Source organism: Bradyrhizobium sp. SZCCHNR1093 (assembly GCF_032381175.1).
Classification (GTDB): domain Bacteria; phylum Pseudomonadota; class Alphaproteobacteria; order Rhizobiales; family Xanthobacteraceae; genus Bradyrhizobium.
On sequence record NZ_JAUHJJ010000002.1, the window covers coordinates 492,110 to 606,138 of the forward strand.

At 66.0% G+C, this 114,029-nt stretch carries 99 protein-coding genes, 2 tRNA genes and 1 pseudogene (2 of these 102 running past the window's edge); 52 read left to right on the forward strand and 50 right to left on the reverse strand.

From position 1 onward, the window contains the following. The 5 genes from QX070_RS07940 to QX070_RS07960 all read left to right on the forward strand — a co-directional run. Positions 1-1,586, forward strand: partial view of an EAL domain-containing protein gene (locus QX070_RS07940; protein WP_315736348.1) — the 3' portion only. 1,120 nt of this gene lie to the left of the window's left edge; the window shows 1,586 of its 2,706 coding nt (coding positions 1,121-2,706); its start codon lies beyond the left edge, outside the window; the stop codon is at positions 1,584-1,586. Between the two features lie 131 nt (positions 1,587-1,717). After that, on the forward strand, positions 1,718-3,268 hold the full coding sequence (locus QX070_RS07945) for a glycerol-3-phosphate dehydrogenase (protein WP_315736349.1): 1,551 nt from the start codon (positions 1,718-1,720) through the stop codon (positions 3,266-3,268). A gap of 50 nt (positions 3,269-3,318) precedes the next feature. Next, positions 3,319-4,491: an ABC transporter ATP-binding protein gene (locus tag QX070_RS07950; protein ID WP_315736350.1), complete on the forward strand. Its 1,173-nt coding sequence runs from the start codon at positions 3,319-3,321 to the stop codon at positions 4,489-4,491. After that, positions 4,488-5,402, forward strand: coding sequence for an ABC transporter permease (locus QX070_RS07955; protein WP_315736351.1), 915 nt, complete (start codon positions 4,488-4,490; stop codon positions 5,400-5,402). The genes QX070_RS07950 and QX070_RS07955 overlap by 4 nt, the downstream gene beginning before the upstream one ends. A gap of 171 nt (positions 5,403-5,573) precedes the next feature. Then, on the forward strand, positions 5,574-6,386 hold the full coding sequence (locus QX070_RS07960; protein ID WP_315736352.1) for an ABC transporter permease: 813 nt from the start codon (positions 5,574-5,576) through the stop codon (positions 6,384-6,386). 27 nt (positions 6,387-6,413) lie between these two features. Here QX070_RS07960 and QX070_RS07965 read toward each other — a convergent pair whose 3' ends face one another. The 5 genes from QX070_RS07965 to QX070_RS07985 all read right to left on the reverse strand — a co-directional run bounded on the left by QX070_RS07965 (position 6,414) and on the right by QX070_RS07985 (position 12,711). After that, a complete protein-coding gene (locus QX070_RS07965) occupies positions 6,414-7,403 on the reverse strand; it encodes an alpha/beta hydrolase family protein (protein ID WP_315736353.1) in 990 nt (329 codons plus the stop codon). A 7-nt stretch (positions 7,404-7,410) separates the two neighbouring features. Next, entirely contained in the window at positions 7,411-8,262 is an 852-nt protein-coding gene (locus QX070_RS07970) for a carbohydrate ABC transporter permease (protein ID WP_172109925.1), read from the reverse strand. Beyond that, positions 8,259-9,134 (reverse strand): sugar ABC transporter permease, encoded by an 876-nt coding sequence (locus QX070_RS07975; RefSeq protein ID WP_315736354.1) that lies wholly within the window; start codon positions 9,132-9,134, stop codon positions 8,259-8,261. The genes QX070_RS07970 and QX070_RS07975 overlap by 4 nt, the downstream gene beginning before the upstream one ends. 102 nt (positions 9,135-9,236) lie before the next feature. Next, positions 9,237-10,619: an ABC transporter substrate-binding protein gene (locus QX070_RS07980; protein WP_315717541.1), complete on the reverse strand. Its 1,383-nt coding sequence runs from the start codon at positions 10,617-10,619 to the stop codon at positions 9,237-9,239. A 142-nt stretch (positions 10,620-10,761) separates the two neighbouring features. After that, entirely contained in the window at positions 10,762-12,711 is a 1,950-nt protein-coding gene (locus QX070_RS07985) for an AsmA family protein (protein ID WP_315737042.1), read from the reverse strand. 310 nt (positions 12,712-13,021) lie between these two features. Here QX070_RS07985 and QX070_RS07990 point away from each other — a divergent pair, with 310 nt between their 5' ends. Together QX070_RS07990 and QX070_RS07995 are read left to right on the forward strand one after the other, a co-directional pair. Beyond that, positions 13,022-13,750, forward strand: a complete 729-nt coding sequence (locus QX070_RS07990; protein WP_315736355.1) for a CoA transferase subunit A — start codon at positions 13,022-13,024, stop codon at positions 13,748-13,750. Then, positions 13,750-14,400, forward strand: a complete 651-nt coding sequence (locus QX070_RS07995; RefSeq protein ID WP_315736356.1) for a CoA transferase subunit B — start codon at positions 13,750-13,752, stop codon at positions 14,398-14,400. The genes QX070_RS07990 and QX070_RS07995 overlap by 1 nt, the downstream gene beginning before the upstream one ends. A gap of 8 nt (positions 14,401-14,408) precedes the next feature. Here the strand turns inward: QX070_RS07995 and QX070_RS08000 are convergent, their stop codons facing one another. The 4 genes from QX070_RS08000 to QX070_RS08015 form a co-directional block, all read right to left on the reverse strand. Next, complete coding sequence (locus QX070_RS08000) at positions 14,409-16,130, reverse strand: hypothetical protein (RefSeq protein ID WP_315736357.1); 1,722 nt, start codon at positions 16,128-16,130, stop codon at positions 14,409-14,411. 200 nt (positions 16,131-16,330) lie between these two features. Further along, positions 16,331-17,212 carry a formylglycine-generating enzyme family protein gene (locus QX070_RS08005; RefSeq protein ID WP_315736358.1) on the reverse strand — a complete coding sequence of 294 codons (882 nt, stop codon included), beginning with the start codon at positions 17,210-17,212 and terminating at the stop codon, positions 16,331-16,333. Between the two features lie 52 nt (positions 17,213-17,264). Beyond that, the gene (gene nirK, locus QX070_RS08010) at positions 17,265-18,359 is read right to left on the reverse strand and encodes a copper-containing nitrite reductase (protein ID WP_315736359.1); all 1,095 of its coding nucleotides are present in this window, start codon (positions 18,357-18,359) and stop codon (positions 17,265-17,267) included. A 338-nt stretch (positions 18,360-18,697) separates the two neighbouring features. Then, complete coding sequence (locus tag QX070_RS08015; protein WP_315736360.1) at positions 18,698-18,907, reverse strand: hypothetical protein; 210 nt, start codon at positions 18,905-18,907, stop codon at positions 18,698-18,700. 215 nt (positions 18,908-19,122) lie between these two features. On the opposite strand from QX070_RS08015, the gene hemN reads away from it, so the two are divergent. Both hemN and QX070_RS08025 read left to right on the forward strand, forming a co-directional pair. Next, entirely contained in the window at positions 19,123-20,475 is a 1,353-nt protein-coding gene (gene hemN / locus QX070_RS08020) for an oxygen-independent coproporphyrinogen III oxidase (protein ID WP_315736361.1), read from the forward strand. Between the two features lie 84 nt (positions 20,476-20,559). After that, positions 20,560-20,751, forward strand: coding sequence for a DUF1858 domain-containing protein (locus QX070_RS08025; RefSeq protein WP_315737044.1), 192 nt, complete (start codon positions 20,560-20,562; stop codon positions 20,749-20,751). Here the strand turns inward: QX070_RS08025 and QX070_RS08030 are convergent, their stop codons facing one another. Next, the gene (locus QX070_RS08030) at positions 20,752-21,471 is read right to left on the reverse strand and encodes a Crp/Fnr family transcriptional regulator (RefSeq protein WP_315736362.1); all 720 of its coding nucleotides are present in this window, start codon (positions 21,469-21,471) and stop codon (positions 20,752-20,754) included. A gap of 170 nt (positions 21,472-21,641) precedes the next feature. Here QX070_RS08030 and QX070_RS08035 point away from each other — a divergent pair, with 170 nt between their 5' ends. Beyond that, a complete protein-coding gene (locus QX070_RS08035) occupies positions 21,642-22,853 on the forward strand; it encodes an NnrS family protein (protein WP_315736363.1) in 1,212 nt (403 codons plus the stop codon). Here the strand turns inward: QX070_RS08035 and QX070_RS08040 are convergent. Beyond that, positions 22,838-26,185 (reverse strand): PAS domain-containing sensor histidine kinase, encoded by a 3,348-nt coding sequence (locus QX070_RS08040; RefSeq protein ID WP_315736364.1) that lies wholly within the window; start codon positions 26,183-26,185, stop codon positions 22,838-22,840. The two genes, QX070_RS08035 and QX070_RS08040, sit on opposite strands and share 16 nt — an antisense overlap. Positions 26,186-26,409: 224 nt before the next feature. Here QX070_RS08040 and QX070_RS08045 point away from each other — a divergent pair. The 5 genes and pseudogenes from QX070_RS08045 to QX070_RS08065 form a co-directional block, all read left to right on the forward strand. Further along, a pseudogene (locus QX070_RS08045) lies at positions 26,410-26,685 on the forward strand (phasin family protein); the annotation flags it as partial. A gap of 205 nt (positions 26,686-26,890) precedes the next feature. Beyond that, positions 26,891-27,325 (forward strand): phasin, encoded by a 435-nt coding sequence (locus QX070_RS08050; protein ID WP_315736365.1) that lies wholly within the window; start codon positions 26,891-26,893, stop codon positions 27,323-27,325. A 260-nt stretch (positions 27,326-27,585) separates the two neighbouring features. Beyond that, positions 27,586-27,662, forward strand: a tRNA-His gene (locus QX070_RS08055). Between the two features lie 297 nt (positions 27,663-27,959). Beyond that, entirely contained in the window at positions 27,960-28,310 is a 351-nt protein-coding gene (locus tag QX070_RS08060) for a hypothetical protein (protein WP_315736366.1), read from the forward strand. Positions 28,311-28,584: 274 nt separating this feature from the next. Beyond that, complete coding sequence (locus tag QX070_RS08065; RefSeq protein ID WP_315736367.1) at positions 28,585-29,262, forward strand: ParA family protein; 678 nt, start codon at positions 28,585-28,587, stop codon at positions 29,260-29,262. A 111-nt stretch (positions 29,263-29,373) separates the two neighbouring features. Here the strand turns inward: QX070_RS08065 and QX070_RS08070 are convergent, their stop codons facing one another. From QX070_RS08070 to trxB, 4 genes are all read right to left on the reverse strand, one after another. Beyond that, positions 29,374-29,544 (reverse strand): hypothetical protein, encoded by a 171-nt coding sequence (locus QX070_RS08070; protein ID WP_315736368.1) that lies wholly within the window; start codon positions 29,542-29,544, stop codon positions 29,374-29,376. A 159-nt stretch (positions 29,545-29,703) separates the two neighbouring features. Beyond that, positions 29,704-30,627 (reverse strand): 4-hydroxy-tetrahydrodipicolinate synthase, encoded by a 924-nt coding sequence (locus QX070_RS08075; protein ID WP_315736369.1) that lies wholly within the window; start codon positions 30,625-30,627, stop codon positions 29,704-29,706. Positions 30,628-31,071: 444 nt separating this feature from the next. Next, positions 31,072-31,995 (reverse strand): LysR family transcriptional regulator, encoded by a 924-nt coding sequence (locus QX070_RS08080; protein WP_315717522.1) that lies wholly within the window; start codon positions 31,993-31,995, stop codon positions 31,072-31,074. A gap of 7 nt (positions 31,996-32,002) precedes the next feature. After that, entirely contained in the window at positions 32,003-32,968 is a 966-nt protein-coding gene (gene trxB / locus QX070_RS08085) for a thioredoxin-disulfide reductase (protein WP_315736370.1), read from the reverse strand. 288 nt (positions 32,969-33,256) lie between these two features. Between trxB and QX070_RS08090 the strand changes: the two genes are divergently transcribed. Next, positions 33,257-33,736 carry an Lrp/AsnC family transcriptional regulator gene (locus QX070_RS08090; protein WP_015664493.1) on the forward strand — a complete coding sequence of 160 codons (480 nt, stop codon included), beginning with the start codon at positions 33,257-33,259 and terminating at the stop codon, positions 33,734-33,736. 82 nt (positions 33,737-33,818) lie between these two features. On the opposite strand, the gene QX070_RS08095 is transcribed toward QX070_RS08090, so the two are convergent. From QX070_RS08095 to QX070_RS08115, 5 genes are all read right to left on the reverse strand, one after another. After that, a complete protein-coding gene (locus tag QX070_RS08095) occupies positions 33,819-34,217 on the reverse strand; it encodes a DoxX family protein (RefSeq protein WP_315736371.1) in 399 nt (132 codons plus the stop codon). 256 nt (positions 34,218-34,473) lie between these two features. Then, positions 34,474-34,950 carry a transcription elongation factor GreA gene (greA, locus tag QX070_RS08100; protein ID WP_315736372.1) on the reverse strand — a complete coding sequence of 159 codons (477 nt, stop codon included), beginning with the start codon at positions 34,948-34,950 and terminating at the stop codon, positions 34,474-34,476. Positions 34,951-35,157: 207 nt separating this feature from the next. Beyond that, positions 35,158-38,622, reverse strand: a complete 3,465-nt coding sequence (gene carB / locus QX070_RS08105; RefSeq protein WP_315736373.1) for a carbamoyl-phosphate synthase large subunit — start codon at positions 38,620-38,622, stop codon at positions 35,158-35,160. Positions 38,623-38,857: 235 nt separating this feature from the next. Further along, positions 38,858-38,934, reverse strand: a tRNA-OTHER gene (locus QX070_RS08110). 106 nt (positions 38,935-39,040) lie between these two features. Further along, complete coding sequence (locus tag QX070_RS08115) at positions 39,041-39,745, reverse strand: class I SAM-dependent methyltransferase (protein WP_315736374.1); 705 nt, start codon at positions 39,743-39,745, stop codon at positions 39,041-39,043. 108 nt (positions 39,746-39,853) lie between these two features. On the opposite strand from QX070_RS08115, the gene QX070_RS08120 reads away from it, so the two are divergent. Then, positions 39,854-40,381, forward strand: coding sequence for a DNA starvation/stationary phase protection protein (locus QX070_RS08120; RefSeq protein ID WP_315736375.1), 528 nt, complete (start codon positions 39,854-39,856; stop codon positions 40,379-40,381). A gap of 94 nt (positions 40,382-40,475) precedes the next feature. Here QX070_RS08120 and QX070_RS08125 read toward each other — a convergent pair whose 3' ends face one another. The 4 genes from QX070_RS08125 to QX070_RS08140 form a co-directional block, all read right to left on the reverse strand. Further along, positions 40,476-41,270 carry a sulfite exporter TauE/SafE family protein gene (locus QX070_RS08125; protein WP_315736376.1) on the reverse strand — a complete coding sequence of 265 codons (795 nt, stop codon included), beginning with the start codon at positions 41,268-41,270 and terminating at the stop codon, positions 40,476-40,478. Positions 41,271-41,377: 107 nt separating this feature from the next. After that, positions 41,378-42,271: an MBL fold metallo-hydrolase gene (locus QX070_RS08130; protein ID WP_315736377.1), complete on the reverse strand. Its 894-nt coding sequence runs from the start codon at positions 42,269-42,271 to the stop codon at positions 41,378-41,380. Between the two features lie 11 nt (positions 42,272-42,282). Continuing rightward, entirely contained in the window at positions 42,283-42,735 is a 453-nt protein-coding gene (locus QX070_RS08135) for a DUF6691 family protein (RefSeq protein ID WP_315736378.1), read from the reverse strand. A 6-nt stretch (positions 42,736-42,741) separates the two neighbouring features. After that, a complete protein-coding gene (locus tag QX070_RS08140; RefSeq protein WP_315736379.1) occupies positions 42,742-43,164 on the reverse strand; it encodes a YeeE/YedE family protein in 423 nt (140 codons plus the stop codon). A gap of 89 nt (positions 43,165-43,253) precedes the next feature. Here QX070_RS08140 and QX070_RS08145 point away from each other — a divergent pair, with 89 nt between their 5' ends. Next, positions 43,254-43,580, forward strand: coding sequence for a metalloregulator ArsR/SmtB family transcription factor (locus QX070_RS08145; protein WP_315737046.1), 327 nt, complete (start codon positions 43,254-43,256; stop codon positions 43,578-43,580). Here the strand turns inward: QX070_RS08145 and QX070_RS08150 are convergent, their stop codons facing one another. The 3 genes from QX070_RS08150 to carA form a co-directional block, all read right to left on the reverse strand. Further along, positions 43,581-44,123 carry a cupin domain-containing protein gene (locus QX070_RS08150; protein ID WP_315736380.1) on the reverse strand — a complete coding sequence of 181 codons (543 nt, stop codon included), beginning with the start codon at positions 44,121-44,123 and terminating at the stop codon, positions 43,581-43,583. Between the two features lie 66 nt (positions 44,124-44,189). Next, complete coding sequence (locus tag QX070_RS08155) at positions 44,190-44,681, reverse strand: PaaI family thioesterase (protein ID WP_315736381.1); 492 nt, start codon at positions 44,679-44,681, stop codon at positions 44,190-44,192. A 140-nt stretch (positions 44,682-44,821) separates the two neighbouring features. Then, a complete protein-coding gene (carA, locus tag QX070_RS08160) occupies positions 44,822-46,018 on the reverse strand; it encodes a glutamine-hydrolyzing carbamoyl-phosphate synthase small subunit (RefSeq protein ID WP_315736382.1) in 1,197 nt (398 codons plus the stop codon). Positions 46,019-46,198: 180 nt separating this feature from the next. On the opposite strand from carA, the gene QX070_RS08165 reads away from it, so the two are divergent. From QX070_RS08165 to QX070_RS08180, 4 genes are all read left to right on the forward strand, one after another. Next, positions 46,199-46,654, forward strand: a complete 456-nt coding sequence (locus QX070_RS08165; RefSeq protein WP_315736383.1) for a GatB/YqeY domain-containing protein — start codon at positions 46,199-46,201, stop codon at positions 46,652-46,654. Positions 46,655-46,825: 171 nt separating this feature from the next. Further along, positions 46,826-48,433, forward strand: coding sequence for an acyl-CoA synthetase (locus QX070_RS08170; RefSeq protein WP_315736384.1), 1,608 nt, complete (start codon positions 46,826-46,828; stop codon positions 48,431-48,433). A 285-nt stretch (positions 48,434-48,718) separates the two neighbouring features. Beyond that, on the forward strand, positions 48,719-49,495 hold the full coding sequence (locus tag QX070_RS08175) for a DUF2189 domain-containing protein (RefSeq protein ID WP_315736385.1): 777 nt from the start codon (positions 48,719-48,721) through the stop codon (positions 49,493-49,495). A gap of 86 nt (positions 49,496-49,581) precedes the next feature. Continuing rightward, positions 49,582-50,004 carry a hypothetical protein gene (locus tag QX070_RS08180; protein ID WP_315736386.1) on the forward strand — a complete coding sequence of 141 codons (423 nt, stop codon included), beginning with the start codon at positions 49,582-49,584 and terminating at the stop codon, positions 50,002-50,004. A gap of 13 nt (positions 50,005-50,017) precedes the next feature. Here QX070_RS08180 and QX070_RS08185 read toward each other — a convergent pair whose 3' ends face one another. Genes QX070_RS08185 through QX070_RS08195 form a run of 3 tightly spaced genes read right to left on the reverse strand, consistent with a single transcriptional unit; the run spans position 50,018 to position 51,302 of the window. Next, positions 50,018-50,530: an SRPBCC family protein gene (locus QX070_RS08185; protein ID WP_315736387.1), complete on the reverse strand. Its 513-nt coding sequence runs from the start codon at positions 50,528-50,530 to the stop codon at positions 50,018-50,020. Between the two features lie 3 nt (positions 50,531-50,533). After that, positions 50,534-50,995, reverse strand: a complete 462-nt coding sequence (locus tag QX070_RS08190; RefSeq protein WP_315736388.1) for an SRPBCC family protein — start codon at positions 50,993-50,995, stop codon at positions 50,534-50,536. Then, a complete protein-coding gene (locus QX070_RS08195) occupies positions 50,988-51,302 on the reverse strand; it encodes a helix-turn-helix domain-containing protein (RefSeq protein ID WP_315717502.1) in 315 nt (104 codons plus the stop codon). The genes QX070_RS08190 and QX070_RS08195 overlap by 8 nt, the downstream gene beginning before the upstream one ends. 131 nt (positions 51,303-51,433) lie before the next feature. Between QX070_RS08195 and QX070_RS08200 the strand changes: the two genes are divergently transcribed. Beyond that, complete coding sequence (locus tag QX070_RS08200) at positions 51,434-52,054, forward strand: LysE family translocator (RefSeq protein WP_315736389.1); 621 nt, start codon at positions 51,434-51,436, stop codon at positions 52,052-52,054. Positions 52,055-52,283: 229 nt separating this feature from the next. Here the strand turns inward: QX070_RS08200 and QX070_RS08205 are convergent, their stop codons facing one another. Continuing rightward, positions 52,284-53,120 (reverse strand): PhzF family phenazine biosynthesis protein, encoded by an 837-nt coding sequence (locus QX070_RS08205; RefSeq protein WP_315736390.1) that lies wholly within the window; start codon positions 53,118-53,120, stop codon positions 52,284-52,286. 25 nt (positions 53,121-53,145) lie between these two features. Continuing rightward, positions 53,146-53,289 carry a hypothetical protein gene (locus QX070_RS08210; RefSeq protein ID WP_315737087.1) on the reverse strand — a complete coding sequence of 48 codons (144 nt, stop codon included), beginning with the start codon at positions 53,287-53,289 and terminating at the stop codon, positions 53,146-53,148. Positions 53,290-53,375: 86 nt separating this feature from the next. Here QX070_RS08210 and QX070_RS08215 point away from each other — a divergent pair, with 86 nt between their 5' ends. Then, positions 53,376-54,785, forward strand: a complete 1,410-nt coding sequence (locus tag QX070_RS08215; RefSeq protein ID WP_315736391.1) for a PLP-dependent aminotransferase family protein — start codon at positions 53,376-53,378, stop codon at positions 54,783-54,785. Positions 54,786-54,789: 4 nt separating this feature from the next. Here QX070_RS08215 and QX070_RS08220 read toward each other — a convergent pair whose 3' ends face one another. Continuing rightward, complete coding sequence (locus QX070_RS08220; protein WP_315736392.1) at positions 54,790-55,593, reverse strand: N-formylglutamate amidohydrolase; 804 nt, start codon at positions 55,591-55,593, stop codon at positions 54,790-54,792. Positions 55,594-55,796: 203 nt separating this feature from the next. Here QX070_RS08220 and QX070_RS08225 point away from each other — a divergent pair, with 203 nt between their 5' ends. From QX070_RS08225 to QX070_RS08250, 6 genes are all read left to right on the forward strand, one after another. Continuing rightward, positions 55,797-56,609 carry a transglutaminase family protein gene (locus QX070_RS08225; RefSeq protein WP_315736393.1) on the forward strand — a complete coding sequence of 271 codons (813 nt, stop codon included), beginning with the start codon at positions 55,797-55,799 and terminating at the stop codon, positions 56,607-56,609. A 59-nt stretch (positions 56,610-56,668) separates the two neighbouring features. After that, complete coding sequence (locus tag QX070_RS08230; protein ID WP_315736394.1) at positions 56,669-57,067, forward strand: gamma-glutamylcyclotransferase family protein; 399 nt, start codon at positions 56,669-56,671, stop codon at positions 57,065-57,067. A gap of 165 nt (positions 57,068-57,232) precedes the next feature. Next, on the forward strand, positions 57,233-59,239 hold the full coding sequence (gene dnaG / locus QX070_RS08235; RefSeq protein ID WP_315736395.1) for a DNA primase: 2,007 nt from the start codon (positions 57,233-57,235) through the stop codon (positions 59,237-59,239). A 412-nt stretch (positions 59,240-59,651) separates the two neighbouring features. Beyond that, entirely contained in the window at positions 59,652-61,760 is a 2,109-nt protein-coding gene (rpoD, locus tag QX070_RS08240; RefSeq protein WP_315736396.1) for an RNA polymerase sigma factor RpoD, read from the forward strand. Between the two features lie 130 nt (positions 61,761-61,890). Next, positions 61,891-62,124: a hypothetical protein gene (locus QX070_RS08245; protein ID WP_315736397.1), complete on the forward strand. Its 234-nt coding sequence runs from the start codon at positions 61,891-61,893 to the stop codon at positions 62,122-62,124. 288 nt (positions 62,125-62,412) lie between these two features. Further along, on the forward strand, positions 62,413-63,348 hold the full coding sequence (locus QX070_RS08250; RefSeq protein ID WP_315736398.1) for a DUF817 domain-containing protein: 936 nt from the start codon (positions 62,413-62,415) through the stop codon (positions 63,346-63,348). 146 nt (positions 63,349-63,494) lie between these two features. Here the strand turns inward: QX070_RS08250 and QX070_RS08255 are convergent, their stop codons facing one another. Then, complete coding sequence (locus QX070_RS08255) at positions 63,495-63,731, reverse strand: hypothetical protein (protein ID WP_008963614.1); 237 nt, start codon at positions 63,729-63,731, stop codon at positions 63,495-63,497. A 219-nt stretch (positions 63,732-63,950) separates the two neighbouring features. On the opposite strand from QX070_RS08255, the gene QX070_RS08260 reads away from it, so the two are divergent. Continuing rightward, on the forward strand, positions 63,951-64,325 hold the full coding sequence (locus tag QX070_RS08260) for a thiol-disulfide oxidoreductase DCC family protein (protein ID WP_315737048.1): 375 nt from the start codon (positions 63,951-63,953) through the stop codon (positions 64,323-64,325). 97 nt (positions 64,326-64,422) lie between these two features. Here QX070_RS08260 and QX070_RS08265 read toward each other — a convergent pair whose 3' ends face one another. Both QX070_RS08265 and QX070_RS08270 read right to left on the reverse strand, forming a co-directional pair. After that, a complete protein-coding gene (locus QX070_RS08265; protein WP_315736399.1) occupies positions 64,423-64,743 on the reverse strand; it encodes a hypothetical protein in 321 nt (106 codons plus the stop codon). Positions 64,744-65,188: 445 nt separating this feature from the next. Beyond that, positions 65,189-65,701, reverse strand: coding sequence for a hypothetical protein (locus QX070_RS08270; protein ID WP_315736400.1), 513 nt, complete (start codon positions 65,699-65,701; stop codon positions 65,189-65,191). A 376-nt stretch (positions 65,702-66,077) separates the two neighbouring features. Between QX070_RS08270 and QX070_RS08275 the strand changes: the two genes are divergently transcribed. The 3 genes from QX070_RS08275 (at position 66,078) to QX070_RS08285 (ending at position 71,988) form a co-directional block, all read left to right on the forward strand. Then, positions 66,078-66,896, forward strand: a complete 819-nt coding sequence (locus tag QX070_RS08275; protein ID WP_315736401.1) for a lytic murein transglycosylase — start codon at positions 66,078-66,080, stop codon at positions 66,894-66,896. 79 nt (positions 66,897-66,975) lie between these two features. Continuing rightward, entirely contained in the window at positions 66,976-70,632 is a 3,657-nt protein-coding gene (gene putA / locus QX070_RS08280; protein ID WP_315736402.1) for a trifunctional transcriptional regulator/proline dehydrogenase/L-glutamate gamma-semialdehyde dehydrogenase, read from the forward strand. Between the two features lie 108 nt (positions 70,633-70,740). Then, positions 70,741-71,988 carry an amidohydrolase family protein gene (locus tag QX070_RS08285; RefSeq protein WP_315736403.1) on the forward strand — a complete coding sequence of 416 codons (1,248 nt, stop codon included), beginning with the start codon at positions 70,741-70,743 and terminating at the stop codon, positions 71,986-71,988. Positions 71,989-72,000: 12 nt separating this feature from the next. Here the strand turns inward: QX070_RS08285 and QX070_RS08290 are convergent, their stop codons facing one another. Continuing rightward, on the reverse strand, positions 72,001-75,156 hold the full coding sequence (locus QX070_RS08290; RefSeq protein ID WP_315736404.1) for an efflux RND transporter permease subunit: 3,156 nt from the start codon (positions 75,154-75,156) through the stop codon (positions 72,001-72,003). Next, positions 75,149-76,156: an efflux RND transporter periplasmic adaptor subunit gene (locus tag QX070_RS08295; RefSeq protein ID WP_409998877.1), complete on the reverse strand. Its 1,008-nt coding sequence runs from the start codon at positions 76,154-76,156 to the stop codon at positions 75,149-75,151. The genes QX070_RS08290 and QX070_RS08295 overlap by 8 nt, the downstream gene beginning before the upstream one ends. Positions 76,157-76,916: 760 nt before the next feature. Between QX070_RS08295 and QX070_RS08300 the strand changes: the two genes are divergently transcribed. The 8 genes from QX070_RS08300 to QX070_RS08335 all read left to right on the forward strand — a co-directional run bounded on the left by QX070_RS08300 (position 76,917) and on the right by QX070_RS08335 (position 89,320). Next, positions 76,917-82,211: an AAA family ATPase gene (locus QX070_RS08300; protein WP_315736406.1), complete on the forward strand. Its 5,295-nt coding sequence runs from the start codon at positions 76,917-76,919 to the stop codon at positions 82,209-82,211. Between the two features lie 32 nt (positions 82,212-82,243). Next, positions 82,244-83,719, forward strand: a complete 1,476-nt coding sequence (locus tag QX070_RS08305; RefSeq protein ID WP_315736407.1) for an SUMF1/EgtB/PvdO family nonheme iron enzyme — start codon at positions 82,244-82,246, stop codon at positions 83,717-83,719. A 9-nt stretch (positions 83,720-83,728) separates the two neighbouring features. Continuing rightward, the gene (locus tag QX070_RS08310) at positions 83,729-84,337 is read left to right on the forward strand and encodes a DUF4399 domain-containing protein (RefSeq protein ID WP_315736408.1); all 609 of its coding nucleotides are present in this window, start codon (positions 83,729-83,731) and stop codon (positions 84,335-84,337) included. A gap of 173 nt (positions 84,338-84,510) precedes the next feature. Beyond that, complete coding sequence (locus QX070_RS08315; RefSeq protein WP_315736409.1) at positions 84,511-84,741, forward strand: hypothetical protein; 231 nt, start codon at positions 84,511-84,513, stop codon at positions 84,739-84,741. A gap of 593 nt (positions 84,742-85,334) precedes the next feature. Beyond that, positions 85,335-85,613 carry a PepSY domain-containing protein gene (locus QX070_RS08320; protein WP_315736410.1) on the forward strand — a complete coding sequence of 93 codons (279 nt, stop codon included), beginning with the start codon at positions 85,335-85,337 and terminating at the stop codon, positions 85,611-85,613. A gap of 10 nt (positions 85,614-85,623) precedes the next feature. After that, the gene (locus QX070_RS08325) at positions 85,624-86,397 is read left to right on the forward strand and encodes a cytochrome b/b6 domain-containing protein (protein ID WP_315737050.1); all 774 of its coding nucleotides are present in this window, start codon (positions 85,624-85,626) and stop codon (positions 86,395-86,397) included. A gap of 625 nt (positions 86,398-87,022) precedes the next feature. Further along, a complete protein-coding gene (locus QX070_RS08330; protein WP_315736411.1) occupies positions 87,023-87,364 on the forward strand; it encodes a cupredoxin domain-containing protein in 342 nt (113 codons plus the stop codon). 96 nt (positions 87,365-87,460) lie between these two features. Continuing rightward, positions 87,461-89,320 (forward strand): outer membrane beta-barrel protein, encoded by a 1,860-nt coding sequence (locus QX070_RS08335; protein ID WP_315736412.1) that lies wholly within the window; start codon positions 87,461-87,463, stop codon positions 89,318-89,320. Positions 89,321-89,594: 274 nt separating this feature from the next. Here the strand turns inward: QX070_RS08335 and QX070_RS08340 are convergent, their stop codons facing one another. The 6 genes from QX070_RS08340 to QX070_RS08365 all read right to left on the reverse strand — a co-directional run bounded on the left by QX070_RS08340 (position 89,595) and on the right by QX070_RS08365 (position 97,891). Beyond that, complete coding sequence (locus QX070_RS08340; RefSeq protein ID WP_315736413.1) at positions 89,595-90,383, reverse strand: TonB family protein; 789 nt, start codon at positions 90,381-90,383, stop codon at positions 89,595-89,597. A gap of 26 nt (positions 90,384-90,409) precedes the next feature. After that, positions 90,410-90,859 (reverse strand): TonB system transport protein ExbD, encoded by a 450-nt coding sequence (exbD, locus tag QX070_RS08345; RefSeq protein WP_315736414.1) that lies wholly within the window; start codon positions 90,857-90,859, stop codon positions 90,410-90,412. Positions 90,860-90,862: 3 nt separating this feature from the next. Beyond that, a complete protein-coding gene (gene exbB / locus QX070_RS08350) occupies positions 90,863-91,897 on the reverse strand; it encodes a tonB-system energizer ExbB (protein ID WP_315736415.1) in 1,035 nt (344 codons plus the stop codon). Positions 91,898-92,946: 1,049 nt separating this feature from the next. Further along, on the reverse strand, positions 92,947-93,636 hold the full coding sequence (locus QX070_RS08355) for a Fe2+-dependent dioxygenase (RefSeq protein WP_315736416.1): 690 nt from the start codon (positions 93,634-93,636) through the stop codon (positions 92,947-92,949). 43 nt (positions 93,637-93,679) lie between these two features. After that, complete coding sequence (locus QX070_RS08360) at positions 93,680-96,211, reverse strand: TonB-dependent receptor (RefSeq protein WP_315736417.1); 2,532 nt, start codon at positions 96,209-96,211, stop codon at positions 93,680-93,682. A gap of 561 nt (positions 96,212-96,772) precedes the next feature. Continuing rightward, the gene (locus tag QX070_RS08365) at positions 96,773-97,891 is read right to left on the reverse strand and encodes a ring-opening amidohydrolase (RefSeq protein WP_315736418.1); all 1,119 of its coding nucleotides are present in this window, start codon (positions 97,889-97,891) and stop codon (positions 96,773-96,775) included. A gap of 118 nt (positions 97,892-98,009) precedes the next feature. On the opposite strand from QX070_RS08365, the gene QX070_RS08370 reads away from it, so the two are divergent. The 3 genes from QX070_RS08370 to QX070_RS08380 all read left to right on the forward strand — a co-directional run bounded on the left by QX070_RS08370 (position 98,010) and on the right by QX070_RS08380 (position 100,894). After that, the gene (locus QX070_RS08370) at positions 98,010-98,813 is read left to right on the forward strand and encodes an MBL fold metallo-hydrolase (RefSeq protein ID WP_315736419.1); all 804 of its coding nucleotides are present in this window, start codon (positions 98,010-98,012) and stop codon (positions 98,811-98,813) included. 126 nt (positions 98,814-98,939) lie between these two features. Then, positions 98,940-100,640 carry a hypothetical protein gene (locus tag QX070_RS08375; protein WP_315736420.1) on the forward strand — a complete coding sequence of 567 codons (1,701 nt, stop codon included), beginning with the start codon at positions 98,940-98,942 and terminating at the stop codon, positions 100,638-100,640. 80 nt (positions 100,641-100,720) lie between these two features. Next, a complete protein-coding gene (locus QX070_RS08380) occupies positions 100,721-100,894 on the forward strand; it encodes a hypothetical protein (RefSeq protein WP_315736421.1) in 174 nt (57 codons plus the stop codon). 718 nt (positions 100,895-101,612) lie between these two features. Here the strand turns inward: QX070_RS08380 and QX070_RS08385 are convergent. From QX070_RS08385 to QX070_RS08405, 5 genes are all read right to left on the reverse strand, one after another. Then, positions 101,613-102,023, reverse strand: coding sequence for a hypothetical protein (locus QX070_RS08385; RefSeq protein WP_315736422.1), 411 nt, complete (start codon positions 102,021-102,023; stop codon positions 101,613-101,615). A 126-nt stretch (positions 102,024-102,149) separates the two neighbouring features. Next, a complete protein-coding gene (locus QX070_RS08390; protein ID WP_315736423.1) occupies positions 102,150-102,800 on the reverse strand; it encodes an Mpo1-like protein in 651 nt (216 codons plus the stop codon). Between the two features lie 247 nt (positions 102,801-103,047). Next, positions 103,048-103,242 carry a DUF2783 domain-containing protein gene (locus tag QX070_RS08395; RefSeq protein ID WP_315736424.1) on the reverse strand — a complete coding sequence of 65 codons (195 nt, stop codon included), beginning with the start codon at positions 103,240-103,242 and terminating at the stop codon, positions 103,048-103,050. Beyond that, positions 103,239-104,876, reverse strand: a complete 1,638-nt coding sequence (locus QX070_RS08400; protein ID WP_315736425.1) for an FAD-dependent oxidoreductase — start codon at positions 104,874-104,876, stop codon at positions 103,239-103,241. The genes QX070_RS08395 and QX070_RS08400 overlap by 4 nt, the downstream gene beginning before the upstream one ends. Positions 104,877-104,927: 51 nt before the next feature. After that, a complete protein-coding gene (locus QX070_RS08405) occupies positions 104,928-105,470 on the reverse strand; it encodes a VOC family protein (RefSeq protein WP_315736426.1) in 543 nt (180 codons plus the stop codon). 135 nt (positions 105,471-105,605) lie between these two features. On the opposite strand from QX070_RS08405, the gene QX070_RS08410 reads away from it, so the two are divergent. Together QX070_RS08410 and htpG are read left to right on the forward strand one after the other, a co-directional pair. Beyond that, positions 105,606-106,124 (forward strand): MarR family winged helix-turn-helix transcriptional regulator, encoded by a 519-nt coding sequence (locus tag QX070_RS08410; RefSeq protein WP_315736427.1) that lies wholly within the window; start codon positions 105,606-105,608, stop codon positions 106,122-106,124. A gap of 68 nt (positions 106,125-106,192) precedes the next feature. Further along, entirely contained in the window at positions 106,193-108,064 is a 1,872-nt protein-coding gene (htpG, locus tag QX070_RS08415; RefSeq protein WP_315736428.1) for a molecular chaperone HtpG, read from the forward strand. Positions 108,065-108,090: 26 nt separating this feature from the next. On the opposite strand, the gene QX070_RS08420 is transcribed toward htpG, so the two are convergent. Further along, positions 108,091-109,077 carry a tripartite tricarboxylate transporter substrate binding protein gene (locus tag QX070_RS08420; protein ID WP_315736429.1) on the reverse strand — a complete coding sequence of 329 codons (987 nt, stop codon included), beginning with the start codon at positions 109,075-109,077 and terminating at the stop codon, positions 108,091-108,093. 176 nt (positions 109,078-109,253) lie between these two features. Between QX070_RS08420 and QX070_RS08425 the strand changes: the two genes are divergently transcribed. From QX070_RS08425 to QX070_RS08445, 5 genes are all read left to right on the forward strand, one after another. Beyond that, entirely contained in the window at positions 109,254-111,059 is a 1,806-nt protein-coding gene (locus QX070_RS08425; protein WP_315736430.1) for a long-chain-acyl-CoA synthetase, read from the forward strand. A gap of 127 nt (positions 111,060-111,186) precedes the next feature. Further along, the gene (locus tag QX070_RS08430; RefSeq protein WP_315716519.1) at positions 111,187-111,432 is read left to right on the forward strand and encodes an acyl carrier protein; all 246 of its coding nucleotides are present in this window, start codon (positions 111,187-111,189) and stop codon (positions 111,430-111,432) included. Further along, positions 111,419-112,807, forward strand: coding sequence for an AMP-binding protein (locus QX070_RS08435; RefSeq protein ID WP_315736431.1), 1,389 nt, complete (start codon positions 111,419-111,421; stop codon positions 112,805-112,807). Before QX070_RS08430 ends, QX070_RS08435 begins: the two co-directional genes overlap by 14 nt. Then, a complete protein-coding gene (locus QX070_RS08440; protein WP_315736432.1) occupies positions 112,800-113,531 on the forward strand; it encodes an SDR family NAD(P)-dependent oxidoreductase in 732 nt (243 codons plus the stop codon). Before QX070_RS08435 ends, QX070_RS08440 begins: the two co-directional genes overlap by 8 nt. A gap of 99 nt (positions 113,532-113,630) precedes the next feature. Beyond that, positions 113,631-114,029: the 5' portion of a heavy metal translocating P-type ATPase gene (locus tag QX070_RS08445; protein ID WP_315736433.1), read on the forward strand. Its footprint extends 1,896 nt past the window's final position; 399 of the gene's 2,295 nt are visible here — the first part of the coding sequence; its start codon is at positions 113,631-113,633; the stop codon falls past the right edge of the window.

A 114,029-nucleotide genomic window follows, 5' to 3' on the forward strand; every position in this document is an offset into this window, starting at 1 on the left:
TCCTCAACCGCAAGCGCGAGGATGCCACGGGCCTGACCGCCGCCGACATCTTCAATCCGCGCGAGGCCAGACTGATCATGGCGCGCGACGAAGCCGCCATCAAGAAGCGCAGCCTTCTGACCGAGGAACATCCGATCTCGACCAAAGACGGTCTGCGGCTGTTCCTGACCCGACGGGCAACCGTGCTGGGCGAGACCGGCGAGCCGCAATATCTGATCAAGACCTATGAGGACGTCACCGACCGGCGCCAGACCGAATCGCGGATGGCGCACATGGCCTATCACGACGGCCTGACCGATCTGCCTAACCGCGCCGCGTTCCTGCAGGCCTTGAGCCAGATGATCGAGGCCTGCGCGGACACGGATGAGGAGTTCGCGGTCCTGAACGTCGATCTCAAGGGCCTGAAGGACGTCAACGACGTCTTCGGCCACGCCATCGGCGACAAGCTGTTGATCGAGGTCGCCCGCCGCGTCCATGCCGTTGCCCGGGGCGGGGTGGTCGCGCGTCTCTCCGGCGATGAGTTCGGGCTGATCATCGACGGCAAGCAACCGGAGATGGGCAGGGCGCTGGCCGAGCAGTTGGCGGCGGCGATCGCGGTGGACTTCCAGATCGACGGCAAGTCGATTCGCACAGCGCTGACGACGGGCATCTCGGTGTTCCCGCACAATGGTTCGGATCCGGCGTCGCTGCTCGCCAATGCGGGTGCCGCTCTGTTCCGCGCCAAGGCCAAATCGCGCGGCAGCATCACCTTCTACGAGCCTGAAATGGATCAGCAGATCCGCGACCGCCGCGTTCTGCATCAGGAGCTGTCTGTCGCGATCAAGCATGGCGAACTTTCGCTGTACTTCCAGCCGCAGGCCGCCTCCGGCCGCACGGTCGACGCCAGCGAGATCATCGGCTTCGAGGCGCTGGCGCGCTGGCAGCACCCGGTCCGCGGCTTCGTGCCGCCGAGCGACTTTATTCCGCTCGCGGAAGAGAGCGGCCTCATCGTCGAGATGGGCGAGTGGATCCTGCGCGAGGCCTGCCGCGAGGCGGCGTCGTGGCCGAAGCCGCTGCAGGTCGCGGTCAACCTGTCTCCGGCCCAGTTCGTTCATGGCGACCTTGTCGCACTGGTCCATTCGATCCTGCTCGAGACGGGGCTCGCGCCCGGCAGGCTCGAGCTCGAAATCACCGAGGGTGTGCTGATCGAGGATTTCGATCGTGGTGTCGCGCTGCTGCGCCGGCTGAAGGCGCTCGGCGTTCGCGTCTCGATGGACGATTTCGGCAGCGGCTACTCGTCGCTGAGCTACCTGCAGGCCTTCCCGTTCGACAAGATCAAGATCGACCGCGCCTTCGTCATGAATATCGGCCGCAACCCGCAATCGGCGGCGATCATTCGTGCGGTCATCGGTCTGGGTCACGGCATGAACATGTCGATCGTGGCGGAAGGCGTCGAGACGCCCGAGCAGCTCGGCTTCCTCGCCGAGCAGGGCTGCGACTCGGTTCAGGGCTATCTGCTCGGCAAGCCCCTGCCGATCGACAAATACGACGGCATCGTCGGTCGCGCTCACGACGACGACGACGCGTCCGTTCGCAAGACCGGCTGACCGGGCACTCGTGGTCAGAGGCCGTTGCGCAACAGCGCGAATTTATCCGCGCGCATGACAGCTAAGCCGCTACGAGAATCATCTCCGCCGGTCTACGATCGTTCGTCCTGGCACGCTCGAAGACCTTGCGTATGGCGGACTACGATCTTGCGATCATCGGCGGAGGTCTGAACGGCGTCAGCCTGGCGCGTGATGCGGCTGGCCGCGGTCTGCGCGTGCTCCTTGTCGAGCAGGGCGATCTCGGCGGCGGCGCCTCGTCGGCCACGTCGCGGCTGGTGCATGGGGATCTCGCAGCGCTGGAGCGCCGCAGCTTTCTGCGCGTGCGCCGCGCGCTCGCCGAGCGCGACGTCTGGCTCACGGTCGCGCCGCATCTGGTCCGACCGATCCGCTTTGCTATTCCAGCTCACGCCAATGAGCGGCCGCCATGGCAACTGCGCGCAGGACTCTGGCTCTACGACCGCCTCGCTGCGCGCAACCGGCTGCCGTCAGCGTCGGCGCTCGACGTCACGCATCATCCGATCGGAGATGCCCTGAAGCGTCCGATCGGGACGGCATTCGACTATTCCGATTGCGTGGTCGACGATTCCCGCCTGGTGGTCCTGACCGCGATGGATGCTGCCGAGCGCGGCGCGTCGATCCGCACCGGCGCCCGCTGCGTGCGGGCCGACCGCGACCATATATGGCGTCTCGCCATCATCGACCGCGGCTATCGACGCATCGTCACCTCGCGCGCGCTCGCCAACGCCACCGGCGCGTGGAGCGTCTCGACGGCGGAGACCGTGCTGCGTCAGCCGCCGCCGCGGGTCACCGCGCGGCAGGTCAGCCAGATCATCGTGCCGCGGCTGTTCGATGTCGAAGCGGTCTACGTGTTTCAGAATTCGGATGGACGGCTGATCTTTGCCCAGCCCTACGAGCAGGATTTCACCCTGATCGGCACGGTGGTCCACGGCTTCAAGGGCGACCCAGCCGTGGTGGCGGTGCCGGCGGCAGACGTGGCCTATCTCTGCAAGGCGGCGAACCGCTATTTCCGCTCGGACATCCAGCCTGCGGACGTGGTCCGGAGCGTGGCCGGCGCCAACATGATGGTGCTGCGCGCCGCCGACAGCGGGCGGCTGGAAACGGTCGTGAGCCTCGATGCTGGCCGCGCCAAGGCGCCGCTCCTGACCATGTGCGGCGGCGACGTCACGACAGCCCGGCACCGGGCCGAGCAGGCGGTCTCCCGCCTCGCGCGCTTTTATCCGATGTCGCCACGCTGGACTGCGAGAGCGCCGCTTCCGGGTGGCGACTTCGCCTGGGACCGGTTCGAGGATCTCGTCGATGACGCACGGGAGCGCTGGCGCTTTCTCAGCGAAGCCGAGGCCCGGCGGCTGCTCGGCGCCTACGGCACCCGGCTGGCGGAGATCCTTGGCGAGGCGAGGTGCCGGGCCGATCTCGGGCAGGCGTTCGGGCCGCAGCTGACCGAGGCGGAGGTCCGCTACCTCATGGCGCGCGAATGGGCGCGGTTTCCCGACGACGTGCTGTGGCGGCGGACCAAGCTGGGTCTGACGCTTCCCGCTGCCGAACGCGATGCGCTCGCTGCGTTCATGACCACTGCGGCCTGTGGCCGGGGCACGCCGCAGGCCGTTGACGCGAGCGGGGATAGTCCGGCCCGCGCGGTTGAGCTGCAATCCGTGGGCGGCTAGCTTGCCGACCGGTCGGCCGTTGTGGCCGGGCAGGGTGATTTGATCGGGACATGGCTGACGACATCGCAAACCCAGCGCCTGCCGGAGAGCCGGCAGCATCACCAGCGCCGGAACCGCGTCCCGATGCTCAGCCGCCGATCCTGCGGATCGAGAACCTCGTCAAGACATTCGGCAGCTTCCGCGCCGTCGACGGCGTCTCGCTCGACATCCGCGCCGGCGAGTTCTTCGCGCTGCTCGGCCCCAGCGGCTGCGGCAAGACGACCTTGCTGCGCATGCTGGCCGGCTTCGAGACGCCGGATGAAGGGCGCATCCTGCTTTCGGGCGAGGACATCGCGCAGGTGCTGCCGCATCAGCGGCCCGTCAACATGATGTTCCAGAACTACGCGCTGTTCCCGCATCTGAACGTGCGCGACAACATCGCCTTCGGCCTGAAGCGCGCCGGCATGCCGCGCGCCGAGATCGCCACGCGCGTTGCCGAGATGGTGGCGCTGGTGCGGCTCGAAGGGCTGGAGAAGCGCAAGCCGGATCAGCTCTCGGGCGGGCAGAAGCAGCGCGTCGCCCTGGCGCGCTCACTGGCGCGCCGGCCGCAGGTGCTGCTGCTCGACGAGCCGATGGCTGCGCTCGACAAGAAGCTGCGCGAGAGCACGCAGGTCGAGCTGATGGAGCTGCAGCACAAGCTCGGCATGACCTTCATCATCGTCACCCACGACCAGGAGGAGGCGATGACGGTGGCGAGCCGGATCGGGGTGATGAACGCGGGAAGGCTCGAGCAGGTCGCGGTCCCCCGACGTCTGTATGAGGAGCCCGCGTCGCGGTGGGTCGCGGAGTTCGTCGGCGACATCAATCTGTTCGAGGGCGAGGTGACCGCGCGGGAGCCGCTCCGGCTCAGGGTCGTGACCCACACTGCGGGTGAGCTGGTCGTGGCGCAGCCGATGGCTCCGATCAGCGAGAGCAAGGTCGCGGTCGCGATCCGTCCGGAGAAGATCCGCCTCGCGCTCCGTCGACCGGCCGGCGATGCTGCTGCGATCAATTGTGTCGAGGGCGCCATCACCGATGCGAGCTATCTCGGTGGCAGGACCGTCTACAAGATCAAGCTCGACGGCGGCGCCGTGCTTCACGCTGCGCAGGCCAACACCGCCCGGCTCGATGCCGACGGCTATGGCCTGAACCAGCGCGTGGTGGCCTGGTTCACGCCCGACGATTGCCTGGTGCTGGAGCGATGAGCGCGCGCCGCATCTTCTCGCGCCCGGCCCGCTTTGCGGCGATCGCGCCTTACATCTGGATGGTGCTGTTCTTCCTGGTGCCGTTCGCCTTCGTCGCCAAGATCAGCCTGTCGCAGACTGCGATCGCGCAGCCCCCCTATACGCCGGTGTTCTCGCTGGCTGATGGTTTGTCGTCGCTCCGCGACGCCTTTGCGGCGCTGTCGCTCGACAATTTCCGTCTGCTGCTGTCTGACGATCTGTATCTTTCATCCTATCTGCGCAGCGTCGTCGTCGCGGCGACGTCGACCGCGATCCTGCTCTTGATCGGCTACCCCATCGCCTATGGCATGGCGCGGCTCCCCAGGCGCTGGCAGGGCATCGCGATGATGCTGGTGATCGTGCCGTTCTGGACCTCGTTCCTGATCCGCATCTACGCCTGGGTCAACATCCTGCAGCATGACGGCCTCCTGAACCAGATCCTGCTCGCGCTGCATCTGGTGTCCACGCCGGTGGTGTGGCTGTCGACCGACAGCGCGATGTATGTCGGCATCGTCTATTCCTATCTGCCGTTCATGATCCTGCCGCTGTTCGCGACGCTGACCAAGCTGGAGCCGGCCTTGGAAGAAGCCGCCGCCGATCTCGGCGCCTCGCCGCGCGAGATCTTCTGGCTGGTGACGTTTCCGCTGTCGCTGCCCGGCGTCGGCGCGGGCGCGCTGCTGTGCTTCATCCCGGTGGTCGGCGAGTTCGTCATTCCCGATCTGCTCGCCGGGTCGAAATCGCTGATGATCGGCCAGACGCTCTGGCTCGAATTCTTCACCAACAAGGATTGGCCGGTGGCCTCCAGCATCGCCGTGGTCCTCTTGGTCGTGCTGCTGCTGCCGCTTCTGCTCTACGACCGGCTGCAGCGCCGGCAGTTGGAGGAGAGCAGGTGATGGATGGCGCACAGCAAGGCACGCTCTCTCGCTCCCCTCCCCCTTGCGGAGAGGGGTTGGGGGTGGGGGTCCGCATTGGCGGTCTTTGCTGGGTGCCCCCCTCCCTGACCCTCCCCCACAAGGGGGGAGGGAACGGAGAGGGTTTCACTGGGATTGAGGGAGGAGGAGATCGTGCCTAATCCCTCCCGCCTGTCGCGCTTCAACGTCGCGTCGCTGACGCTTGGACTCGCGTTTCTTTACCTCCCGATCCTGATCCTGGCGATCTACTCGTTCAACGCCTCCCGCCTGGTCACGGTGTGGGGCGGCTGGTCGCTGCGCTGGTATCACGAGTTCTTCAGCGATCGCGCCATGATCGATGCGGCCTGGATGAGCCTGCGCGTCGGCGCCACCGCGGCCACCGCGGCGACGGTGCTCGGCACGCTGGCCGCGGTGGCGCTGTCGCGTGGCCAGGGATTTCGCGGCCGCATGCTGTTCTCCGGCATGTTGTATGCGCCGCTGGTGATGCCCGAGGTGATCACCGGCCTGTCGCTGCTGCTGCTGTTCGTGGCGCTGGACGCCGAGCGCGGCTTCTGGACGGTGACGGTCGCCCACACCACCCTCACGATGTGCTTCGTCGCGGTGGTCGTGCAGTCGCGGCTGGTCTCGCTCGACCGCAGCCTGGAGGAAGCCGCGATGGATCTCGGCTGCGATCCGCTGCACGCGTTCGTGATGGTGACATTGCCGCTGATCGCGCCGGCGGTGGTCGCGGGCTGGATGTTGGCCTTCACGCTGTCGCTCGACGATCTCGTGATCGCGAGCTTTACCACCGGCCCCGGTTCGGCGACGCTGCCGATTCGGATCTATTCCGAGGTTCGGCTCGGGGTGAAGCCGGAGATCAATGCGATCTGCACGCTGGTGATCGGGCTGATTGCCGTGGTGATCATCATCGCGTCGCTGGCCTCGAAGCTGTCGAGTGATCGCGGCGAGAGCGCAGCTCCGCTATAATGACGGAGAATGCTGAGACAGCATTGATCAACGCAAGAACAGCCGCAAGGCGGCGGTGACGACCGCGCGATGGATCGTGCCGCGGTCGACCGATGGCGGATCGACGCAGCAAGCCGGATCGCTCTGTCTGCCGAGCTCGGTACTCTCCGGCAGGAAGACGTAGTGCCCGGCGTCGTCGGCGACGATCTCGAATGCGCTACCGCTCAGTCGCTCATGCAGCCAGCGTGAGGCCGGCAGCAGCGCATCGGCGCCGCCGACCATGATGCGCGTCGGGACGTTGATCGCGGCGATGCTGTCCTCGGAGAAGCCCTGCACCGAGCGCCCCGGCGCCAGTAGCAGCGCCGCCTTGATGCGGGGATCGCGATAGGATGCGGACATGCGCGCCCAGGAGTCGCGGAAGATTGAGCTCTTCTCCATCAGCCGCGGCAGATGATCGACGAGATCGGGAAACTCGCGAGGGCCGCGGCCGTGATTGGCGCCTGGCTCGAACGGCGAGCGGATCATGATTGCGCCGATCAGGGCGGTGGCCGTGACGCCGCCGAGCGAATAGCCGACGGCGTAGATGCGGTCGAGGTTGATGCGGCCTTCGAAATCGGGATGAGCCACGATGTGGTCGATCAGCAAGGACACGTCGCGTGGGCGTTCCCATGAGCAGAGGAAGCCCGCTGCTCGGTACGGCTCGGCATTGCTGTTGCCATGATGATTGACGGCGACCGCGACAAAGCCGCGGCTTGCCAGCTCGCGCGCCAGCCATTCGGACTGCAGGCCGTTGCAGCCGGTGCCGTGAGAGTACACGACGAGAGGACAGGCGCCCGCGCTTGCAGCGAGCGGCGCATTCAAAGCCGCTGGTCCCGCTTTGAACCAGCCCTGCGGCCATGGTGCGATAGCGAGCGCCGTTTCCACGGCGCCGTTGGCGGCTGGATACCAAGCGAACCAGTCGATCGGGCGCGGCCCGTCGCCATCCCAGTTCGGCCGCGAAGCGTCCTCGAACCGTCCCTGACGAAATCCGACCCTCATCGCTCCGTCACGACTTCACGGCGCCGGCGGTGAGGCCGCCCACCATGTAGCGCTTGAAGGCGTAATAGACCGCCGCGGGCGGCAACGCGTAGATGAAGCCGGTGGTCATCAGGAGCTCCCACGGCGAATCGTCGGCGGCCAGGAAGTTGCCGAGCGCCACGGGCAGCGTGATATCCTTGTCGTTCGAAAGCAGCAGGAACGCGTAGAGGTATTCGTTCCAGGCCAGCAGCACCGCATACGTTCCGATCGCGACCAGCGACGGCATCATCAGCGGTACATAGACGAGGCGGAAGATCTGCAGCGGGCTGGCGCCGTCCATGACGGCAGCCTCGTCCAGCTCGACCGGCAGCTTGTCGGAGGCCTGCTTCAGCACCCAGATCGCGTAGGGCGAGGCAATCGTCACCATCGCCAGGATCAGCGACCAGTCGTTGTTGAGCAGGCCGTATTTGCCCATGGTGCGATACATCGGTACCGCGAGGAACGCAGCGGGGATGAAATAGGTGAACAGCGCGAGGTTCATCACCACCCGGCTGCCAGGCACGCGCAGGCGCGAGATGGCATAGGCCGCACAGGTCGCAATGATCAGTGTCAGCGCGCCCACGGCCATGGCGATCACGACCGAGTTGCCGAACTGGACCCAGAAATCGCGCAGGAAGTAATGCTGCTGGTGGAACACGATCGAGAAATTGTGCAGCGTCGGATGGTCCGGCCACAGCTTGCCCGAGAACGCGTCCTCCTTCGGCGAGATCGCGAACAGGAACATGTGGTAGATCGGGATCATCGTCCAGATGAAGACGGGAATGCCGATCAGCAGCAGCCGGGCCTCGGTGCCGACTTCGCGGAGGGTGGGGAGCTTCATCGCGACAACCGCTTCATCATGAAATAGACCAGGGGCAGCACCAGCGGCATCGCGCAGACGATCGAGGCCATGGCGAGGCTGAGCTGATCGAGCCGGAGATAGCGGATGCCGAGCGTCGCCAGCACGTGGGTGAGATCGGCCGGACCGCCGCCGGTCAGGAGATAGACGCTGTTGAAGTCTCCGAGCGTCCAGATCATCGAGAGCAGCGTGCAGGTGATGTAGAGCGTCTGCATCGACGGCCAGGTGATGTAGCGGAACTTCTGCCACCAGGTGGCGCCGTCGACCTCGGCCGCCTCGAACAAATCGTGCGAAATCGCCAGCCGCCCGGTCATCAGGATCAAGGTCCAGAACGGCAGCGACTTCCAGATGTGCATGCCGATCGCCATCGACAGCGCGACCGTCGGGTCGTTCAGCCAGTTCGGGCCATCTTCGCCGGTGAACTTGAAGATCAGCTGGTTCACCACGCCCCATTCGGGATTGAGCATGAAGCGCACCGACAGGATGGTCGGGATCGAAGGCACCGCCCAGGGCAGGATGAAGATGACCGACAGCCATTTGATCCAGCCGCGCTGCTGCACGAAGAAGCCGGACAGGAACAGCGCGATCACCATCTTCAGATTGATGCCGACCAGGAGGAAGATCAGCGTGTTGACGGCGGCCCGCGCGAAGATGGGGTCGTTGTACAGCGCGACGTAGCTGGCCGGCTCGCGGGCGAGCCACAGGCCGTAGCCGACGGGATAGACGACGAAGGCAAGGAAGACGAGCAAGTAGGGGGCAAGCATGACGATGCCCCATACCTGTGACGGTGTCAGCAGCACCGGGCGCGGCGCTTCCGCGAGCGCGGAATCGGAAGCTGAGAGCGTGATCGCCATGGTCGTCTGTTCCAAGCCTATTGCCGAACCGGCCGCAGACACTGCGGCCGGCACTTGTTGTCGTTTTCAGGATCTCAAGCTAGTGTCTCGCGAGGCGAGAGACTAGCCGGCGACCTCCTTCAGCCGCGCGATCAGCTCGTCGACGGCCTTTTCGACCGGCACCTTCTCGCTGACCACGCGGTTCATCGCCTTGGCCCAGACGTTCTCATTGTTGAGGATCGTGAACTTGTAGTTCTTGGTGAAGTCGAACGGCGTGGTGCCGCCGGTGAACTGGGTGTACACGGCCTTGCGATGGCGGTCGGCCTGCCAGAACGGGCTCTTCTGGCCTGCGGTCGTCACCGGGAACCAGCGGCCCAGCGCGCCCTCGATGTAGGGGCCGAGGTTCTCCTCCTGCATCAGGAACTTGATGAATTCCTTGGCCTGCGCCTTGTGAGGAGCATTGGCGAAGATCAGGCCGGTCTTGACGTCGGAGCGGTACTTGATCGGCGTGCCGTCCGGCTTGTTGGGGAAGGACGCGGTGATGATGTCCTCCTCATAGGCCTTCTTGCCGGCCGCGCGCTGCTCGGGCGTCAGCGCCGGGTTGGTGGAGTCCTCGAACCACTTGGCCGCGATCGAGATCGTGAAATTGTGGGTCATCACGATCGTCTTGTTGTGGAACGCGACGTTGTTGTCCGGATCCTTCCAGGTCGTGGACGAGGGCGGCGTGCAGCCCTTGATGTAGGTGTCGGTATAATCCTTCATCGCCTTGACGAGGCCGTCGCGCACCTTGGGGTCGTCGACCAGCAGCTTGCCGTCGTCGTCGACCAGCTTGACGTTGTAGGCGTCCATGAAGGTGTAGAACGACTGGAACGAGTCGGTGGATTCCACGCCCATCGGCTGACCGACGCCATACATGCGCTGGCCGGTGGCCTTGCGGACCGCCGGCTGCACCTTGTCGCACCAGAACGTCCAGTAGTCTTCCCACTTGGTGGGGATGTCGCTCTGCTTGAAGCCGGCCTTGCTCAGCAGGTCGCCCCAGATCTGGACGTGCATGCTCTGCTGCTTCAGCGGGAAGCCGTAATAGGCTTTCTTCTTGGTGACGTTGTTGTAGAGGTAGGCGGTCTCGAGCGTGTTCGGAGCGAACGCCGACTTCATCGGCTCCAGGATGTCGGTGAGATCCTCGAGCTTGCCTTCGTAGGCCCACTTGCCCTGGGCCTGAACGTCGTAGGTGTCGGCGTAGGCCACGTCGGGCACGGTGCCCGAATCGAGCGCGGCGACCGTCTTCGGAATCATGTCCTGGATCGCGTATTGCGACAGCTCGACCTTGATGCCGGTCTTGGCCTCGAACTTCTTGACGACGTTGAGCAGCGCATCGTCCTCGGACTTGTAGAAGCCCTTGCTCCACCAGATCGTGATGGTGTCCTGAGCGATGGCTGGTGCTGCAGCGCAAAAAAGCCCGGCGGCTGCGACTGCGATTGAAAGCGCACCCATTCCCCTGGATTTCACGTGTCTCTCCCTGATCCGCCGATCTTGCTTGATCGGTTGTGGCGGGACACTAGCCCAGGGACCCGACGTGATCCAGAAGTAATATATCAGACATAGGTCGTGGCGGCGGCCGTGTATCGGCACGCGAAGCAAGCCGCGTTGGTCAGTTCTGCTTGGTGGGAGTGTCGCCTGTCGGAGCGTCAGCCTGCGGCACGTTGTCCGGCTGGGCCGGGCGCAATCCGCCGCCGGTGAATCGTTCCAGCACCGAGCGCACCGCATCCCTCGTCTTGCGGTCCTTGACCGCATCGAGCAGAGGGGCGGCGGCCGGGGCGCGGCGGATCAGGCTTTCCGGATCGGGAAAGATCAGCGGATCTTCCCAGGGGCCCTGGACGACGAAAGGCAGCTCGAAGCCGTTGCTGCCATTGCCTGACGACAGCAGGCTCGCGACGCCCTTGAAATCGTATTCCCGTGTCGGCACCGAGGCCGTGCCGGTCATGGTGATGCGCGCGGTCGGGCTCTCGACGCGGATGTCCTCGGCGGTCGCGATGCCCTCGGAGAATTTGACCGCGATCGTCAGCGAGTCGTAAGGCGTCGAACCGGAGCGGAAATTGCCGCCGCGCGACAGCGGGCTGCGCTCGAGGCGCTTCAGGAGCTGCTCGACGTTGAAGCCGGAGATCGCGCCATCGCGGCCCTGCAGGTTGGCGCTGCCATCGAGCGACTGGGCGAGCCCAAACGGGCTCGAGCCCGAAGCCGTCAGCGAGACGTTGAGATTGCCGCGTCCCGACAGCGACGACACGCCGAACATCTCGTTGGCGCAGGCCTGCAGATCGACGTCGTTGAATTGCAGCTCGGCCTTCACGTCGGCCACGGTGTCGGCACGGGCGATCCCAAACGAGCCGCGCACGATGCCGCCATACATCTGCGCCTCGCCGACCGAGAGGGCGAGTACGCCGTTGCGCAGGTTGGCGCCGAACGCCGTGCGTCCGATTTTCGAGGAGCCGACCGTGACCTTTGCGGCCGATAGCCGCATGTCGAGGTCGGTGGTGGACAAGGCCTTGAGGTCGAAGAGCTGCCGATTCCAGTCGCGGGCCCCATTGGCCAGCAGCCGGATCGTCGAGATGTAGGGGGTGAAGTCGAGCGCGTCGGCCGCCAGCGTCGCCTGCAGCGTCTGCCGGCCGTTATTGGCGTAGGTCATGACGCCCTCGGCGGTGTTGCCGTCGAGCTCGACATTGACATTGGTGAGTGCGATCGAGGCGCCGACCACGTTGGCGCGCGCACGCAAGGCGAAGCGCCCGAAGCCGCCGCCGCCGAGCGGCGTCTGCCCCGTCCAGCGCAGCGCGTCGCGAAGCGACGGGCTGTCCACCGTCAGCGTACCTTCCATCAGCGCGCTGGTGCGATTCGCGACCGTGCCGTCAAAGGCGACCTTCAGCGGCGGGCTGGCGAGCCGCATCTTCAAGCCGGACCGGTCTCCCGACAGCGCAGCCAGGAAGTCGCTGACGCTGATGGAGCCCTCGATGCGCTGACCGCGCCAATCGAACTGTCCGGTCGCCGCGAACGAGCGCGAGATCGACGGCCAGGCGAGCGACAGGTCGATATCGTCGAGCCGCTCGGAAGCATGATGGCCGGTGTCCTCGTAGACCAGGATGCCATCCTGGATGCGGATCTCGGAGAACGACATCTGGCTGTCGGGCCCCGGGCGCATCGTGCGCGCGATGGTCTCGATGAAGGGGGTCCAGTTGCTGTTGCCGTCGGCCTCGCGGCTGACGTTGATCTGCGGCCGCAGCATCATGACGTCGGCGATTTCGAACCGCTGCAACAGCAGCGGCAGCAATTGCAGATTGGCGGTCAGCACGTCGACGCGCAGAGCCGGATCCTCGGTGCCGCTGCCCTTCAGACCGACATCGTGGAACGAGACATAGCTGCCCGGAAACAAGGAGACGTCGATATGTCCCTTGACAACGAGCTCGAGCCCGGTCACGGCGCGGATCTGGCTCTCCACCGCCTGCCGCAATGCCTCGCGATTGACCAGCCAGGAGCTCGCCAGCAGGCCCACGAACGCGATGCCCAGCAGCACCGCGATCGGTGTGCCGAGGCGCCTCATTCCTTGGGCCATGGTCACGGACATGTCCTGGGATCGTCGGATCGCTGGTTACTCGGGATGGGCAGGGTGCGCCGAAAACCCCTGCCAACATCAACAACTTGATGCGCTTTCTTGACGCTTTCAAGGCCATGCCGCCGGTGTGGCCGGATTGCGGCGGAGCCCTGATATCCCGGACTCCGGATCGCCTCGGAGGCGCAGGCTGGTGCGACAGCTAAAGCAGGATGTGCGCCTTGGGAAGGCATCATTGACGCATTGCGAAGATTTCGCCTAATAATCCGGTCGATATCCGCGCGATCGCCGCTCTGCAGCAGGTCATTCCCGTATGAACAAGGTCTATCCGGACGCCAAATCCGCCCTTGCTGGCCTCCTCAAGGACGGCATGACCATCATGTCGGGTGGGTTTGGTCTTTGTGGCATCGCAGAAACCCTGTCCGACGCCATTCGCGAGTCCGGGGTGAAGGACCTCACCGTCATCTCCAACAATGCCGGGGTCGACGGCATCGGCCTCAGCCGGCTGCTGGAGACGCGGCAGATCAAGAAGATGATCTCGTCCTATGTCGGCGAGAATAAGCTGTTTGCCCAGCAATATCTGGCCGGCGAGCTGGAGCTCGAATTCTGCCCGCAGGGCACCCTGGCCGAGCGCATCCGCGCCGGCGGCGCCGGCATCCCGGCCTTCTTCACCAAGACCGGCGTCGGCACGCTGGTCGCGGAGGGCAAGGAGGTGCGGGAGTTCGACGGCGAGAAATATCTGATGGAGCGCGGCCTGTTTGCCGATCTGGCGATCGTGCACGCCTGGAAGGGCGACACCGCCGGCAACCTCGTCTACCGCAAGACTGCGCGCAACTTCAATCCGATGATGGCAACTGCGGCCAAGGTGACGGTCGCGGAGGTCGAGCATCTGCTGCCGGCCGGCCAGATCGATCCCGACCACATCCATACGCCCGGCATCTTCGTCAAACGCATCATCCAGGTCGGAACCGAACTGAAGCGCATCGAGCAGCGCACCGTGCGCAAACGTGAAGCCGCCGCTGCAGCCGGGGAGGAAGTCTGATGGCCTGGACGCGAGAGCAGATGGCGGCGCGCGCCGCCAAGGAGCTGCGGGACGGCTACTACGTCAATCTCGGCATCGGCATCCCAACGCTCGTCTCAAACTACATCCCGCCGGGCGTCGACGTGGCGCTGCAGAGCGAGAACGGCATGCTCGGCATGGGTCCGTTCCCCTATGAGGGCGAGGAGGATCCCGACCTCATCAATGCCGGCAAGCAGACCGTCACCGAGCTGCCGATCACCAGCTATTTCTCGTCAGCCGATTCCTTCGCCATGGTCCGCGGCGGCCACATCGACCTGTCGATCCTCGGCGCCATGCAAGTCGCCCAGAACGGTGACCTCGCCAACTGGATGATCCCTGGCAAGATGGTCAAGGGCATGGGCGGCGCGATGGATCTCGTCGCCGGCGTCAAGCGCGTCGTCGTGGTCATGGAGCATAGCGCCAAGGACGGTCCGAAGCTGCTCAAGCAGTGCACGCTGCCGCTGACCGGCGAGCGCGTCGTGGACATGGTGGTGACCGATCTGGCGGTGTTCACGATCGACAAGCACGGCAATGACGGCATGGCCCTGATCGAGCTCGCCGATGGCGTGACGCTCGACGAGGTCAAGGCCAAGACCGAAGCCGAGTTCCGGGTCGCGCTGAAGAATGCCTGAGGGCGCGACTACCAGCGCCGGCAGAGCATCTCCGCGACCTTGACGGCGAGCCGGCATGCCGCATGCTGCGCCCGGCTCGCAGCAGCGGGCGGCGCCGTCTCCGCCAACCCCTGAATGATCAGGCACGGCACACTGCGGCTGAGGCAGATCAGTCCCATCGCATAGGCCGTGTCATCCGTCGCAAGCGCGCCTGGAAACGCCGCCGAGATTTCGGCGTCGGTGCCGTCGCCATCGCACGTCACTGTCATTCCTTCGAAGAACACGTCGATGTCGTCCAGCATGCCATTTGCGGCCTCGTGCGCGAGGCGGCAAAGCTCGGGATCGGCCGGAATGATCATTCCGCTGTCATCGACCGAGGGCGGCTCGGCCATGCTGAGCGCGTCGCGCAGCTTGATCTGAATCCGGAATGGCGCGACCGAGGTGGCGATGACGAGATCGCCGGGGCCGGCGCCGACGAATCGCGGGCCGCGGGCCACTTGCGGGAGATTCGCTCCCAGGGCGTCGGCCCGTCCCGGCATGATCAGCCACTGCGCCCCATGCTCTTCGATCGCCACTGCGGCCGCGCTCGCCACCTCGGCGATCGATCGCCCGAGGCACACGACTGCATGGAAGCAGGAATGCCTGATGATGGCGCGCGCCGCGTTGCGCTGTTCGATCAGCGTGCCCGGGCCCATCGCCTGGACCAGGGCTTCGATATCCTCCGGCGTTTCGACCACGAAACCGATCGTGTTGGCTTTGGCATGGAGAAATCGCAGCGCGTCGAGCATCGCGTTGATGCTGGCCTTCTCACGACCGTCGAGCTGCTGCCACAGCGCTTCGAGCACGTCCAGGGAGGCCTCGATGTCGGCGCCGATCACGCCCTGGCCGAGCGGCCGGCCGGGTGTCTCGCAGCGATAGAGCTCTTCGAAGGCCTGCAGGACGGTCCTGCGGTCCTTCACCGCGCAGGCGCCTTGCAGGATGCGCGCGAGAACCTGGGCGCGCTTGCTGAGTTCGAGGGGAACGGCGAGCCAGGCAAAATCAGCCAGCTCGGCCGCCTGCTCGCTTGCGGCGCGCTGGAATTCGCCGACGACCTGACCGTAGTGCCAGCTCAATTGCCACGGCGTCACCTGCCGTCCGCGATACCTGCCGCGCTCGATGCGTTCGAGCGATTGCGCCTGCAACTCGTTGCGCAGGTCGGGATCTATTCCCGATGCGCGGGAATCCAGCACACGATAGGCGCGTGTTGCGATCGCCGGTCCGAACCATTCGTGCTCGAGGTCGCCGACCGAGAGACCGCTCGGCATGCGGATGTGGACGGTCCTACGAAACTGGTCGAGCTCGCGTCTTGCGACCTGGGCCGCGGTCACCGAAACCTGCTGTACCTCGCACAAACCGTCGACCACACTGGCCCAGTCCCAGAAGTCGTCGCCATAGAACGGAATGCGATATTGGCGGCTCGCGACGATCCGTGCGCAAACCCGTTCGATGGCGGGAGCCACGCGATCGAGAATATCGCTGCGCGCCAGCGCGCCGTCCGTGAGACATTGGTGCACGAGACGCGCCGCGCCCGCATTCACCACGTGCCAGTCCTTGGCGGCGAATTTAGGCGACGTCCGCAGATATTCGAGCGCGTCGATGAGGCAGCGTCCAGCCAGTGCGCTCGGCGAATCGTCGTCGAACCAGCTGGTGTTGCCGATCCCGTAACCATGCAGGTCGGACGTGAAGAAGACCGGCGGATGTCGAGAAATCACACTCGCCTCCTGGTCCGCTCATCGCGTCGCTCAACGGCAATTGTCTAACGTTTGCAACTCAGATTTCGCAACCGAAAGTTGTTTTTGCGTGACTGTCATTTGTGCCAGTGTCAGGGCACCGTCGATCCGGCGCCGGCGTAGGTTGCAGGCAAGCGTGCTTCGAGCGTACTTTTCGAGCGGACTTATGGAGGCCGAGCATGTCAGGCGCGGATGGCGCCGAGTAGCCGGCCCAGGCGCCGCGTCATGCTGCGGCTCCATGAGGGTTGATCGCGGACAAGCCGGAAACCGAGATTGGCAGGTGGCGTGCCGGAGGCGCAGCCGCCGGCACGCGCATCGCGGATGAAGTCGGTCACGTAGGCTCGATGCGCGCCTTCGGCCAAACGGACGCCGCAATTGCTGACGGTCTTGATGACGCGACCGGCACTATCCTGCAGCTTGCGTGTGAAGCAGGTCGAGGTCCATTCCCAGACATTGCCCGCGAGGTCGGCGATGCCGTGCTCGTTGATGCCGAAGCCGCCGAAGCCGCGCGTCTTGGGATCGTCTTGCAGGGTGGCTTCCCGTTCGTAGCGGGCGATCCAGCGCCGCGAGGGATCGGCGTCGTCGATCGAGATGCCATCGTCCTTGAATCGTCTCCCGGCCGCATAGGCCCACTCGGTATCGGTCGGCAGCCGATAGCTCTCGCCGGTCTTGTGCGAGAGCCACGCGGCGTAGGCAACGGCGTCGTGCCAGCTCACCTGCACCGCCGGACGATCGATGGCGATGGGGACGTCGCGATCGAGCGCGCGGCATGCATGGGCTTCGACGCAGGCGTGGTAGTCGGCGGCGCTGACCTGGTTCGTCATCATGGTCAGCGGATGATCAAAGCGGACCGTCGTGATGGGAGCTTCGGCTTGGCGGCCGTTGCGGAGATGGTCGCCGGAGTCGCGGTAGCTGATCGTCCCAGGTGCGATCTCGGTGAGGGCGGGGCCGTCGAGACCGGCGGCGCGGTCTGGCAGCCCTGCAAGGATCGGGGCCATTGTGGTCGGGCCAGCCAATCCGACGACGCAGGCGAGGGTGAGCTTGATCTTGAAAGCGAGCAGCATGGCAGCACACTGAGAAGAGTGGGGGGCCGGACATGCCGGCCCCCTGGGCCGATCAGTTCGTCGTGCCGGTCGGAATGTCGGCCGGGGCCTTCACCTGCATCATCAGGTCGTCATTCCACTTGCCTTCGACCTTGAAATGGGCCGTTGCGCCGAGATTGGCCGCCTCGATCAGGTTGTGGGTGACGTAGGCGTAGATGCCGGGCTGCAGGAATTTGTAGAGCGCGGCACCCGCGGAGCCGCCGCGGATGAACCAGGTCTCGAGCCCGGTCTCCGGCGCGTTGGAGAACTTGCCGGTCTCCCAGACATAATCGCCGTGGCCGCCGATCAGATGCGGACGACTGTCGCGGTTCGCCTGCGAGTGCACGATCAGCACGTTCTCGCCGACATTGGCCGTGAGCGCATTCTTTCCGGTGAGCGCGCCGGCCTTGCCGTTGAACACCACATGGGTCGGCGTGAGCTTGCGCATGACCTCCTCGGTGTCGCTATAGGCCTCGCCGGGCGAGTCATAGGATTTGAAGTTGCCCTTGTCGTCGCGCGGGACGTAGAGGTCCTGCTCGCCGATGTAGTAGACGCGATCGTAGCGCAACGCGTGTCCGCGGCCGTCATTGAGACCGTCGCGCGGCAGCACCATCACGGCGCCGTTCATGCCGGAGACGACATGCCAGGGGATCATCGGTCCGCCTGGGGCGCAGTGATAGACGAACACGCCGGTCCGCGTCGCCTTCCAGCGCAGCACGACCTGCTCGCCGGGATTGACCAGGGTCAGCGCGCCGCCACCCAGCGCTCCGGTCGCGGAGTGGAAATCGATGTTATGCGGCATGCTGTTGGTCGCGGGATTGACGAGGGTCACCTCGACATAGTCACCCTCATGGACCACCATCAGCGGGCCCGGCATCGAGCCGTTGAACGTCATGGCCTGGAAGGTGGTGCCCTTCTCGTCGATCACCATCTTCTTCTCCTGGACCACGAGCTTGAACTCCATGATCTTGGGCCCCTGCTTCGTCGCCTGCTCGTGCGCATGCACGAACGGCGGAGCCACCAGATCGACCTTCTGGCGCGGCAGCTTGAGGTCCTCGGCCATCGCGGGAGCCGCAAGCATCATCGCGGCGATGGCTGCACTGAACATGGCGGTGCGGCGGGTCAACATGGATCGCTCCTTCATTGGATCTGTTGTAGTGCCGCAATCATCATGCTCTCGTTGGAACCCCGCTTGTTTGTGCTGCAACAAGCAACTTCGCATTTGCGGAATACGACGGCGGGTTCGGAGCGAAATTGGCGCGGCCGCGCCAGCGCAGCGCGCGAATGAGTTGCATCGGCGAGTAGTTCTTGGGGAGTCCGGGCGCGGAGCAAAGGGGGCTGGACTGTCCCCGCGCAACTACGCGCCGAGAAATGATCCGTCCGTTTGCCGAGACCGCAGGACAGTCACGTGCACCAAGATGCGAGGTTCAAGGCATTGTACCGATCGACGATGGGCTACCAAACTCGTCAGCTCAGCCAGCGCACCGCCAGCAACGCGGCGAAGGCCACTGCCGCCGCGAGGCAAAACATCGTGGTCATGAACATGGCGATATTGCCGAGCAGGCCTGTCGGTCCCGACTCGTCGCGGAACGATTCGAATCCGTCGGACTGGGGGATATGGCCGCGGATGCCGGCGAGGAGAGCAAATGAACGGATCAGAAGTTGCAGAGCTTCCATTGCGGTTTTCCTCGAATCGTCAATGAATCAATGATGATGTGAAATGAGCCGGCCACTTTGAGGAAGCGCAAAGTCCGAGGCGATAACCGGCGTTCTACTGGTTGTCCAACGGGGCATCTGCCGGCCGCGCCTTGAGAAAGCTCAAGGCCGCCCCTCTTGCCTTATGTCAAGGACCTCCGAACCCCAGGTCGACACGCTCAGGTGACAGGCAGGACATGAGACCAGATCTTGCGGCATGCTACGGACAGGAGCGCCTTCCGCGCTACACCAGCTATCCCACGGCGCCTCATTTCTCCGCCGCGGTCGGCCCGTCCACCTACGCAGAATGGCTGCGCGCGATACCGGCGAGCGCGACGGCATCACTTTACCTGCATGTGCCCTTCTGCCGCTCGATGTGCTGGTATTGCGGCTGCAACACCATGGTCGCCAAGCGCGACGAGCCGATTGCGGTCTACGAATCGGCACTGCGCTGCGAGATCGACATGGTGGCGCGCCAGATTGGCCGGCGTCTGCAGGTCGGGCACATTCATTTCGGCGGCGGCACGCCCACCATCATGGCGCCGGAGTCCTTTGTGGATCTCGTCGGATCGCTGCGTCATTCATTTTTCGTGCTGCCATCGGCGGAGATCGCCATCGAGATAGATCCCCGCACGCTGACGCCGGAGATGATCGCCGCGCTGGGGGTGAGCGGGGTCAATCGCGCCAGCCTGGGCGTGCAGAGCTTCGATCCGCGGGTGCAGCAGGCCATCAACCGGGTACAGAGCTTCGAGCAGACTGCGGCGGCCACGAATGGATTGCGCCAGGCCGGCGTTGCCGGCATCAATTTCGACCTGATCTACGGGCTGCCGCATCAGAGCGTGGCGTCCTGTCTCGACACCGTCCGGCGCGCCATCGACCTGCGCCCCGACCGGCTCTCCGTGTTCGGCTACGCTCATGTGCCATCGTTCAAGACGCACCAACGCAAGATTCAGGACTCGGCGCTGCCGGACAGTCTGGAACGCTACGATCAGGCCTGTGCGATCGCTGATGCGCTGAAGAACGCAGGCTACGTCCAGATCGGGCTCGATCATTTCGCCTTGCCCACCGACCCGATGACCATCGCGTTCCGCGAAGGCCGGCTGCATCGCAATTTCCAGGGCTACACGACCGATGCCAACGATCTGCTGCTCGGGTTCGGCGCCTCGGCGATCGGGCAACTGCCGCAAGGTTATGTCCAGAACGCGCCGCAGGTCCGGGCCTATGAGCAGAAGATCGCGTCCGGCAGCCTCGCGACCGTGAAAGGCTATGGACTGACGGATGACGACCGCCTACGGGCCGACATCATCGAGCGCATCATGTGCGACTACGGCGTGGACCTCGACGTCATCTGCACCCGCCATGGCACGGACACCGACGACATGCTGAGATCGGCGCCGCGGCTGCAATCGCTGATCTCCGACGGTGTGGTCGAGCTCAACGGCGGTGCGCTCGCGGTGACCGAGCATTCCCGGTTCCTGGTGCGCAGCGTCGCTGCGGCGTTCGATGCGCATCTCGACGCGTCGAAGCAGCTGCACAGCCGGGCGGTCTGACCGGCCAGCTGCCGCGGTGCTTGTGCCGCGACAAAGACCGCCAAGGGCATGCCCGCTACCATTCGCGCGGGAATGGAGGCGCGCATGCCAATCTCCTTCGATGAACTGGTCGACGACGTCATGCGGCGAAGGCCGGAGACGATCCGCGTCTTTCTTGCTTTCCAGATGCGTTGCGTCGGTTGCCCGATCGCCTGTTTTCACAACGTCGCGGATGCCTGCCACGAGCATGGCATCGATCCCGACGCGTTCCTCGCGGCCCTGTGTGCCTGCGCCTGATCAGGTCCGCGATGCGGCCGCGTCGCCGGCGCTCTGCTGCGCCAGCAGGACGATCTTGTGCGGCTCGCGCAGGACGATCTTCTGACGCCCGCTTTCGACGAGGCCGAGCTGCTCCCAGCCCGAGAGGATGCGGCTTACCGTATGCAGGGTCGTTCCGGTCATCTGGGCGATATCCTGCCGGCTGATCGGGAAGTCGATCTGAACGCCGTGATCGAGCTTGCGGCCGGCCTGGTTGGCGAGCCGGAGTAGGGCATGCGCGATGCGCTGCTCCACCTGCTGCGTCGACATTTCGATCACGCGCGCATGGGTTTCCTGCAGCCGCTGGCCGACCGTCTGCAGCGTGTTCGCCGCCAGCGACGGGAACTTCGCGACCAGCCGCGGCCATGAGGCGGACGGCCAGGCCAGCACGATGCTGTCGTCGACGGCGGTCGCTGTCGCCGGATAATGTTGGAGACCGATGGCGGGGGCGACGCCGAACGTGTCCCCTGGCACGACATAGCGCACCACGATCTGGTCGCCGGTCGGCGTCGTCTTGCTGGCGCGGACATGACCGTGGAGCAGCAGGAAGAACGAGGTCGCATCGGCGCCCTGCTCGAACACTGCGCCGTTGCGGGGGACGCGAAGGGAGCGGGCTTCCCGCAGCACGTCCGTGAGATCCTCCGCGGACAGCCCCGCAAACAGCGGCAGATGCGCGACCAGCGAACGGTCGATGGAAGCCATGGTGTTCTCCGGGGCCGGATTCGGCCTAATTTTGCGGCGCTCAATAGCACGTTTTTGCGATCTGTCGGAAGTTTGTGCTGGCGCAAGTCATAGTGGGCGACGCGCAACTACATGTTAAGCACAACGCCGCGATCGGTGCGGTTCCCGTCCTTCATCGAGCGAGCATGCACATGGCGATTCCACGCAACTATCAGGGCTGGACCGTTCTCGCCAACGGGTTCAGGCCGTTCTTTCTGCTGGGCGCGCTCCAGGCCGCGCTGGCGATCCTGATCTGGGTCCCGGCTTTCTACGGCGAGCTGAAGCTGAGCTCCGGCTTCGCTCCCCGCGACTGGCATGTGCACGAAATGCTCTACGGCTATTTGCCGGCCGTCGTCACTGGCTTCCTGTTCACGGCGATCCCGAACTGGACCGGACGTCTGCCGATCCGGGGCCTGCCGCTGCTCACCCTCGTGATCGTGTGGATGGCCGGGCGACTGGCCGTCACGATGTCCGCGCTGGGCCCCTGGTGGGCCGCGCTGCTGATCGATGCGAGCTTCCTCACGCTTGTCGTTCTGGCCGCCGCGCGCGAGATCGTCGCCGGGCGCAATTGGCGGAATTTGCCGGTGGTCGCAATCGTCGCGGTGCTGTGCGCCGGCAACATCGCGTTCCACGTCGAGGCTCATCTGCGTGGCTCGGCCGACTACGCCATTCGCGTCGGTGTTGCCGTGATCGTGCTGCTGCTCGCACTGATCGGCGGCCGCATCACGCCGAGCTTCACCCGCAACTGGCTGGTCAAGCACAATCCCGGCCGGCTGCCGGCGCCGTTCGGCCGCTTCGACATCGCCGTCGTGCTGTTCAGTGCGCTGAGCCTGCTCGGCTGGATTCTCGTTCCTGAGAGCGCGCCGACCGCGCTTGCGCTCACGGCGGCCGGATTGTTGCATGTGGTGAGGCTCGCGCGCTGGGCCGGCGATCGCACCTTGCGCGAACGGCTGCTGGTCATCCTGCATGTCGGCTACGTGTTCGTCCCGCTCGGCTTCCTGCTCACGGCGGTCGCCAGCCTCGGATGGGTTCTGCCAAGCGCCGGGCTGCACGCCTGGATGGTCGGGGCCGCCGGCATCACGACGCTTGCAGTGATGACGCGGGCCACGCTCGGCCACACCGGCCAGGCGCTGACGGCCGCGCCCGCGACCCAGGTGATCTATCTGGCGATCATCGTCGCAGCGGTCACGCGGGTCTGCGCCGTGTTGGCGCCGGCGCATACCGAGGTGCTGCTGCACGTCGCGGCGCTTGCCTGGGTGGTCGCATTCGCCGGCTTCGTTCTGGCGTTCGGTCCGCTGCTGCTCGGTCTCAAGCGGCGTGCGCTGGCCGTACGCCGGGCAGGATCGGTTCAGCCGGTGCTCTGATTGCGCGCCATGGCGCGCGAGAACACCACCTCGATCAGCGTGCCGGATTTCGGCGCGGCCTTGATATGGAACTGCGCCCGGTTGGCTTCGACAAGCGCCTTGGTGAGCGACAGGCTGAGACCGGCGCCATCGGAGCCTTGCTCGGAAGCCGAGGGCGCACGGAACGGTTCGAGCGCCGCAGCCACCTCCTGATCGTTCAGGCCATGACCGGTGTCGCGGACGCGCAGCGCGACCTCGCCGAAATCGGTCAGCGCGGTTGAGACGATGACCTGGCCGCCGGGATTGGCCAGCGAGATCGAAGCCGAGATCACGTTCATCGCGATCTGGCGCAGCGCCCTGGCGTCGGCGATGACCGGCGGCAGCAGTTGCGACAGCGAGGTGCGGATGATGATGCGGGCGCGGTTGGCCTGCGGCTGCATCGCTGCGACGCAGCTCTCCACCAGTTCGTTGAGATTCTGGCTGGTGAAAGCGAGCTCGAGCTTGCCGGTCTCGATGCGCGACAGCTCCAGCAGATCGTCGATCAGGGAGACGACGCGCTCGCCCGAGGTGCGGATGTCCTTCATGTATTCGGCGTAGCGGGTGTTGCCGATCGTGCCGAACCGTTCGCCGATCATCACCTCGGCAAAGCCGATGATCGCGTTCAGCGGCGCGCGCACTTCGTGGCTGATCCGGGCCAGCATGTCGGCCTTGGCGTTGGCGGCCCGATCGGCCACGCGACGAGCCTGCAGCAACTCGCTTTCGCCGCGGTGGAGCTGCGACAGATCGCGGAACACGGCAAAGAAGTTCGGACCGTCGGGCCTGGTCCGGCCAATTGCCATCGACAACGGAATGAGGCCGCCCTGAGCGATCTTCCCGAGCACCTCGCGGCCCTGATCGAACCCGCTCGACGCGCCGGCCTGCTGCACACTGTCGAGGTAATCGAGCACGAGGCGGGCGCTTTCCGGCGCGAACAGCTCGATCAGGTTACGGCGCACCAGCGCCGCGCCGTCGTGACCGAACAGCGCCTCGGCGCTGCGGTTGCAGGCGTGGATGTTGCCGCCGGCGTCGAACATCAGGATGCCCTCGGCTGTGACGTCGAGGATCGCCGCAAGATCTTCGGCTTCGGCGTGGCCGGCGGCCGGAGGCGGGGCCACGACCAGGGGGGCTGGTGCAGCCGAGGCCGGCACTGGCATCGGCGCAGCGTCGGTCGCCGTCGGAACCGCGGCCGCGGTTCCGGGCACCGGAGCGAAGATCAGGGCATGGGCGGTATCGCCGTCCCAGGTGATCGTGAACAGGCGGGCTTCCGCCTTCACCTCCTCGCTGGAGGAGCCGTCGGCTGCCGAGATCGTGACGGGGGTGCCGGCCTCGGATTTGTTCGACGCTGACGACACGCCCGGCTCGACATAGAGCGCATCGAGCCCACCCGCCTGCTCCAGGGCCGCAAGGTCGGCGTAGCCCATCTGCCTGAAGAAGGCCGGATTGCCATAGAGCAGGCGATCGAGCCGGTAGATCAGCATGCCCGTTGGCAGCAGGTCGAGCAGGATGCGGTCGCGCTGGCTGTCGCCCTGGGCCGGCGGGTCCTCGGGGATGAGCCATTCGGTCTGCAGCCCCGCGCCATGATCGGTCGCCGTCTCCGTCGCCGACGGGGTCTGCTGCTGCGGCGAGACCAACGGATCGCTCACGCGCGATCCCGGCTCGAACGCCGTACTCGCGACGTCCGCGGCTGAGTTGCGGATCTCGCCTTCGAGCCGGGCCGACAGCTGACGAGCGAGTTCATGAAACGCACTGTTCTCCACCGGCGTGAGCACCGGATGCTTGGACTCGCCCGGAGCGCGGAACGGGACCACGTTCCCGGTCGTTTCGAGCCCGATGCCGTCGATGTGGTGTACGTCCGCCGCAATGGAAGCCTCACGAGATGACGTCGTGACGTTGTCCTGCTGCGGCGGCACATCTGCGGCCTGCACATGGTCGGATTGGGCAGGATCGGTTTCGTCGGCGTCCGGAGCATCGGCCGCGTCTGCATCGGCCAATGCGGGACGACGCAGTGCGGCCAGCCGGTCCAGAGCGTCGAGGTCGCGACAGACGCCGAAGCCGCGATAGCCGGCATCGGTCCTGTCCTCCGTCAGGACAGGCAGTCCCGACAATTCGACCGCAAGCCGCTCGCCGTCCGCGGGCCAACTGACGACGAGCCCGCTCCAGGTCTCTTTCGTTTCGATCGCCGCACTGACCCGCCCGTCTGGATCGAGGCCTAGCGATGCAGTGAGCTCATGCCAGGGACGGCCGAGCTTGGCGGCGCTGTGCCGCCCGATCAGGCGGGTGAATTCGTCGGAGCCGATCGAGAATCGTCCCTCGGCATCCATCTGCCAGGAAAATCGGAGTGGGTGGCGGCGGCCAACTGAAGGGTCCGCCGCGCCGGACTCGGCAGGATGCGTCTCATCCGTCGTTTGCGGCACCGGCACCGGCGCCTCGAACAGGTCGGCCTTGGCCTGATCGTCGATCAGCAGGAACTCGGCCGGCGCTTCGTTCGACAGCGCGGGGGATTCGTAATCGGTTCGGCGTTCAGTCATTGCATCCACCGGAAGAGGAGGCGAAATCACGACCACGGGCCCAGCGGCAACGTGCACGGGGGCTGGTGATGCGGGGGCGGCATCTGCGGTTGGCTCTGATGTCTGCGCCGAGCCTGGCGCCTCCATCCCGTCGGCTAGGGCCGGCATCGGGACGGCCACCAGCCCGACCTGGTTGCCGCTGCCGATGCGGTAGAGCGCTGCGCGCTCGGTGCCGAACGTCACCTCGGCCATGCCGTCGATAAGCGCCGCTCTGCGGATCTCGGCGAAATCCGGCTCGCTCAGGTCGCGCGTGCCAAACAGGCGCCGTCCGGCTGCACTGATGCCGGCGAACTGGCCATCCTGGGTGAATGCGATCAGCGCATGTCCGCTGGCTTCCACGAGCCGCTTCAGGCGTTCCGCCAGCGGGACGCTGCGTCCGCCCCCGTCGGTGCTGGTGATCAGCACCGCGCGCGTGCCATCCGGCAGATCGATCCTGGTGCAGCCGCAGGTCGCGAGCGTGCCGAGCGGCGCGCCGAAGCCACGGAGGCGTTCGAGTCGCAAGGCGCCGGTCTCGGGCAGACGCCGTCCCAATTGAGCGACCTGGCGGCGATGCGCGTCGGCGGGGCCGAGCGCCTTCGCGATCAGCGCCGTTGCGCTCGCCGCGCCGAGGGCGCGTGCACCGGCCGCATTGGCCCACAACACACGGCTGCCATCGGCCGACCATAGCCAGGCCGGCAGACTGCCGGCGGCGTGGACAGCCAGCCGGGGGTCGCTGAGGGCCTGCAATTCGAGATCGGCGTAGGTCATGGGCGACGACGGCGAACGGCTCTTGTGATGTTGATCGGCGGCCGGAACTGGTGGCGTTAAGAATTCGTTACTATCGCGCGTTTTGAGGGCCAAGGTCCACGGCGGGGCCGTACCCCTGTCCTGCTAAAGCTTGGATAACCTTAATGTGTTCCTCGTGAGCGCAGCGCACGGAATTGCGGCGAACCCGGGCATGGCCCGTTGCAATCCCCCCGTTGGGGACCACGGCGGAGGCGACGGCCGGTTCGCTCGAACAGCGCAGCGCGACGGTGCGGGCCGGGACCAAGGACATCGGCGCCAAGGTCTTGTCCTATGCCGAAAAGAACTTCCAATCATCGCTCGACTACGCCCAATCGCTGGTGCACGCCAAGGACCTGCCCGAGGTGCTGCGGCTTCACAGCGAATTTGTTCAGGGCCAGATGCGGTCGCTCGCCGAACAGGCAAGCGAAATGGGCCAAGCCATCGGCAAGGCTGCGATCGACACTACCAAGCCCAAGGCCTGAGGGGACGTTCTCCGCTCCCGTAAATTCTGGAGGCGGGCGCGACAAAGAGTTCCTGATAATGGAATTTCCATTGCGTTGCACAAAAACGACACGATATAGCTCTACGCGAGGTTGTTACCTCCCAGGGGCGGTTCCTCTGCGTGATCCGAAGTGACTTCCCGATTGCCGGGACGGTCCAGTCTCAATGTTTCGAAGGATACATGCCATGACCAATGCCACCGATCCGTTCTCCGCGTCCATCATCCCGTTTGAGGTTCCCGAGCAGGTGCGCGCGCTCGCCGAAAAAGGCGTGTCGCAGGCCCGTGAGAACTACGCCAAGTTCAAGGACGCTGCGGAAACGCACAATTCGGCCATCGAGGCCTTCTTCGCCAACGCCAGCAAGGGCGCCGGCGTCTACTCGTCCAAGGTCATGGAATTTACGAAGGCCAATACGACGGCTTCGCTCGACTTCGCCCAGGAGCTGTTCGGCGTGAAGTCGCCGTCGGAGGCGATGGAGCTGTGGACCGGTTTCGCGCGCAAGCAGTTCGAGACCTTCACGTCCCAGGCCAAGGAGCTCGGCGAGCTCGGCCAGAAGGTTGCGGCCGAGACGGTCGAGCCGATCAAGGAAAGCGCCAGCAAGCTGTTCAAGACGGCGGCCTGAGGCCGGCCTGATTCGAGCCAGGTGCGCGGTACGGCCGTGCGCCGGTGAGGCCAGCGGAAGATCCAGGACCCGGACGCGTTGCGACCGGGTTCGATGCTTTCTGGGCTCCCGCTTGAACGGGGGCTCACTCGGGCCGAAACAGCGTCAAAAAACGCCGGCATGGCCGGGGACTTTATCCGTTCTCGGCCTTGCCAAATTGGCCCGTTGCACCTAGTTTCCGGCCCGTTCGGACGCCCCCTCGCGGGCAGTCCATGGCGGATGCAGTTGTAGCTCAGTTGGTTAGAGCGCCTGTCTGTGGAACAGGAGGTCGGTGGTTCGAGCCCACCCAACTGTACCATGGCCAGGACCATCGCTGTGCCGTTCGCTAGCTCACCTCTATCCGTGCTCCGCGCCCCATTGATCGTGCGCCGTGACTTGTAGCCCTGTCGCGACCTCTCGCGTACGGCTGTAGACTGGGCGTGTGCGCAGAGCTGTGCGGAAGCCTGAGCCCGGTCTCCGTATTTCGACGGATATATCGCCGGGGCGTGCCCTCGCTTGCGGTTTGCTGCGCCGGATCAGAAGCACGGCGTGGCGCTGTTGCTTGCGAATCCTGTCTCCTTCAATCACACTTTGCGGCAACGAGGGGGAGGGGACGATGAGAGGGATTGATCTCGATCCATGCATCTCTGCCGTACTGATCGTAGTAGCCGCGCTGTTAGTCCCCGTAACCGCACGGGCCTATACCCCCGAGCAGGAGCAGGCGTGCACGGGCGATGCGTTCCGGCTTTGTAGTTCCGACATTCCCGACGTCGATCGTGTCACCGCCTGCATGGTCCGCCGCAAGGCCGAGCTGTCGCCGCCATGCCGCGCCCAATTCGGGCCACCGCAGCGCCAGGCAGCGTCATCTGGCCGCGCGGAACGGCCGATGAGCATTCGTCCTGTCACCAAGCCGGTCACTGCGCGCGCCGGCAAAGCGAAGAAGTGGACGCGACCGGACGCGACTTGAGCGATGCCGATGGCCGCATTTGGCGGCACTCGGAATGACCGAGGTCCTTGGATGCGCACCTCGGTGCGCAGCCTCAACATGCAAATGCGATGGGGCATGACCGGATGTTGTCGAACATCGCGGCCGGATCTGCTGTTTTGCCTGCTTTGGTGTGACTCAAAAACCAATCCGTTTCGGCAATCAGGAGTTACGTCTTATTAATCGCTAAATTTTTCTTCCGCGAATCAGTCCGCTGATTCATTTTCGCTGCCGGGGTCAATCTGGAGGCCAAGGTATGAACGTCATTGTTTTCGCATCGCGTAAGGGCGGCTCAGGCAAGAGCACCCTGGCCGCCCATCTCGCTGCGCAGATCAAGTCGAGCAAGTCTAGTCTGCTCATCGATGCGGACCCTCAGGGGTCGCTGACGCTTTGGCACAAGCTGCGCGGCACCAACGAGCCGCCGATCAAGACGGCTGTGAACTCGGTGAGCGCGATCGTGTCCGCCGCCCGCCGTGACGGCGTCGAGTGGGTGCTGATCGATACGCCGCCGACCATCTCGGCCGTCGTCGAGGATGCGATCAAGAACGCGACCATGGTGATCATCCCGGCCCGCCCCGGAGTGTTCGACGTCAACGCGGTGCAGGAGACGATCCAGACCTGCCGCGCCGCGCGCAAGCCCTACGCGGTCGTTCTCAATGGCGCGCCGGCGCGCCGTGACGATGCCGAAAGCCCGATCGTGACCATCGCCCGGGAGGCGCTGGCGAAGTTCAAGGCGCCGGTGTGGGGCGGCCAGATCACCAACCGCGCCGATCTGCTGATGGCGCTGGGCCAGGGCGAAGGCGTGCGTGAATATTATGCGGAGGGGCGTGCCGCAGCCGAGATCGCGCGCCTCTGGGCTGCGATCGAGCGCTCGGTGCGGGCGATTCGCGGGACCGTGTCGGCCAACGGCGCCATGCACAAGCAGGCGGCCTGATCGCGGCATCAGATGAGGCATCGACGCGCGGTCTTCCGCGCGTTTTTTGCGTCGGGTCACACGATCTCGCGTGAGTGCCGATTTCGCGCCGCGCGAGAGGGCGCGGCGAGGTCAGGCGACCATCAGGAAATAGAAGGCGATAGCCGGCGTCAGGGTCAGGATCACGGACCAGATCCCGACCGCCCAGAGAATGTCTTCGACGCTGAATCCCTGATGCTCAGGGTATGGATGATCCTGCAAAGCCACGACGTCCCCGCGCTCTTTGACGTTTTCAACATCCATAGCGGAACATCTTTAAACACGAGGTTGCGGACTGCGCCGCTTTTGATCGCGTTTGTTAGCTCGGATTAACCACGGAGGTGTCGGCCTCCGCGGTCTCCGATGTGGCCCGCGGCCGCGCTGCAGCTTCGTCTCTCGGTCCGACGATTGTTTCGGGAGCGTTCAGGCGACGCAGCTCTGCGTCCTTGTCGCCGTGCGGCGCTCGATCTCCTGGTCGAGGCGTACGGCAAGGCCGGCGCCGATCTCCACCATCGGTAGTCGCACGTCGGGGCTCGCGATGATTCCGGTTCGCGCCAGCCAGTACTTGGCCGGGGCCGGGCTCGGCTCGGTGAACAGCAGCCGCGTGAGATCCTCGACCTGCGCCCAGCACGCTGCTGCCGCGTCGTGACGGCCGGCCTTTACGTGCTGCAGGATTGCGGCAAACGTCTCGGTCTCCAGATGCGCCGAGAGCAGGATGGCGCCGTCGGCACCGGCCTGCAGCGCATCGAAGCTCTGGGCGTCCTCGCCGGTGAGGATGCGAAATCCGGGCGGTCGGCGTGCGATCAAGTCGCGCGTCTGCATGCGATTGGCGCAGCAATCCTTGAGGCCTGCGACAGCCGGATGTTGCGCGAGCCGCAGCAGCGTCTCGTTGTCGAGGCCGACCGCCGAGCGATAGGGAATGTTGTAGAGCACGATCGGATGGGTGGTGCGGTCAGCCAATGCGGTGAAATGCGCCAGCAGGCCGCGCTGCGACGGGCGCACGTAAGGCGGACTCGAGATCAGATAGAAGTCGATCGGCCATTCCGCGGTTCGGTCGAGCGATTCGCTCACCTCGGCCGTCGCCACGCCGCCGACACCGAGACAGATCGGCAGCGACCGGCCGGTGGCGTCGAGCTCGTCCCGGACCACGCTGATCAGGCGGGCGCGCTCGTCCCAAGACAGCGCCAGTCCTTCGCCTGACGTGGCACCGAGCACCAGTCCATCGATCGGCTCGGCGGCGTAGTGCCGAACCAGATTGCGTAACGATGGCTCGTCGAGCGCGCCATCGCGGAACGGCGTGATCAGGGGTAGCCAGAGGCCCTGCAGTCGGGTCGTAATGTTGGTCATGGTCCATCTCCTTGGGTGGCAGGAGCCGGAGACGGGACACGCAAAAAAGCCCCGTCCTCGCGGCGGGGCTGGTGATGCGGCGGTGAATTCGAGAGATTCTAGCGCGCGCGTCCACATGTCCCCGGGAGGGGAGCTTTTTTCGACGACAGCTTGGCGTGCGAAGACGTGGACATGCGATCTAGATGCGCGGTGCAGGCGATGCTGTCAACGCCGCATCGGGCACGACACGGAAACATTCGGCAAAAAAAATAGCCGGGCCCAAATGAGCCCGGCTGGAGGTACTGGCCAACGAGGCCGACACAATCACCTTCCAAGAGGGATTTCTGAACGCTCGCGCCACTGGAGGAGGGGGACAATGCGCAACGCCAACGCTCAGCACAACTTCACTATGGGCTCAATGGCGTCGCAGCAACCATGCAAGCCGCATGTCAGACATGCACAATCTCACGCCGGCCAGCGCTGCGCTTTGCTCACGACGAAGTCACGGAACACTTGAACGCGTGCGACCGTTTTCAATTCCTCGGGATAGACGAAGTAGGTGTCGAGCTGGATCGAATCCGACTCTCCGAACAATTGCACGAGACGGCTGTTTTCCTCGACGAGGTAGTCCGGCAGCGCGGCGATGCCGAGGCCTTGCTGGCAGGCGCGGACCAGGCCGAGGATGTTGTTGACCCTGAAATAGGCCTCGCGCGGACCGGACCCGTTGCGGCCGGCATCGACCAGCCAGCTGCGGTTCTGGAGATGCGGGGCGACTTGGCCGTCGGCCAGCATGATGATGCGATGATCATCGAGCTCGTCGAGGGTGCGCGGCGTGCCGAAGCGCTTGACATATTCCGGCGAGCAATAGGCGTGGAAGCTGATCGCGAATAGCTTGCGCTGGATCAGGTCCGGCTGTGTCGGCTTGCGGGTGCGGATCGCCACGTCGGCCTCGCGCATCGACAGATCGAGCTCCTCGTCGGTGACGATCAGCGAGATCCGGATCTCCGGATAGAGCGCGGTGAATTCGCCGAGTCGCGGGATCAGCCAGTTGATGCCGACGCCCGGCGTGGTCGTGATCTTCAGGTCGCCGCTCGGGCGCTCGCGGCTGTCGGTCAGCTTGGCGCGCGCCGCCTGCAGCTGCATGAAGACGTCATGCGCGGTTCGGAACAGGAGGTCGCCTTGCTCCGTCAGGATCAGTCCGCGGGCGTGCCGGTGGAACAGCGAGACTGCGAGCTCCTGCTCGAGCGCGCTGACCTGGCGCGACACCGCCGATTGCGACAGCCCGAGCTGCTCCCCGGCATGCGTGAAGCTGCCTGCTTCCGCCGCTGCGTGAAACACCTTCAGCTTGTCCCAATCCATATCCGTAAATCCATCCCGTGATCGTGGCATCGTCAGTTCATTCCGCCGCGGCGCGTTCGCTCGCGGCGTGGGCGAGGAAGCGTTCGGCCTCCAGGGCGGCCATGCAGCCCATGCCGGCTGCGGTGATCGCCTGCCGATAGGTTTCATCGGCAACGTCGCCGGCTGCAAACACGCCGGGAACGGAGGTCGCGGTCGAGCCCGGCATCACCTCGACATAACCGGACGGTTTCAGTTTCAGTTGCCCCGCGACCAGCTCGGTTGCTGGCGCGTGGCCGATCGCGACGAAGACGCCGTCGGCGGGCAGCTCGGTGAGCGCGCCGGTCTTGACGTTCTTGAGTCGGACATGCGTGACCTTGGATGGCGAGCTGGCGCCGCAGATCTCATCGAGGGCGCTGTCCCACACGACCTTGATCTTGGGATGCTTGAACAGCCGCTCCTGCAGGATGCGCTCGGCGCGGAAATGGTCGCGCCGGTGCACGACGGTGACGGTCGAGGCGAAATTGGTCAGGAACAGCGCTTCCTCGACCGCGGTGTTGCCGCCGCCGACGACGATGACTTCCTTGCCGCGATAGAAGAAGCCGTCACAGGTCGCGCAGGCCGAGACACCGAAGCCCTTGAACGTCTCCTCCGACGGCAGCCCGAGCCAGCGCGCCTGGGCGCCGGTCGCCAGGATGACGGTCTCGGCGAGGTAGACGTCACCGGAGTCGCAGGTCAGGCGGAACGGACGCTGCCCCAGCTCCAGCTTGGTCACGAGGTCCGTCTTGATCTGGGCCCCGACATGCGTCGCCTGCTTCTCCATCTGCTCCATCAGCCAGGGACCCTGGATGACGTCGGCAAATCCCGGATAGTTTTCCACGTCGGTGGTGATGGTGAGCTGGCCGCCGGGCTGGATGCCCTGGATCAGCACCGGCTCCAGCATAGCTCGTGCCGCGTAGATCGCCGCCGTATAGCCGGCAGGGCCGGAACCGATGATGACGACTTTGGCATGGATCGGAGCTTGCATGTGGCCGAAGACTCGCTGGAAAAGGGAGGATTAACGACGCAGCGAGCGGAATGCGCGGAAGAAACGCTCCGAAGCCCCATCGAAAATGTCAAATCCAAGTCTAAGCCATCTGGCAAGCTATGCAAGAATTGCAACGCATCTCGGCGAATTTTCCCTTCACGACCCGGTCAACAGGGGAAATCTAAAGTAATAAAATTGCGCGAATTGACCGGCTTGCGCTAAGAGAGTTGCCCATCGTCTCCCGGCGCCCCTGCGCCTCCTCCTGTTCCGCCAGAGCCCACAATCCCCGTGTCCAAGAATCTTGATGAGATCGATCTCAAAATCCTGAGTGAAATTCAGGCCGACGGCAGGATCACCAATGTCGAGCTCGCCAAGCGGGTCGGCATCTCGCCGCCGCCTTGCTTGCGCCGGGTGCGGACCCTGGAGGAGGAAGGCTACATCACCGGCTACCGGGGCCTGCTCGACCCGCGCAAGCTCGGCTTCGACGTGACCGTGTTCGCCTCGGTCCACCTGTCGAGCCAGGCGGACGCCGACCTGAAGGCGTTCGAAGAGTTCGTGCGGTCCGAGCCGCTGGTGCGGGAATGCTGGATGCTGTCCGGCGAGGTGGACTTCATCCTGAAATGCGTCGCACCGGACATGGCGACGTTTCAGGAGTTCGTCACGCACCTCACGGCGGCGCCCCACGTCCGCAACGTGCGGACGTCCCTGGTGCTGCACAACTCGAAATACGAGGCGGCGGTGCCGCTCGAGGTCAAGGGGCGCAGCTAGGCCCGGCTGTCCTTCCGGGCCAGCCTCGCGAAGGCTGAACCCGGAAGCTCGAGGTCGCGAAGCGAACAGGACGCGAGAGAGTTCAGTTCTTTTTGCGCAGCAGCGCGTCCAGACTGATCGAACCCCCGCCTGAGGTCGTCAGATAGAGGCAGGCAAAGCAGAGGGCGATCGCCAGCGAGCCGTTGTTGACGACCGGGAAGAAACCTCTCGGGAAGTGGCCAATGAAATAGGCGAAGGCCATCTCGCCGGACAGGATAAAGGCGACCGGGCGCGTGAACAGCCCAAGGATCAGCAATCCGCCGAGCACCAGTTCGAGCGAGCCGGCCGCACCGTACAGCGACAGCAGCTCAACTTTGGCAAACATGTCCACGGCCGGAAACTTGAAGATCTTCGCCACGCCGTATTGAAACAACAACAGGCCCGTGACGACGCGAAACAGGCTGAGCACAGCCGGTTGCCATTTCGAGAACATCTGCTCCATGTCGATCATCCCCCAATCAAAGCCATCATGATGCGACGGACCGGACCCATCCTCCCGGCACGGCTCGTCGGTTCTGCACTAGCTCATTCCCGAAAGCCCGTCACCGGCGTGTGGCCTGCAGTCCGATGAATTGACCGTGTGCTGCCGAACGCCATTGTGCCGCAGTGCGGCCGGCCAAACGACGAAGGGCCGCGCCTTCGCGCAGCCCTTGGTTTCGTCCGAACGGTCACAGGCACCGCTCCGATGCCTCGGGTCCTCAGCGCCACTCGACCTTGGCGATCTCGTAGGACTTGGCGCCGCCGGGCGCCATGACCTCGACGGTGGTGCCCATCTTCTTGCCGATCAGCGCGCGCGCCAGCGGCGAGGTGATCGAGATCTTGCCCTTCTTGGCGTCCGCCTCGACCTCGCCGACGATCTGCCAGACCGCCTTCTTCTCGGTGTCCTCGTCGATCAGGGTCACCGTCGCGCCGAACTTGATCGTGTCGCCGGAGAGCTTGGTCACATCGATGATGTCGGCGCGCGCGAGCTTGTCCTCGAGCTCGGCGATGCGGCCCTCGTTGTGAGACTGCTCTTCCTTGGCGGCGTGATATTCCGCGTTCTCGGACAGGTCGCCATGCGAACGCGCTTCCGCGATATGTTCGATGATGCGCGGACGGTCCACCGATTGGCGCTGCTTGAGCTCGTTCTCCAACGCGGCGTAGCCCATCGAAGTCATGGGAACCTTTTCCACCATCTCTTCTCGTCCTTCAGTCGTGCGGGCGGGGGCGCGCACGATCAGCAGCTTCAGAATAGGCCTTTGCGGCTCAAAGCAAAGCCTGAAGGCCCGGCAAGACCGTCCCGTCAAAGGCCGGTACAACATCGAACGGGGCGGCGGGTTCCTGAAAGCTTCTATTGCCGATTGTTGCCAACCGCTTAGCGGGCGTTCGCCCGCGCGCTGCGATTAGTTTTCGGAAAAGTAACTCTGCAGGGTGCGGACCTCAAGGTCTCCCCCGAGATAGGCACGGATGCCTTGCGCGGCCGCCACGGCACCCGAAAGAGTGGTGTAATACGGCACTTTATGCAAGAGGGCAGCGCGCCGCAGCGAACGGCTGTCGGCCAGCGCCTGCGGGCCTTCGGTGGTGTTGAAGACCAGCTGGATGTCGCCGTTGGTGATGGCGTCCACGATGTGCGGCCGTCCCTCCAGCACCTTGTTGATCTTCTCGGTCGGCACGCCCTGGTCGGTCAGGAAGCGCTGGGTCCCGGATGTCGCCACCACCTTGAAGCCGAGCTCGTGCAGCATCCGCACCACCTCGGTGATGCGCGCCTTGTCGCTTTCACGTACTGACACGAACACCGTGCCTTTGCGCGGCACGCGTGTGCCGCCGCCGAGCTGGCTCTTGGCGAACGCCACGGCGAACGAGCGGTCGATGCCCATCACCTCGCCGGTCGAGCGCATCTCCGGGCCGAGCACGGTGTCGACGCCCGGGAAACGGGCGAACGGGAAGACCGATTCCTTGACGCCGACATGCCTGAGCGCGCGCTTCTTCAGGCCGAAATCGGCGAGCTTCTCGCCGGCCATGATTCGGGCGGCGATCTTGGCGACTGGCGTGCCGACCACCTTGGCGACGAAGGGCACCGTGCGCGAGGCACGCGGATTGACCTCGAGCACGTAGATCGTGCCGTCCTTGATCGCATATTGCACGTTCATCAGGCCGACGACGTCGAGCCCGAGCGCCAGCTCGCGGGTCTGCCGCTCCAGCTCGGCGATGGTCGCCTCGTCGAGCGAATGCGGCGGCAGCGAGCAGGCCGAATCGCCGGAGTGGATGCCGGCCTCCTCGATGTGCTCCATGATGCCGACGATGAAGGTGTCCTTGCCGTCGGAAAGGCAGTCCACGTCGATCTCGGTCGCGTCCGACAGATAGCGATCGAACAGCAGCGGGTTCTTGCCCAGCACCGTGTTGATCTGGCCGGTCTTGTCGTTCGGGTAGCGCGCCTTGACGTCGGCCGGCACCAGCTCGGGCAGGGTGCCGAGCAGGTAGTCGCTGAGCTGGTTGTCCTCGCGGATGATCTGCATCGCGCGGCCGCCGAGCACGTAGGAGGGGCGCACCACCAGCGGCAGCCCGAGATCGGCAGCCACCAGGCGGGCCTGCTCGACCGAATAGGCGATGCCGTTCTTCGGCTGCTTCAGATGCAGCTTGTCGAGGACGCGCTTGAAGCGGTCGCGGTCCTCGGCGAGGTCGATGGCCTCCGGCGAGGTGCCGAGGATCGGCACGTCGGCCGCCTCCAGCGCACGCGCCAGCTTCAGCGGCGTCTGGCCGCCGAACTGCACGATGACGCCATGCACGGTGCCGTTCTTGCGCTCGGTCGCGATGATCTCCAGCACGTCCTCGGAGGTCAGCGGCTCGAAATAGAGCCTGTCGGCGGTGTCGTAGTCGGTCGAGACCGTCTCCGGATTGCAGTTGACCATGATGGTCTCAAAGCCGGCGTCGGACAGCGCGAAACAGGCGTGGCAGCAGCAATAGTCGAACTCGATGCCCTGGCCGATCCGGTTCGGACCGCCGCCGAGAATGATCACCTTCTTCTTGTCGGACGGCGCGCTCTCGTCGGCGAGTTGGCCTGCGAACAGCGTTTCGTAGCTCGAATACATGTAGGCGGTGGGCGAAGCGAACTCCGCCGCGCAGGTATCGATGCGCTTGAACGCCGGACGGACGCCCAGCGCCTGCCGCTTGGCCGCGACGTCGGCTTCGGTGGTGTTGGTCAGCACCGCGAGCCGTGCATCCGAGAAGCCCATCGCCTTCAGCGTGCGCATGCCGCTCGCGTTCGGCGGCAGGCCGTGCCGGCGGACCTTGTCCTCCATCTCGACGATGCCGCGCATCTGCGCCAGGAACCACGGGTCGATCTTGCAGGAGTTGAAGATGTCCTCGTTCGACCAGCCCAGCCGCATCGCCTGCGCGACCTGCAGGAGACGGTTCGGCGTGGGCGTGCCGAGCGCAGCCCGGATCGCGTTCTTGTCGTCGCCGCGCCCGAGACCTTCGATCTCGATCTCGTCGAGGCCGGTGAGACCGGTCTCCAGCCCGCGCAGCGCCTTCTGCAGGCTTTCCTGGAAGGTGCGGCCGATCGCCATGACCTCGCCGACGGACTTCATCGAGGTCGTCAGCGTGGTCGAAGCCCCCGGGAATTTCTCGAATGCGAAGCGCGGGATCTTGGTGACGACGTAGTCGATGGTTGGCTCGAACGAGGCCGGGGTCGCGCCGCCGGTGATGTCGTTGGCGATCTCGTCCAGCGTGTAGCCGACCGCGAGCTTGGCCGCGACCTTGGCGATCGGGAAGCCGGTCGCCTTGGAGGCCAGCGCCGAGGAGCGCGACACACGCGGATTCATCTCGATCACGACCATGCGGCCGTCGGCCGGGTTGACGCCGAACTGCACGTTGGAGCCGCCGGTCTCGACGCCGATCTCGCGCAGCACCGCCAGCGAGGCGTCGCGCATGATCTGGTATTCCTTGTCGGTCAGCGTCAGCGCCGGCGCGACGGTGATCGAGTCGCCGGTGTGCACGCCCATCGGATCGAGGTTCTCGATCGAGCAGACAATGATGCAGTTGTCCTTCTTGTCGCGGACCACCTCCATCTCGTACTCCTTCCACCCGAGCACCGATTCCTCGATCAGCACTTCGTTGGTGGGGGAGGCGTCGAGACCGCGCTCGATGATGTCGAGATATTCTTCCTTGTTGTAGGCGATGCCGCCACCGGTGCCGCCCATCGTGAAGGAGGGACGGATGATCGCGGGCAGGCCGATCTCGGACAGCGCCATCAGCGCCTGGCCGAGCGCATGCTCCTGGTAGCGCTTGCGGCGCTCGTTCTCGCCGAGCGTCCATTGCCGGTCGAGCTCGTCGCGCGCGGCGCCCGACAGCGTCTCGCGCTCGGCCAAGTATTTGTCGCGATACTGCTTCTTCAGCGCCGACGCATTGGCGAGCCGCGACTTCGGCGTCTGCAGCCCGATCTTCTCCATCGCGTTGCGGAATAGCTGGCGGTCCTCGGCCTTGTCGATCGCGTCAGCCGTGGCGCCGATCATCTCGACGTCGAACTTCTCCAGTGTCCCCTGCCGGCGCAACGACAGCGCGCAGTTCAGCGCGGTCTGCCCGCCCATGGTCGGCAGCAGTGCGAAGCCGCCGGGGATGACGTGGCGTTCCTTCTCGATGATCTTGGCGACGATCTCGGGCGTGATCGGCTCGATATAGGTCGCATCGGCCAGCTCCGGATCGGTCATGATCGTGGCCGGATTGGAGTTGACGAGGACGACGCGATAGCCCTCCTCCTTCAGCGCCTTCACCGCCTGCGTACCGGAATAGTCGAATTCGCAGGCCTGGCCGATCACGATCGGACCGGCGCCAATGATCAGGATGGTCGAGATGTCGGTTCGTTTCGGCATTCAAGCTCACGGGCAAGGAACGGGCAGGAATTGGGCACAAAAAAAGGGCGCGCGTATCGCGCGTCCCCGTAAGGCCCAGGCGCGACCAGTGCTCGCGCGCGAGCGGTCTTTAGACCAGTTTCCTCTGAGCGAAAAGGGTTTTGGGCCGAAATCAACGGCCAATTTGGCGGAGAGGGGCGGAGGGGCGCCCTGCCGTCGCTGGCTCGCCGAGCCGAAGCTGCGCAGCAGCGAAGGCTGGAGGCCCGGCCTGGACTTGAACCAGGTTCAAGAGCGTTGCACCGCTCTTCGCGTCGTAGCTTCCGCCACCGGGCCGAGGGTGATCTTACCTCTCACGGCCGCGTGAGCCAGCCCGTGTTTCAGTTAACCCTAATCCAGTTGCTTGATGTGGCCGTTGCGGCGGGCTGGTCGGCCCACGCGGTCACCCGGTTCCCGTCATCGGCCGAGCCACGAAGGTCATCCGCCAGGGATTGTGGCCGATATTCTTGGGCGCCCGGACGGCGCTGAGGTCGGCCTTCTTCAGTCTCGCCAGGATCTCGGCCTCGCTGTAGTGCTGCAGGCCGACCTTGGTGCGCAGTTGCCGGTAATCCGACAGCGCCGTGGCGACCAGCCCGACCAGGGCATCCTTGAGGAAGCCGTCCCGTGCGGCGAACATCAGCAGCGCGAGCACGTCACGGCCCATGCCAACGTCCGGACGCAGGACGTCGCCGAGAATGAACTTTCCCGACGGCTTCAGCAGCCGCCGGATCACGGCAAGGGCCGCGTCGAATTCCGCCTCGCTCATGTACTGCGCCACGGAGTTCATGACGACGAGGTCGATCGAGCCTTCCTGCATGTTGCGCAGCTCGTCCAGCGACCGCACGCGGATCTTGGTGTTGGGCGCGAAACGCGCGATCAACCGGCCGCGCACGCCCGGCGCCGGCTCGGCCAGGATCAGCGTCATGCATGCGTCGGCGACCTTGGCGGCTGATAAGGCCTCTCCGCAGGAATAGTCGAGAACGACCGCGTCGGGCGAGGGAATATACCCGACGATGTCACGCGCAATCCCCTGGAAGTGCAGGTCGCGATGCAGCTTGCTCGCATAGATCGTGTGCGTGGAATCGTAATAGTCGATCCAGTCGTCCATGGCGTGTTCCGGCAAACACAGTTCCTTGATCGGAACTGGAGGGGTCAGCGAGCGTTAACGGGTCCGATCACCCGTGTCCATCGCTGCTTCTAACAGGAAGGTTAGGCCGTGAGTAAAGCAAAGACCGACAAGACCGCCCCCGAGCTCGATACCCCGACCGATCTGTCGCCGGACGCCGTAAACAAGATCTCGACAGCTTTGAACACGCTGCTTGCCGACGCCTTTGCGCTCTATCTGAAGACCAAGAACTTCCACTGGCACGTCAGCGGACGGCATTTCCATGACTACCATGAGATGCTGGACGAGCAGTCGGACGCGATCTTTGCCACCACGGACCAACTGGCCGAGCGGGTGCGGAAGCTCGGCGGCACGACGCTGAAATCGATCAGCCAGATCAGCAAGCTGCAGACCATCAAGGACAACAACGAGGAGTATGTGCCGCCGCGCGAGATGTTGCGGGAGTTGATGGAGGACAACAAGCACGTCGCGGCTGCGATGCGGAAGGCGCACGGGCTGTGCGACCACAATGACGATCCGGCCACCGCGGGATTGCTGGAGACCTTCATCGACGAGACCGAACGCCGCACTTGGTTCTTGTTCGAAGCGAGCCGCCAGGAAGGCAGCAACGCGGCATAAGCGGGCCCGCGTTGAGTTGAGCTCCGGGCGCGCTGCGAGGACGTGGGGCGCCCGTCCGGCCTCGATGCTGGCTCCGGCTCATATCCACGCCGCACTATCCGGAGTGGCCGAGTGCCGACCAACTCCGATAGATCATGTAAGCCGCCACCACGAACACCACGGTGGCAAACACCTTGTTCAGGGTGCCGCGCGTACTGGACAGGCGAGCGGCCAGCTTCGCACCGACCAGGCCACCGGCGATGCCGGCGACGAGAAAGGTCGCCGCCAGCGCCCAGTCGACCAGTCCCGACAGCGCGTAGTTCGCTGCGGTCGTCAGTCCGAACGCCGTGACGGACACGAGCGAGGAGCCGATCGCGTAGAGGATCGGCATGCCTGTCGCAAACATCAGAGCCGGAACGATCAGGAAGCCGCCGCCGATGCCGAAGAAGCCGGACAGCATTCCCGTGCCGAAGCCGAATGCCACTAGCGGCAACAGATTGTCGCGTGAAAGCTTGACGTCCAGCTGGCTGTCCGTGCCGCGCTTGCGCAGCATCAAGAGGCCGATCACGATCATGACCAGGGCGAACAGCAGCAGCAGCTTCTGGCCGTCAACCATCTTGCCGAGCGTCGAGCCAGCGAAGGCGCCGACCACGCCCGTTGCAGCAAACACCAGCGCGCAACGCCATTTGACGTTGCCGGAGCGGGCATGATTGGCGAGATTGGCCGCCGCGTTGATTGCCACGGCGACCGCGCTCGTGCCGATCGCCACGTGGGGATTGCCGACGCCCACCAGATACACCATGAGCGGCACGGCCAGCACCGATCCGCCCCCGCCGATCAGGCCGAGCGTGAATCCGACGAAAGAGCCGGACAGCGAGCCGAGCGCAAGCTCGGCAGCGGACAACGTCATCCTGTGATGCTCCGGCGTGGCATGCCGCGCCGGGGTGCGTGGACGCGGCCAAATGGGAAAGCCGAGCCGCGACGTCTGCCGCGTGCTCGGCGGGGCGGAGGGGGGTCTTAGAGCGTGTTGAGCGGCACTTTCAGGAAGCGCCGGCCGTCCTGATCGGGCGTCGGCAGCCGTCCCGCCTTCATGTTCACCTGCAACGACGGGATGATCAGCTTGGGCATGTCCAAGGTGCGGTCGCGCGCCTCGCGGGCGGCGACGAACTGATCCTCGGTGATGCCGTCGCGGACGTGGATGTTGTGCGCGCGCTGCTCGACCACCGTCGTTTCCCAGCGGATGTCGCGGCCGTTTGGACCGTAGTCGTGGCACATGAACAGCCGCGTCGCGTCAGGCAGCTCCAGCACCCGGCGGATCGAGCGATACAGGGTGCGGGCGTCGCCGCCAGGAAAGTCGGCGCGTGCCGAGCCGCCGTCCGGCATGAATAGCGTATCGCCGACGAAGGCGGCGTCTCCGATTACATGAGTCATGCAGGCCGGCGTGTGCCCCGGCGTATGCATGGCGAAGGCAGTCATTGCGCCGATCCGGTAGGTATCGCCATCATGGAACAGGCGGTCGAACTGGCTGCCGTCGCGCTGAAACTCGGTGCCTTCGTTGAAGATCTTGCCGAACGTCTCCTGCACCATCCTGATGTTGGCGCCGATGCCGATCCTGCCGCCCAGCCTTGACTGGATGTAGGGCGCCGCCGACAGATGGTCGGCATGGACATGGGTCTCGATCAGCCAGTCCAGTTGCCAGCCGCGATCCTCGATCAGGCGAATGATCTTGTCGGCGGAATGGGGCGCGATGCGACCCGAGGCATAGTCGATGTCCATGACCGAATCGATCACGGCGCAGGCCCGCGAGCCTGGGTCCTTGACCACGTAGCTGACGGTGTTGGTGGCGGGATCGAAGAACGGTGTGACCTCGGGTTTCACCGACAGGTCGACCGGATGTGGAATGCCGGACATTCAAGCCTCCCTCATTCTGAAGCGACCGCGGCGAGCGAGGGCCGGCGGCTCGCGAGAATGCGGGCTGCGGCCATTCCGATCATCATGGCCGTGACAAACAGGACGATGGCAGACGAGCCGTAGCCGAGCGCTACGAAGGCCGGGCCCGGGCAGATGCCGGCGAGGCCCCAGCCGATGCCAAAGACGGCAGGGCCGGTTGCGATCCGCCAATCCAGCGTCTGCGAGGATGGCAGGTGGAATTGGTCACCGAGGACGGGACGCCGGCGCCGCAAAACCAGTCGAAAGCCGGCGAAGGTGACCCCGACCGCTCCAGCCATCACGAGGATCAGGCTCGGATCCCAGCCGCCGGAGCGGATCGCCGCGAAATCGAGGAAGTTGAGCACTTTCTCTGGATTGGACATGCCCGAGAGCAGCAGCCCGAGTCCGAAGATGAGGCCGACGGTGAACTGGACGAAAATGATCATGGTGCCTCACAGCACGTGGCGAACGAGGAAGGTGGTCGCGACCGCGGTGGCCATGAATATCAGCGTGGCGACGATCGAGCGCGGCGACAGGCTGGCGATGCCGCAGACGCCATGACCCGAGGTGCAGCCGTTGCCCCAGACCGCCCCGAAGCCGACCAGCAGTCCGGCTGCAACCATATCTATCGGACCGACCTCCAGCTTCAGCGGCGGCAGGCTCCCGCTCACGATGCGGACTGCAAGGGCGGCCGCGACCAGCCCTCCTATGAAGGCGAGCCGGCCAGCGAGCGCGCCGTCCCAGGGCGGCAACAGCCGCGCGGCAATGCCGCTGACGCCGGCGATGCGGCCGGTCAGGCCCATCAGCATGACGGCTGCAGCGCCGATGAGGGCGCCGCCTGCGAGCGCCGTAACCGCCGTATACTCCGTGATCATATCGTCCCTTGATTCCCTCGTTGGGCGCATGTTGCAATCGGCTATCATGTGCATTATTGCATATATACGAAATTGAAGAAGTAACAATGATGACAACACAGGCCAGGCGCAAAGCCCGCGAGACCATGGTGGCGGCGCTCGACGACAAGGCGGAGGAGGCGGCCGGCCTGCTCGCTGCCATGGCGAATTCGAAGCGCCTCATGGTGCTCTGCAACCTCATCGACGGCGAGCGCGCAGTCGGCGATCTCGCCGAGCAGGTCGGGTTGCGACAGGCGGCGCTGTCGCAACATCTCGCGAAGATGCGCGCGCTCGATCTCGTCGCCACCCGGCGCGATGGCCAGACCATCTACTATCGGCTGGCGAGCCGGGAGGTCCGCGAGATCCTGCAGACGCTGTATCGGCTGTATTGCGCCTGATCAGCGCGCCTGCTGCCACAGGCGCGTGAGTGGGCCACCCGCGCCGAGCACGGGATCGGTCGCGGGCATCGGCACCTCCGGAATGGTTTTCGATGCGCGGGCGTGGTTCTCCGGCGTCGGCCGCGTGATCTGCATCTTCGGTCCGGGCGGATAGGCGCCGACGATGCAGAAATCGCTGCTGGCAGCGATGCATTGATGTCCGGTGCCGGCCGGCAGGATGGCGACGTCGCCGGGCCTGAGCTCCAGCTCCTGGCCCTGATCGCCGCCGAAGCGGACCCGCGCCGTTCCGCCGGCGACACCCAGCGCCTCATGCACGGTCGCATGATAGTGCAGATAGTCGTAGACGCCGTTGCGCCACATGTCGCCCCAGCCATTGGCGGCGAACACGCCCTCGATGTCGGCCGCCGGATCGGCGCCACCCAGATCGATGACGGCCTTGTAGACCAGGAACGGCATCGGATTATTGGGCACCAGGCCGTCATCCGCGAACACGATGCTGAGCGGTTCGATCGACTTGACGCGGGGCGAGGGGGCGGCAGGCATGGCGACCTCGGAACAAAGGATGGGGCCTCGCCCTATCAACCGGCCTGCGCGGCCGCCGTTCCAGGCTCACGCCTTGGGCAGTTCGAACACCAGGCAAGTCGTGGTGGCATGCGCCAGCAGGCGTCCTTGCGAATCGACGATGCGTGCCTCGGCCGTCGCGGCGCGGCGTCCGAACGATAGCGTCCTGCCCTCCGTTCTCACGATGCCGGTGGTCTCGGTCATTGCCTTGATGAAGGAGACCTTGAATTCCAGCGTGGTGTAACCGCTGCCCTGCGGGCACATCGTGTGGACGGCGAGCCCCATCGCGGAATCCAGCAGGATCGCGGCGTAGCCGCCATGCACCGAACCGATCGGATTATAATGCCGCAAGGCCGGCACGCTGTGCATGACGACCTGGCCGGGCTCGGCGCTGCAGTCGAACGGCGCGACCGTCTGCATGATCGGCGGCTGCGGCAAAGTCCCGGCAAAGATGCCGCGCACGAAATCGAGCCCGGGCATCGAGGCCAGCGCCGCCAGGGGCACCACGCCGAATTCAGCGCGCGAATCCGTCTCGCTCATATCGTCGATCTCCAATGTATGATGATCATCATATGAATGTGGTGCGAAAAGATCGAGGGCAAAACAGATGCCGGCGATCACAAGATTGCGGACAGAAAAATGCCCGGGACCAGCCCGGGCATCGTGTCCAGCTGCCGACCTCAGGCCGCGCTGCGCTTCTTTTCGCGCATCAGCTCGGCGAAGCGCTGAAACAGATAGTGCGAGTCGCGCGGGCCGGGCGACGCTTCCGGGTGGTACTGCACGGAGAACACCGGCTTGCCCTCGAGCTGGATGCCGCAATTCGAGCCGTCGAACAGCGAGATGTGGGTCTGCGTCGCGCCCGATGGCAGCGTGTCCTGGTCGACCGCGAAGCCATGGTTCATCGAGGTGATCTCGACCTTGCCGGTGGTCTCGTCCTTGACCGGATGATTGGCGCCGTGATGGCCCTGATGCATCTTCTTGGTCTTGGCGCCAACCGCAAGCCCGAGCATCTGATGGCCGAGGCAGATGCCGAAGGTCGGCGTGCCCGACGAAATCACCTGCTGAATGACCGGCACGGCATATTTGCCGGTCGCCGCGGGATCACCCGGTCCGTTCGACAGGAACACGCCGTCCGGCTTCATCGCGAGGATGTCCTCGGCGGGCGTCGTCGCCGGCACTACGGTCACCTTGCAGCCGACGCCGGCGAGCAGGCGCAGGATGTTGCGCTTGATGCCGTAGTCGATCGCGACGACGTTGAATTCCGGATTGGTCTGTTGGCCGAAACCCACGTTCCATACCCAGGGGGTCTCGTCCCAGGTGAAGCGCTGGGCTGAGGTCACCATCGGCACCAGGTCCATGCCCTCCAGGCCCGGCCATTCCCGCGCTTCCTTCTTCAGGGCGTCGAGGTCGAAATTGCCGTCCCTGGCATGCGCGATCACAGCGTTCGGCATGCCCTTGGAGCGGATCAGCGCGGTCAGCGCCCTTGTGTCGATGCCGGACAGCCCGATGATCCCGCGCGCGCGCAGCCACTGGTCGAGATGGCGCGTCGCGCGATAATTTGAGGGGTCGGTGATCGCGGTGCGCAGGATCACCCCGCGCGCGCCCGGCGTCGCCGCCATGTTCACCGTCTCGATATCCTCGTCGTTGGTGCCGACATTGCCGATATGCGGGAAAGTGAAAGTGATGAGCTGGCCGGCATAGGAGGGATCGGTCAGGATCTCCTCATAGCCGGTCATTGCGGTGTTGAAGCAGACCTCGCCCGCGGCGTGGCCTTCGGCGCCGAGGCCGTAGCCTTCCAGCACCGTTCCATCGGCGAGCACGAGGAGCGCGGTCGGTTTATGGTCCGGCCAGGCGGCGTCAGTATCGATGTGTGTCATGAGGCCTCTACATAGTGCCCCTGGCGCGCGGCGTCAAAGCGGGAAGCGGCCGATTCACACGCGATATCGGTCAATTTGACTGGAGTTTCGAGGCATCCGACCGGAACGGATGCGGAACCGTGTTGTTTCGGGTGGGCGAACCGCCTAGACCAGCGCCAATGGATTTGAGAGGGCGAGATCATGCTGCGCGACGACATCAACAATGCGGTCAAGGAGGCGATGAAGGCCAAGGACGAGCGCAAGCTGTCCACCCTTCGCATGGTGAACTCGACCTTGAAGAATGCCGACATCGCGGCGCGCGGCGAAGGCAAGCCGCCCTTGACCGACGCCGACGTGCTCGCGGTGCTGCAGAAGATGATCAAGCAGCGTCAGGAGTCGGTCGAGCTGTATGAAAAGGGCGGCCGCGCCGAGCTCGCCGCGGGCGAGCGCGAGGAGATCGCGGTCATCTCGGCCTATCTGCCGAAGCAGATGAGCGACGATGAGGTGAAGTCGGCCATCTCCTCCGCCGTCGCTGAGACCGGCGCCGCCGGCATGAAGGACATGGGCAAGGTGATCGGCGTGCTGAAGGCGAAGTACACGGGACAGATGGATTTTGCCAAGGCGAGCGCACTGGTGAAGGCGGCGCTGTCGGGCTAGGCCGCGCGAAGCGCCGAGCCATCCCCAAATCGTCATGCCCGGGCTTGTCCCGGGCATCCACGTCTTTAAGACTATCATCAAGAGTAAAGACGTGGATGGCCGGGCCGTCGCCGCGCCGGAGGGGCTTCGGCCCCGCAGGCGGGTCTTCGCCCGGCCATGACGGAGAGAACAATGCTCAAGGAAACGTCCGACTACGACCAGCTCACTCGCGACTTCCGCTGGGACATTCCGGCGCAGTTCAACATCGCGGTCGCGACCTGCGATCGCCACGCCGACGGCTCCGCCCGCCTCGCGCTGGTCGTCGTCGAGGAGGACGGCGCCGCCCGGCGCGTCTCATTCGATGAGCTGCGCGATTACTCCTGTCGCTTCGCCAACGTATTGAAGGCCGATGGTCTCGCGCAGGGCGACCGCGTCGCGGTGTTCCTGTCGCAGTCGCTGGAGCTGCCGATCGTCCATCTGGCGGCGTTCCGCGCCGGTCTCGTCTCCGTGCCGCTGTTCACGCTGTTCGGCGAGGACGCGCTGCAATTCCGGCTGCAGAATTCCGGCGCCAAGGTCGTCGTCACCGACGCCACGGGCCTTGCGAAGCTTGCGCGCATTCGCGACCACCTGCCGGAGCTCAAGACGATCTATGTCACTGATGGCGACGGCCTCGGCGCCCGAGCCTTCTGGCCGACGCTGGAGCGCGCCTCGGATCAATTCCCGACCGTCGCCACGTCGAGCGACGACCCTGCCATCATCATCTACACCTCGGGTACGACCGGAAATCCCAAGGGCGCGCTGCACGCCCATCGCGTGCTGCTCGGCCACCTGCCCAATGTCGAGATGGTGCACGGCTTCCTGCCGAAGCCCGGCGACGTCATGTGGACGCCGGCGGATTGGGCGTGGATCGGCGGCCTGTTCGACGCGCTGTTTCCCGCATGGTATCACGCGATCCCGGTGATCGGTTATCGCGCCAGGAAATTCGAGCCGCAGGCCGCAATGCAACTGATGGCGGACTACGGCGTCCGCAACGTGTTCCTGCCCCCGACCGCGCTGAAGTTGATGCGCCAGGCCAATGTCAAGCACGAGGGCGTCAAGCTGCGCAGCATCCTCACCGGCGGCGAGTCGCTCGGCGCCGAGCTGCTCGACTGGGTGCGCGCGACCTTCGGCATCGATGCGCACGAGATCTACGGCCAGACCGAATGCAATCTCGTCGTCGGCAACAATGCGAGGCTGTTTCCGATCCGGCCGGGCTCGATGGGCAAGGCGACGCCGGGCTTCGAGGTTCTGATCGTTAACGACAAGGGCGAGGAGCTGCCGCGCGGAGAGAGGGGCATCATCGGCGTGCGCCAGCCCAATCCCTGTACCATGATCGAATACTGGCGCAATCCGGAGGCGACGCAGAAGAAGTTCGCTCGTGACGTGCTGCTGACCGGCGATCTCGGCACCCAGGATGACGACGGCTATTTCTGGTATGCGAGCCGCGAGGACGACGTCATCACGTCGGCCGGCTATCGCATCGGCCCGGCCGAGATCGAGGACACGCTGCTCAAGCACCCGGCAGTCGCGTTGGCGGCCGTCGTCGGCATTCCCGACCCGGTGCGCACCGAGGCCATCAAGGCGTGGATCGTGCTGCGGCCCGGCTTCATTGCAAATGACACTCTGTCGCGAGAGATCCAGGACTTCGTCAAAGTGAAGCTCGCTGCGCACGAATACCCGCGCCACGTTGAATTCACCGACACCCTGCCGATGACGGCGACCGGCAAGGTGCTGAGGCGCGAGTTGCGGGCGCGGGGGTAGGGCGAGCTTGCTGCCGTGCGAGCCCGATGGCGCGGCTTGCGAGGCTCCCCCCGCTTGGTGACGAGCACGGGTCCAACAACATGCGTCGGATGTGGCCGCGCCTGACCCCAGCTCTCGCCCCGTAAGGACGGGGGAGAGGGGACCTGCGGCGCCGCGCGGCTTCGCATCTCGCCTCACGGGACGCCACGGCTTAGACCCTGTCCGCTGCCTACAAGTTGAAATTGAAATCCTCGCCCTACCGCTGTTAGCATCATCGCCAACAAGAACAGTCAGGAGGGTACGCCGATGACCGCATCCGTCTCGGGACGATCCGATCCCGTGGTGCGCCGCATCACGACGGCCGATATCGCCGAAGCCTTGACGCAAGGCCTCCGTGATTTTCAGGCTCAGCCCATGTTCGGCCTTGCTTTCGGGCTGATCTACGTGCTCGGCGGCATCAGCATCGTGCTGTGCGTCACCGCGTTCGGCATGGTCTACCTGGCCTATCCGCTGGCCGCGGGCTTTGCGCTGATCGGCCCGTTCGTCGCGATCGGTCTCTACGAGGTCAGTCGCCGCCGCGAGCTCGGCCAGCCGATCACCTATGGCGCGATCTGGCGCACGATCACGTCACGCGGCGAGATTGCCTGGATGGCGTTCGTGACGCTATTTTTCTTCATTATCTGGATGTACCAGGTGCGCCTCCTGATCGCGCTGCTGCTCGGGCTCAATGCCTCGTTCTCCAGCATCAAGGAGTTCATGACGGTGGTGCTGACGACCAACGAGGGTCTGCTCTTCCTGGCGATCGGCAATCTCGACGGCGCCGCCCTGTCGCTGGTGCTGTTCTCGCTCACGGTCGTATCGTTTCCGCTGCTGCTGGAGCGCGACGTCGATTTCGTGACGGCGATGATCACCAGCGTGCGCGCGGTCGTGACCAGTCCCGGCCCGATGATCGGCTGGGCCGCCGTCATCACCGTGCTGCTGATCATCTCGGCATTGCCGTACTTCCTGGGGCTGCTGGTCACTGTGCCGGTGCTGGGCCATGCGAGCTGGCATCTGTACCGCCGGATCGTAGCTCCGGCGTAAGGCCAGGACTGCCGCGACGATCGCACGGGTTTGGTTCGAACCGCGGCTCGCCAATGGTCGGCCGGTCCCAATGTCGGAGAAGGATGATGCCGGATAACGTCGCCTTGTTTGCCGCGATCGTCCTATTGCTGCCGATGTTCTATCTGCTGCTGGCCGCGCCGGCGTTCCTGCTGGTGCGGCTCGACATCGTGCCGGTCACCCGGCTCCTGCGCGGCATGTTCGACTCCTACTTCGTGGCGCTTTCGATCGCCGGCGGCATCGGCACACTCGCCGTGCTGGCCGACGGCCGTCCCGTTCTGGGGCTGGGCATTGGCTTGATCGCGGCGTTCGCGCTGGTCTCGCGCCGCTGGTTTCTGCAGCAGATGGACGCGCGCATCCGCGACAGGGATTCCGGCGATACGACGGCCGTGCGCCGGCTGCGGTGGCTGCATTGGGGGGGCATGCTGGGCAATGCGGTCCAGGTCGGCGCCGTCCTCGCCAGCATCCCACAGATCGCCGCGGTGTCGTAGCAGGCCTTGTCGTTTAAGGCACTGCAATCCCCATCGCCTTCAGGGCCGCCAGCATGCGCGTCGGCGGTGTCATCTTCACCGCGAGCGGCTTGCCCGTCTCGAGCACGCTCTTGAGGCTCGACAGGATGGCCGGCCAGCCCTGGCGTCCGCCGGACAGGATGTCGTCGGAGAGCGGCCGCTCGTGCGCTTCAGTCATCGTGAGACGGACGGCGTCGCCGGCCGGTTCGATCTCATAGGTCACGAGCGTGCGGCCCAGTGCCTCGACGAGGCCGGGCCAGTTGACGTCCCACGTGACGATCAGCCGGTGCGGCGGCTCGCAGACGATCACCTGGCCGCTGATGTGTTCGGAGCCGTCCGGCGCGCGCACGATGAAGGCGCCACCCGCCCTCAGCTCGGCTTCAACCGCGAAGCCGAAGAAATATTGCCGGCTGAACTCGGCCGAGGTCAGCGCCTGCCACACCTTCTCAGGGCTGGCGGCGATGTAGATCGTGTAGACGGTGGCGGGCCTGAACTTTGCAAGATCCATCGCTCAGACTCCTTTGCCGAGCGCTGACATCGGGATCGCCAGCGCCGTTCCGGTCTCCAGCAGACTTTTTAGGCCGGACAGGATCGCGGGCCAGCCGTTGGAAACCGCATCGAGCAATCTCCCCGCTCCTTCGAAGCCTTCATGCGTCAGGGTCAGCTTGACGGAGTTGCCGTGCTGTTCGATCGCGAACACGACCTTGGTCGGCTGCTCGTTGCGAAACTCGTCTTTCAGGACGTGCTGGAAAGTGTAGGAGAGCCGGCGTGGCGGATCGAACTCCAGAATCTGGCCGACATCCGTCGTCATCCCGTCGGTCACCAGCGTGAACGGCGAGCCGACGCGCCAATCGGAATGCAGTTCGGTGCCGAACCAGTAGCGCTTCGCGAATTCGTTTGATGTCAGCGCTTCCCACAATTTCTCGGGCGTCGTCGCGATATACGTGACGTAGACGAATTCGGGCTTACTCATCGCGCTCCTCCAATTGCCGCTTCAACTCGCTGAGCGCGGCGAGCTTGCCGCGCTCGAATTTCTTGATCCAGCGCTCCCCGATGTGATGGATCGGCACCGGATTGAGATAGTGCAGCTTCTCGCGGCCATGCCGGATCGTCGCGACCAGATTGGCCGCTTCCAGAATGGCAAGGTGCTTGGTCACGGCCTGTCGCGTCATCGCGAGGCCGTCGCAGAGTTCGGTCAGGGTTTGCCCGTTCCGCGCGTGGAGCCTGTCGAGCAGGGCGCGTCGTGAGCCGTCCGCAAGCGCCTTGAAGACATCATCCATGTGAGAAAGAATAGGCAACAAAATGGTTGCATGTCAAGAGCGCTGCGGTGTGGATCGCGCGAGGAAAAGCGGGCTTCCCTCTGCAGACATGTCGTGCATTAGTGAGCGCCTCATTCGCATCGAGGCGCCTCATGTCCCTGCAAGTCTATCTCGCCTTCGTCGCCGCCTGCATCGGGCTCGCGCTGCTGCCGGGTCCCGTCGTGACGCTGCTGATCGCCAACGGTCTGCGCCACGGGACCCGCGCCGCGCTCATCAATATCGCCGGTGTGCAGACCGGGCTGGCGATCGCGATCGGCATCGTCGCCGTCGGCCTGACGTCGCTGATGGCCACGATGGGCTATTGGTTCGAATGGGTGCGGCTGATCGGTGCGGCCTATCTGGTGTGGCTCGGCATTCAGCTCATCCGCTCGCCGATCGAGGGGATCTCTGCGGGCGAGGCGCCGCCACCGCCGCCGCGCGGCGGCTTTTTCCTGCAGGGGCTGCTGGTGCTGCTCTCGAACCCGAAGGTGATGGTGTTCTTCGGCGCGTTCCTGCCGCAGTTCATGGACATGAGCCGGGATCACGTGCCGCAGGTCGGTTTGCTCGGCGTCACCTTCATGTTGATTGCGGGTCTCACCGACGCGATCTATGCGCTGCTCGCGGGCCGTGCGCGAAAACTGTTCTCGGCCAGGCGGACCCGGCTGGTGTCGCGCATCTCCGGCGGCTTCATGATCGGCGGCGGCGTGTGGCTGGCGCTGACGCGGGCGCGCTGACGAGCTCGCCTCCGCAGCCCCAGCCTCCCTTCCATCATCCTTCGAGGCGCCGGCCCTCGGCGGGCTCCTCAGGATGAGGGCAAATTCGCCGCGCAGTCAAAAAAACTCCTGGTGAGGAGCGCCGCGCGTGGCGCGTCTCCGGACGATGCTTCGCATCGCCGGGAGAACAATGAGGCCGCGCTGACACCAGACCGGTCTGCGACCGACTCGAGATTCTGCGGCGGTCGCCTTACAGGCTGATCGTTCCCTTCACCACCGGCGCGACGTCACCGCCGATCCAGATCGTCTCGCCGTCCTGCGCGACATGGACGCGGCCGGCGCGGCCGAGAACCGTGCCCTGGGAAGCGACATATTGCTTCGGAGCAATTCCGGTTCCGATCAGCCATTGCGCCAGACTTGCATTGAGGCTGCCCGTCACCGGGTCCTCGCCGCCACCCCACATGAAGCCGCGTACCTCGTAGTCGGCCTCCGGTCCATCCTGCGCCCGATCCCATGGCGCAACCACGCCGATCGGCTGTTGCGGCAGCGCCGCCGGATTGAAGCGGATGTCGAGCAGCGCGCGGCGCGAGTCGATCAGCACGCCGATCCAGCCCGGGCCGTTGTCGACCCACTGCACGGCGCGCACTGTGCTCGATTGGATGCCGAGCGCTGCTGCGATCTTGCTCGTCAGCTCGGCATCGACGGCGCCGGAGCGCCTGAGCGGCGGGGCTGCGAAGGCGAGCCGGTCTCCGTCACGCTTGATGCGCACGAGACCCGCGCCGCATTCCTGCACCACATGCTCGCCCTTCGGCCGGCCGCCGAGCGCGAGCCATACGTGGCACGAGCCGAGCGTCGGATGGCCCGCAAAAGGCAGCTCGCGCTGCGGGGTGAAGATGCGCACGCGATAATCGGCGCCCGGATTCTGAGCGCGTGACAGGAAGGTCGTCTCGGACAGGTTGGTCCAGTTGGCGATCGCCCGCATCGCCGCATCGTCGAGGCCGTCGGCCTCGGCGATCACGGCAAGCGGGTTGCCCTTGAAGGCGACCTTGGAGAACACGTCGACTTGATGGAACGGAAGCATCGGCATGGCTGTGTCCTCCCAGGTCTCGTTGTCAGTCGCGCCAGAACGGCTTGTTGGCCTCTTCCTGGACGATCGCCGGATCAAGGCCGCAATCACGCATCTGTTCGCGATCGAGCATCGCCAGTTCGGACCGCCAGAACAGGCGCTGCAGCCAGAGTTGCGGCACCCCGAGCAAATTGCTCTTTCCATGGGCAACTTGCGGAGTTGCCCAACGCTGCGCCAGGGAATATGCCATGAGTCACCTATTGCTCTTCAATTGCGTTGTTCGAAGAGCAATCGCGCAGTACATATCTCGGTGCAATCGAAACATTGCTCTCGGTGCAATATAGCATGAATGCTTCGTATACGGTCCTGGTGGACGACATCGCCGAGGACATCGCCAACGGCAGGCTGAAGGCCGGCGACCGGCTGCCGCCGCAGCGCCAGTTTGCCTACGAGCGAGGAATTGCCGCCTCCACGGCAGCCCGTGTCTATGCCGAATTGTTGCGCAGGGGCCTGGTCGTGGGCGAGGTCGGGCGCGGCACTTTCGTCGCAGGAGAGGCGGTGCCGGTGCCGCCCTCGCTGCGGCTGGAGCCGTTCGACGGCCGCATCGATCTCGAGTTCAATTTTCCGACACTGCCCGACCAGGCGGCCATGATCGCGAAATCGATGGCGGTCTGGCAGCGGCCGGAGAAGCTCGCGCCGGTGCTGGCGCCGATCACGCAGCGCCGGCTGGCCGAGGCCGGGCGCACCGCTGCGGCCTTCTTCGCGAGCGAGCGCTGGCGCCCGCGTGCGGAGAACTTTGTCTTCGCCGGCAGCGGACGGCAGTCGCTGGCTGCGGCGATCTCGGCGCTGGTGCCGGTCGGTGGCCGGCTCGGCGTCGAGGCCGTGACCTATCCGATGATCAAGGGCATCGCGGCGCGGCTCGGCGTGACCCTGGTGCCGCTCGCGATGGACGGCGAGGGCGTCCGCCCGGACGCGCTGACCAAGGCGCATCGCAGCAGTGCGCTCAACGCGATCTACATCCAGCCGGTGATGCAGAATCCGCTCGGCCTGACGATGAGCGAGGCGAGGCGCGAGGAGATCGTGCGTCTGGTGCGCAAGCACGAGCTGATGATCATCGAGGATCTGGTCTACGGCTTCCTCAGCGATCAGGTCTCGCTGGCGACGCAGGCCGAGGAGCGCGTCGTCGTGGTCGACAGCCTTGCCAAGCGGCTGGCGCCGGGCATCGCCGTCGGCTTCCTGTACGTCCCCTCGACCATGCGCGAAAAATTCGCCGCCACGGTGCGCACCGGGGCGTGGTCGGTGACGTCGCTGGCCCTGGCCGCCGGCATGGGGCTGCTCGCCGACGGCACGGCGGCCGAGATCACCAGGCGCAAGCGTGCCGATGCGCTGGTGCGCCAGGCGATCGTCGCCGAGTGCCTCGCCGGTCATCACATCGAGGCTGATCCGCGCTCCTATCATGTCTGGCTGCATCTGCCGGAGGGCTGGCGCGCCGAAGCCTTGACGGCCGCTACGGCCCGCGCCGGCATCGCGATCACGCCGGCGAGCGCGTTTGCGGTGGCGCATGGCCATTCACCGAATGCGGTGCGGCTCGCGCTCGGCCTGCCGAGCCATGACGATCTGCGCACGGCGCTGTGGCGGCTCGCGGGCCTGCTCGCGCATCACGACGCCTCCGACATGACGGAGTAGCGGACTACGCGAGACCCTTGCTGCGCAGTTCGACCTCGATCTCGCCGAGAATGCGGATCAGCCGCTCGGCCCAGCGCTGCTGGCCCTCGGGCTCGGCGATTTCGTTCTGACGAATCTCGATGCCGGAATTGATCAGCCCGCGCGCCTCGCCATGCACGGGGATGGTGTAGTCGGTGCCGTCGCCGACCGCATAGGGCTGGTTGTCGCCCACCACGAGATCGGGCTCGGCCCGCAGCGCCTTCAACAGCAGCGGCGGCAGCACCCGGTCGTGCTGGTACAGCGTGCCGATGTGCCAGGGCCGCGCGATGCCGGCATAGACAGGCGTGAAGCTGTGCAGCGAGACGAGGATGGTCGGCCGGCCGGCGGCCTTGCGCGCATCGAGCACGTCAGTGATCCGGTCGTGATAGGGATCGAAGACGACGCGCCGCCGCAGGTCGGCGTCCTCATGCGTCAGGCCCTCATTGCCGGGGATCGTGGTGCGCTCGCTGATCATCGGAATCGAGTTCGGCGCCTTCGGTGACCTGTTGCAGTCGATCACCAGACGCGAATAGCGCTGCGCCACCAGATGCGCATCGAGTGCCCGCGATACTTGCTCCGCGACCTCGGCAATGCCGATGTCCCAGGCGATGTGCCGCTCGAGCTCGCTTTCGGGCAGGCCGAGATCGCCGAGTGCGCGCGGCAGCAGGCGGCCGTAGTGATCGCACGTGAAGAACAAGGCCGACGCGCCACCGGCGTTGCGCTCGAGCACAGGCGGAACTTCGTCTGGCTGAAGGAGTAGATGAGTGTTGCTCGTGCCGGACACGGTCATGCTGCCTCTCGTTGCTTCATGAAGCGGCAGACCGATCTCGGATTGGGCAGACAGATGAGGATTTGGCCGGCGGACATCATGATGGTCGCCCAAACGATGCTGATTCTGGCGATCATTCACAAGACAGAAGTTCGCAATGGGCCTACGGTCCGGGCTGGATGAGGCTGGCGCATCGTGCCGCCCGAACGAGGCAGGGAGGCTTCATGCTGATCAAGGTTGGATTCGAGATCGCCTATGCGGCCCCGGCGGCGACGCCGATGGTGATCATGCTGTCGATCCATCCGTCGCGCTTTCCGGACATCGTCGGCACCGAGACGATCACGACAGAGCCGAAGGTGCCGATCAAGTTCTACAACGACAGCTTCGGCAATCTCTGTGGACGCCTGGTGGCGCCGGCCGGCGGGGTCACCTTCCATGGCAGCGCCATCGTCCGCGACAGTGGGCGGCCGGACGCCATCGATCCCGGCGCCCAGCAACTGCCGATCGAACAATTGCCCGATGAGCTTCTGCTGTATCTGATGCCGAGCCGCTATTGCGAGACCGACAAGCTGGCCGAGGTCGCGTGGTCGTTGTTCGGCCGTGCGCCGGCGGGATGGGCGCGCGTGCAGGCGATCTGCGACTTCGTGCACAGCCACGTCACCTTCGGCTATGAGCACGCCCACGCCATGAAGTCGGCGCACGACGTCTATCAGCAGCGCGCCGGCGTCTGCCGCGACTTCGCCCACCTCGCGCTGACCTTCTGCCGCTGCATGGGCATTCCGGCGCGCTATTGCACCGGTTATCTCGGCGACATCGGCGTGCCGCCGGATCCGGTCCCGATGGATTTCTCGGGCTGGTTCGAGGTCTATCTCTCGGGCCGGTGGTACACGTTCGATGCCCGCCACAACGTCCCGCGCATTGGTCGCATCCTGATGGCGACCGGACGGGACGCCGCCGACGTCGCGCTGTCGACCTCGTTTGGCCTGATGACCCTGACCAAATTTCACGTCGTCAGCGACGAGATCATGGCTGCCTGAGCGGAGCAGGGCGCGGCCGGGCGCTTCGCATCACCGGCGATCGCCGCTATAGACGGGCCATGACCACCGATCTGCTCTTCGTCTACGGCACTCTGATGCGTGGCTTCGACCATCCGATGGCGCGGCTGCTGTCGGCCAATGCCGATTTCGTCGCCGAGGCCAGCTGCCGCGGCCGGCTCTACCGCATCCAGCACTATCCCGGCCTGGTGCTGTCGGACAATGCCGCCGATATCGTGCATGGCGAGCTGTTCCGGCTGCGCCAGCCCGGGCCCATGCTGCGCGAGTTCGACATGTACGAGGCCTGCGGCGAGGGTTTTGAGCAGCCGACCGAATATCTGCGCCAGCGCCTCGCCGTGACGCTGGCCGACGGCAGCGTCAGCCAAGCCTGGACCTATGTCTACAACTGGCCGGTGGACGAAGCCGGCCGCATCGTCTCGGGGCGCTTCCTGGCGCCGTGACCCGGTCTCTCCACGCGGTCATTCCGGGCTCGCCCTGCGGGCGCCCCGGAATGACCGGAGGATCGAGCTGGCCTGTGAATAGCCCGGACAAGCCGGAGGAAGTTCACATTTCGTACACGGGTGCCTATATGCCTAGGCCATCACCACAGGACCTCCGCCCCGCTCATGGCCCGCTTCACGCCGGAATTTCTCGATGAGCTGCGCGCCCGGCTTCCGGTCTCGGACGTCGTCGGCAAGCGCGTCAAGCTCAAGAAGGCGGGGCGCGAGTGGAAGGGCCTGTCGCCGTTCCAGCAGGAGAAGACGCCGTCCTTCTACGTCAACGACCAGAAGGGTTTTTATCACGACTTCTCCTCCGGCAAGCACGGCAACATCTTCGACTTCGTGATGGAGACTGAGGGCTGCAGCTTCCCCGAAGCCGTCGAGCGGCTGGCGGGAATCGCCGGCCTGGCGCTGCCCGCGGTCACGCCCGATGCGGCGCGCCAGGAGCGGCAGCGCAAGACGCTGTACGACGTGATGGAGCTGGCGGCGAAGTTCTTTTCTGACACGCTGGCGTCCCGTCATGGCGCGCGCGCCCGCGGCTATCTTGCCGATCGCGCGATCCTGCCGCAGACGCAGCTCCAATTCCGGCTTGGCTACGCGCCGCCGGATCGGTTCGGCTTGAAGGAATATCTCGGCGCCCAGGGCGTGCCGGTGGCCGACATGGTCGAGGCGGGATTGCTGGTCGGTGGCGACGACATTCCGGTGCCCTACGACCGCTTCCGCGACCGCGTGATGTTCCCGATCACAGACCTCCGCGGCCGCGTCATCGCCTTCGGCGGCCGCGCGCTGCAGAAGGACGTGCCGGCGAAATATCTCAACTCGCCGGAGACGCCGCTCTTCCACAAGGGCGACAACCTCTACAATCTCCCCAGCGCCCGCCAGGCCGCGCATAATGGCGCGCCGATGATCGTCGTCGAGGGCTATGTCGACGTCATCGCGCTGGTGGCGGCCGGCTTTGCCGGCGCCGTGGCGCCGCTCGGCACCGCGCTGACCGAGAGCCAGCTTTCGCTGATCTGGAAGATGGTCGACGAGCCGATCCTCTGTTTCGACGGCGACCGCGCCGGGCAGAAGGCGGCCTATCGCGCCGCGGACCTTGCTTTGCCGCATCTCAAGCCCGGCAAGAGTCTCCGCTTCGCGCTGCTGCCGGAAGGACAGGATCCCGACGACCTCGTCCGCTCCGGCGGCCGCGGCGCGGTCGAGGAGGTGCTCAAAGTCGCAAAGCCGCTGGCCGAGGTGATCTGGTCGCGCGAGGTCGAGGGCGGCAGCTTCAACACGCCGGAGCGCCGTGCCGCGCTGGAGGCGCGGATCGGCCAGCTCACCGGCGGCATCGCCGACGAGGTGGTACGGCGCTACTACAAGCAGGACCTCAGCGACCGGCTGTACCGGGCCTTCGCCCCGGACGGCGGCCGGGGCTTTGGCCGCGGCTACGGTGCCGAATCAGGACGGCGGTTTGGCCCCCGCAGTCCCGGTTCCGGACAATCGGGGCGGTTATCCACAGGGGGCGGCCGCCGCGGCGGACCGCCATCCACAGGCCCGGTGATGGCCCGCGGCCCCTACCAGGCGGCCAGCCCGCAGCTCGCCATGAGCCCGATCATGCGCGGCCAGCGCTCGGCGATCTCGCGCCGGGAGGCCCTGATCCTGCAGTGCCTGATCAACCACCCTTGGCTCCTGCACGATCACCTGGAGGAGGTCGCCGCGCTGGAGCTGGCCCATCCCGAGGCGCACAAGCTCCGCGCTGCCGTCATCGCCGCCTTCGCCCACGACCACCACCATTCGCCGGACCCGGACGAGCAGGCCGAGAAGATGCGGGCCGATCTGGAGAAGTCTGGCTTTTCTGAGCTTCTTCAACGGGTTGAGCGGGCGATCACGACCGCGGCGGTGTGGGCGACCAAGTCGGGGGCGGCGCGCGATGACGTTCTTGCGACCTGGCATCAGCTTGTTGCCTTGCATCGGCAATGGCACTCCTTACTTAGGGAATTGAAGGATGCCGAGCTGGCGCTGGGCGAGGAGCCGAGCGAGCCGAACATGGGCTGGTTGAGGGACGTGAAGGCCAGGATGGCCGAGATGGACGGTACCGAAGCGCTGATCGAAGGCTTCGGGGAACTGTCCGGACGGACCAACCGCAACGTGTAGACTGGACGCCCGGCGCCCAGTCGCCAGTTGAGCACATTTCGGCCCGGTCCGCCCGCGCGGTATCAGGTCCGCGCGAAAAGACTCGCCAAATCCATGGTTTGGCTGCAAAAATAGGGTTAATCGAAGTTTAAGAGGTCCGGGGCATTTTCTGCAGCAGATGGGTTGGTTTCGCTGTCGGACACCGCGCCTGCATGTCGGGCGCCGGATTCGATTGCAAAACCGGTATCGCTTTTGCAAGAAACGCGCGCCGGTCCGAAAACGGGACGACACCAGCGACAGACTTCAGGGGGTGGCGACGTTAAAAGTGCGCCGCCCTTTCCGCGTCGAGAACAGTTTGAGTAGAGCAGGCGGGCGCCGCAATGCCAAGGGCGAAGATGCCATGGGCGGAGCGGGCGCGTTTCGGGAGCAATGAATGGCCACGAAGGCAAAGACGCTGCAGGTGAAGGACAAGGAAAAGGACGACAAGGCGGCCGACGCTCCCGAGAAGGACGCCGCCGATGCGCCTTCGCCGTTGCTCGACCTGTCGGACGCCGCCGTCAAGAAGATGATCAAGCAGGCCAAGAAGCGCGGCTTCGTGACCTTTGATCAGCTCAACGAGGTCCTGCCTTCCGACACCACCTCGCCGGAACAGATCGAAGACATCATGTCGATGCTCTCCGACATGGGCATCAACGTGACCGAGGCCGAGGAGGCCGACGACTCCGACGAGAAGGACGACGGCGAGGACGAGACCGACAACGAGCTCGTCGAGATCACCCAGAAGGCCGTCACCGAGGTCAAGAAGTCGGAGCCCGGCGAGCGCACCGACGATCCCGTGCGCATGTATCTGCGCGAGATGGGCACCGTCGAGCTGCTGTCGCGCGAGGGCGAAATCGCCATCGCCAAGCGCATCGAGGCCGGCCGCGAGGCGATGATCGCGGGCCTCTGCGAAAGCCCGCTGACGTTCCAGGCCATCATCATCTGGCGCGACGAGCTCAACGAAGGCAAGATCTTCCTTCGCGACATCATCGATCTCGAAGCCACCTATGCCGGCCCTGAGGCCAAGGGCGGCATGAATCCGCAGATCGCCGCGCCCGTGAATGGCGAGGGCGCTCCGGCCGAGGGCGGCGACGTCCAGGCCGCGGTGGCGCCGCCGGCCGCCCCGCAGCAGCCGACCCCGTTCCGTGCCGCGCCGAACGGCGCGCCCGCCGAGGAGAAGGACCCCGGCGAGGCGGCGGCCGAAGCCGACATGGACGACGACGAATTCGAGAACCAGATGTCGCTCGCGGCCATCGAGGCCGAGCTGAAGCCGAAGGTCGTCGAGACCTTCGACAAGATCGCGTCCGAGTACAAGAAGCTGCGCCGCCTGCAGGAGCAGGACATCGCCAACCAGCTGCAGAGCGAGTCGCTGTCGCCGTCGCAGGAGCGCAAGTACAAGAAGCTCAAGGACGAGATCATCGTCGAGGTGAAGTCGCTGCGCCTCAACCAGGCCCGCATCGACTCGCTGGTCGAGCAGCTCTACGACATCAACAAGAAGCTGGTCTCGTTCGAGAGCCGGCTGATGCGCCTGGCCGACTCCCACGGCGTGGCGCGCGAGGACTTTCTGCGCAACTACCAGGGCTCGGAGCTCGATCCGCGCTGGCTCAACCGCGTCTCGAAGCTTTCCGCAAAAGGCTGGAAGAACTTCGTCCATTACGAGAAGGACCGCATCAAGGATCTGCGTCAGGAGGTGCAGGCGATGGCCGCGCTCACCGGTCTCGAGATCGGCGAGTTCCGCAAGATCGTGCACTCGGTGCAGAAGGGCGAGCGCGAGGCCCGTCAGGCCAAGAAGGAGATGGTGGAAGCCAACCTCCGTCTGGTGATCTCGATCGCCAAGAAGTACACCAACCGCGGCCTGCAGTTCCTCGACCTGATCCAGGAAGGCAACATCGGCCTGATGAAGGCGGTCGACAAGTTCGAGTATCGCCGCGGCTACAAGTTCTCGACCTACGCCACCTGGTGGATCCGGCAGGCGATCACCCGCTCGATCGCCGACCAGGCCCGCACCATCCGCATCCCCGTGCACATGATCGAGACGATCAACAAGATCGTCCGCACCTCGCGCCAGATGCTGAACGAGATCGGCCGCGAGCCGACCCCGGAGGAGCTCGCCGAGAAGCTCGGCATGCCGCTCGAGAAGGTGCGCAAGGTCCTGAAGATCGCCAAGGAGCCGCTCTCGCTCGAAACCCCCGTGGGTGACGAGGAGGACTCTCATCTCGGCGACTTCATCGAGGACAAGAACGCGATCCTGCCGATCGACGCCGCGATCCAGTCGAACTTGCGCGAAACCACCACCCGCGTGCTGGCCTCGCTCACCCCGCGCGAGGAGCGCGTCCTCCGCATGCGCTTCGGCATCGGCATGAACACTGACCACACGCTGGAAGAAGTCGGCCAGCAGTTCTCGGTGACCAGAGAGCGCATCCGCCAGATCGAAGCGAAGGCGCTGCGGAAGCTGAAGCATCCGAGCCGGTCGCGGAAGCTGCGGAGCTTCTTGGATAACTGATTGACGTTCGATCTTTGTCGTCATTGCCGGGCTTGACCCGGCAATCCATCGAGACATCAACGGCGGGCCGAAGGGCCCGTCTTTTTGTTTGTTCTGCACATGGCTCCAGCGCACGAAAGAAGAGCTTCCCATGTCCTCGACTCTCTTCGCGACAATGCGCCTGCTCGACAAACTCGGGCTTCACTTTTTCATCGAACGAACGCGCCCCGATACGATCCGGCTGTCCGCGACACTGGTCGGAGAAAGGATCGAGATCGACGTCTTCGAAGACGATCATCTTGAATTTGGCCGTTTCCGCGGCGACGAGAGCGTCGAAAGTGGCTACGAGGAGCTGATGCTCTTTTTGCAATCTCAAGCGGAGTAAGCATGCGCATCCAAGGATCACTGGACGCGGTGCCCGCGTAGTTCGTGTTGCATACTTTAGTTGTCGGTCATTGCGAGCGAAGCGAAGCAATCCAGGGCTGCGCGCACGACTCTGGATTGCTTCGCTTCGCTCGCAATGACGAAGGGCGGCGTCGAGGTGTCACGGTTGGGCCGACACGACGTCGTGTCCGCAAATGTCCGGATCCTTGCCGCAATTGGCCGAACTTTGCGCACACGGCGTTGGGCGATCGACTGCTAGGAATCGGCTTCTCACCGGACGTCTATTCCCATGCATGATGACGAGTTCTCATCGGCCGCAGCGCACGCTAGCGCCGCCGCGATCTGGGCGCCGCTGCGTCCCTTCATTGCCGCCGAAGCTCGGCTCGCTGCGCGCGCGGCGGAGACGCCCTGGACCGCAGCCCTCTACGAATTCCTCCGCTTCGGCGTGAAGCAGGGCTGGGCCTGCTTGTTCGGCGGCATCGCGGTGGCGCTGATGCTGCTGACGTGGCAGTTCTATCCGGCGACCGCGCCGCTCGCGCGCTATGATTTCCTCTTTCTCTGCATGCTCGCGGTGCAGGCCGCATTGCTCGCCACAAGGCTCGAGACCTGGGAGGAGGCGAAGATCATCCTGATCTATCACCTCGTCGGGACAGTGATGGAGCTGTTCAAGACCGCGACCGGCTCCTGGATCTATCCCGAGCCGAGCCTCATCCGGCTCGGCGGTGTGCCGCTGTTCTCCGGCTTCATGTATTCCTGCATCGGCAGCTATCTCTGCCGCGTCTGGCGCCTGTTCGACTTCCGCTTCACCGGCCATCCGTCACGGCGTTGGCTGATCGGCTTGAGCGCGGCGATCTACCTCAACTTCTTCACTGACCACTATGGGCTCGATCTGAGATTTGTGCTGTTCGGTTGGGCTACGCTTTTGTTCGCGCCCGCGACGGTTCACTTCAAGGTCTGGCGCGTGCACCGCGCGATGCCGCTGCTGCTCGGGCTTTTCCTGGTGTCGCTGTTCATCTGGCTGTCGGAGAACGTCGGCACCTTCACGCGGGTCTGGCTCTATCCGCAGCAGGCGCATGGCTGGACCATGGTGTCGCCGGCCAAGCTCGGCTCGTGGTTTCTGCTGCTGATCATCAGCTACACGCTGGTCAGCCTGATCGACCGGCCGAGGGAGATGGACGCTGGCGACAGCGCTCTGTTGCCGGAGCGCGAGAAGCAAGCGGCATAGCGCACTGCCGTAGGGTGGGCAAAGGCGCTGGTACGGTGGTTAGGCTGGGGACAGTGTGGCGCGCCGTGCCCACCGAGTGTCGCGGCAGGCACCTGATGGTGGGCACGCGCTGCGTGCTTTGCCCACCCTACGGCAGCGCGGCTGAGCTACTTCTTCTTCGCCCCGACGCGTTCCAGCGACTTGATCTGAAGCGGCGGGCGGCCGGATTTTTCGGCGATGTCGCGGTCCTGCTCCATGATGAAGCCGCGCGCGGGCTCGTCGCCGTCGAGGCCGCCGAGCAGCTCGGCCGGGACGCGGCGGTTGGAGCGCTGCGAGCCGTCCTCGTAGGTCACGTTGAAGAAGGCGAATTCGCCTTTGGGATTGGAGCCGGGTTTTTTCGCCATGGATGGCGCTTTACGGCGGCGGGGCCGGTCCGGTCAATGCCAGAAAATGCTTATCCGCTGCCCGAATTTGACTTTTTTGTCATATGGTTTTCGCGGAATCGGCGGGGCAGCCAGAGCGATCACGGACCGGCCGGCGGGGTCCCGAAACTCCTCGATTTTGCCGGATGAAAGTGCGTTCATCGTGGACGTCTCACCCCGCCGCGAATGCAGCCCATGTCGATGCCCCAACTCACCATCTGGTACAACACGCGCTGCCCGGTCTGCGACGCCGGCATCGACTGGCAGCGCAACAAGCTCCTGGCGCTGGTGAAGTCGGGGCGGGTCGTGTTCAAGGACATCAACGAGGAGCCGCAGGCGCTGGCTGAGTTCGGTGTCGACGTCGACGACGTCCGCCGCCGCCTGCACGCCACCGACGAGGAGGGGGAGCTGATCACCGGCGCCGACGTGGCGCTGCTGCTGTGGGCGCTGACGCCCGGCGAGGGCTGGCTCGCCACGCTGTTCGGCAACCGCCTGGTGCGCCCGCTGACGCGCTTCGGCTACGACCGGTTTGCGGATGTGCTGTTCGCCTGGAACAAGCGCAGGGGGCATTGGTGAGGCGACGATTGAGAGGATCTCGCGCCGAGCTCAGCCTTTCACCTCTCCCCGCAAGCGGGGCGAGGGAGCGCACCGTCTGTGCAGCAACAGTTCGACTCTAACGCCGCCGCACCTTGACCTGGGCATGCACCCGCGTGCCGCCGCTCGGACCGTCCTCATCATCACTGCGGCCGAGCGCCATGATCGCGGTGCCCATCGCGGTCGAGCCGAAGGTGACGAAGAACGAGCCGAGCAAGAGGCCGATGGCGACGCCGGGCGAGTGGTCGGCGAAGATCAGGTGACGCAGGCCCCAGGGATCGAGCAGCAGCAATCCGCCGACCAGCACCACGGCCATGCCGAGGCCGAGCGCGAGGTTGATCGCGAGCAGGCGGAACAGAGGGATCTGGAGCAATCGGCGCTGGCGTTGATTGTGCTGCATCGGCGATCTCCCGAGGGATCGTGAACGACAATGATATCGTAGCATCGACGGCGGCAGGCTCAAGGCCCGAGCCGCCCGGGACGGACATGGCTGCGTCGCGGCGAGGGCGCGTCGTTTCGGGACAGGCTGGATCGAACGTGAGGTGCGGAGAGGGGGCTGCTTGCCGTGGTTGCCTGCTGACCTCGTCGGGATACGAGCCGTGATCTCACCTCACGCCGTCAATCCGGGACGCTCGCGCCAGCGAGCGAGCCCGGAATCTCGAGCTTGGTATGCAGATGCGTTCCTCAGCTCCAGATTCCAGGCTCGCTCTCTCCGCGGCAAATCAGCTTTGCTGATTTGCTGCTACGCGAGCGCCCCGGAATGACGGAACAAGGCGCCATGCTCAACACCACAGACTCAAATCGACGGCCGCCTCTGTCGCGTAAACCTCGGCCCACCGCAGCCCTCACGCCGCCTCGCCCTCCGCCACGCCATGCTGCCTGGCGATCACGCTCTGCCAGACGCTGGCGATGGCACGTTGCGTCTCCGGGGCGATCAGGCAGTGGCCCTCATTGTCGAAGCCGCAGAGGCGCACCGAGGGATCGTGCCTCACCTCGATCAGCGCCTTGTTGATCATCTCCAGCGACGCCATCACCTGGCCGATGTTCTGCAGCCGCGTGTGATGCAGGATGTCGATCAGGCGGAACATCATGATCGGCGGCTGGCCCATCGCAATGCCCGGCCGGCCGAACTCGAAGAACACGTTCACCGCCGGCAGCGCGCTCTGGATCTGCGCCAGGACCTTCGCCGCATCCTCGACGCTGCAGGCGACGAGATGCGTGCTCTGGGCGGGGAGGGCAGGCGTCGGCGGCGCCTCCGGGCCGAGCCCGAGGCCCGACAGCACCTGATGCTCGATCCAGCGCCGCACCTCCGGTGGCGCCGAGCGGATCTGGTCGGCAGACAGCGTAATCCCGATCATGGCGTCGTCTCCATTCCGGCCGTGGATCTTAGGGAGGCATGATGGCGCGGTGTTGACGAGGATCAAGCGGGGGCGATGGAAGCTGCAGGCAGGGGGTGATCATGCATCTTGCCGCGTGCGCAGTGTACGCCTCCCCGCTTGTGGGGAGGTCGCATCGCATCGGAAGATGCAATGCGGGTGGGGGATTTCCCTCCGCGTGCACCGCCGTTGCGGCTGCCCCACCCCAACCCTCCCCCGCAGGCGGGAGAGGGAGCGCACCGGCTCCGTGATCGGCGCTTTGCGGCACGCCGCCGCAGTTTTGACGCGAGCATTTCGCCCGTGCCATGATCGCGCTGCACCTGGAATCACGAAGCTCTGAACTGACGAAGGATCCCGCATGCTCTTGCGTCGTCTTGCCGTGCTGCTCGCGGCCTCGTTCTCGGCCCTCTCAGCGGCAAGCACCGCGCACGCGGCGCGCTGCGGTGGCGATTTCAATACCTTCATCGCGGGCGTCTCGGCGGAGGCGCAGAGCGCTGGTGTCTCGGGCGGCACGATCAGCCAGGCACTGTCGGGCGTGACGCTCGATCCGGCCGTGCTCGCCTTTGACCGCCGCCAGCGCTACACCTTCAACAAGAGCTTCGAGCAGTACGTCTCGACCCGCGTCGGCGCGGGCCGTATCAATGGCGGCCGTGCCATGCTGCAGCGGCACGCCGCGCTGCTGTCGCGCATCGAGCAGCAATATGGCGTGCCGCGCCAGATCCTGGTCGCGATCTGGGGGCTGGAGACTGATTTCGGCAAGGGCGACATGGGCAAGCTGCCGGTGATCCGCACGCTCGCGACCTTGGCGCATGACTGCCGCCGCACCGAATTGTTCCAGGGCGAGTTGCTGGCGGCGCTGAAGATCGTCCAGCGCGGCGATCTCACTCTGCGCGACCTCGTCGGCGCGTTCGCCGGCGAGATCGGGCAGACCCAGTTCCTGCCGTCGTCCTACATCAAATACGGCGTCGATTTCGATGGCGACGGCCGCGTCGATCTGCGCCACTCCACCGCCGACGTGCTGGCCTCGACCGCGAACCTGCTGCACAGCAACGGCTTCAAGATGGGCGCGCCCTATGACGAGGGCTCGGCCAATTTCGAGGCGATGCGCGAGTGGAACAGGGCGGTGATCTACCGCAAGACCATCGGCTACTACGCCGATCAGTTGATCGGGCGGTAGCGCTATCCGTCGCTCGCGACGTGCGCCAACGCCGCGCAGGCATGGCGAGTGACGGGGATCGCTTCAGAGGAGACGGGTCATGTCGCAGTCGCCGCCACGACCGTTCGCCGCGTTCGTTACCCGGGTCCAGCGCCAGAACGGGCTGCGCGCTGCGATCACCTCGGCCTATCGCCGCGCCGAGCCGGAGTGCATCGGGCCGCTGCTCGATCTCGCCGCGCTTCCGGAGGAATCGTCGGCGCGAGCGGCCGATCTCGCGCGCGATCTCGTCCTGCGTCTGCGCGGGAAGGCGCAATCCGGCGGCGTCGAGGGACTGATCCACGAATATTCGCTGTCGAGCCAGGAGGGCGTCGCCCTGATGTGCCTGGCCGAGGCGCTGCTGCGGATTCCGGACACCGCGACGCGCGATGCGCTGATCCGCGACAAGATCGCGACCGGCGATTGGCGCGCCCATATCGGGCACAGCCCGTCGCTGCTGGTGAACGCCGCGACCTGGGGCCTGATCGTCACCGGCAGGCTGACGGCCGCGGCAAGTGAGGATAGCCTGGCCTCGGCCGTCACGCGGCTCATCGCCCGCGGCGGCGAGCCGATCATCCGCAAGGGCGTGACGCTCGCCATGCGCCTGATGGGCGAGCAGTTCGTTGCCGGGCAGACCATCGACGCGGCGTTGTCCAACGGCCGGCCGTGGGAAGCGCTGGGCTTCCGCTACTCCTACGACATGCTCGGGGAGGCGGCGACGACGGCGGACGACGCCGCGCGCTACTTCGCGGCCTACGAGACGGCGATCCATGCGATCGGGCGTCATTCGGCCGGTGCCGGCATCTACGAAGGACCGGGCATCTCGATCAAGCTCTCGGCGCTGCATCCGCGCTATGTCAGCATCAAGCGCGGCCGCGTCATGGGCGAGCTGCTGCCGCGACTGAAGCAGCTGGTGCTGCTCGCGCGGCGCTACGACATCGGCCTCAACATCGACGCCGAGGAAGCGGACCGTCTCGACCTGTCGCTCGATCTGCTCGAGGCGCTCTGCCTCGATCCGGATCTCGCCGGCTGGAACGGCATCGGCTTCGTCATCCAGGCCTATCAGAAGCGCTGCGCCTTCGTCGTCGATTGGCTCATCGACCTCGCGCGGCGCTCGCAGCGCCGGCTGATGGTGCGCCTCGTCAAGGGCGCCTATTGGGACAGCGAGATCAAGCGCGCCCAGGTCGATGGCCTGGAGGACTTTCCGGTCTTCACGCGCAAGCACCATACCGACGTGTCGTACCTCGCCTGCGCCCGCAAGCTGTTGCGCGCGCCGGACGCCGTGTTCCCACAGTTTGCGACGCATAATGCGCGAACGCTGGCATCGATCGTGGAGATGGCCGGCCCCACCTACGAGCGCGGCCAGTACGAATTCCAGTGCCTGCACGGCATGGGCGAGCCGCTCTATGAGGAGGTCGTCGGGCCGGCACGGCTCGGCCGCCCGTGCCGCATCTACGCCCCCGTCGGCTCGCATGAGACGCTGCTGGCCTATCTGGTGCGCCGGCTGCTGGAGAACGGCGCCAACACCTCCTTCGTCAACCGCATCGCCGATCCGGCCGTGTCCGTCGACGATCTGATCGCAGATCCGGTCGCCGTCGTTCGCATGTCGGAACGCATGGGCTCGCCGCACGACAAGATCAGGCGTCCGCCTGAGCTGTTTGGCCCGGGCCGCGTGAACTCGGCCGGATTCGATCTCTCCGATCAGCGCGCGCTGGCGCGTCTCGGCGAAGGTCTGGTCACGAGCGCGAGCCTCGATTGGACGGCTGCGGCGCCGGGAGCGACGACCAGCGAAGGCGCGCGCCGCATTCGCAATCCCGCCGACCGCCGTGACGTCGTCGGCGCGGTCAGGGATGCCGCGCCTGCCGAGATCGAGGCGGCGCTGTCGCGTGCGGCGAACGCCGCGCCGGCCTGGGCCGCGACCAGCCCCCACGCGCGCGCCGCATGCCTGCGTGCCGCGGCCGAGGCGATGGAGGCGCGTCGTCTCGTCCTCATCGGCTTGATCGTCCGCGAGGCCGGCAAGACCTTTGCAAACGCCGTCGGCGAGGTGCGCGAAGCCGTCGATTTCCTGCGCTATTATGCGAGCGAGATCGAAGCGCTGCCCGACGGGGACATTCCCAGGCCGCTCGGTCCCGTGGTCTGCATCAGCCCGTGGAATTTTCCGCTCGCGATCTTCACCGGCCAGGTCGCAGCCGCACTCGCGGCCGGCAATCCGGTGCTGGCGAAACCTGCCGAGGAGACGCCGCTGATCGCCGCCCAAGCGGTTCGCATCATCAACGAGGCGGGCGTGCCGGCGGATGTCCTGCAATTGCTGCCGGGCGACGGCCGCGTCGGCGCCGCGCTGGTCGGCGATCACAGCGTGCAGGCCGTGATGTTCACGGGATCGACCGCCGTCGCGCGGCTGATCCAGAAGCAGCTCGCCGAACGCCTGACGGTGCATGGACAGCCCGTGCCGCTGATCGCGGAGACCGGGGGCCAGAACGCGCTCGTCGTGGATTCCTCCGCGCTTGCCGAGCAGGTCGTCGGCGACGTCATCGCCTCGGCCTTCGACTCCGCAGGCCAGCGCTGCTCGGCGCTGCGCATCCTGTGCCTGCAGGACGATGTCGTCGATCGCATCCTGTCGATGCTGCGCGGCGCCATGCGCGAGCTCGAGCTGGGCAACCCGGCTTTGCTGTCGGTCGACGTCGGACCGGTGATCAGCGAGGAGGCGCGCGACACCCTCTCCGCCCACGTGGCGGCGATGCGCGCCCGCGGTCATGCCGTGGAGCAGCTGCCCCTGCCGCCGCAGGCCGCTCACGGGACCTTCGTTGCTCCGACCATCATCGAGATCGCCAGGATCTCCGATGTCGAACGCGAGGTGTTCGGGCCCGTGCTCCATGTCCTGCGCTACCGGCGGGAGCGACTCACCGAGCTCATCGATGCAATCAATGCAACCGGCTACGGACTGACCTTCGGCGTCCATTCGCGCATCGCGGAGACGATTGCCCGCGCCTCGAGCCGCATTGCGGCCGGCAACATCTATGTCAACCGCAACGTCATCGGGGCGGTGGTCGGCGTGCAGCCGTTCGGCGGCTCCGGCCTGTCCGGGACGGGGCCGAAGGCGGGCGGTCCGCTGTATCTTCGACGGCTGTTTGCGTCGCCGCCGCGCCAGACGCCCGGATTGTCCGGTCGCCCCGACGAGGCCGTGCGCGCCTATCTCGGGTGGTTGCGCGCAAGGGGGCATGCGAACGCGGCGCGTGATTGCGAGGCCCATCTGTCACGCACGCTCGCCGGCGTCGAAATCGAGCTGGCGGGTCCGGTCGGCGAGCAGAACATCTACTGCATCAGGCCGCGCGGTGCAGCGGCCGCGCTGGCGCGCACGGAGGATGCGCTGCTGATCCAGCTCGGCGCCATTCTGGCCACAGGCAACCAGGCGATCATCGAGGCATCGAACCCCGCGCGCGCCGCTCTGGATGGTCTCGCCGATCAGGCGCGCGGCCGCATCGCAGTCGTGGAGAGCTGGCGGGCGGTCGAGGCTCTCGACGCAGTTCTCTCCGACGGCGATGCGCCGGAGCTCATCGCACTTGCAAGGGAGCTGGCGGCGCGCGCCGGGCCGATCATCCCGCTCGTCGCCAGGCGCGCCGCGGACGGGGGCTACGACATCGATCGGCTGGTGACGGAGAGCAGCCTCTCGACCAACACGGCGGCGGCCGGCGGCAATGCCAGCCTGATGTCGATCGGATGAGCGGACGCAGCTATTCCGTCTTGAGCTGGCTCAGGGCCGCGGGACAGGATAGGGGATGAAGAGCTCAGCTCTGCTGATGCCCTGTTCGTTCTGATCGAGGACACCTTGATGTCGACCATCCTGTTCAAGAATGCCGCGCTGCTCGACCCGCTGCAGCCCGACTTGCGCGAGGGCCATGACGTGCTGGTCGAGGACAATCTGATCAAGGAGGTGTCGGACCGGCCGCTACGGGCGAGCGCCGATCAGACCATCGATCTCGACGGCAAGACGCTGATGCCGGGCCTGATCGATCTGCACGTGCATGCGATCGCGGTCGAGCTCAATCTCGCACAACAGGTGCAGATGCCGAACGTGCTGGTCACCCTGCGCTCGGCGCTGCTGCTGAAGGGCATGCTGCGGCGGGGTTTTACCACGGTGCGTGATGCCGGCGGCGCGGGCTATCCGCTGAAGCAGGCGGTCGATACCGGCCTCACCGAAGGTCCGCGGCTGTTCGTCTCCGGCCGGGCGCTCAGCCAGACCGGCGGCCATGGCGACATGCGGTCGCGGACGGATTTCCTGTCCGACAACGCACCCTGTCCCTGCTGCGTGCGCGTCGGTGCGTTGGCCCGGGTGGCGGATGGCGTCGATGCGGTGCGCAAGGCGGTGCGCGAGGAGCTGCAGATGGGCGCCGACCAGATCAAGATCATGGCGTCCGGCGGCGTGGCCTCGCCGACCGATCCCGTCGGTGCGTTCGGCTACTCGGAGGACGAGATCCGCGCCATCGTCGCCGAGGCTCGCGCGCGGCAGACCTACGTCCTGGCGCATGCCTACACGGCGGAAGCCATCGCCCGCGCCGTCCATTGCGGCGTGCGCACCATCGAGCATGGCAATCTGGTCGACCTTCCGACCGCGCGCCTGATGGCCGAGAAGGGCGTCTATGTCATCCCGACGCTCGTCACCTATGAGGCGCTCGCCAATGAGGGCGCGCAGTATGGCCTGCCGCCGGAGAGCGTCGCCAAGATCGCCGATGTGCGCGATGCCGGCCTGCGCTCGCTCGGCATCTACCGCGACGCCGGCGTCAAGATGGGCTTCGGCAGCGACCTGCTCGGTCCATCGCAGCGCCTGCAGAGCGATGAATTCCGGATACGCGCAGAGATCCTTGGTCCCCGCGAGGTCATCGCCAGCGCGACCGTGATCGGCGCCGAGGTGCTGGGCATGGAGGGCAAGCTCGGCCGGATCGTGCCCGGCGCCTTCGCCGATCTGCTCGTGGTCGCAGGCAATCCGCTGCGCGACGTCTCATGTCTGCTCGGCCAGGGCGAGCACATTCCGCTGGTGATGAAGGCGGGCAAGGTGCACATCGACAGGCTGAACGCCTGACAGCCGCTGTGCTCAGCCTGCTGCAACCTCCTTCAGGACGCTGTGCGGATCGCGCGCGAACCGCCCGAAGCGCAGCGCCAGCGTCGGCAGCACCAGCAGGTTGAGGGCCATCGAGGTCAGGAGTCCGCCGAGGATGACCACGGCCATCGGCCCCTCGATCTCGCGGCCCGGCTCGCCGGCGCCGAGGGCGAGCGGCAGCAGGCCGAGGCCGGTCACCAGCGAGGTCATCAGGATCGGCACCAGGCGGTCGGCGGCCCCGGTGATCGCGGTCTCCAGATTCCAGGCGCGGCCTTCGGCGACGACCAGATGCTCGTAATGCGAGATCATCAGGATCGAGTTGCGCAGCGCGATCCCGAACAGCGTCACGAAGCCCACCATCGAGCCCAGCGACAGCACGCCGCCGGTCAATGCGACGGCGATGACGCCGCCGACGAAGGCGAACGGCAGGTTGATCAGCACCAGCACCAGGTTGCGCCAGTGCCCGGTGACGAAGGACAGCAGCAGCACGATGCCGATCGTCGCCAGCAGCGAATTCACCAGCAGGTCGCGCCGCGACTTGGCCTGCGCCTCGGCCGCGCCGGTGAACTCGACATGCGCGCCCGGCGGCAGCTTGACCTCCTTGGCGATCTTCCGTTTGGCCGCGGCCACGAAGGATTCGAGATCGCGCTCGGCGACATTGGCGGTCACGGTCTGAACGCGCTGCCCATTGCGATGAAGCACGACGTAGCGCCCCGCGGTGCCGTAGATGTCCGCGACCTGCTTCAGGAGAATGTAGGCGCCGCTCGGCGCGCGGATCGGCATGTTGCCGATCTCGGTCGGGCGGGCGCTCGCATCGGGGTCGAGCTTGACGATGACGTTGAAGACCACGTTGCCTTCATAGGCCTGTCCGACGACGTCGCCCTGATAGGCGGTGCGGATCAATTCCAGCACCTCCACCGCATCCAGGCCCCAGGATTGCAGGTCGGTCGGGCGCAGGGTCACGTTGACCTGCGGCATGCCCGGCGGCGACTGCTGCTGAATGTCGATCGCGCCCCAGACCTCGCCGAGCTCGCGCGCGATGTCGCGCGCCGCGCGCTCGAGATCGTCGAGATCGGGGCCGAACACGTTGATGACCACGGCGGCGTTGAAGCCGGACAGGGTCTCCTCGATGCGCTCGGTCAGGTAGGTCTTGATCGACAGGTTGATACCGGCGAAGTTGGCGAGCGCGGCGCGGATGCGCTGTTGCGCCAGCTCCTGCTGTTCGCCGGACAGGCCCGGCTTCAGGTCGACCTCGATCTCGCTCGAATGCGTGCCCGCGGTATCGACGCCGGCTTCGGCGCGGCCGGCATGCTGCGCCACGCTGCGGACCTCCGGCACGCCCTGCAGGGCCTCGGCGATCAGCGTGCCCAGCCGCAGCGATTCGTCGAGTGAGGTGCCTGGCAGCGTCGAGACATGGAGGATCAGATGACCCTCCTTCAGGTCCGGCAGGAAGGTGCCGCCGAAGAACGGCACCAGGCTTGCGCCGGCGGCGGTCACCAGCACGGCCGTCGCCATGACCGATTTGGGAAAGCGGCCGAGCCGCCGCAACAGCGTCTCGTAGGAGCCGCGCGACCAGCGCACCAGCGGCGGCTCGCGTTCCTCGCGCGGCTTCCGGCCGGCCAGCAGCAGCATCGACAGCGCCGGTGTGACCGTCAGCGCGACGATCAGCGAGGCCACCACGGCGAGGATGTAGGCGATGCCGAGCGGCCCGAACAGCCGGCCGGCGAGGCCCGGCAGCGCAAGGATCGGCACGAACACCAGGAGCACGGCGAAAGTCGCATAGGCGACCGCGCTGCGTACCTCGAGCATGGCATCGTAGACCACGCGCGCTTCGCTGCGCGGCGACGGCAGGCCGCGGTTCTCGCGCAGCCGGCGGACCACGTTCTCGACGCCGATCACGGCATCATCGACCACCTCGCCGATCGCGATGGCGAGGCCGCCGAGGGTCATCGTGTCCAGGCTCTGTCCCATCCACTGCAGGGCCAGCACGGCCGAGAACAGCGACAGCGGGATCGCGGTGCAACTGATGACGGAGGTGCGCCAGTCGTAGAGGAACAGCAACAGCACGATGATGACCAGGGCGCCGCCGATCAGCAGCGCGTACAGCACGTTCTGCGTCGCTGCATCGATGAAGGTCGCCGGGCGGAACAGATCAGCGTGCAGCCTGACCTTCTCGCTGTCGAGCGCCGGGCGCAGCTCCCGCAGCGCGGCCTCGACGCGCGCCGCGACGTTGCGGGTGTTGGCGCCGAACTGCTGGCTGATCATCATCATGATGCCGGGCTGGCCGTTGATCAGCGCGCCCCCGATCGGCGGCTCCGGCGCGTTCACGACCGTCGCGACGTCGCCGAGCACCACGCTGGCGCCGCCCTGGTGCAGCAGGACCGTCCGGGCCAGCTGCTCGGGTGTGAGCGACTGGCCCTGTGTCTGCAGGATGACCCGTTGATTGGCGGTGTCGACGAAGCCGGCACCGCGCACGCCGGTGGCCTTGCGCGCGGCGGCGACGACGTCGTTCATGCCGACGCCGAAGCGGACAAGGTCGTCGGACCGCACCTGCACCTGCAGCGATCGGATGTCCCGGCCATAGGTCGTGACCTGCGCCACGCCCGCGACGGCCAGCAGCCGTCGGCTCACGGTCCAATCGGCGATCGTGCGCAGATCCATCAGCGAGCGCTGCTCGGAGGTCAGCCCGATCGCCAGCACGGTGCCGGCCGCCGGCACCAGCGGCGTCATCGATGGCGCCCGCACGCCCTGTGGCAGGCTGCCGGCGACGACCGCGAGCCGCTCGGTTACCAGTTGCCGCGCCCGGAAGACCTCGGTGCCGGGCTGGAAAATGACCGAGATGACGGACAGGCCCTGGATCGACGACGACCTCATGCTCTCGACGCCGGCGAGACCGTTGATCGCGATTTCGATCGGCTGCGTGACCAGCACCTCGACCTGTTCCGGACTGAGCCCGGGGGCCTCGGTCTGGATCGAGACCTGCGGCGGGGCGAATTCGGGAAAGACCGCATAATTCGCGCCGCCCAGCGAGAAGATGCCATACGCCAGAACAGTGCAGGCCAGCGCCAGCACGATGCCGCGGAAGCGGATGGCAAACGAGATCAGCGCCGCCTGGGGGCCGGCTGCGGCGCCGCGAACGCCGTCAATCATCATCGCCGCCGCCGCGAAGCTCGCTCTTGGCCTCCTCCGACAACAGCACCTGCGCGCCGCGCAGGACGATCTCGGAGCCCGACGGAATGTCCTGCACGACATAGTCGTCGTCGGACACCGGCTGGTCGGTGCGGATCGGATGGCGCTTGAAGAGCTCGGGACCGGCGCGCAGATAGACCCACGAGCGGCCCTGCCATTGCACGATCGCGGTGTCCTCGACGAAGACGCCGTCGAACGACTTGCCCGAGGGCACGTAGGCGGTGGTGTTCATCCCCGGCAGCAGCCCGCTGTCGCCGGCGGCGACGAAGTAATAGCTCACGCCCTGGATGCGCGGATCCGTTCGCGGCGCAGCCGACAAATAGCGCAGATCGATGTTGGCGCTGCGGGTGGGCGCCTGCGCCAGCGCGCCGCGCGGCGGCCCGGCCAAGGTCACGCCGGGCGGCAGCGTGACCTGCACCAGCAGCTGCTCGCGTTCGATCAATTGCACGACCTGCGGCGAGCGCTCGATGATGCCCTTTCCGATGACCGCGCCCCATTCCTGCCGCGCCGTCGCCATCAGGGTCTTCACTTGCGATTCCGCGGCAGCCAGGGTGGCCTGATCGGTCCGGAAGGTGCCCTCCGCCGCTTCGGCGTCCTTGCGCGGCATTGCTGCCGATTGCACGAGGTCGCGGGCGCGCTCGAATGCGAGCCTTGCGACGTCGAGTTTCGCTTGCGCAGTCTGCAGCTGCGCCTGGGCATTGGCGTAGTTGTTGGTCAGGTCGGTCAGCCTGCCGACGTCCAGCACCGTGCCGTAGGCGCGAAACTGCTCGGGATGGGATTCCGCAGCCAGCACGGCGGTCTGGAGTCCGATCTGCTTCTGTTGCGTTGCAGAAAGCCTGACCGTTGCCGGTTCACGGCCTGCCGCGCCGTCAGACTGCGCCTGCGCGCGCGACGACAGGGAAACCAGCGTGAACAGCATGGCACCGCATGCGGCCGCAGCTCTCGTCCGTTGCCTCACCATGCAGTCCCGGCCCATCGATCGGGGAAACGTCTGGACGACGTCGATGTCATTGCGACAACAGCTACTTCAGCTTCGAGGGTGTTTCAAGCAGCGCCGGCCGGGAGCCGCCGCATAGGACCCAGCGACATCCCCGGACTTCGTCGGGCCATCGCGCGCGTCCTGTCCGCGCCGCTTCCGTCGATGCGATCACGGTACCTGCGGAGGGAGCGACGCAGTGCAATGCACGCCGGCACCGATGCTTGTGGCGCCTGTCTCGCAAGCGAGCCGCATGCGCGGCAGGCAAGTGGCCGAACCTGGACCGCAGCCGCGCTGCGGCGGGAAGATCGGGCGTTCGGCATGCGTCCCGATATTTCTTCTTGAGTGTTAGAAGTATTCTTAGACACATTCCAGCGTATTCGTCCGCAACCCAAGCTTGTTGCCGGCCACACGCGCCGCGCTACACGAAAAGCCAAGACCAACAAACTTCTTAGGCACGATTTTCCTCATCGAACGACCCGGGATTTTTTCCCGATTCTCCTACGGGAGCGAGAATCGTCACATTCATCTACCTGTCGGGTCATTGATGTGACCTCACTTCGCCATACCCCTCCGCAACGAGTCGGGAGTTCCGTCGACGTTGCAGCGAGGCAAGCTTGTCCACTCTGAACCCACTCTCCGATCGCCCGGCGCACCGTGATCACGCGCAGGGCCATCCTTGTCGGTCAGCCTCTCGCCGCGCTCGTGCCGACGTCGCGGCCGACTTCAGAGAAGGATCTGCGCGATGAGCCAGCTGGTGAATGTGCGGCCCAACGAGGCCGGCGCGGGCGATCGCAAGGCGCAGAACAGTGCAGCCGATCACGGCATGCGGCTGCTTGGTGTTATCGGCGCGGCGGCCCTGGAGCCGCAGTCGCCGACCGACGCCTGGGCGTTCTCGACGAGCGAAGTGCTCGGCACGGGATCGGCCGTCGAGCCGTTGCAGGACGTGCTCGGCAGTCTGACCGAGATCATTCGTGCCGAGGGCTCCCCGGCGGAGCGGCAGCCGGATCATCCATTCGCCGACGATCACGGCTTCACGCTCGACCAGGAGGAGCTGGCGGGTCTGCCGGGCGTGGTGCTCAATACCTTCGATGTCGACGGCCCGGTGTGGCTCGCCGTCGAGGCGCTCGCCGCGACGGAGCCGCCCGCCATCGACGACGATCTCAAAACCTGGGTCGAGCCGTCGTCCGACCCCGACCGTCGTCCATCGCAGCACGAGAGCATCCTGGTCACGGTCGACGAGATCGAGAAGAACCGCCTCACCTTTGCCCGCCACGCACGGCCCGAGGATTTTTCGCCGGCCCCGGCGCTGGGCGCCTGGACCGGACGGCTGCGCCTGGAGCAGCGCCCTGACCTCGTGCAGCGGATCGAGCGCTATATCAGCGGGCCATGGACCGCCTGGGCCGACACCGAGCGCATGCGCCGCCGTACCATGGCGATCCACCAGCGGCTGCGCGATATGGCCGCCGCGACCCGCGCCGATCAGGCGATGGAGGTCCTGTGGGGCATCGCGCTGTCATCGTGGCGGCAGGGCGGGCGCGAATTCGAGTTGCCGCTGTTCGAGCGCGCGGTCGAGATCGAGATCATCGAGCGTCCGGATGCCGAGGTCAGGGTCCGGCCGCGCTTCGTCGGCGCAGCCGTCAATTTGAGGGCGCTGGATGCCGTGGCACCGGACGCGGCGCTTGCCGTGCGCGACAGGTCGGACCGCCTGGTCGAGGTGCTGGAGCAGCGCGCAGAGCTGTCGCCGTTCACGCCGATCGGCCTCGATCAGATCCTGAGCGCCGCGGGCGTGCAATCCGGTCACAAGCCGTCGCGCAATCCTGCGTCTTCGGACGGCGCGCCGGCGATGGAGGCCGCGGAGGCCACGCTCACGTCGGGACGCTGGGCCATCTCCGCGCGGCGTCGGCCGGAGAGCCTCGCCCTGCGCGACATCGACTGCCTCAAGAACGCGATCGTGCATGCGCCGCAAAGCGAGTGCTGTCTGTCGGAAGCCGTGAGCGCGCTGCTGTCGCAGCCGGATGGACGAGGGCACGCCAATTTGCGCCGGCATCTGTCCAGTGTCGTCGGTGGCCCGATCGACCTTGCGCCTGCGCCCAAGCCTGCCGCCATCGAGCAGGGAGATCTGTTCTTCCCGTTGCCGGCGGTCGTGGAGGATGTCGAAATCGTGCGCGAGCTGTCCCGGTCGGATGGCCTGATGGTCCAGTCCGTCGCACGGGACGATCGGATCACGGCGCTCGCCAACGTCGTCTGCCATCACCTCGCGCTCGGCTCGCGCGTCCTCGTCGTGTCCAGGGACGAGGCTGCACTTTCCCTGCTGCATCAGAAGCTGCCGCCGGCCATTCGCGAGCTGACCGTCAGCTCGACGGGCTCCGACAAGGACGTGCTCAGGAAGGCCGAAGCCCTGGCCGGCCGGCTGCAATCGATCCTGGACGCGACCAATCTGCGCGACCATGTCGGTCAGATCGGCCGGCTCGAGCGCGACATCATCTCGAAGCGCACGCAGATCGCATCGCTGGACGACGAGATCGCCGAGATCGTCGGGCGCAATCTGCGGCTCGCTGGCGGCTTGCCGGAGCTGCCGTTCGATCTGTTCGATGCGCTGATCGGCGAGCAGGCCATTCATGCCTGGTTCACCGACCGGCCGAAGCGCCTGCTCGCGGCTACGGACCCGCTCGTCACGGCGGTCGACAAGGCGCGCGAAGCGCGGCTGCGGCTTGCCACTGATCTCAAGCACATCGATGACGAGTTGCCGGAGCTCGCGGCGCTTCCCGATACCGCCGCGATCCTGCGTCTGCACGCGGAGCTGCAGCACCAGGCAGGGCTGACGTCGGACGCAGGCCGCGACGAGGATCTCGCGCTCGACGCCATCGCGACCTTCGGGCTTGACGCAACCACCCGCCTGGCGGCCGACCTCGATGCGCTGGTAGCCGGCCATCGCGTCATCGCCGAAGAGACCTGGCTCGCGCGGCTGTCGCCGCTCGGTGCCGCAAAGGCTGACGCTCCCGCAGGTCTCGACAAGGTCGTGGGTTGGGCGCGTGATGCCTCGTTCCAACTGTCGCGGAGCGCCGAATTCGCAAGGCGCCAGGTGCAGGCGCCGGTCGAGGCGTTCACCAGGAAGGACGCGATCCGCGTGGTCGAGCGGCTTGCGGCCGGCGAGAAGCCGTTCGCGCGGTTCTCGCCCTCGCGCCGCGCGCTGAAGGCCGCCGTCGAAGCGATCACGGTGGACGGTGCCGCGCCGTCGAAGCCGGCAGACTGGCAATATGTCGGGCGCTTCCTGCTCTGGCGCCACGACCTGCATGCGTTGCGCGCGCGCTGGACGTCGATCGCGACGCAGATCGATGCACCCGCGCTTCAATTGGAATCGGCGCGGACGTTCGATGACCTCGAGCACATCGTCAAGAGCGTCGAGGCCGCCATCGTGACGGCCGCGCTCGCCGTCCGCAACGTGGCCGATGCCTGCTGCAAGCTGTCGATGCCGGACGGCGACGTCAGGGCGATGCTGGCGGATGCGCAGCGGCTGGCCGCGTTCGGCGCGGCGATCCGGACCGTCATGACGCGCGTATCGGGACCGCTGGTCGAGCTTGCGCGGCTGGGCGAATTGTTCGCCCGGGCGGGAGAGCTCGCCGTCTCCGTTCAGGATGACGTGCTGTCGCGGGTCGGTGACGCCGAGACGGAGCCCGAGGAGCTCGAGACGCGGTGGACAGGCACTCTCGCGACCATGGAGAAGATCCGCGAGGCCAGCGCGGACTACGAACTCATCAGGACCGCCTGCCGGATGGCGACTGCAGCGGGCGCGCCGAGTCTGGCGCAGCGGCTGCGGTCCGCGCCGGCCGCGGGCGAGGCGAAGGATGCGGCGACGCTCGCGGAATGGGTGGCTGCCTGGAATTGGGCCGTGCTGATGCGGATCGAAAGTCCGGAGGAGCGGCAGCTGCTGCATGACCTCGCGGCTCAGCGCGCGCGGCTGGAGACGCGGTCGCTGGCCCTGTTCGAAGCGGTGATCGGCGCCCGCATGTCGCTGGGCATCGCGCAGAATGCGGGCGGCGCCGTCAGGCAAGCAGTGAAGCGGTTCAGGGACTCGATGCAGAAGATGGCGTCGGCCTGCTCCGGCCCGACCGCGCGCCGACTTCGGTTTGCCGCGCGCAGGTCTCTGGACGGCTGGCTCGAGGAGATTCCCTGTCACGTGATGCCGGCCTGGCGTGTCGCCGAGTTGCTGCCGGCCCGGATCGGCACCTTCGATCTTCTGGTCATCGACCACGCCTCCCGCTCCGATCTGCGCGAACTGACGGCGATGCTGCGGGCCCGCAAGGTTCTGATCAGCGACGAGCTTCACGATCAGGGGGCCGTGGTCGAAGCCGGCCGCAACGATACTGTTGTCAAACGCACCGAGACGAACACGCAGCGCCGCGTTCCGCCGGCGCTGCGGCGGCTGCTGATGCCCGGTGCCTCGCTGCGCGATCTCGCCGAGATCCTCTTTCCCGATCGCAGGATCGAGCTGCGTGCGCGCCCTGCCGGCGTCGGGGCAGCCTCGGTCGCAGCACCGGCGCTGCCCGCTGATACGTCCAGGCCGGCCGATGCACCGGCCGCCGAGCTGCCGCGGCCGGCCCGCGCGCCGGCGCCGAAGCAGCGGCCGCAGCCACGGCAGGTCATCACGACGCACTCGCTCGAAGAGGAGATCGCCACCGTCGCGAAATATCTGTCGATGGCCCGCCGCTCGGGGACGGACATCGTCACGGCTGTCGCGGCCAAGCCCAGCGCGCCCGCGATACCGCAGCGGGCCGAGAGCCGCGCGGCTGCGCCCAAGCCCTCGCCAGAGGTTCGCGTTCTGCGCCGGCGTCCGCCGCGCGAGCCGGCCGCGGACATGGTGACGCCGGTTGGGACTCCGGCTCCGCCCGAGCTTCCGGCCGTCGCGCAGCCGGCCACGGCCGAGCAGACCCAACCGCGCGCGGCCGCCGTCACTGAAGCGCCGGTCATTGTCGCCGATCGGTTTGCGGTGCCGCAGCGCCCTGCCGAAAAGAAGGTGGTCACGGCGGAGATCGAGGCGGAGTCCACGAGCGCCGCGCCGGCAGAGCCCGTGAAGCCTGGCGTCGTTGCGACACCCGCTGCGGCAGCGGCTTCAGCCACCACTGAGCCCGCCGCCGCTGCTGCGGCTCCAGCCTCTGCTGCGACTTCTGCAGCGCCGGCGACAGAGATCAAGATTCATCCCTCCCTCGTCGAGATGGCGTTCAAGTCGACGGAGAACGCCGCGGCACCACGCCGCCGTCGGCCGAGCCGGCGGGTGATGGCATTTGTCGCGGCCGGACTGCTGGCAGTCGTCGGTGCGGCGGTGTCCTGGGAGCGCGCGTCGGAATGGATCCAGCTGTCCCTGAGCGGTGCGACGGCAGCGTCGGCTCTGCCGAGCGAACCGGGCGCCCATAAGGTCAATGCAGAGCGGATCACGCCGGAGGCCAAGCCGGTGGTTGTCGCCGCGGCCGAGGAGCATGCCACGGTCGGCATGAGCGTGCCGGTTAGCATACCGGCGCAGGCGTTCCTCTATCATGAGGATCCGCAGGATCCGAAGGGCAAGCGTCATCCGGGCAAGGTCACCTGGTCGATCGAGCAGAGCAAGGGGCCGCGACTCGATGCGGCGCCGGCGATCAAGGGTGAGATCGAGATCGAGAACGGCACCAAGGCCACGATCTCGCTGCGGCGGAACGCCGACATGGAGATGCCGGCGAGCCACGTCATGGAGCTCAAGTTCGACTGGCCGGATCAGTCGGTGAGCGGCCTCAACAGCCTGAGGGGCATCGGCCTGAAGGGCGAGGAGGCCGAGCGCGGGACGGCGCTGGTGATCCAGACCGCCAGGGTGACACCGAAATACTTCATGGTCGCGCTGTCCGCCAACGAGGTCGATACCAAGCGCAACCTGATGCTTCTCAAGGGCAAGCAGTGGTTCGACATTCCGATCGTCTACGAGGGCGGCAACCGGGCGCTGCTGTCGATCGAGAAGGGATCCGACGGCGACCGCGTGTTCAAGGACGTGTTTGCCAGCTGGGGTCAGTGACGGGGTTGGCGGGCATCACGAGCGAGGACAGCATGAGCGAGAGTTCAGCGTTGCAATGGCTGCGGGCTCCCAAGCTTGCCGAGGATGCGCTGCCGGAGGATTCCCGCGCGGTGGCCTGCCGGCGCTGCGGCCGTACGGTGCAGGTCTCGCTCAGCCCGATGCGTCCGCCGAGCTTCCTGCGCGTCGAGGATCAGGTCGAGTGTCCCGAGGTGCAGGAGCGCTGGACCGGCAAGAGCGAAGGCGGGCTGCTGCTGATGATGTGCGGCGCGCTCGAGCAGTCGCTCGACGCCGAATGGGAGATCGCAGAGCCGGAGAGTGCGGCTCGACGAGAACCTGCACCTGTCTCTCCGGTGCGTCCGCGCCCGTCGCTCGCGCCGGCGGCGTCCCTTCCGGACAGATGGGACGACGGCGGCGACGATGATCAGGAGGAGACGGGTGAGGGCGGCCGGCTGAAGGCCCTGTTCGCACCGGCTGCAGGAGCTCGCAAGAAGCTGATCCGTGGAGCGCTCGGCGTCGTGGTCCTCGGCATCGTCTTCCTCGGCGGCGTGCTGCTGCCGCTACGCGAGATCGGGCTGCTGATTCAGGCGCCGCCTGGGTCGGCCGGATCGTCGGGTTCGCAGCGGGAGGCGCAGTCTGCCGCGCCGCAGCCTTCACCGCGCCGGATCCTGTTGGAACCCGCCAGCACGCCCCAGGACGCCTCGCGATCGCCGTCCAGCGCCTTCATCGCGCCGCGCCAGGCGGCTCCGCCCCTCGAGGCGACGCTGGCGCGATCATCCGACACCGCAGCCATCTCGCGGCCCGCGCCGGCGCCGGAAGCCGAGTCGAAACTGCGCGTGCCTGAGCTGGTCGCGATCGCCGGCGGCAGTTTTGCGATGGGTGGCGACGACGAGTCCGAGCAGCCGGCGCATCAGGTCAGCGTGCGGCCGTTCTCGCTCGGCAAGTATCCCGTCACGATCGGCGAGTGGAGGCAGTGTGTCGCGGCGGCAAGCTGCGCCGACATCGCGACCGGTGCGGATGATCGTCCGGTCACCAACCTGAGCTACGACGACACCCAGGCCTATCTCGGCTGGCTGTCGAAGGCGACCGGCAAGTCGTTCCGGCTGCCGACCGAGGCCGAGTGGGAATACGCCGCGCGCGGCGGCCAGCGCACCCGCTATTGGTGGGGCGATCGCATGCGCCCGGGCATGGCCAGTTGCAGGGGGTGCAACGGCGCCGGCGAGGCCGAGACGGATCAGCCGCCGAAAATCGGCAGCGTCCAGGCCAATCCTTACGGCCTGTTCGACATGGGCGGCGGCATCGGCCAGTGGGTCGCCGACAATTGGCACAAGAACTACAAGGGCGCGCCGGCGGACGGATCGGCCTGGCTCGAGGAGAGCAGCTATGCCCGCGTCATCCGCTCGGGATCGTGGAAGAACGGCGCCGCCGATGCGCGGGCCGGCAGCCGCGACCGCTATGACGGCCGCATCCGGCATCCGACCCTGGGTTTCCGCGTCGCGCTCTCACCATAGGGGATTTGCATGCTGCCGAGGTCTGCGCGACTCTGCCTCATCCTGACTGCATCGCTCGTGCTCGCGCCGTCATTGGCGCCGGCCAAGGGAACGAAGGCTGCGAAGGATGCCCGCGTCTATTTCATCTCCCCTGCGGACGGGGAGACGGTGACCGGGCCCGTCATCGCTCGCTTCGGACTTCGCAACATGGGCGTTACCCATGCGGGTGACGATTTCGCCGGCAGTGGCCATCATCATCTTCTGGTCGACGTCGACGAGACGATGCAGGCCGGCGAGGAGATTCCGCGTGACAAGAAACACGTTCATTACGCAGCGGGGGAGACGGAGGCGCGGATCGAATTGTCGCCCGGCAAGCACACGCTGCAGCTCGTGCTGGGCGACACCAGGCATCTCAACTTCGATCCGCCGGTGATCTCCGAGAAGATCATGATCACGGTGAGCAAGCCGAACGGAGGCGAGCAGGAGGCGCGCGCGACGCGTGGCGTCAGCGCCCGAAACAGACCGCAGATCCGATCCGTACCAGCCGAACCGCCGGCCCAGCCCGAGCCGTCGCCGGAGACGACGAAGTCGCCCGAGAGCTCCGACTTCATCAGCCGCGTCTTCTCCGGGACGAAGTGACGATCTCTCCATTCCCGGTGGCCGGGCGCGTTGATGTGCGTCGGCTTACGCGCGACCGTGGGACGCAAGCTCGGTCGCTCCTTGTGGAACCATCGCCGAGGGCGGCGCTTGTCGCTCCATAGCGGCAAGGGCGATCCATCATCATCCTGCCTGCCGCAGCGATGGAATGAAGCATGTCGAAATTCGCGCCAAGGCTCGCGAGGCGCGCCGACGTCGCGGTCCGCAGCGGCGGCGAGAGCAAGGGCAGCTCACCCGGCCGTGGCCGCTCGTCCGGGCGCGATTCCATGGCAGATCCCGACGCGAGCTGGGACGTCGTTGCCGAGGCATCCGACAAGTCGTTTCCCTGCAGCGATCCGCCATCCTGGCCGGTGGTCGGTGTCGGCAAGGGCATCGCCCGGCCCTGAGATCAGGATCGCTTCTTCAGTATACCGCTGTTCGCACGCATGTGCGCTTGACGGTTGGTAGATGCGTGCGCACAGCCGCATTGTCATTTTCCGGTACCGATATCGCTCCGGTCGTGTGAACGATCGCAGCGCTCAGAATATTTTTTTTCTGAGGCTTAAGGTCGCAGCCGTGTAGCTGTCTGTTCCTTTCTCGCCTCACCCTGGTCACAGCCGCAATCGGGCAGGAGTGTGGTCCCGCACGCATCGCCAGTGACGCCTTATGCGCGAGGAAGGCGCGTGCGCCTCGCGCCAATGCTGCTACATCCTTGCGAATCAATATCAGTTGCAACGTACGGGGAACTACGCACGTTGCCGATTCCGGAAAAAGATCAGCAGCCTGTCGACACGGTTCGATCCTGACTGGAACGTATATGAGTTCGCATCTCAGCGACATTGCGGCCGGATGCGGATTGTCTCGAGCCGCGCATGCGTGTTCGAGGCCGTCCGCCGCGGAATGCGATGTCCAAGTTTCGTTGAAATCTCCCTCCCCTTTGTAGCCCGCGCATCGAGCGCTGTTGGCGCCGATGGCGCAGTCTTCGAGGAGGGATTTGATAATGAAGGTCATCAAGATAATGGTTGTGGCATTGGCGGCGGGTCTTGCGTCGGGCTCCGCGGCGCTCGCCGACGGCTACAAGGATTGCACCAAGCTCGACAAGGCGTCGTGGAAGACGACGGCCGAGGCCGAAGCGAAGGCGAAGGCTGCCGGCTACGAGGTCCGCCAGACCAAGATCGAGGGCACCTGCTACGAGGTCTACGGCGTCAAGGGCGGCAAGCTCTATGAGCTGTTCTACAGCCCCGAGGACCTCGCACTGAAGCATACGAAGGCGAAGTGATCTGATGGTCATGCGTGACGCAGGCCGGGCGCAGCGGAGCGTCTCCTCCGAGACGCCGGCGAACTCAAGTTCGGGGACCGTGGCGGTCTGGGATTTTCCGCTGCGCGTCTGGCACTGGTCGCTCGCGGCCTTCGTGCTCGTCGCCTGCGTCACGCCCAACACGTTCGACCGCCTGCATCGGCTGGCGGGCTACGCCGTCATCGGTCTGCTCGCCTTCAGGCTGATCTGGGGATTGATCGGCAGCCGCCATTCGCTGTTCGCGCGGATCAGCCTCAAGCTGCGGGCGGCGCCTCAATACATCGTGGGCATGCTGCGCGGAGAGACGGGACGCTATCTCGGGCTGAACCCGGCAGGCGCCGCGATGCTGGTCGTGATGCTCGCGCTTCTGATCGTCTCGACCATCAGCGGCGTCATGCAGGTCTCGGTCCGGTTCTTCGGCGTCGGCTGGATCGAACAGGCGCATGCGCTGTCGTCCAATGCCATCATCGCCCTGATCGCCGTGCATGTGCTCGGCACGGTGTGGATGAGCGTGCTGCAGCGGGAGAACCTGATGCGCGCGATGGTCACGGGACGCAAGCGCGTGCCCGGAATCGTGCGTGCGGCGGCGGCGCGCAGCGTCGCACGGCAGAACCCGGAGTCCGAGCCGATGGCGAACGAGGAGCACGTATCCGTCGTGCCCGATCTGCCGCCCCTGCGCGTGAATCCGACGCCTGGCGCCGCGAAGCCCGCACGCATGCCGCGGTCCCTCAGCATTCACGACAAGCGGCTGGGGGTCGGCAGGTGAGGCGGCGGGCATCGGTCGTGTGCGCTCGCCGCCGATATGGGCGGGCGGGCTCGCGTCTGATTTCATTTCTGGTGCGCGCAAGGCTTGTCCGCGCACGGCTCGAGCTGGATGGAGGCACGCGCACATTTCGGTCCATGCCGCGCGGGACCAGCGCGAGCGCGTTCCTATGCGTGTATCTCGCTCGCAGTCGCCTCGACGAGCCGGCGCATGAGGATCATGCATGTGCTGCGCGCAGCGCGCGCGGTCGATCGTGAGTCTCGTGTGGTTCGCGGGGTGTGCGACGACGCTGCATGACCTGTCGTGTCTCATATCAGCACAGCCGCGATGCGAACCAAGGCGATCATGCTGCTCTCGACCGCAGAAACCGCTGATTTTCGTCGCTGTCATTCGGTGCCGCGCGTCGGCGATGCTCAAGCCGATGCATCTGCGCGGCGCCGCGACGCTACGCAACTAATAAAGTCGCGCGCTTTGTCGCACACAACGATGTTGTCAAATTTGGACACGGCAAATTGCCGCATTCGGGACTTTATAGTCGTTCTATGAAGTGTCGGAGACTCGTCGAAACAGGCGAGCGTCTGGAAGCCGTCCGGCACATTCGGGTGAATTCGGGACAGGGACATACACCATGAATCTCTTTGGGAAGGTACAGGCAGCAGGAGCCGCCGCGCTGTTGATCGCGGCGCTCGCGCTTCCGGCGGGCGCGGCGGAGACCACGATCGAGATATCGGTCAAGGACAACAAGTTTCAGCCGACGGAGATGAAGGCGCCGGCCGACACGCCGATCGTGTTCAAGGTCAAGAATCTGGATGGCGCGCCGGTCGAGTTCGAGAGCGAGCCCCTGGAGTTCGAGACGGTGATCAAGCCGAACATGGAAGGCGTCGTGAAGGTCAAGGCGCAGAAGCCGGGACGCTACGAATTCTTCGACGACTTCCATCAGGGCAACAAGGGCACGCTGATCATCGAGTGATCCGGCCTTCGGCCCCCGCGGCGCCGTGATGCCGGAACGTGTCACGCCGCGGGGGGGCGCTTCGCAGGTTGCCGAACTCGACGGAGACGAGGCTTTTTGGAACGGGCAGCACGAGAGACGGTCGCTTCCAGACGTGGCATCGGTCGCGACGTCTCATGGTGCCAGGAGGAGTCGGTTGCGATCACCGTGCTGCTCGTGACGCTGTTTGGAGCCGCGCCGTCCTACGGTCAGACCGTCGTTCCGGGGAGCCAGGTCAGAGCCTATGCAGATCCCGGGGCCGCCGAGGGTGGGCCGGTGGTGGTCGTGCCGAACCGCCGCCGCCAGCCGGCGCGGCCCGCGAATGGCAATGGACCGCTGGTCATTCCGCAGGTGATCGTTTCGCCTGGCGGCGTCGAGCCGGAGCCCAAGGCGGCAACGCAGGTGGATGGGGCTGCACCGCCGCGGCCCCGGTCTCCGATCGATGCCGGCGCGGGCGCGCTCCCTCAGGCCGCGCGCCGCGAACCGGCGCCGCGTCTGGCTCCGGTTCGAAACGGCTTTTTCGGTGCTCCGTCCGCCGGCCTCCTGGTTGGCGGCTGCTTGTCGACGCCCGGCCGGCTGTCGACGACGAACGTCCCCAATCGCTGTCTGGATGCGCTGGCCTTCGCCGTCAGTCCGCCGCCGGCCACCCGTGGCGTGCTGCCGCGCAACCTGCCGCCAATTCCGCGACAGGATGCGCAGCCGATTCCGCCCGTTCTGGCCGATAAGCCGAAGATGCGGCTGCCGCCGGTGAACAAGGGGCAGAAGCCGCAGGAGCCGCCGGCGCAGCCGCCGATGATGGAGGAGGACCCCTATGAGCCCAAGGGCATCACGGTGGGAAACTTCATCCTGAAGCCTGCGTTCGAAATGTCGTCAGGCTTCGACAGCAATCCCGGCCGTGTACCACAAGGCAAGGGCTCGGCGTTCGTCAGCGTTGCGCCGGTCCTGCTCGTGCGCTCTCAGTTCGAGCGGCATCTGCTCAACGCCGATGTGCGCGTCGGCTACATCGACTATGCGAAGCTCCGGCAGCTCAGCAGGCCTACCGTCGACGCCAAGGTGAATGGACGCTACGACATCACCGATACGTTTGCGCTCAACGGCGAGGGGCACGTTGCCGTCGATGCCGATGATCCCGGCACGCCGCGCTTCGCCGGCCGGTTCGCCAAGATTCCGCTGGCCTCCACCGTCGGCGGCTCGGCCGGCGTCACCAAGCGGTTCGAGGAGGTCGAAATCTCGACCAAGGCCGCCATCGACCGTGTCGCCTTCCAGAACGCGCCGCTGATGGACGGCCAGATCGTCAGCAACGCCGATCGCAACTTCGTCCAATACGGCTCGCAGAGCCGCGTGACCTACAACCTGACCCCGGAGATCCGGCCCTTCGTCGACGTCGCCGTCGACCGCCGCGTTCACGACATCGCGGTCGATGCCGAGGGCTTTCGCCGCGACTCCACCGGCACCGCGGTCGAGGCGGGCGTGACCTTCAACTATGCCGACAAGCTGACCGGCGACGTTGCGGTGGGTTATCTCACGCGCCGCTATCAGGATCCGATGTTGAAACCGGTCAACGGCTTCATCGCCGACGCCAACCTGACCTGGCAGTATGCCAAGGAGACGGCGGTGATGTTCGGCGCCAAGTCGCAGGTCGTGGAGATCACCGAGCCCGGAATCTCCGGCGTGCTCAAGCGCGACGTCACGGTCGGCGTCGAGCACCAGTTCGAGCCGTGGCTGATCGGCACCTTCCTCGCCGGCTTTGGTCAGGACGCCTTCACGGGCACGACGCGGGTCGACGACCGCTACCTGGTCGAGCTCGGCATGCTCTACAAGTTCTCACGCCTGCTGCAGCTCAGGGCCAGCGTCCGGCGCGAGGAGACGCGCTCCAACTTCCGCGAAAACAATCTATCGGCGACCGTGGTGCAGGTCGGCGCGCGGGTACAGTACTGATCGGCTGCCCGGCAGGCGCCCGCGCGCGGCATCTGCGGTCTTCTGAGCGCGTGCCTGGAGATCACGCCTGCTGTCGTGACGCGGCCACAGTCATTCCGGGGCAGGGCCGCAAGCCTGGAAGCTGGAGTTTCGCGCTGGCTTCGCCATGTAGTATAGCCACCCAGCGACGGGTGGACGCGCGGCGGGAGTGGCTGGCTCCAGTCTCCAAAACGAAATGCAGCGCCCACGAGGTGAGCGCTGCCAAGTCCGGATCTGCGCGTCAGTTCGGCCACGACTACTTCTTCTGATTGAAGTTCACGTCGAGGCTGAAGCTGAACTGATCGTCCGTCAGTCCGGACGGCGGCGCGGGCACCGGGTCGGAGCGGCGGATCATCGCAAGTGCGGCATCGTCGAACATCGAGTCGCCGCACGACTGCATGACGGACGCAGACACCACCTTGCCGGCCCGGCTCAGCACCAGCGCGACCTTGACCGTGCCATTGTGCTTCTTGCCTTCCGGATAGCGCTTGTGCAGCTCGAAATAGGCGCTGATCTTGCGACCCCAATCGTTGGTCAGCTTCTGCTTGTCCTTGCCCATTCCCGGATTGGGGGCCTTGGCCGTCTCCGCCGGCGGCGCGGCCTCGTCCAGCGCCTTGCGGGCCGATTCTTCCTGCGCGGCAGACGCGACCGACGCCTCGGCCTGCTGGGTCGCCTGCTGCTGTTCCTCCTTCTCCGGCTTCTTGGGGTCGTTCTGCGTGACGACCCGATCGGCCTCTTCCTCGGTCTCGGTCGGCTTGTCCTTGACGGCGTCGGACTCCTGGACTTCGGCGGTCTGCTGCATCTGCTCCGGCGCAGCTTCGGCCGCGTCGCTGTCGGGGCCCGGCGGAAGATCGTTGTCCTCGACCTGGGGCGAGGCCATCTCGAGCGCGAATTCAGCGCCGGCGGCGCCGAGGCCACCTTCCGCATCATTGCCGCTGAGATGGACGACCGCGAGTGCGGCGCCGCCACCGTGCAACATCACGGCGCCAATCGCGGCTGAGATCCACAAGCGGCGCGACGCTCCTTGATACTTGTGTTCGACCATTCTTCACTTCCGTCGTTTCACTGGTTTCAATGTGCAGCCTGGGCGGCGGCCTGTGAGACGCCTTCGACAGTCACGAGCTTGATCTTCGGATAGCCGCCGGTCCGCAGCAGCTCCATCACGTCCATCAGCTCGCCATAGGCCACGCCGCGGTCGGCGCGCAGGAAGATGAACTTGTCCTTGGCGGCCTCGGGAATGTGCTCGAGCGTGCTGACCAGGCTCGCGCGCTTCACCTGCTCCTCGCCGACGAACAGCGTCAGATCCGGCTTGATGCTGACATAGATCGGCTTGTCCGGCTTTTTCTGCGGCGTGGCGGTCGAGGTCGGAAGATCGACCGGCACGTCGACCGTGGAGAGCGGTGCCGCGACCATGAAGATGATCAGCAGCACCAGGATCACGTCGATGAACGGGGTGACGTTGATGTCGCTGGTCTCGCCGAGATCGTCGTCACCATCACCTTCAGACAGAGAAACGGCCATGACCTACTCCGCTGCGAGCGCCATCGGAGGCGCGGAGTGGACGTGGATCGGCTCGAAGCGCTCGCCGTGATGGCTGTGGTGGCTCTGGCCGCGGTCGAGATCGCGCGACAGCATGCGGGCGGTGGCGCCGGAGGACCGGTTGACGAGCTCCATGTAGCCCTTCGTCACCCGCGTGAAGTGATTGTAGATGATTACTGCCGGGATCGCGGCGACGAGGCCGATGGCGGTCGCGAGCAGCGCCTCGGCGATGCCGGGCGCGACCACGGCGAGGTTCGTGGTCTGCGACTTCGAGATGCCGATGAAGCTGTTCATGATGCCCCAGACCGTGCCGAACAGGCCGACGAAGGGCGAGATCGAGCCGATCGTGGCGAGCAGGCCCATGCCGGTCCGGCAACGCCGGCCTTCGGCACGCACGATCTCGGAGAAACTCGACGCCGCGCGCTCGTTGACGCCGTGAGACGGCAGTTCGGACGACATCCTGATCTCGTGCATGGCGGCATCGATCAGTGCTGTCAGCACGTTCTGGCGTGATCCCAGCGCGAGCTTGGCTTCCGACAGCCAGCGTACGTCGTCGACCTTGCGCAGCGCGCTGCTCAGCTTCCGGCGCAGGATGGAGAACTCGATGGTCTTGGCGATGAAGACGGTCCAGGTCGCAAGCGAGGCGAGCGCCAGCCCCATCATCACCGACTTCACGAGAATGTCGGCGGCCAGGAACATCGACCATGGCGACAGATCGTGCGGCACGTGTGATGCCGCCTGCGCACCGCCTTGCGTCGGCTTCTCTGCCTGATCCTTCGCCTTGTCGCCCACCGACGCGTCAGTAACGGTTTCGGCAGCGGTCGACGGCTGGGCGTCGTTCGTTGCGGCTGCCGGCGCCTGGCTCGTTGCGGCAGCCTGCGGCGTGGTGACAGCCGGTGCCGGTGCGGCCGCCGTGGCGGCGCCGCCGGTGGCCGGAGCCGTTGCCGTGGGAGCAGGCGCGGCCGTCTGCGGCGCGGGCTGGGCAACAGCGGGGGCCGTCTGCGCCTGTCCGATGGTCACTGGCTTCGGCGCCGCGCTCTGAGTTTGAGCTGCGTGCGCAACGGGAGCCGGCGCGCTGGCCGCGGCGGCGTTGACGGGCGCAACGGCAGGCGCCTGCGTGGCGGCCGCTGTAGCCAGAGGCTGAACGGATTTCGCTCCGGTCGCATTCGCCGGATTTGGTGCTGTGGTCTGCGGGGCGGTTGCAGCCTGGCCAGGTCTCGGCGATGTGGCCGGCTGCTCGGCATGCGCCATGGCGCCGGCCGAAACGGCTGCGATCACCGCTCCTACATGAAGAACGATCCTGAACATGTTGCTGCATACCCCTTGGTAGTTATCTTCTCTGTAATGTTTCTAGTCGTAACCCGGCTGTTTTGAGACGGCCCGTTGACTCAAAGCGGGAACATCAAGGTCGGCAGTCACTCCGGTGAGTGCGATGCCAAATGAAAAATCGAATCGTGCGGCCTGTTCATCGGCCGTCGATGCCGCACGTGACGTCCTAACTCCCTGAAAGTCCTGATGCGAGACGGAGCTAGCCGTGCATGACGCCGCCGATGCGGCCGCGCGTCACGCAATTGCCTCCGTTCGGTCTTCCATCGATTCTAATTAGTCGGAACCGCCGTGATGATCCTGTTCGGCTGGTACGAGGGCATGCCGCGCGGCTTTCGGGACGGGATGCCGTCCGAAAGGAGCTTGAGGGCGTCGATGTCCGAATCAGAATGCCGATGAGATCGGCGTCGTTCAAGAAGCACGCGCCGCACGCCCCTGATCACGTCGTGATCAACGGCCATCGCGGTCGCGATGGGGGCTCGCGAAGCGCACGCGCTCACCGCCACGGAAAATCGCAGAGCTCGCCAACGACGATCCGCCAGCGGTCAAAGACATGGATCGACAGCTCCGAGAAACGGACCAGCCGACTGCATGTGAGCACGGATGGCGGTCTGTCGCGAGCGCTGGGGAAAGCGCCTGAACGATGGGATCATCACCAAAACGAATGAGCCGGGCTGCATCGCGTGCAACCCGGCTCGTAAACGATCGAACTCAACCAGATCGTTGCGATCGAAGGAGAACCTCTAGTTCTCGGCCCAGTAGCGGATCAGGTTGTGATAGAGGCCGGTCAGCCGCACCATTTCCGGATCGTCGCGCCCCATCCGCTGCGACAATCCCTGGATCGTCGTATCGAGATCGAAGATCATGCTGCGCGCGAGGGGATCGCGGATCATGCTCTGCAGCCAGAAGAACGAGGCGACGCGGACGCCGCGCGTCACCGGGGTGACCATGTGCAGGCTCGAGGAGGGATACAGCACGAGGTCGCCGGCCGGCAGCTTCACCTCGTGCGAGCCGTAGAGATCCTCAATCACCAGCTCGCCGCCGTCGTAATCCTCCGGCTCGGAGAGATACAGCGTGACCGAGAGGTCGGTGCGGACGCGCAGGCCCGTGAGCTTGTCGCCGCGCACGGCGTTGTCGACGTGGATGCCGAAATGATGACCCGACTCCGCGCTGTAGCGGTTGAACAGCGGCGGGAAGATCTGCTGCGGGATGGCGGCGGCGAGAAAGCGCGGATTGGCGGTCATCGCCGAAATGATGCGGTGGCCGAGCTTGCGCGCCACCTCGCTGTCGGGCGGCAGCTGCTCGTTGCGCTTGACCATGGCCGACTGGGCGCCGGCCGTCGAGCGGCCGTCCTCCCAGTCGCTGGAGTCCATGATGCGGCGAAACTCCGCCACATCGTCTTTGCTCAGAATTCCGGGGACACAGATCAGCATGAACTCATCAATTGATGTGTGCCCCCGGCTGGGTGGTCTGCGATCAGAACCGTCCGGACAGGACGATCGATGCGCTTCGTCCCGGACCGACGAGCACGAACGGCGTGGCACTCTGATAGAGAGCGTCGTAGTAGAGCTTGTCGAAGATGTTGGCAACAAACACCTTCGCCGTCCAGTTCTTGTCGAGCTTGGCTTCCGCGAACGCATCGAAACGCCAGTAGCTCGGCAACTCCGTGCCCTGGTTCGCCGCCAGCCAAGTGCCGCCGAAGATCTTCGAGCGGTACACCGCCTGGCCGCCGATCTCCCAGGTGTCGTTGATCTGGTACTTCGTCAGCAGGCTGAACGACTGGTGCGCGGTGTTGGCTAGCTGCAGGCCGACATTGCTGGTGAACAGCGCGGTGTTGGCCGGCGGGATGTTCGACTTCGTCACCTCCGACTGCATCAGCACGATGCCGCCGAAGATGCTCCATTTGTCGGTCAGCTTGCCTCCCGCCTGCAGGTCGATGCCGCGGATGCGGTAGGCGGCACCGGCCGAGAGACACGGCACGGAGCCGATGGTGCCTGCCGGATACGGGCAGTCCGCGGTGGCCTGCGCGGCGCTGGTGATGTTGCGCGACTCGCGGGCGTTCTCCTTCTCGGTCTGGAACAGCGCTCCCGTGACCAGCAGGCGACCGTCGAGCAGCTCCCATTTGGTGCCGATCTCGATCGAGGTGTTCTTCTCGGGCCCGAAGATCTGGTTTGCGCCGCCATTGGTGACCGCCGACAGGCCGCCATATTGCGGGCTGAGGCCGTCGAACTCCGCGCCGACCGGATTCGACGAGGTGGCGTAGGCCGCATAGAAGCTGGCGTAGGGCACCGGCTTCAATGTCATGCCGACGTTGAAGTTCGGCATGCCGCTGGAGGCCGCCGTCGAGCCCGGCGTGTTGGCGACGCCGTTGACGGTGCCGAAGCCGTCGACCCGGACGTCGTATTTGTCGTAGCGCACGCCGCCGTTGAGGATGACGAGATCGCGGTAGTTGACGCTGTCGAGGGCGTAGACGCTCGCCGAGTCGATCTTCACGTTGGTCGGGAATTGCCCCAACGACGGAATGCCGAACGGCAGGTTGGTGAACTGCGGGTTGAACACGCTCACGCCCGAGAGCGAACCGCTGCCCGCGAACGCCAGGCCCTGCTGCTCGGAGGTCAGGCCGGTGTAGCTGTTGATGCGCGCCTTTTCCTGCGAGACCTCGAGGCCGGCGAGCACGGTGTGCCTGAAGTTGCCGGTGTCGAACTTGTAGGTCGCCTCGAGCTGGTTGGCGAGCACGTCCGTCTGCTGGAAGCGGCTCTGCGGGTTGGCCCTGATGAGCGCGCCGGACGGCGGATTGATGTTGGTCGGGCCTTCCGGCAGCGTGCCGATGTAGTTCAAGGTCGAGCGCGACACCCGGACCTTGTCGGAGATCGTCAGGTCGGGCGTGACCTTCACCTCGGCATTGAACGAGCCGATGTCCTGTCCGACACGCGAGAAGTCGCGGTTGACGAAGCCGTACCAGGCGTTGCGCGGCGAGCCGACCTCGGGGAACGGCGCGCCGGCGGTGAGCGTGCTCGGCCGATAATACGGCACGCCGAAGTCCGGACGGCCGGTCACCTCGTTGTGGATGTAGTTGGCGGACAGGGTGACGGTGTCGAGCGGCGTCCACTTGGTGGCGATGAAGCCGCCGTTGCGGTTGTCGGTGACGTAGTCGCGGCCGGCAACGCCGGCATCCTGGAACAAGCCGCCGACGCGGGCAGCGAAGGTCGGCGTGATCTTCTGGTTGACGTCGATCACCACGCGCTTGGTCCTGTCGGTGCCGAGCGTGGTGTCCATGTTGTAGAAGCTGTTCTCGGTCGTGGCCTGCTTGGTCACGATGTTGATCGCGCCGCCGGTGGTGCCGCGGCCGGCGAATGACGACGCCGGGCCGCGCAGGATCTCGACCTGCTCGGTGAAGAAGTTCTCGCGCACGGAGACGCCGGCGTCACGCACGCCGTCGATGAAGACGTCGTTGCGGGCGTCGAAGCCGCGGATGAAGAAGCGGTCGCCGAACGCGTTGCCGCCTTCGCCGGTGCCGAGCGTCACGCCGGCGGTGGAGAGCACCGCGGATTTGAGGCTGGTGGAGTTCTTGTCCGCCAGGATCTCCTTGCTCAGGACGGTGACGGTCTTCGGCGTGTTGAGCAGCTTCTCCGGAAACTTGCCGGAGGCCTGCAGCCGCTCGCCCTTGTAGTCGGAGGCGGGGCTGGAATAGGGGTTGCGGTCGGGCGGCAGATTGCTCTTCGGCGCCGCGGCCTGCTGCTGCTGTTGCTGGCGGGCGGCGCGGCGCATTGCGTCGCGGGCGCGGACCTGGTCCGCGGTCGGGCGCGAGGCGGCCGGCTTGGGGCGCGCCACCGGGGCTTCGACGTTGACGGACGGCAGCGGCGCCTGCTGGGCTTCGGCACTGGAGAACGAGGCAACCGCGATCAGGCTCGCGACCGCCGAGACTTTCACACCGGAAATCTCGGGAGATGGATCCCACTCGTGCCCGCTTGCCCCTCGCAAGCTCCTTGGAAAGATTGCCTTACCCATACTCGACCACCCCATTCGTTACGCAAAACTTTGACTTGGGTTCGTTTGAACGCCCGCAACCGGCGCGCGCTTGTTGCGAATGCAAGTCAAGAAGCGGGGGAAAGCGGCCCAAAGCTGGTTCCGCCGGTGGCCGGAATGCGAAAAGTTTCCATCCATTTCTAAGAATGAGAGTTGTTCGCAGATTGTCGCCCCATAGCAACAGTTGAAACCTCCTGGTTGAATCGATCTCCATCATTCAATTGCTGATGAGAGAATTGGTGGTCTTTCACGTCGTCTCGCGAGGTGGATCGTTCGCTTGACGATCACTTCGGTCGATCTTCGGTTCGAGCTGCTCCCCGCCGCGTCGCGAGATGCGGCGGGAATCTGGCGAATCTGTTTCCTGATCGGGACGCGTCCGCGGCTCGGAACTTCGCCGTGGTGATCAGGTCGAATGCGTGGCCCGGAGCGACCTGGGTGAACGGCACGTTGCCGCGGTAGCAAGGTGTCGCAATGGAGCGGTGAGGTTCCGAGCGTAGACCTTCAGGCCGGGGGCCGGCGTCTGCAGCGGTGTCGACCGTGAGATCAGCGGCGCTCGGCGATGATCGCGACCGGCCCGCCGCCGTCGGGGCCCTGATGCTCGGCGCCGCCCGAGACGAACAGGTCGGTGAAGCCGAACAGCCCGGCCAGCGCGCCGCCGACGAAGGCGCGGGCGTGGCGGGTCGAGGAGACGTCACTGTCATCCAGCATGGTATGCCGCTGGCCGCGCAGCCGGCCGCTCTGCGCCGCCTCCGCCTTGGCGAGCACCGCGGCGATGCGGCTGCGATCGGCGGCCGGCACCTGGCCCGGCACGTTCAGGCCGAGTCGGGCGAGCGCCTGCCGCGCCGGCTCGATGTCGATGGCATCGCCCATGACCGCATGATCGATCGCCAGCGGCCCGCTCCACTTGGCCGACATGCCGGCGACCATGATCTCGTGGTCGAGCAGCTCGACGCCGCCCGATGTCGCCGCGCGCTCGCTGTAGCGCGAGACATCCGTGCAGATCGTCGCATCGGAGAGATCGGCAGCGGCGACCTCGCCGAGCGCGACGGCGACACCGAGCGCCGAGGCGCCGCGGGAAAAGCCCATCGACTTCAGCGTATCGCGCACGGCGGTGCGCTCTCCCCGCGCCTCCACCGCCTCGATCCGCTCCATCGTCAGCAGCGGGCATTTCACCTGCACGTAATGGACGTCGGCGGGATCGCTGATGCCGGCGTCAGCCATCGCCGCGCGCACGCCGGCCGCCACGAGCTCGACCTGCGGCATGCGGCCGAGATGCTCGCCCGCCAGCGCCGCCGTGCGCGCGCGCCCGAGCGCCAGCGATGCCGGGAAAGCGCGCGGCGCCACGGCGTCGCCGCCGTCGCGTGCCTCGAACACGATCATGTGCGGCGACAGCGCGCCCTCGGTGCCGCCGGACATCACCATCGCGATCTGCCGCACGGCGTCGGCCGCGAGATATCGGCCGAGCAGCGCCTCCAGCGAGCGCACGGCGAAGGCGCGGGTGAAGTCGTTGACGCAGCCATTGCCCTCGGTCTTGCCGAGAATGGCGACGATGCCGGCGGGATCGATGGCGCCTTGCGCGATTCCGGCCTCGAGCGCGCCGACATCGTCCGGGCTGCGCATCGGCAGGCGGTGAACGTAGGCGCGGCGCAGCGTGGTCGGCATGTCGAGAACTCCTGTCGGGCGTCCGGCGACACTAGGCAATCACGAAGCCGCGCGCGACGGTGTTCCGGGATGGTCCGCGTGCTATCCTCCGCAATCCCATCTCGACGACCGGTGATCCATGCCTCTCTGGACCTGCTTTCAATGCGGCGCGCAGTTTCCCGATACGAAGGCGCCGCCCGGCCATTGCGTCGTCTGCGAGGACGAGCGGCAATATGTGAACTGGAAGGGACAGAGCTTCCTCAGCCGCGACGACCTTGCTGGCCGGCATCAGGTCATCTGGCGCGAGGATGACGGCCTGACCGGCCTCGCTTTGGATCCCAGCTTTGCGATCGGCCAGCGCGCGCTGCTCGTTCCCGAGCCGGACGGCTGCGTGATGTGGGACTGCATTCCCTTGGCGACGGAGGCAGCCATTGCCCGCGTCCGCTCATTGGGCGGCCTGAAGGCCATCGCGGTGTCGCATCCGCACTACTATGGCGCGGTCGCCGATTGGAGCGAGGCATTCGGCAACGCGCCGGTCTATCTCCATGGCGACGACCGCGCCTTCGTCACCCGGCCGCATCCGGCCATCGTGCCATGGACGGGCGATCGCCTCGCCATCTCGGATGACGTCGTGCTGCTGCGGACCGGCGGGCATTTCGCCGGCGCCACCATCCTGCATTGGCGCAAAGGTGCCGGTGGCAAGGGCGCGCTGTTGACCGGTGACATCGCGATGGTGGCGATGGATCGCCGCCACGTCAGCTTCATGTACTCCTATCCGAACTACATCCCGCTCGGCGCCGCCGCCGTGCGCCGCATCGCCGATGCGGTCGCGCCGCTCGCCTTCGACCGCATCTACGGCGCGTGGTGGCAGAAGAACATCGGCGACGATGCGAAGGCGGCGTTCGATCGCTCGGTGCGGCGTTATCTCCAGGCGATCGCCTGAGCCGCTGGTTCCACGAACCCCCGTAAAGTAACGGGGCATTAGGCACAACCATAAGGTTGTATTTGAGCGTCTTGCAGTCTTTGGTCGGATGGTATCGAAGTATCCCGGGCGGAGTGGGGTACCTCAATGCGTTCGCAATCGTGCTCGTCGATGACCGGCGCCATCGCGCCGGCCGGCCTCATCCTGCATTCAGATACTCTCCCGGGTCTGCACGATCCGGCGTTCGCGTCCACCGCCAGCCACATGCAGCGGCTCTGGGCCGTGCTGGCGCTCGTGCTCGCCATCGTGCTCGCGCTGCCGTTCCTGCTGGTCGATGTGCCGCCGGTGCTCGACTATCCGAACCACCTCGCGCGCCTGTTCGTGCTGGCGCATCCCGACGATCCCGTGCTGTCGCAGATGTACGCGCCGAACTGGCGCGTCCTGCCCAATCTCGGCATGGATGTGATCGGCGTGGCGCTGCTGCGCTTCACCGACGTTCATGTCGGCGGCCGCATCCTGCTCGCGCTCAGCCTGTTCGCGCCGCTCTTTGGCGTGATCGCCTATCACCGCGCGGTGTTCGGCCGCTTGTCGTTGTGGCCGCTGGCGGCCGGCATCATCGCCTATGACGGCGTCTTCCTGCTCGGCTTCATGAATTTCCAGCTCTCGCTTGGTCTCGCGCTCGGCGGCGCCGCCGGCTGGGTGGCGCTGCGCCGTCGCGGCTGGCTGCCCGCGATCGCGTGGGGAGCCATCGCCGCGGCGGCCGCCTTCCTCTGCCACATCTTCGGCCTGCTGTTCTTCGCGGTCCTGATCGGCGCTGGAGAGGCCGATCGGCTGTGGCGGCTGCGCCGGTCGCCCGGCCTTGCACGGGAGCTGGTGGTCGTCGCCTGCGCGCTCGGCATCACGCTCAGCCCGGCCGTGCTGCTCTACGGGCTCTGTCCGCTGGGTGAGGGCGGGCTGCAACTCGGCGCCTGGATCGGACCGCCGAAGCTGTGGCGCATCATGACGCCGTTCCTGACCACCAGTGCCGAGCTGACGGTCATAACGACCGTCGCGGTGCTGTCGGTGTTGATCCTCGTCCGGCGCCAGATCGTCGTCGCGCCGGGCATGCCGCTGGCGCTGGCGGCGCTGTTCGTCGCCTTCGTCGCGGCGCCATGGAGCGCGCTGGGCGGAACGTTCATCGATATGCGCTTTGCCGCGATGTGCGGCCTGCTGCTGTTCGCCGGCCTGCAGCCGGTCGTGTCCGGCAGGAAGGCGGCGCTCGTCGGCATCGTCCTCGCGGGCCTGACGCTGATTCGTACCGTGGACATCGCATCGGCATGGATCGATCACAGGGTCGACCTCGCCGAACTGCGCGCGGCGATCGCGCATGTGCAGCCCGGCGCGCGCGTCATCGCCGCGCATGGCCATGAGCAGCCCGTCTCCAGCCGGCGCGAGCGGATCCTGCCCGGATTCCGCTATGTCGATTCCCATATGGCGGCGCTGCTCGTGATCGAGCGACGGGCGTTCTGGCCGCTGATGTTCGCCCATCCGAGCCAGCAGCCCGTGGCGGTCCGTCCCTCTTTCGCGCGCCTTGCGCAGCCGCTGGCCGAGCCCGCCGCGTGGCGCTGGCTGCAGCCGGACACGCCGTCGGCCGACGTGTTGCAGCTCGCGCGCTATCTGGCCGGCTGGCGGTCGCACTTCGATGCCGTTCTGCTGCTCGACCCGCCGCTCCCTGAGCAGCCGGTCGCCGGCCTCACACCGCTCTATCTCGGCAGCTACATCCAACTGTTCCGCGTCGGGCAGGGCGGCACCGGCACCACGGCGGTGCAGAAGCCGGAGCCTGCTCCGCGGACGGCCTCACCGTCCTGAGGCCGGAGAGCGCCGGCTGGGCGCTCGCCAAGCTCGCTATCCTCGTCTTCGAATGGGGCTTTGCCGCCGTACAGGGACCGATGCAGGAAGCGGCCGACGAGGCCGCGCGCGCCGTCGCCGGCCAGATCGATCCGGCGACGCTGCAGCCCAACTTCGGCACCGAGCAAGGCGCGATCTGGGTCATGCTCGGCGTCGCCACCGTGAACGTCATCCTCGGCGTCTGGCGGCCGCGGTTCACGAACCTGCCGGATTGAACCAGGCATTCGTCGGACTGCGCTTCCCGAGCCTCCGCCTTCTGCGCCGGCCCCGTCGTGCGCTCCCCTCCCCGCAAGGGGAAGGGGAGCGCACCGCCCCTGCTCGAGGGGGGGGCGCTTGCGGATTTCGCGAAATTGCTCTTGCTATTTTTCCGAAATAATGCTTATCTCCTCCCATCCCGCCTCGTGCAGAGGGACGTACGCGTCGTCACGAACGTGGAGGTGGGCTGCGATGGACGTGACGGCTGTGCCAGACGAGCGCAGTCCGGCGCGGACGGCGAAGTCGTGTGGTCCTGGCCTCTCGACGCTGAGGTCAAGTCCGCTGCCGATGCTGTGACGGCTCGCGCGGGCGATGGGGGCAAGAACGCCGATCCCCAGGGAGAGCACGAAGGACACCGTTAAAACCGATCGCGCGGGGGAGGCCGGTTGTCAGGCCCGACCTGTGGTAACTGCCGCCTGCTTTTCTTGTTGCAGGCGGGCCATGGGCCGCGGTCAGCACCCAGCCTTCCCCGCGCCCTCTCATTTTCAGAGGGACGACTGCCGCATCACTCGGGTCCGACGGGCCGCGGGAACGCGACGACGCATGTCGATGATATCCGCAGCAAGACCTCACTCCCGCAACGCATCGCGTTCGATGAGCCGAGCATTTCGATTGGCCATGGGCGACGCCAGCGCCGCGGCGCCGACATCGTCCATGTCGAAGTCAATGTCGAAGCCTTCAGAGCTGCGTGGCGCGCAGCTCGATCGTGAGCGGCGCCGTCGTGCGCTTGGCGGCCGGATCGGCCGGCATCTGCAGCACGCGGGCGCGCTGGCCGGCGGCGAGGTCGGTGACCTTGACGATTCGGCCATTGGAGAATTCGAGCGCATCGTGATGTTCGGTCGGCTTGTTGGTGTCGACCTGGCGGAAGCGGGCGAGATGGGCGCCGACCTTGCGGCGGAAGAAGAAGCCCTTGATGCGGACATCGTCTTCGAAGGCGAGCTCCGTGCCCGGCCGCAGGCACACGGCGGTCAACGGGTCGTCCTTGGTGCAGAAGCCGCGGGTCTCCGTGCCGGGAAATCGACAGGAGACCAGCACGTCGGCAGTTTTGGCATCGCGGGAAGCAACAGTATGGAGGCTGTAGTCACACATGGGGAGCTCCTGAAGGCCGCCAGCACTGAGGCCGCAACGGCGTAGCAGGAGAGTTGTTCCATGTTGTTGCAGCCCCTCTGTTCGAGAACTCCCGCCGCAGGACCGGCCGGCGGCGGGAACTCGCGATCAGGTGAGATGCGCAGCTTCTTCGGCCTCGTCCTCGGCGGCGCCCCAATGCGAGGCGTCCTTGATGGTCGGATCGATGAGCTCGCCGCGCAGCAGCGCCAGCGGCGACTTCCAATACAGCGCGATGTTGTGGAACGGGTCGGTCAGCACCTTGAAGGCCCAGATCAGGCCCGTCGAGACATCCTGCATTGCAAACAGCTGGATGACGCGAAACATACCGCCGCCGATGCCGACCGCAAGCCAGAGCAGGCCGACGTGGCGGACGAAGTCCATCCGGCCGGCCGGCTCGGCGAACAGGCCGAACAGCGTCGGAAACGCGAACAGCGCCACCGGCACCAGGCCCCACACCGTCAGCAGCACGATCTTGCGAGTCTGATTGTAGCCGACCTTGACCGCCTCCTTGTAGTCGTTGCTGACGCCGTTGACGTGGTCATAGCCGTTCGGTTCGAAGAAGAAGTGCCCGGTCTGCCGCGTCAGCATCGCGAGCCAGCCGACCAGGCCGGCCATCGCCGGATCCTTGAACAGCAGCGCATAGCACACGAGGAAGATCACGGCGCTGATCAGGTGCAGCGTCTGATTGATCCGGCTCTGATGATAGTAGCGATAGTCGTCGAAGCGCTGCGTCTGCAGCGTCTTGTAGTAGCGCGACATGCGAATCCCCGTGCCGTTGTGGAACGAGGCGAAGACGTAGAGGCCTTCAGTGAAGGTGGCGTGACATTATGATGTTGTCACAATGAAACCGACCGGGAGCGGATCGGGAGCCGCAATGTGCGCAAGCGAGCGGACTCTGTGCCGGCGCACGACTCGCAGGCTGGTCTCTCTGTCTGCCGCAAAATGCGGAGAAACGGCTTTGATCCGGATCAAAGCCGGCTGCCGATGTGGCGTGTCGCGGCCTGCATCAGCCGGCGGGCGACCTCGCCAGCCGGATCGCCTCGCTCAGGATCGCGCGGTCACCGATATGGTTGGCGAGCAGCAGCACCAACCTGGCGTTCATGCGCAGGGCTTCGTCCTCGCTGAGGTCGCGCTGGCCGCCGATCAGCTCGGCATAGAAGTCGTCGGGATCGCTGATATTCGGGGTGAGGGTCAGGCTCATGCCGCAAGCTCCTGCTGGACCGCGCCGCGCCTGCCGCAGGCGCGCCGGACCGCGTCCGTGATCGCGTTCTCGTCGAACTGCGGCCAGCGGGCGGTGACATATTGATCGGGACGGAACAGATAGGTCGTGCCGGGCGAGGCACCGTATCGTGCCGCGAGCAGGCTCTTGGCATCAGCGATGTCGCGGCCGACGACGATCACCCGCGCCGTGATGCCGTCGATGCTGAGCTGCTCGGCCGTGACGGCGTTGTCGAAGGTGACCACCGTGAAGCCCGAGCCGAGGCAGTTCAGCAACCAGCCGGGCTGTCCCGCGATCGTCACCGGCGCATCGGCGGCATTGGTGCCAGGCGTCATCGCCCCGGGGACGCTCCCGCCGTCAGGCGTGTTCAGCAACGACGCGACATAGGGTGTCGGCGTCGACAGCCGGCCGCTGTTGACCAGCGGCCGCGCAAAGCTGTGGTTCTGTGCGAGGTCGAGCACGGCGTCGCGATAAAGGCGGCTAGCTTGCGTCTTCGGCGTGATGAAGTCGGTTGCCCGTGTCGAGTTCAGGATATTGTCGTCGGCGGCAAAGGCGCGCTCCTCGTGATAGCTGTCGATCAGGCTCTCCGGCGCCTCGCCGCGCAGCACCAGCGCCAGCTTCCAGGCGAGGTTGTCGATGTCCTGCACGCCGGTGTTGGCGCCGCGGGCGCCGAACGGCGACACCTGGTGCGCCGCGTCGCCGGCGAAGAGGACGCGGCCGTGACGGAAATTGTCGATCCGGCGGCAGGCGAACTGATAGATCGACACCCATTCCAGCTCGAATTCGGTGGTCTCGCCGAGCATCGCCCGGATGCGTGGGATCACGCGCTCGGGCTTTTTCTCTTCGTCCGGATTGGCGTCCCAGCCGAGCTGGAAGTCGATGCGCCAGATGTTGTCGGACTGGCGATGCAGCAGCACCGACTGTCCCGGATGGAACGGCGGATCGAACCAGAACCAGCGCTCGGTCGGATACTCCGCCTTCATCCTGACATCGGCGATCAAAAAGCGGTCCTGGAAGAACTGGCCCTTGAACTCAGCGCCGACCATGCGCCGGGTGTCAGAATTGGCGCCGTCGCAGGCGATCACCCATTGCGCCTCCATGGTGAAGATGCCGTCCGGCGTCTCCACCGCGAGCTGCGCGAAGTCGTCGGTCTGCTTGAGGCTGACCAGCCGATGCTTCCAGCGCAGATCGATCAGCGGAGTCCTGTTGCAGGCATCGACCAGAATCTCCTCGAGATAGTATTGTTGCAGGTTGATCATTGCCGGCCAGCGATGGTCGGGCTCGGGCAGCAAATCGAATTGATAAGAGAGCTGGTCGCGGAAGAAGACCTTGCCGATGTTCCAACTGACGCCCTTCTCGACCATCGGCGCGGCGCAACCGAGCCGATCCCAGATCTCGAGCGGGCGTTTGGCGTAGCACACGGCGCGGGAGCCGATGCTGACGGTATCGTTGTCATCGAGCACGACGACGGGCTGGCCGCGGGCGGCGAGATCGAGCGCCGCCGTCAGGCCGATCGGCCCGGCGCCGATCACGACGATCGGATGGCGGCGGGTCTCGCCGCTGCGCTGCTCCGCCGAGCAGACATAGGGAAATCGCGGATAGACATAGTTGCTCATGGCTGCCTCGCCTGGCGCGTTGCGGTCGGGACTGTCGGGACGAGCAATCGCTCAGTCGCTGCCTGCGAATTCCTTCTCGTGCATCCAGGCGGTGTGCCGCGGCGGCTTCTTGGTGGTCGCCCATTCGTCCACCATGGCGTGGGCGACCGACTTCATCCGTGCGATCTGGTCGGGCGTCGCGGTCCAGGCCGCGATCTCCAGCCGGTGGCCGCTCGGATCGTGGAAATAGATCGACTTGAAGATGGTGTGGTCGGTGATCCCGACGACGTCGAGGCCGGCGGCCTCCGCGCGTGCCTTCGCTTCCTCGAGCTCCTCCATGTCCTTGACCTGGAAGGCGATGTGCTGGGTCCATTCCGGGGTGTTGGGATCGCGTCCCATCGGCGGCGAGTTCGGCAGCTCGAAGAAGGCGAGGATATTACCGTTTCCCGCATCCAGGAAGATGTGCATGTACGGATCGGGCGCCTTGGTGGAGGGCACCTTGTCCTCGGCGATGGCGCCGAGCAGGTCCATGTTGAGGACCTTCTTGTAGAACTCGACGGTGGCCTTGGCGTCGACGCAGCGATAGGCGACGTGATGGATCTTCTCGATCTGCATGATTGTCCTCCCATGATCGTTGTTGGCAGAATAGTAACGAATGATACGATCGTTTGGCTTTGATCCAGATCAACCGGATCAGGATCGGATCGAGGTCGCCGGGATCGTTGGAAGGAACGAGGGGCAGAGGACGCAATGACAAAGCCGGTCACCGACATTCGCGACCGCAAGCAAGGCGAAGCGGCCACGGAGCGCGAGCTCCGGCTGCAGCGCTATTTTCCCTACCGGCTGGCCCGGCTCGCCGAACAGGTGTCGCTGGCGGTGGCGGAGGTCTATGCCGACCGCTTCGCGCTGTCGCGCCAGGAATGGCGGATCCTGGCGGCGCTCGGCGAGCAGCCGCGGTTGCCGACCAAGGAGATTGGCCGGCTGACGACGCTCGACAAGATGAACGTCAGCCGCGCCATGCAGAGCCTGGAGGCACGCGGCATCGTCAGCCGCAGCCGCGATCTCGCGGATGGACGGGAGCGGATCGTAGCGCTGACGGCCGCCGGCAGGGCGCTGTACCGCAGAATCGTGCCCCATGCGCTGGCGCGCGAGGCCGATCTGCTGAGCGTGCTTTCGGCCGCCGAGATCGCCACCCTGGACGCGGTCATCGACAAGCTGCTCGCGGCCGCCGAACGATCGGCCGGTGATCCCCCCGGTCGGAAGGCTTGATCGGTGCCGCCGCCGCGCTATATCGACGGTCTCTCTCCACCCTTGATAGCATGGGCCAACGCACGACGATGACCGACACCGCGACCGTTAGCCATTCCTTCCAGGCCGAAGTCTCCGAGCTGCTCCATCTGATGGTGCATTCGGTCTATTCCGAGACCGACATTTTCTTGCGCGAGCTGATTTCGAACGCCTCCGACGCCTGTGACAAGCTGCGTTACGAGGCGATCGCCAGGCCCGACCTGATCGGCGAGGGCGAGCCGCCGCAGATCCGCATCATTCCGAACAAGGCGGCGGATACGCTGACCATCGCCGACAGCGGCATCGGCATGGAGCGCCAGGAACTGATCGACCATCTCGGCACCATCGCCCGCTCCGGCACCAAGGCGTTCGTGCAGAAGCTGGCCGAGGCCAAGGACGGCACCGGCCTGATCGGCCAGTTCGGCGTCGGCTTCTACTCGGCCTTCATGGTCGCCGACCGCATCGTCGTCATCAGCCGGCGCGCCGGCGAGAACGACGTCTGGACCTGGACCTCCTCCGGCGGCGCCGGCTTCGAGGTCGCACCCGCGTCCGAGGAGGACGCCAAGCGGGTGGCGCGCGGCACGGAGATCGTGTTGCACCTCAAGGACGACGCCAGGAAGTATCTCGAAGCTTATGAGATCGAGCGCATCGTCACCGCCTATTCCGACAACATCCAGTTCCCGATCATGCTGGTGCCGGAGGAGGGCGAGCCGCGCCAGATCAACTCCGCCAGCGCCCTATGGCAGCGCTCGAAGTCCGAGCTGACGTCCGAGGATTACAGCAAGGCCTACAAGTCGATTGCGCACGCGTTCGACGAGCCGGCAATGACGCTGCACTACCGCGCCGAGGGCCGCTATTCCTATGCGGTGCTGCTGTTCGCGCCGTCGACCAAGCCGTTCGACCTGTTCGAGCCGGCGCGCAAGGGCAAGGTCAAGCTCTATGTCCGGCGCGTCTTCATCACCGACGACGCCGACCTGATGCCGGCCTATCTGCGCTTCATCCGCGGCGTGATCGACAGCGAGGACCTGCCGCTCAATTTGTCGCGCGAGATGCTGCAGAACAATCCGCAGCTCGCCCAGATCCGCAAGGCGGTGACGACGCGGGTGATCAGCGAATTGGAGCAGCTCGCCGACAAGGACGCCGAGAACTTCGACAAGATCTGGGATTCGTTCGGCGCCGTCGTCAAGGAAGGCCTGTACGAGGATTTCGAGCGCCGCGACAAGCTGCTGGCGCTGTCGCGCTTCACCACGACATCGGGCGAGCGGCGATCGCTGAAGCAATATGTCGAGGGTCTCAAGGAGAACCAGACCGAGATCTATTTCCTGGTTGGTGACAGCATCGAGCGGCTGAAGTCCAATCCGCGGCTCGAGGCCGCCAAGGCGCGCGGCGTCGAGGTGCTGCTGCTCACCGATCCGGTCGATGCGTTCTGGACCTCGGCACGGCTGGAGTACGACGGCAAGCCACTGAAGTCGCTGAGCCAGGGCGACATCAACTTCGATCCGATCCCGGTGACCGAGCCGAAGCCCGAGGACGAGGCACAGCCGGCCGCCGACGAGGCCAACACGATCGCGCTGATCAAGGCAAGCCTCGGCGACCACGTCACCGACGTGAAGGTCTCGACCCGGCTTACCACCAGTGCCTCGTGTCTGGTCGCCGGCAGCCATGGTCCCGATCGCGAGCTGGAGCGCATCCTGTCGCAGCAGGCGCGCGGCGCCCGCACCAAGCCGATTCTGGAGATCAATCTGCGCCATCCGCTGGTCGTCGCGGTCGCGAAGGCCGCCGCCGACAAGGCCAAGGTCGACGACCTGTCGTTCCTGCTGCTCGAGCAGGCGCAGATTCTCGACGGCGAACTGCCGGAGGATCCGGCCGCGTTCGCGGCCCGGCTCAACCGGCTGGTGCTGCAGGGCGTCGCGGCGGCCTGAGGCAGGCGGGTCGCCGGGCGCGGAGGTCAGTTCTTCGCGCTCACCTGTGGGACCAGCTTGCGCCAGTGCATGATCTCGGCGCGGTAGGTCGCGGCATAGACGCCGACGTCGCCGGTGAGCGGCGTGGCGCCGACCTCCGCGAACTGCCTGCTGATGTCGGGATCGGACAGCGCGGCGTTGATCTCGCGGTTGAGCAGCTCAACGATGGCTTCCGGCGTGCCGTGCGGCACTGCGACGCCATAGAAGCCGGAGGTTTCGAACGCCGGCAGCACGTCGGCGACCGGCGGCAGATCGGGGAAGGCGGCGGCGCGCTCGCGGGTCGAGACGGCCAGCGCCCGGACCTTGCCGCTGCGCAACAGGTCGACGGCGGAAGCGGCGTTGTCGAACATCGCGTGGATGTGGCCGGAGGCGAGGTCGGTCAGGGCCGGCCCCGAGCCACGATAGTGCACGGTGGACCAGGTGATGCCGCCGAGGGTCCGGAACAGCTCGGCCGACAGCAGTTGCACGGTGCTGGGGCCGGCGGAGCCGACGCTGAGCGTGCCCGGGTTGGCCTTGGCATAGGCCAGGAATTCGGGCAGCGTCTTGACCGGCAGCTGCCGGCTGACCAACAGCAGCAGCGGCATGCGCGCCATGCCGGCGACGGGGATGAGATCGCCGTCGGCGCCGGGCGGGCCGTCGGTCGAGGCCGTGATGACGTTGGCGGTCGAGGTCGCAAGGATCGTGTAACCGTCCGGCGGGGCGCTCGCGACGTTCTTGGTGGCGGTCGCGCCGCCCGCACCCGGCCGGTGATCGAGCACGAAGGGCTGGCCCAGTCGGCGGGTCAGCCGGTCGCAGATCAAGAGCGACAGCCGGCCGGTGGCCCCACCCGGGGCAAACGGAATGACCCAGGTGACAGGGTGCGTCGGGTAGGGCGAATCCTCCCCGGCGAACGCCGTGGTCGAAGTCATGGCTGCAACGCTGCTCCAGGCGGCGCAGTGCAGCAATGCGCGTCGTGTCATCGTGTCCTTGGGCATGCCGGCCTTCGCGTTGGCATGTTCTGGGAGCGGTACGCTAACCGGCATTTCCGAGAACTTCGTAAAGGATCGCATTCGCATCAACAGCGACGCACTCTCGGCCGGTTAACCCTCCCGGTTAACGGCTGGTCAGGCCGGTGGGCCTATAAGCGCCCCGGATTGAGGTGGGGGCAGTCATGAACTCCGAGCGGGCGGACCGGTCTGTGGAACTCAGCACGTCCCCTCGAAGGCCGTCGGCGGCAAAGATCTGGCTGAAGGCGATCGAGCTGACCTCGCGCATCGAGGCAGAGCCGGCGCGGCTGTTCGCCGACGTGGTGGACGACTGGGCTGCGAAGCAGCCCGAGCGGCCGGCGCTCGTCTCCGATCGCGAGACGCTGGGCTATTCCGCCCTGTCTGCGCGCATCAACCAATACGCCCGCTGGGCGCTGGCCAACGGCATCGGGCCTGGTCACACGGTCGCTTTGATGATGCCGAGCCGGCCCGACTACCTGGCCGCCTGGCTTGGGGTCAGCCGCGTCGGCGGCGTGGTTGCCCTCATCAACACCAATCTCATCGGACCGTCGCTCGCGCATTGCATCAATGTGGCTCGGCCAGTCCATGTGATCGTCTCCAAGGACTTCCACGAAGCCTATACGGAGGTTGCGCCGGTGATCGCGGGCGGGCCGCGTGTCTGGGTTGCCGATGGCGGCGATCTCGACGTCGCGGTCGCCGCGATGGATACGCACGCGCTCGACGCAACTGAGCGCCGCGCCGTGACGATCAACGACCGCGCGCTGCTGATCTACACCTCCGGCACGACGGGCCTGCCCAAGGCCGCCAGCATCAGCCATCGCCGCATCATGAACTGGGGCGGCTGGTTTGCCGGCCTCACCGGTGCAGGTCCCGACGATCGCCTCTATGACTGTCTGCCTGTCTATCATTCCGTCGGCGGCATCGTCGCGCCCTGCAGCATGCTGCGCGCCGGCGGTGCGGCGGTGCTCGCCGAGAAATTCTCGGCGAGCAATTTCTGGCGCGACATCGTTCGTCACGATTGCACGCTGGTGCAATATATCGGCGAGCTCTGCCGCTACCTGCTGGCCGCCGCGCCATCCGATTTCGACCGCGCCCATCGGCTGCGGCTCGCCTGCGGCAACGGAATGCGCGGTGACGTCTGGGAGGCGTTCCAGGCGCGCTTCGTCATTCCCCAGGTGCTGGAATTCTATGCCGCGACCGAAGGCAACTTCTCACTCTACAATGTCGAGGGCAGGGTGGGATCGATCGGGCGCGTGCCGTCGCTGCTGGCGCATCGCTTTCCCGCCGAAATCATCAAGCTGGATGTCGACCAGCGCGCACCCTTGCGCGGACCCGATGGGCGGTGCCTAGTCTGCGCGCGCGGCGAGATCGGCGAGGCCATTGGCCGCATCGGTACGGCGGACCAGGGAGGCGGCCGCTTCGAGGGCTATACCGACACGGGCGAGACCGAGAGGAAGATCCTGCGCGACGTCTTCGCGAAGGGCGATGCCTGGTTCCGCACCGGCGACCTGATGCGCCAGGATGACCAAGGCTTCTTCTATTTCGTCGATCGCGTCGGCGACACCTTCCGCTGGAAGGGCGAGAACGTTGCGACCAGCGAGGTGAACGAGGCGATCCTGCAATGTCCCGGCGTGTTGGAAGCATCGACCTATGGGGTCGTCGTGCCGGGCAGCGATGGACGCGCCGGCATGGCGGCGCTCGTCGTCGGCGAGAGCTTCGATCTCGATCGCCTCTCCGTAGAACTTGCCTGCCGGTTGCCGCCCTATGCGCGGCCGGTGGCGCTCCGCATCACGTCGTCGCTGCAGTCGACCGAAACATTCAAGCAGAGGAAGCAGGAGCTGATGCGCGACGGCTTCGATCCGTCGATCGTGCACGAGCCGCTCTACGTGCGGGACGCCGGGACGGGTGCCTATTGCCCGCTCGATCGGGCTCTCCATGCGCGGATCCTCGCCGGCGAGGTTCGTTTGTAGATGATTTTAATCATAGGCCATGATGGGTATTTACCAACGGTCCCGAAAGATGGCTGGGAAGTCCGGCTTCCTTCACCTTCTCGTCCTATGGTCGGTTTCATCGTTTGAACAGTGAGCGGATTGGCCCATGTCGGTACGGTTAAGAATCATTGCAGCGATCAAGCAGATTGCGGACGAGCAGAAGGTCAAGCTGCCGCCGCTGACCGACGAGCTGACGTTGCACGAGACCGGCTTCGACTCGCTCGCTTTTGCCATCCTGGTCGCCCGTCTCGAGGACGATCTCGGCGTCGATCCATTCACACTGTCCGAGGACGTGACGTTCCCCAACACGATAGGCGACTTCATCGGGGCCTATGAGAATGTCCCCGCGTGAGATCTTCGCCCTTCGCGACCATCTCGGGACCGCGCTGACCGAGCGGACGATCTCCGATCCGCGTCACGTCCTATCGCTCGCCGAGCTCTCGCGTGGAAGCTGCCTCGGCGGCCGCACCAAAGAGCTCAACGGACGTTCGGTGCTGCTGGCGACCTCCGGCCAGTTGCTCGCCGGCCTCGCGCTGATCGAGATCGACGGCGTCGCGCTGCGCCTGCTGTTGTGTCCGCCGGATCTCAAGGGCGAGCATCTCGCCAGCATCGTCGCCGATGCGGACATCGACGTCATCGTGACCGATGAGGTCCAGCGTTTCGACGCCTGCGGCGTGGATCTCGTGATCGAGGTTGCCCTGCCGCAACCTTCTGTCGAGGTGGTGCAGACGGTGCGCGCCACCGAATGGCTGATGCTGACATCAGGCACATCGGGCGTGCCGAAGATTGTCGGGCATACGCTCGAGGGCCTGTGCGGCGCGATCATCGGCGACCGTCCGGGTCCTGGCGAAGCGATGCCGGTGTGGGCGACCTTCTACGACATTCGCCGCTATGGCGGCCTGCAGATCTTCCTGCGTGCCATCGTCGGCGGCGGCTCGATGGTGCTGTCGGATTCGGGCGAGGGGCTCACGGACCACATCGCGCGTCTCAACGCACGCGGCGTCACTCACATGTCCGGAACGCCGTCGCATTGGCGCAAGCTGCTGATGAGTGGGTCGGTGGAAGGCTTTGCGCCGCGCTATGTGCGTCTCTCCGGCGAGATCGCCGACCAGGCCGTGCTCGACGGATTGAAGCAGGCATTTTCCGACGCTTCGATCGGTCATGCCTACGCCTCGACGGAGGCCGGCGTCGGCTTCGCGGTCAACGATGGGCTGGAGGGTTTTCCTGCGACGCTGCTCGGCGAGGGCCGCGGTGCCGTCGACATGAAGGTCGTCGACGGCTCGCTGCGGATCCGCTCCAGGCGCGCGGCGCACGCCTATGTCGGACACGCTGCGGCTGCCCTGACCGATACGGACGGCTATGTCGACACCGGCGACATGGTCGAGCTGCGCGGCGATCGCTACTACTTCGTCGGGCGCCGGAACGGCATCATCAATGTCGGCGGGCTCAAGGTCCATCCCGAAGAGATCGAAGCCGTGATCAATGGCCATCCCGAGGTGCGGATGTCGCGCGCCAAGTCGCGACGCAGCCCGATCACCGGCGGCATCGTCGTCGCCGAGGTCGTGCTGACGGCGGATGCCGATCCGGCGCGGAGTGAGACGGTTCGCAACGAGATCCTCGCCGCGTGTCGCGCGCGTCTCGCGGCTCACAAGGTGCCGGCGATGATCCGCGTCGTGCCAGCGCTCGACGTCACACCGGCCGGCAAGCTGGCGCGCGCCGATGCATAATGTTCTCGTCACCGGCGGCAGCCGTGGCATCGGGCTCGCCATCGCGCGCAGGCTCGCGGGAGCGGGCTATGACGTCATCGCGGTGGCCCGCCGGGAGAGCGACGAACTGCGCGCAGCGATGGCCGAGTTCAGCGCCAGCAGCGCCGGCATTCATTTCCGCGCCTGCGACCTCAGCGTCGTTGACGACCTTCCGGCCTTCGTGAAGTCGGTCCGCGACGAGTTCGGTCCGCTCTATGGTCTCGTCAACAATGCCGGTCTCGGCACTGAAGGGCTGCTCGCGACCATGCACAATTCGGAGATCGAGGCGCTGGTGCGGCTCAACGTGCTGGCGCCGATGATCCTGACGAAATACGTCGTTCGCCACATGATGGCCGCGGGCGAGGGGCGGGTGATCAACATCTCCTCGATCATCGCCTCTACCGGCTACAACGGCCTGTCCGTCTACGGCGCGACCAAGGCGGCCGCCAACGGCTTCACGCGCTCGCTGGCGCGCGAGGTCGGCAAGGTCGGCATCACCGTGAACGCGATCGCGCCGGGCTTCATCGCCACCGAGCTGACGCAGAGCATGGACGAGGAGCAACAGCGGCGCATCGCCGGTCGGAGCGCGTTGCGGCGGCTGCCGGAAACCGATGACGTGGCCGCGATGGTTGAATTCCTGCTCGGCGACGGCGGGCGCAATGTCACCGGCACCGTGCTGACGGTCGACGCAGGCAATACCGCCTGAGGCCATTTGCGGCGATCGGTCGCTCTTGCCGTTGATTTCGCTCAAGCGTCCGATGGGCGGCAGCAGCGATAGTGCCGGCGCAATCCGGAACCGGTATCCATGTTCGAGCGCATTCTGCGGTGGAGCCTCGTCGCAATCGCAATCGCGGGCCTCGCCGCGGGCGGGCTCGCGCATGTGGTCGGTCGCCCCGATCTTGCCGGGATCGCGTTCACGGCCTCGACCGTTCCTGTTATCCTCGGGCTGATCGTCTCGATCGTCCGCGATTTCCTGGCCGGCCGCATCGGCGTCGACGCGATTGCTCTGGTGTCGATGAGCGCGGCAATCATCCTCGGCGAGCCGCTGGCCGGCGCTGTCGTGGCGCTGATGTATGCTGGCGGCAACGTGCTGGAAGACATTGCCGTCGCCCGCGCTGAGCACGATCTGCGCGCGCTGGTCGATCGCGCGCCGCGCGAGGCGCATCGCCGCTGTGGCGACGACATCGACAACGTTCCGATCGCC

Bases quoted from the DNA above. Each gene is read 5' to 3' on its own strand.
- QX070_RS07945 (WP_315736349.1), top strand. From the start codon at position 1,718: ATGGCGGACTACGATCTTGCGATCATCGGCGGAGGTCTGAACGGCGTC.
- QX070_RS07950 (WP_315736350.1), top strand. From the start codon at position 3,319: ATGGCTGACGACATCGCAAACCCAGCGCCTGCCGGAGAGCCGGCAGCA.
- QX070_RS07955 (WP_315736351.1), top strand. From the start codon at position 4,488: ATGAGCGCGCGCCGCATCTTCTCGCGCCCGGCCCGCTTTGCGGCGATC.
- QX070_RS07965 (WP_315736353.1), bottom strand. From the start codon at position 7,403: ATGAGGGTCGGATTTCGTCAGGGACGGTTCGAGGACGCTTCGCGGCCG.
- QX070_RS07970 (WP_172109925.1), bottom strand. From the start codon at position 8,262: ATGAAGCTCCCCACCCTCCGCGAAGTCGGCACCGAGGCCCGGCTGCTG.
- QX070_RS07975 (WP_315736354.1), bottom strand. From the start codon at position 9,134: ATGGCGATCACGCTCTCAGCTTCCGATTCCGCGCTCGCGGAAGCGCCG.
- QX070_RS07985 (WP_315737042.1), bottom strand. From the start codon at position 12,711: ATGGCCCAAGGAATGAGGCGCCTCGGCACACCGATCGCGGTGCTGCTG.
- QX070_RS07990 (WP_315736355.1), top strand. From the start codon at position 13,022: ATGAACAAGGTCTATCCGGACGCCAAATCCGCCCTTGCTGGCCTCCTC.
- QX070_RS07995 (WP_315736356.1), top strand. From the start codon at position 13,750: ATGGCCTGGACGCGAGAGCAGATGGCGGCGCGCGCCGCCAAGGAGCTG.
- QX070_RS08005 (WP_315736358.1), bottom strand. From the start codon at position 17,212: ATGCTGCTCGCTTTCAAGATCAAGCTCACCCTCGCCTGCGTCGTCGGA.
- nirK (WP_315736359.1), bottom strand. From the start codon at position 18,359: ATGTTGACCCGCCGCACCGCCATGTTCAGTGCAGCCATCGCCGCGATG.
- QX070_RS08015 (WP_315736360.1), bottom strand. From the start codon at position 18,907: ATGGAAGCTCTGCAACTTCTGATCCGTTCATTTGCTCTCCTCGCCGGC.
- hemN (WP_315736361.1), top strand. From the start codon at position 19,123: ATGAGACCAGATCTTGCGGCATGCTACGGACAGGAGCGCCTTCCGCGC.
- QX070_RS08025 (WP_315737044.1), top strand. From the start codon at position 20,560: ATGCCAATCTCCTTCGATGAACTGGTCGACGACGTCATGCGGCGAAGG.
- QX070_RS08030 (WP_315736362.1), bottom strand. From the start codon at position 21,471: ATGGCTTCCATCGACCGTTCGCTGGTCGCGCATCTGCCGCTGTTTGCG.
- QX070_RS08035 (WP_315736363.1), top strand. From the start codon at position 21,642: ATGGCGATTCCACGCAACTATCAGGGCTGGACCGTTCTCGCCAACGGG.
- QX070_RS08040 (WP_315736364.1), bottom strand. From the start codon at position 26,185: ATGACCTACGCCGATCTCGAATTGCAGGCCCTCAGCGACCCCCGGCTG.
- QX070_RS08050 (WP_315736365.1), top strand. From the start codon at position 26,891: ATGACCAATGCCACCGATCCGTTCTCCGCGTCCATCATCCCGTTTGAG.
- QX070_RS08060 (WP_315736366.1), top strand. From the start codon at position 27,960: ATGAGAGGGATTGATCTCGATCCATGCATCTCTGCCGTACTGATCGTA.
- QX070_RS08065 (WP_315736367.1), top strand. From the start codon at position 28,585: ATGAACGTCATTGTTTTCGCATCGCGTAAGGGCGGCTCAGGCAAGAGC.
- QX070_RS08070 (WP_315736368.1), bottom strand. From the start codon at position 29,544: ATGGATGTTGAAAACGTCAAAGAGCGCGGGGACGTCGTGGCTTTGCAG.
- QX070_RS08075 (WP_315736369.1), bottom strand. From the start codon at position 30,627: ATGACCAACATTACGACCCGACTGCAGGGCCTCTGGCTACCCCTGATC.
- QX070_RS08080 (WP_315717522.1), bottom strand. From the start codon at position 31,995: ATGCCACGATCACGGGATGGATTTACGGATATGGATTGGGACAAGCTG.
- trxB (WP_315736370.1), bottom strand. From the start codon at position 32,968: ATGCAAGCTCCGATCCATGCCAAAGTCGTCATCATCGGTTCCGGCCCT.
- QX070_RS08095 (WP_315736371.1), bottom strand. From the start codon at position 34,217: ATGGAGCAGATGTTCTCGAAATGGCAACCGGCTGTGCTCAGCCTGTTT.
- greA (WP_315736372.1), bottom strand. From the start codon at position 34,950: ATGGTGGAAAAGGTTCCCATGACTTCGATGGGCTACGCCGCGTTGGAG.
- carB (WP_315736373.1), bottom strand. From the start codon at position 38,622: ATGCCGAAACGAACCGACATCTCGACCATCCTGATCATTGGCGCCGGT.
- QX070_RS08115 (WP_315736374.1), bottom strand. From the start codon at position 39,745: ATGGACGACTGGATCGACTATTACGATTCCACGCACACGATCTATGCG.
- QX070_RS08125 (WP_315736376.1), bottom strand. From the start codon at position 41,270: ATGACGTTGTCCGCTGCCGAGCTTGCGCTCGGCTCGCTGTCCGGCTCT.
- QX070_RS08130 (WP_315736377.1), bottom strand. From the start codon at position 42,271: ATGTCCGGCATTCCACATCCGGTCGACCTGTCGGTGAAACCCGAGGTC.
- QX070_RS08135 (WP_315736378.1), bottom strand. From the start codon at position 42,735: ATGATCATTTTCGTCCAGTTCACCGTCGGCCTCATCTTCGGACTCGGG.
- QX070_RS08140 (WP_315736379.1), bottom strand. From the start codon at position 43,164: ATGATCACGGAGTATACGGCGGTTACGGCGCTCGCAGGCGGCGCCCTC.
- QX070_RS08145 (WP_315737046.1), top strand. From the start codon at position 43,254: ATGACAACACAGGCCAGGCGCAAAGCCCGCGAGACCATGGTGGCGGCG.
- QX070_RS08150 (WP_315736380.1), bottom strand. From the start codon at position 44,123: ATGCCTGCCGCCCCCTCGCCCCGCGTCAAGTCGATCGAACCGCTCAGC.
- QX070_RS08155 (WP_315736381.1), bottom strand. From the start codon at position 44,681: ATGAGCGAGACGGATTCGCGCGCTGAATTCGGCGTGGTGCCCCTGGCG.
- carA (WP_315736382.1), bottom strand. From the start codon at position 46,018: ATGACACACATCGATACTGACGCCGCCTGGCCGGACCATAAACCGACC.
- QX070_RS08165 (WP_315736383.1), top strand. From the start codon at position 46,199: ATGCTGCGCGACGACATCAACAATGCGGTCAAGGAGGCGATGAAGGCC.
- QX070_RS08170 (WP_315736384.1), top strand. From the start codon at position 46,826: ATGCTCAAGGAAACGTCCGACTACGACCAGCTCACTCGCGACTTCCGC.
- QX070_RS08175 (WP_315736385.1), top strand. From the start codon at position 48,719: ATGACCGCATCCGTCTCGGGACGATCCGATCCCGTGGTGCGCCGCATC.
- QX070_RS08180 (WP_315736386.1), top strand. From the start codon at position 49,582: ATGCCGGATAACGTCGCCTTGTTTGCCGCGATCGTCCTATTGCTGCCG.
- QX070_RS08185 (WP_315736387.1), bottom strand. From the start codon at position 50,530: ATGGATCTTGCAAAGTTCAGGCCCGCCACCGTCTACACGATCTACATC.
- QX070_RS08190 (WP_315736388.1), bottom strand. From the start codon at position 50,995: ATGAGTAAGCCCGAATTCGTCTACGTCACGTATATCGCGACGACGCCC.
- QX070_RS08195 (WP_315717502.1), bottom strand. From the start codon at position 51,302: ATGGATGATGTCTTCAAGGCGCTTGCGGACGGCTCACGACGCGCCCTG.
- QX070_RS08200 (WP_315736389.1), top strand. From the start codon at position 51,434: ATGTCCCTGCAAGTCTATCTCGCCTTCGTCGCCGCCTGCATCGGGCTC.
- QX070_RS08205 (WP_315736390.1), bottom strand. From the start codon at position 53,120: ATGCCGATGCTTCCGTTCCATCAAGTCGACGTGTTCTCCAAGGTCGCC.
- QX070_RS08220 (WP_315736392.1), bottom strand. From the start codon at position 55,593: ATGACCGTGTCCGGCACGAGCAACACTCATCTACTCCTTCAGCCAGAC.
- QX070_RS08225 (WP_315736393.1), top strand. From the start codon at position 55,797: ATGCTGATCAAGGTTGGATTCGAGATCGCCTATGCGGCCCCGGCGGCG.
- QX070_RS08230 (WP_315736394.1), top strand. From the start codon at position 56,669: ATGACCACCGATCTGCTCTTCGTCTACGGCACTCTGATGCGTGGCTTC.
- dnaG (WP_315736395.1), top strand. From the start codon at position 57,233: ATGGCCCGCTTCACGCCGGAATTTCTCGATGAGCTGCGCGCCCGGCTT.
- rpoD (WP_315736396.1), top strand. From the start codon at position 59,652: ATGGCCACGAAGGCAAAGACGCTGCAGGTGAAGGACAAGGAAAAGGAC.
- QX070_RS08245 (WP_315736397.1), top strand. From the start codon at position 61,891: ATGTCCTCGACTCTCTTCGCGACAATGCGCCTGCTCGACAAACTCGGG.
- QX070_RS08250 (WP_315736398.1), top strand. From the start codon at position 62,413: ATGCATGATGACGAGTTCTCATCGGCCGCAGCGCACGCTAGCGCCGCC.
- QX070_RS08255 (WP_008963614.1), bottom strand. From the start codon at position 63,731: ATGGCGAAAAAACCCGGCTCCAATCCCAAAGGCGAATTCGCCTTCTTC.
- QX070_RS08260 (WP_315737048.1), top strand. From the start codon at position 63,951: ATGCCCCAACTCACCATCTGGTACAACACGCGCTGCCCGGTCTGCGAC.
- QX070_RS08265 (WP_315736399.1), bottom strand. From the start codon at position 64,743: ATGCAGCACAATCAACGCCAGCGCCGATTGCTCCAGATCCCTCTGTTC.
- QX070_RS08270 (WP_315736400.1), bottom strand. From the start codon at position 65,701: ATGATCGGGATTACGCTGTCTGCCGACCAGATCCGCTCGGCGCCACCG.
- QX070_RS08275 (WP_315736401.1), top strand. From the start codon at position 66,078: ATGCTCTTGCGTCGTCTTGCCGTGCTGCTCGCGGCCTCGTTCTCGGCC.
- putA (WP_315736402.1), top strand. From the start codon at position 66,976: ATGTCGCAGTCGCCGCCACGACCGTTCGCCGCGTTCGTTACCCGGGTC.
- QX070_RS08285 (WP_315736403.1), top strand. From the start codon at position 70,741: ATGTCGACCATCCTGTTCAAGAATGCCGCGCTGCTCGACCCGCTGCAG.
- QX070_RS08290 (WP_315736404.1), bottom strand. From the start codon at position 75,156: ATGATTGACGGCGTTCGCGGCGCCGCAGCCGGCCCCCAGGCGGCGCTG.
- QX070_RS08295 (WP_409998877.1), bottom strand. From the start codon at position 76,156: ATGGTGAGGCAACGGACGAGAGCTGCGGCCGCATGCGGTGCCATGCTG.
- QX070_RS08300 (WP_315736406.1), top strand. From the start codon at position 76,917: ATGAGCCAGCTGGTGAATGTGCGGCCCAACGAGGCCGGCGCGGGCGAT.
- QX070_RS08305 (WP_315736407.1), top strand. From the start codon at position 82,244: ATGAGCGAGAGTTCAGCGTTGCAATGGCTGCGGGCTCCCAAGCTTGCC.
- QX070_RS08310 (WP_315736408.1), top strand. From the start codon at position 83,729: ATGCTGCCGAGGTCTGCGCGACTCTGCCTCATCCTGACTGCATCGCTC.
- QX070_RS08315 (WP_315736409.1), top strand. From the start codon at position 84,511: ATGTCGAAATTCGCGCCAAGGCTCGCGAGGCGCGCCGACGTCGCGGTC.
- QX070_RS08320 (WP_315736410.1), top strand. From the start codon at position 85,335: ATGAAGGTCATCAAGATAATGGTTGTGGCATTGGCGGCGGGTCTTGCG.
- QX070_RS08325 (WP_315737050.1), top strand. From the start codon at position 85,624: ATGCGTGACGCAGGCCGGGCGCAGCGGAGCGTCTCCTCCGAGACGCCG.
- QX070_RS08330 (WP_315736411.1), top strand. From the start codon at position 87,023: ATGAATCTCTTTGGGAAGGTACAGGCAGCAGGAGCCGCCGCGCTGTTG.
- QX070_RS08340 (WP_315736413.1), bottom strand. From the start codon at position 90,383: ATGGTCGAACACAAGTATCAAGGAGCGTCGCGCCGCTTGTGGATCTCA.
- exbD (WP_315736414.1), bottom strand. From the start codon at position 90,859: ATGGCCGTTTCTCTGTCTGAAGGTGATGGTGACGACGATCTCGGCGAG.
- QX070_RS08355 (WP_315736416.1), bottom strand. From the start codon at position 93,636: ATGCTGATCTGTGTCCCCGGAATTCTGAGCAAAGACGATGTGGCGGAG.
- QX070_RS08360 (WP_315736417.1), bottom strand. From the start codon at position 96,211: ATGGGTAAGGCAATCTTTCCAAGGAGCTTGCGAGGGGCAAGCGGGCAC.
- QX070_RS08365 (WP_315736418.1), bottom strand. From the start codon at position 97,891: ATGCCGACCACGCTGCGCCGCGCCTACGTTCACCGCCTGCCGATGCGC.
- QX070_RS08370 (WP_315736419.1), top strand. From the start codon at position 98,010: ATGCCTCTCTGGACCTGCTTTCAATGCGGCGCGCAGTTTCCCGATACG.
- QX070_RS08375 (WP_315736420.1), top strand. From the start codon at position 98,940: ATGCGTTCGCAATCGTGCTCGTCGATGACCGGCGCCATCGCGCCGGCC.
- QX070_RS08380 (WP_315736421.1), top strand. From the start codon at position 100,721: ATGCAGGAAGCGGCCGACGAGGCCGCGCGCGCCGTCGCCGGCCAGATC.
- QX070_RS08385 (WP_315736422.1), bottom strand. From the start codon at position 102,023: ATGTGTGACTACAGCCTCCATACTGTTGCTTCCCGCGATGCCAAAACT.
- QX070_RS08390 (WP_315736423.1), bottom strand. From the start codon at position 102,800: ATGTCGCGCTACTACAAGACGCTGCAGACGCAGCGCTTCGACGACTAT.
- QX070_RS08395 (WP_315736424.1), bottom strand. From the start codon at position 103,242: ATGAGCCTGACCCTCACCCCGAATATCAGCGATCCCGACGACTTCTAT.
- QX070_RS08400 (WP_315736425.1), bottom strand. From the start codon at position 104,876: ATGAGCAACTATGTCTATCCGCGATTTCCCTATGTCTGCTCGGCGGAG.
- QX070_RS08405 (WP_315736426.1), bottom strand. From the start codon at position 105,470: ATGCAGATCGAGAAGATCCATCACGTCGCCTATCGCTGCGTCGACGCC.
- QX070_RS08410 (WP_315736427.1), top strand. From the start codon at position 105,606: ATGACAAAGCCGGTCACCGACATTCGCGACCGCAAGCAAGGCGAAGCG.
- htpG (WP_315736428.1), top strand. From the start codon at position 106,193: ATGACCGACACCGCGACCGTTAGCCATTCCTTCCAGGCCGAAGTCTCC.
- QX070_RS08420 (WP_315736429.1), bottom strand. From the start codon at position 109,077: ATGCCCAAGGACACGATGACACGACGCGCATTGCTGCACTGCGCCGCC.
- QX070_RS08425 (WP_315736430.1), top strand. From the start codon at position 109,254: ATGAACTCCGAGCGGGCGGACCGGTCTGTGGAACTCAGCACGTCCCCT.
- QX070_RS08430 (WP_315716519.1), top strand. From the start codon at position 111,187: ATGTCGGTACGGTTAAGAATCATTGCAGCGATCAAGCAGATTGCGGAC.
- QX070_RS08435 (WP_315736431.1), top strand. From the start codon at position 111,419: ATGTCCCCGCGTGAGATCTTCGCCCTTCGCGACCATCTCGGGACCGCG.
- QX070_RS08440 (WP_315736432.1), top strand. From the start codon at position 112,800: ATGCATAATGTTCTCGTCACCGGCGGCAGCCGTGGCATCGGGCTCGCC.